The organism is Vibrio sp. St2, from assembly GCF_947311885.1.
In the GTDB taxonomy this organism is placed as follows: domain Bacteria; phylum Pseudomonadota; class Gammaproteobacteria; order Enterobacterales; family Vibrionaceae; genus Vibrio; species Vibrio coralliilyticus.
In genome coordinates this window covers 1-115,343 of the sequence record NZ_CAMZNA010000003.1, presented here as the reverse complement: position 1 = coordinate 115,343, position 115,343 = coordinate 1, and the positions used below count along the sequence as shown (strand labels likewise).

At 45.4% G+C, this 115,343-nt stretch carries 94 protein-coding genes (1 of these 94 running past the window's edge); 36 read left to right on the top strand and 58 right to left on the bottom strand.

All coding sequences use genetic code 11. From position 1 onward, the window contains the following. From dgcA to QMA41_RS12220, 5 genes are all read left to right on the top strand, one after another. Positions 1-825, top strand: partial view of an N-acetyl-D-Glu racemase DgcA gene (dgcA, locus tag QMA41_RS12240; RefSeq protein WP_281629796.1) — the 3' portion only. Its footprint begins 156 nt before the window's first position; the window shows 825 of its 981 coding nt (coding positions 157-981); its start codon lies off the left edge, out of view; it ends in the stop codon at positions 823-825. 345 nt (positions 826-1,170) lie between these two features. Continuing rightward, positions 1,171-1,479: a helix-turn-helix transcriptional regulator gene (locus QMA41_RS12235; RefSeq protein WP_019276654.1), complete on the top strand. Its 309-nt coding sequence runs from the start codon at positions 1,171-1,173 to the stop codon at positions 1,477-1,479. A gap of 34 nt (positions 1,480-1,513) precedes the next feature. Then, entirely contained in the window at positions 1,514-2,242 is a 729-nt protein-coding gene (locus QMA41_RS12230) for a GGDEF domain-containing protein (RefSeq protein ID WP_006960499.1), read from the top strand. A 119-nt stretch (positions 2,243-2,361) separates the two neighbouring features. Further along, positions 2,362-3,531 (top strand): substrate-binding protein, encoded by a 1,170-nt coding sequence (locus QMA41_RS12225; RefSeq protein WP_021458079.1) that lies wholly within the window; start codon positions 2,362-2,364, stop codon positions 3,529-3,531. Further along, positions 3,524-5,335 carry a GGDEF domain-containing protein gene (locus QMA41_RS12220; RefSeq protein ID WP_281629795.1) on the top strand — a complete coding sequence of 604 codons (1,812 nt, stop codon included), beginning with the start codon at positions 3,524-3,526 and terminating at the stop codon, positions 5,333-5,335. The genes QMA41_RS12225 and QMA41_RS12220 overlap by 8 nt, the downstream gene beginning before the upstream one ends. 42 nt (positions 5,336-5,377) lie before the next feature. Here QMA41_RS12220 and QMA41_RS12215 read toward each other — a convergent pair whose 3' ends face one another. From QMA41_RS12215 to QMA41_RS12155, 13 genes are all read right to left on the bottom strand, one after another. Next, positions 5,378-5,569 carry a hypothetical protein gene (locus QMA41_RS12215; protein WP_006960494.1) on the bottom strand — a complete coding sequence of 64 codons (192 nt, stop codon included), beginning with the start codon at positions 5,567-5,569 and terminating at the stop codon, positions 5,378-5,380. Between the two features lie 206 nt (positions 5,570-5,775). Next, entirely contained in the window at positions 5,776-7,215 is a 1,440-nt protein-coding gene (locus tag QMA41_RS12210; RefSeq protein WP_281629794.1) for an ATP-binding protein, read from the bottom strand. A 1-nt stretch (position 7,216) separates the two neighbouring features. Continuing rightward, positions 7,217-7,873 (bottom strand): response regulator transcription factor, encoded by a 657-nt coding sequence (locus QMA41_RS12205; RefSeq protein ID WP_006960491.1) that lies wholly within the window; start codon positions 7,871-7,873, stop codon positions 7,217-7,219. Positions 7,874-8,196: 323 nt separating this feature from the next. Further along, positions 8,197-8,958 (bottom strand): 4'-phosphopantetheinyl transferase superfamily protein, encoded by a 762-nt coding sequence (locus QMA41_RS12200; protein ID WP_281629793.1) that lies wholly within the window; start codon positions 8,956-8,958, stop codon positions 8,197-8,199. 2 nt (positions 8,959-8,960) lie between these two features. Continuing rightward, positions 8,961-9,965 (bottom strand): HlyD family secretion protein, encoded by a 1,005-nt coding sequence (locus QMA41_RS12195; protein WP_038158403.1) that lies wholly within the window; start codon positions 9,963-9,965, stop codon positions 8,961-8,963. Between the two features lie 34 nt (positions 9,966-9,999). Continuing rightward, on the bottom strand, positions 10,000-11,016 hold the full coding sequence (locus QMA41_RS12190; protein WP_038158405.1) for an NADP-dependent oxidoreductase: 1,017 nt from the start codon (positions 11,014-11,016) through the stop codon (positions 10,000-10,002). Positions 11,017-11,085: 69 nt separating this feature from the next. Continuing rightward, positions 11,086-11,703 (bottom strand): hypothetical protein, encoded by a 618-nt coding sequence (locus QMA41_RS12185; RefSeq protein WP_281629792.1) that lies wholly within the window; start codon positions 11,701-11,703, stop codon positions 11,086-11,088. Then, entirely contained in the window at positions 11,696-13,288 is a 1,593-nt protein-coding gene (locus QMA41_RS12180; protein WP_281629791.1) for an MDR family MFS transporter, read from the bottom strand. The genes QMA41_RS12185 and QMA41_RS12180 overlap by 8 nt, the downstream gene beginning before the upstream one ends. Next, positions 13,285-17,370, bottom strand: coding sequence for an amino acid adenylation domain-containing protein (locus QMA41_RS12175; protein ID WP_281629790.1), 4,086 nt, complete (start codon positions 17,368-17,370; stop codon positions 13,285-13,287). The genes QMA41_RS12180 and QMA41_RS12175 overlap by 4 nt, the downstream gene beginning before the upstream one ends. A gap of 91 nt (positions 17,371-17,461) precedes the next feature. After that, positions 17,462-22,990 carry a type I polyketide synthase gene (locus QMA41_RS12170; protein WP_281629789.1) on the bottom strand — a complete coding sequence of 1,843 codons (5,529 nt, stop codon included), beginning with the start codon at positions 22,988-22,990 and terminating at the stop codon, positions 17,462-17,464. A gap of 139 nt (positions 22,991-23,129) precedes the next feature. Beyond that, complete coding sequence (locus tag QMA41_RS12165; RefSeq protein ID WP_019276642.1) at positions 23,130-23,405, bottom strand: acyl carrier protein; 276 nt, start codon at positions 23,403-23,405, stop codon at positions 23,130-23,132. A gap of 18 nt (positions 23,406-23,423) precedes the next feature. After that, complete coding sequence (locus tag QMA41_RS12160) at positions 23,424-24,911, bottom strand: amino acid adenylation domain-containing protein (RefSeq protein ID WP_281629788.1); 1,488 nt, start codon at positions 24,909-24,911, stop codon at positions 23,424-23,426. Between the two features lie 67 nt (positions 24,912-24,978). Continuing rightward, positions 24,979-28,029 (bottom strand): non-ribosomal peptide synthetase, encoded by a 3,051-nt coding sequence (locus tag QMA41_RS12155; RefSeq protein WP_281629787.1) that lies wholly within the window; start codon positions 28,027-28,029, stop codon positions 24,979-24,981. Between the two features lie 463 nt (positions 28,030-28,492). Here QMA41_RS12155 and QMA41_RS12150 point away from each other — a divergent pair, with 463 nt between their 5' ends. The 10 genes from QMA41_RS12150 to QMA41_RS12105 all read left to right on the top strand — a co-directional run bounded on the left by QMA41_RS12150 (position 28,493) and on the right by QMA41_RS12105 (position 42,673). Beyond that, positions 28,493-29,506, top strand: coding sequence for a methyltransferase (locus QMA41_RS12150; RefSeq protein WP_281629786.1), 1,014 nt, complete (start codon positions 28,493-28,495; stop codon positions 29,504-29,506). 209 nt (positions 29,507-29,715) lie between these two features. Continuing rightward, positions 29,716-31,020: an MATE family efflux transporter gene (locus QMA41_RS12145; protein ID WP_281629785.1), complete on the top strand. Its 1,305-nt coding sequence runs from the start codon at positions 29,716-29,718 to the stop codon at positions 31,018-31,020. Between the two features lie 169 nt (positions 31,021-31,189). Further along, positions 31,190-31,951 (top strand): ATP-binding cassette domain-containing protein, encoded by a 762-nt coding sequence (locus tag QMA41_RS12140; RefSeq protein WP_281629784.1) that lies wholly within the window; start codon positions 31,190-31,192, stop codon positions 31,949-31,951. A 20-nt stretch (positions 31,952-31,971) separates the two neighbouring features. Then, entirely contained in the window at positions 31,972-32,820 is an 849-nt protein-coding gene (locus tag QMA41_RS12135; protein ID WP_281629783.1) for a dipeptide/oligopeptide/nickel ABC transporter ATP-binding protein, read from the top strand. Then, on the top strand, positions 32,810-34,324 hold the full coding sequence (locus QMA41_RS12130; protein ID WP_281629782.1) for an ABC transporter substrate-binding protein: 1,515 nt from the start codon (positions 32,810-32,812) through the stop codon (positions 34,322-34,324). The genes QMA41_RS12135 and QMA41_RS12130 overlap by 11 nt, the downstream gene beginning before the upstream one ends. A gap of 46 nt (positions 34,325-34,370) precedes the next feature. Beyond that, on the top strand, positions 34,371-36,080 hold the full coding sequence (locus QMA41_RS12125; protein WP_281629781.1) for an ABC transporter permease subunit: 1,710 nt from the start codon (positions 34,371-34,373) through the stop codon (positions 36,078-36,080). 345 nt (positions 36,081-36,425) lie between these two features. Then, on the top strand, positions 36,426-38,216 hold the full coding sequence (locus tag QMA41_RS12120; protein ID WP_281629780.1) for a M28 family metallopeptidase: 1,791 nt from the start codon (positions 36,426-36,428) through the stop codon (positions 38,214-38,216). 171 nt (positions 38,217-38,387) lie between these two features. Next, positions 38,388-40,181 carry an alpha-amylase family glycosyl hydrolase gene (locus tag QMA41_RS12115; protein ID WP_281629779.1) on the top strand — a complete coding sequence of 598 codons (1,794 nt, stop codon included), beginning with the start codon at positions 38,388-38,390 and terminating at the stop codon, positions 40,179-40,181. Beyond that, positions 40,178-42,025 (top strand): maltodextrin glucosidase, encoded by a 1,848-nt coding sequence (gene malZ, locus QMA41_RS12110; RefSeq protein ID WP_281629778.1) that lies wholly within the window; start codon positions 40,178-40,180, stop codon positions 42,023-42,025. The genes QMA41_RS12115 and malZ overlap by 4 nt, the downstream gene beginning before the upstream one ends. Positions 42,026-42,223: 198 nt before the next feature. After that, complete coding sequence (locus QMA41_RS12105; protein WP_095666033.1) at positions 42,224-42,673, top strand: hypothetical protein; 450 nt, start codon at positions 42,224-42,226, stop codon at positions 42,671-42,673. Here the strand turns inward: QMA41_RS12105 and QMA41_RS12100 are convergent. Beyond that, positions 42,670-43,284, bottom strand: coding sequence for a DsbA family protein (locus QMA41_RS12100; RefSeq protein WP_021457517.1), 615 nt, complete (start codon positions 43,282-43,284; stop codon positions 42,670-42,672). The genes QMA41_RS12105 and QMA41_RS12100 overlap by 4 nt on opposite strands. 170 nt (positions 43,285-43,454) lie before the next feature. On the opposite strand from QMA41_RS12100, the gene QMA41_RS12095 reads away from it, so the two are divergent. After that, positions 43,455-43,637, top strand: coding sequence for a hypothetical protein (locus QMA41_RS12095; RefSeq protein ID WP_019274709.1), 183 nt, complete (start codon positions 43,455-43,457; stop codon positions 43,635-43,637). A 50-nt stretch (positions 43,638-43,687) separates the two neighbouring features. On the opposite strand, the gene QMA41_RS12090 is transcribed toward QMA41_RS12095, so the two are convergent. The 9 genes from QMA41_RS12090 to QMA41_RS12050 all read right to left on the bottom strand — a co-directional run bounded on the left by QMA41_RS12090 (position 43,688) and on the right by QMA41_RS12050 (position 51,336). After that, positions 43,688-44,314, bottom strand: a complete 627-nt coding sequence (locus QMA41_RS12090; protein WP_006960471.1) for a LysE family translocator — start codon at positions 44,312-44,314, stop codon at positions 43,688-43,690. An 81-nt stretch (positions 44,315-44,395) separates the two neighbouring features. After that, complete coding sequence (locus QMA41_RS12085) at positions 44,396-44,905, bottom strand: DUF6653 family protein (protein WP_281629777.1); 510 nt, start codon at positions 44,903-44,905, stop codon at positions 44,396-44,398. Between the two features lie 16 nt (positions 44,906-44,921). After that, a complete protein-coding gene (locus QMA41_RS12080; protein ID WP_281629776.1) occupies positions 44,922-45,707 on the bottom strand; it encodes a LytTR family DNA-binding domain-containing protein in 786 nt (261 codons plus the stop codon). Further along, positions 45,697-46,755 carry a histidine kinase gene (locus QMA41_RS12075; RefSeq protein ID WP_281629775.1) on the bottom strand — a complete coding sequence of 353 codons (1,059 nt, stop codon included), beginning with the start codon at positions 46,753-46,755 and terminating at the stop codon, positions 45,697-45,699. Before QMA41_RS12075 ends, QMA41_RS12080 begins: the two co-directional genes overlap by 11 nt. Then, positions 46,755-47,987: a hypothetical protein gene (locus tag QMA41_RS12070; RefSeq protein WP_281629956.1), complete on the bottom strand. Its 1,233-nt coding sequence runs from the start codon at positions 47,985-47,987 to the stop codon at positions 46,755-46,757. Before QMA41_RS12070 ends, QMA41_RS12075 begins: the two co-directional genes overlap by 1 nt. A 34-nt stretch (positions 47,988-48,021) precedes the next feature. Further along, positions 48,022-48,771, bottom strand: coding sequence for an outer membrane lipoprotein-sorting protein (locus tag QMA41_RS12065; RefSeq protein WP_281629774.1), 750 nt, complete (start codon positions 48,769-48,771; stop codon positions 48,022-48,024). Beyond that, entirely contained in the window at positions 48,764-50,023 is a 1,260-nt protein-coding gene (locus QMA41_RS12060; RefSeq protein ID WP_281629773.1) for an FtsX-like permease family protein, read from the bottom strand. The genes QMA41_RS12065 and QMA41_RS12060 overlap by 8 nt, the downstream gene beginning before the upstream one ends. Then, the gene (locus QMA41_RS12055; RefSeq protein WP_281629772.1) at positions 50,011-50,694 is read right to left on the bottom strand and encodes an ABC transporter ATP-binding protein; all 684 of its coding nucleotides are present in this window, start codon (positions 50,692-50,694) and stop codon (positions 50,011-50,013) included. The genes QMA41_RS12060 and QMA41_RS12055 overlap by 13 nt, the downstream gene beginning before the upstream one ends. A 9-nt stretch (positions 50,695-50,703) precedes the next feature. Next, positions 50,704-51,336 carry a hypothetical protein gene (locus tag QMA41_RS12050; RefSeq protein WP_281629771.1) on the bottom strand — a complete coding sequence of 211 codons (633 nt, stop codon included), beginning with the start codon at positions 51,334-51,336 and terminating at the stop codon, positions 50,704-50,706. 231 nt (positions 51,337-51,567) lie between these two features. Between QMA41_RS12050 and QMA41_RS12045 the strand changes: the two genes are divergently transcribed. After that, positions 51,568-51,816, top strand: coding sequence for a hypothetical protein (locus tag QMA41_RS12045; protein WP_029236006.1), 249 nt, complete (start codon positions 51,568-51,570; stop codon positions 51,814-51,816). A 47-nt stretch (positions 51,817-51,863) separates the two neighbouring features. Here QMA41_RS12045 and QMA41_RS12040 read toward each other — a convergent pair whose 3' ends face one another. The 5 genes from QMA41_RS12040 to QMA41_RS12020 form a co-directional block, all read right to left on the bottom strand. After that, positions 51,864-53,294, bottom strand: coding sequence for an NAD-dependent succinate-semialdehyde dehydrogenase (locus QMA41_RS12040; protein WP_281629770.1), 1,431 nt, complete (start codon positions 53,292-53,294; stop codon positions 51,864-51,866). A 624-nt stretch (positions 53,295-53,918) separates the two neighbouring features. Continuing rightward, positions 53,919-54,314 (bottom strand): hypothetical protein, encoded by a 396-nt coding sequence (locus QMA41_RS12035; protein ID WP_281629769.1) that lies wholly within the window; start codon positions 54,312-54,314, stop codon positions 53,919-53,921. Positions 54,315-54,878: 564 nt separating this feature from the next. Continuing rightward, entirely contained in the window at positions 54,879-55,121 is a 243-nt protein-coding gene (locus QMA41_RS12030; RefSeq protein WP_043010711.1) for a hypothetical protein, read from the bottom strand. A 27-nt stretch (positions 55,122-55,148) separates the two neighbouring features. Continuing rightward, complete coding sequence (locus QMA41_RS12025; protein ID WP_006960456.1) at positions 55,149-55,364, bottom strand: DUF3820 family protein; 216 nt, start codon at positions 55,362-55,364, stop codon at positions 55,149-55,151. 85 nt (positions 55,365-55,449) lie between these two features. After that, a complete protein-coding gene (locus QMA41_RS12020) occupies positions 55,450-55,803 on the bottom strand; it encodes a helix-turn-helix transcriptional regulator (protein ID WP_006960455.1) in 354 nt (117 codons plus the stop codon). 421 nt (positions 55,804-56,224) lie between these two features. Here QMA41_RS12020 and QMA41_RS12015 point away from each other — a divergent pair, with 421 nt between their 5' ends. Further along, positions 56,225-56,740: a cytochrome b/b6 domain-containing protein gene (locus QMA41_RS12015; RefSeq protein ID WP_281629768.1), complete on the top strand. Its 516-nt coding sequence runs from the start codon at positions 56,225-56,227 to the stop codon at positions 56,738-56,740. A 41-nt stretch (positions 56,741-56,781) separates the two neighbouring features. Here the strand turns inward: QMA41_RS12015 and QMA41_RS12010 are convergent, their stop codons facing one another. Together QMA41_RS12010 and QMA41_RS12005 are read right to left on the bottom strand one after the other, a co-directional pair. Next, positions 56,782-57,948: a D-alanyl-D-alanine carboxypeptidase family protein gene (locus QMA41_RS12010; protein WP_281629767.1), complete on the bottom strand. Its 1,167-nt coding sequence runs from the start codon at positions 57,946-57,948 to the stop codon at positions 56,782-56,784. Between the two features lie 212 nt (positions 57,949-58,160). Next, the gene (locus tag QMA41_RS12005; RefSeq protein WP_006960453.1) at positions 58,161-58,523 is read right to left on the bottom strand and encodes a hypothetical protein; all 363 of its coding nucleotides are present in this window, start codon (positions 58,521-58,523) and stop codon (positions 58,161-58,163) included. Positions 58,524-58,993: 470 nt separating this feature from the next. On the opposite strand from QMA41_RS12005, the gene QMA41_RS12000 reads away from it, so the two are divergent. Then, positions 58,994-60,157, top strand: coding sequence for a threonine/serine exporter family protein (locus QMA41_RS12000; protein ID WP_021457195.1), 1,164 nt, complete (start codon positions 58,994-58,996; stop codon positions 60,155-60,157). A gap of 47 nt (positions 60,158-60,204) precedes the next feature. Here QMA41_RS12000 and QMA41_RS11995 read toward each other — a convergent pair whose 3' ends face one another. Further along, positions 60,205-60,417: a ribosome alternative rescue factor ArfA gene (locus QMA41_RS11995; RefSeq protein ID WP_021457194.1), complete on the bottom strand. Its 213-nt coding sequence runs from the start codon at positions 60,415-60,417 to the stop codon at positions 60,205-60,207. Between the two features lie 379 nt (positions 60,418-60,796). On the opposite strand from QMA41_RS11995, the gene QMA41_RS11990 reads away from it, so the two are divergent. The 3 genes from QMA41_RS11990 to QMA41_RS11980 all read left to right on the top strand — a co-directional run bounded on the left by QMA41_RS11990 (position 60,797) and on the right by QMA41_RS11980 (position 62,149). Beyond that, a complete protein-coding gene (locus QMA41_RS11990) occupies positions 60,797-61,006 on the top strand; it encodes a cold-shock protein (protein ID WP_006960450.1) in 210 nt (69 codons plus the stop codon). A gap of 74 nt (positions 61,007-61,080) precedes the next feature. Further along, positions 61,081-61,620 carry a YaeQ family protein gene (locus QMA41_RS11985; protein WP_038158456.1) on the top strand — a complete coding sequence of 180 codons (540 nt, stop codon included), beginning with the start codon at positions 61,081-61,083 and terminating at the stop codon, positions 61,618-61,620. Continuing rightward, positions 61,613-62,149: a hypothetical protein gene (locus QMA41_RS11980; RefSeq protein WP_281629766.1), complete on the top strand. Its 537-nt coding sequence runs from the start codon at positions 61,613-61,615 to the stop codon at positions 62,147-62,149. Before QMA41_RS11985 ends, QMA41_RS11980 begins: the two co-directional genes overlap by 8 nt. A gap of 38 nt (positions 62,150-62,187) precedes the next feature. On the opposite strand, the gene hmpA is transcribed toward QMA41_RS11980, so the two are convergent. Further along, positions 62,188-63,360, bottom strand: coding sequence for an NO-inducible flavohemoprotein (gene hmpA, locus QMA41_RS11975; protein ID WP_281629765.1), 1,173 nt, complete (start codon positions 63,358-63,360; stop codon positions 62,188-62,190). Between the two features lie 244 nt (positions 63,361-63,604). Here hmpA and norR point away from each other — a divergent pair, with 244 nt between their 5' ends. The 9 genes from norR (at position 63,605) to QMA41_RS11930 (ending at position 73,152) form a co-directional block, all read left to right on the top strand. Further along, the gene (norR, locus tag QMA41_RS11970) at positions 63,605-65,194 is read left to right on the top strand and encodes a nitric oxide reductase transcriptional regulator NorR (RefSeq protein ID WP_006960446.1); all 1,590 of its coding nucleotides are present in this window, start codon (positions 63,605-63,607) and stop codon (positions 65,192-65,194) included. Positions 65,195-65,299: 105 nt separating this feature from the next. Beyond that, positions 65,300-65,659 (top strand): glutathione S-transferase N-terminal domain-containing protein, encoded by a 360-nt coding sequence (locus tag QMA41_RS11965; RefSeq protein ID WP_006960445.1) that lies wholly within the window; start codon positions 65,300-65,302, stop codon positions 65,657-65,659. A 21-nt stretch (positions 65,660-65,680) separates the two neighbouring features. After that, the gene (locus QMA41_RS11960; RefSeq protein ID WP_038158462.1) at positions 65,681-66,313 is read left to right on the top strand and encodes an HAD family hydrolase; all 633 of its coding nucleotides are present in this window, start codon (positions 65,681-65,683) and stop codon (positions 66,311-66,313) included. 81 nt (positions 66,314-66,394) lie between these two features. Further along, positions 66,395-67,015, top strand: a complete 621-nt coding sequence (locus tag QMA41_RS11955) for an NAD(P)H-dependent oxidoreductase (protein WP_019275992.1) — start codon at positions 66,395-66,397, stop codon at positions 67,013-67,015. Next, positions 67,012-68,931: a monovalent cation:proton antiporter-2 (CPA2) family protein gene (locus QMA41_RS11950; protein WP_281629764.1), complete on the top strand. Its 1,920-nt coding sequence runs from the start codon at positions 67,012-67,014 to the stop codon at positions 68,929-68,931. Before QMA41_RS11955 ends, QMA41_RS11950 begins: the two co-directional genes overlap by 4 nt. 52 nt (positions 68,932-68,983) lie before the next feature. Further along, positions 68,984-70,318 carry an MATE family efflux transporter gene (locus QMA41_RS11945; RefSeq protein ID WP_281629763.1) on the top strand — a complete coding sequence of 445 codons (1,335 nt, stop codon included), beginning with the start codon at positions 68,984-68,986 and terminating at the stop codon, positions 70,316-70,318. 199 nt (positions 70,319-70,517) lie between these two features. Beyond that, a complete protein-coding gene (locus QMA41_RS11940) occupies positions 70,518-71,441 on the top strand; it encodes a DMT family transporter (RefSeq protein WP_281629762.1) in 924 nt (307 codons plus the stop codon). Positions 71,442-71,585: 144 nt separating this feature from the next. Then, positions 71,586-72,476, top strand: a complete 891-nt coding sequence (locus QMA41_RS11935) for a DMT family transporter (protein WP_029236124.1) — start codon at positions 71,586-71,588, stop codon at positions 72,474-72,476. A 52-nt stretch (positions 72,477-72,528) separates the two neighbouring features. Next, positions 72,529-73,152: a glutaredoxin gene (locus tag QMA41_RS11930; protein WP_006960438.1), complete on the top strand. Its 624-nt coding sequence runs from the start codon at positions 72,529-72,531 to the stop codon at positions 73,150-73,152. A 51-nt stretch (positions 73,153-73,203) separates the two neighbouring features. Here QMA41_RS11930 and QMA41_RS11925 read toward each other — a convergent pair whose 3' ends face one another. Together QMA41_RS11925 and QMA41_RS11920 are read right to left on the bottom strand one after the other, a co-directional pair. Continuing rightward, complete coding sequence (locus tag QMA41_RS11925; protein WP_165579764.1) at positions 73,204-73,557, bottom strand: hypothetical protein; 354 nt, start codon at positions 73,555-73,557, stop codon at positions 73,204-73,206. Between the two features lie 63 nt (positions 73,558-73,620). Beyond that, positions 73,621-74,799 (bottom strand): multidrug effflux MFS transporter, encoded by a 1,179-nt coding sequence (locus tag QMA41_RS11920; protein WP_281629761.1) that lies wholly within the window; start codon positions 74,797-74,799, stop codon positions 73,621-73,623. A gap of 113 nt (positions 74,800-74,912) precedes the next feature. On the opposite strand from QMA41_RS11920, the gene QMA41_RS11915 reads away from it, so the two are divergent. Together QMA41_RS11915 and QMA41_RS11910 are read left to right on the top strand one after the other, a co-directional pair. Next, a complete protein-coding gene (locus tag QMA41_RS11915) occupies positions 74,913-75,806 on the top strand; it encodes a LysR family transcriptional regulator (protein WP_021457182.1) in 894 nt (297 codons plus the stop codon). A 111-nt stretch (positions 75,807-75,917) separates the two neighbouring features. Continuing rightward, positions 75,918-77,777, top strand: a complete 1,860-nt coding sequence (locus QMA41_RS11910) for a GGDEF domain-containing phosphodiesterase (RefSeq protein ID WP_065742168.1) — start codon at positions 75,918-75,920, stop codon at positions 77,775-77,777. 34 nt (positions 77,778-77,811) lie between these two features. Here the strand turns inward: QMA41_RS11910 and QMA41_RS11905 are convergent, their stop codons facing one another. Both QMA41_RS11905 and QMA41_RS11900 read right to left on the bottom strand, forming a co-directional pair. Further along, positions 77,812-78,300, bottom strand: coding sequence for a hypothetical protein (locus tag QMA41_RS11905; protein WP_019275999.1), 489 nt, complete (start codon positions 78,298-78,300; stop codon positions 77,812-77,814). A 30-nt stretch (positions 78,301-78,330) separates the two neighbouring features. Then, positions 78,331-78,843: a nicotinate-nicotinamide nucleotide adenylyltransferase gene (locus QMA41_RS11900; RefSeq protein ID WP_065742169.1), complete on the bottom strand. Its 513-nt coding sequence runs from the start codon at positions 78,841-78,843 to the stop codon at positions 78,331-78,333. Positions 78,844-78,953: 110 nt separating this feature from the next. On the opposite strand from QMA41_RS11900, the gene nadE reads away from it, so the two are divergent. Further along, a complete protein-coding gene (gene nadE / locus QMA41_RS11895) occupies positions 78,954-79,781 on the top strand; it encodes an ammonia-dependent NAD(+) synthetase (protein ID WP_038158475.1) in 828 nt (275 codons plus the stop codon). A 51-nt stretch (positions 79,782-79,832) separates the two neighbouring features. Here nadE and QMA41_RS11890 read toward each other — a convergent pair whose 3' ends face one another. The 4 genes from QMA41_RS11890 to QMA41_RS11875 all read right to left on the bottom strand — a co-directional run bounded on the left by QMA41_RS11890 (position 79,833) and on the right by QMA41_RS11875 (position 85,860). Then, complete coding sequence (locus QMA41_RS11890) at positions 79,833-80,501, bottom strand: LuxR C-terminal-related transcriptional regulator (protein ID WP_031342955.1); 669 nt, start codon at positions 80,499-80,501, stop codon at positions 79,833-79,835. Positions 80,502-80,678: 177 nt separating this feature from the next. After that, positions 80,679-81,668 carry a trypsin-like serine protease gene (locus tag QMA41_RS11885; protein ID WP_019276003.1) on the bottom strand — a complete coding sequence of 330 codons (990 nt, stop codon included), beginning with the start codon at positions 81,666-81,668 and terminating at the stop codon, positions 80,679-80,681. Between the two features lie 67 nt (positions 81,669-81,735). Next, positions 81,736-82,773: a serine protease gene (locus QMA41_RS11880; protein ID WP_045985674.1), complete on the bottom strand. Its 1,038-nt coding sequence runs from the start codon at positions 82,771-82,773 to the stop codon at positions 81,736-81,738. 237 nt (positions 82,774-83,010) lie between these two features. After that, complete coding sequence (locus tag QMA41_RS11875) at positions 83,011-85,860, bottom strand: beta-prism lectin domain-containing protein (RefSeq protein ID WP_281629760.1); 2,850 nt, start codon at positions 85,858-85,860, stop codon at positions 83,011-83,013. Positions 85,861-86,129: 269 nt separating this feature from the next. Here QMA41_RS11875 and QMA41_RS11870 point away from each other — a divergent pair, with 269 nt between their 5' ends. After that, on the top strand, positions 86,130-87,344 hold the full coding sequence (locus QMA41_RS11870; RefSeq protein WP_281629759.1) for a glycosyl hydrolase family 28-related protein: 1,215 nt from the start codon (positions 86,130-86,132) through the stop codon (positions 87,342-87,344). Between the two features lie 212 nt (positions 87,345-87,556). On the opposite strand, the gene QMA41_RS11865 is transcribed toward QMA41_RS11870, so the two are convergent. The 17 genes from QMA41_RS11865 to QMA41_RS11785 form a co-directional block, all read right to left on the bottom strand. After that, on the bottom strand, positions 87,557-87,949 hold the full coding sequence (locus QMA41_RS11865; RefSeq protein WP_281629758.1) for a hypothetical protein: 393 nt from the start codon (positions 87,947-87,949) through the stop codon (positions 87,557-87,559). 83 nt (positions 87,950-88,032) lie between these two features. Beyond that, positions 88,033-88,539, bottom strand: a complete 507-nt coding sequence (locus QMA41_RS11860) for a winged helix-turn-helix domain-containing protein (protein WP_281629757.1) — start codon at positions 88,537-88,539, stop codon at positions 88,033-88,035. A gap of 193 nt (positions 88,540-88,732) precedes the next feature. Continuing rightward, on the bottom strand, positions 88,733-90,253 hold the full coding sequence (locus tag QMA41_RS11855) for a hypothetical protein (protein ID WP_281629756.1): 1,521 nt from the start codon (positions 90,251-90,253) through the stop codon (positions 88,733-88,735). A gap of 73 nt (positions 90,254-90,326) precedes the next feature. Further along, positions 90,327-90,581 (bottom strand): hypothetical protein, encoded by a 255-nt coding sequence (locus QMA41_RS11850; protein WP_281629755.1) that lies wholly within the window; start codon positions 90,579-90,581, stop codon positions 90,327-90,329. Between the two features lie 10 nt (positions 90,582-90,591). Next, on the bottom strand, positions 90,592-90,966 hold the full coding sequence (locus QMA41_RS11845) for a hypothetical protein (protein WP_281629754.1): 375 nt from the start codon (positions 90,964-90,966) through the stop codon (positions 90,592-90,594). Positions 90,967-91,875: 909 nt separating this feature from the next. Then, the gene (locus QMA41_RS11840) at positions 91,876-92,694 is read right to left on the bottom strand and encodes an RbmA protein (protein ID WP_281629753.1); all 819 of its coding nucleotides are present in this window, start codon (positions 92,692-92,694) and stop codon (positions 91,876-91,878) included. A 196-nt stretch (positions 92,695-92,890) separates the two neighbouring features. Continuing rightward, complete coding sequence (locus QMA41_RS11835; RefSeq protein WP_021457167.1) at positions 92,891-93,622, bottom strand: WecB/TagA/CpsF family glycosyltransferase; 732 nt, start codon at positions 93,620-93,622, stop codon at positions 92,891-92,893. Continuing rightward, on the bottom strand, positions 93,619-94,785 hold the full coding sequence (locus QMA41_RS11830) for an aspartate-semialdehyde dehydrogenase (protein ID WP_281629752.1): 1,167 nt from the start codon (positions 94,783-94,785) through the stop codon (positions 93,619-93,621). Before QMA41_RS11830 ends, QMA41_RS11835 begins: the two co-directional genes overlap by 4 nt. Beyond that, positions 94,782-95,891, bottom strand: coding sequence for a glycosyltransferase family 4 protein (locus tag QMA41_RS11825; protein ID WP_281629751.1), 1,110 nt, complete (start codon positions 95,889-95,891; stop codon positions 94,782-94,784). Before QMA41_RS11825 ends, QMA41_RS11830 begins: the two co-directional genes overlap by 4 nt. After that, positions 95,867-97,195 (bottom strand): phenylacetate--CoA ligase family protein, encoded by a 1,329-nt coding sequence (locus tag QMA41_RS11820; RefSeq protein WP_038158489.1) that lies wholly within the window; start codon positions 97,193-97,195, stop codon positions 95,867-95,869. The genes QMA41_RS11825 and QMA41_RS11820 overlap by 25 nt, the downstream gene beginning before the upstream one ends. An 11-nt stretch (positions 97,196-97,206) precedes the next feature. Beyond that, positions 97,207-97,707, bottom strand: a complete 501-nt coding sequence (locus tag QMA41_RS11815) for a DapH/DapD/GlmU-related protein (protein ID WP_006960413.1) — start codon at positions 97,705-97,707, stop codon at positions 97,207-97,209. Continuing rightward, positions 97,700-98,944 (bottom strand): VpsF family polysaccharide biosynthesis protein, encoded by a 1,245-nt coding sequence (locus QMA41_RS11810; protein ID WP_281629750.1) that lies wholly within the window; start codon positions 98,942-98,944, stop codon positions 97,700-97,702. Before QMA41_RS11810 ends, QMA41_RS11815 begins: the two co-directional genes overlap by 8 nt. Further along, positions 98,934-100,364, bottom strand: a complete 1,431-nt coding sequence (locus QMA41_RS11805) for an oligosaccharide flippase family protein (RefSeq protein ID WP_281629749.1) — start codon at positions 100,362-100,364, stop codon at positions 98,934-98,936. The genes QMA41_RS11810 and QMA41_RS11805 overlap by 11 nt, the downstream gene beginning before the upstream one ends. After that, positions 100,361-101,494, bottom strand: coding sequence for a VpsD family glycosyltransferase (locus tag QMA41_RS11800; RefSeq protein ID WP_281629748.1), 1,134 nt, complete (start codon positions 101,492-101,494; stop codon positions 100,361-100,363). Before QMA41_RS11800 ends, QMA41_RS11805 begins: the two co-directional genes overlap by 4 nt. Before the next feature lie 65 nt (positions 101,495-101,559). Further along, entirely contained in the window at positions 101,560-102,801 is a 1,242-nt protein-coding gene (vpsB, locus tag QMA41_RS11795) for a UDP-N-acetyl-D-mannosamine dehydrogenase VpsB (protein WP_281629747.1), read from the bottom strand. A gap of 17 nt (positions 102,802-102,818) precedes the next feature. Next, complete coding sequence (wecB, locus tag QMA41_RS11790; protein WP_281629746.1) at positions 102,819-103,937, bottom strand: UDP-N-acetylglucosamine 2-epimerase (non-hydrolyzing); 1,119 nt, start codon at positions 103,935-103,937, stop codon at positions 102,819-102,821. A 209-nt stretch (positions 103,938-104,146) separates the two neighbouring features. Continuing rightward, a complete protein-coding gene (locus QMA41_RS11785; protein WP_021458205.1) occupies positions 104,147-104,611 on the bottom strand; it encodes a low molecular weight protein-tyrosine-phosphatase in 465 nt (154 codons plus the stop codon). A gap of 418 nt (positions 104,612-105,029) precedes the next feature. On the opposite strand from QMA41_RS11785, the gene QMA41_RS11780 reads away from it, so the two are divergent. Further along, positions 105,030-106,358 carry an anaerobic C4-dicarboxylate transporter gene (locus QMA41_RS11780; protein ID WP_043010746.1) on the top strand — a complete coding sequence of 443 codons (1,329 nt, stop codon included), beginning with the start codon at positions 105,030-105,032 and terminating at the stop codon, positions 106,356-106,358. A 69-nt stretch (positions 106,359-106,427) separates the two neighbouring features. On the opposite strand, the gene QMA41_RS11775 is transcribed toward QMA41_RS11780, so the two are convergent. Further along, positions 106,428-115,280 (bottom strand): cadherin-like domain-containing protein, encoded by an 8,853-nt coding sequence (locus tag QMA41_RS11775; RefSeq protein WP_281629745.1) that lies wholly within the window; start codon positions 115,278-115,280, stop codon positions 106,428-106,430. Positions 115,281-115,343: the final 63 nt, after the last annotated feature.

Below are 115,343 nucleotides of genomic sequence, written 5' to 3'. Positions count from 1 at the left end.
AGCGTTGAATCAGTATTGACGCAAATTCATCAAATTATTCCTACGTTGAAAACGCTTTCCGCTGCTGAAGCAAAAGTCGCGCTGCAGAAAATGCCGGCTGGAGCCGCAAGAAACGCGCTCGACTGTGCATTATGGGATTTGATTGCAAAGACGGACGGATTACACTTTCCATCTCCCTACTTTGATATCCGCTCACAAATCGAGACAGCGATGACGGTCTCGATCGATATACCAGAAAAAATGGCGCAACAAGCCAGTGATTATATCGAGCAGGGCGCCACTCTGCTCAAGGTCAAACTGGACGACAAAGACATTGTACCGCGAGTCACTGCCGTTAGACGTGCAGCGCCAGAATGCAAAATTATCCTTGATGCCAACGAAGCCTGGCAGAATGAAGATCTCGGCGAGCTATTTTCAGCATTAGAAAAGCTTAATATCACTATGATCGAGCAACCCGTTCCCAAAGGTCAAGATGGTTTATTAAAGGAGATCTCACATCCGATTCCTATATGTGCTGATGAGAGTTGCCATGTGCGTAGCGACCTCTCCCGCTTAGAGGGATGTTACGAGATGATCAATATTAAGCTCGATAAATCGGGCGGCCTAACAGAAGCACTGGCGTTGGAACAAGAAGCCAGAGCGAAAGGGTTTTCTATTATGGTGGGCTGTATGCTCGGTACCTCGTTAGCAATGAAGGCTGCTTTACCTATCGCAACCCGAGCAGAGATTGTTGACTTGGACGGGCCAGTGCTACTTGGCACGGATATCCCAGATGGCTTAATTTATCAATCTGGAACTTTAGATTTAAACAATCATCAAAAATAATATATTCCTTCCAATTTTATAACCCCGAATTAAATATGAACTGTTTATTCGGGGGCTTCTGTTTACTTATTGATCAAAATAGTTCCTATTAACTAGATCAAACTAGTAATAAAGTGCTAGAAAAAATAATCACAAATATATCGATAATAGCCCCTCACTTAAATCGCATCGTGAATTAACAAAATATTGTTCTAAAGTTCATAAAACAGCTGTCGATAACAGTGAAAAAGTCATTGCTTATTTAATAGATATACCCAAAAACTTAGAATCTAAAAATTCCTTAGTAATATATCTAATACTATAAGGTTAAAATGACTCTGCTTTGATAGTGGAGGTACTCACTGCATGACCAGCCCATTACCTAGAAGGCTAAGAGACATAAGAAAGAAAAGAGGTATCACTCAGGAAGAGCTGGGGCAAAAACTAGGGATGGAGTCAGGAAGCGCAAGCGCTAGAATTAGTCAGTACGAAACTGGTAAACATGCTCCTGATTACACGACCGTAAAACGCATATCTGCGGCGCTAGAGATAACCGTCGCTTACTTCTACTGTGATGACGATACGTTAGCAAATATCATAATAGAAGCCTCCAGCCACAGTGAAACAACAAAGCTTGATATTCTAAAAATACTTGAAGGAATTCAAAAACAATAAGTTAGCATCTTTGCTGTTTTGGATAGACACGACAATGATTTCTGAACTCGACCTCGCCATACAACTGACAAAAATAATAATTCTTCTCTATATATCCTATCTTTTATTGCGCCATCAGGTGAGCAATAAAATACTGTATGGATGTTTATTAGCAATGATTTCGATGATCATTGAGCTATTCATCAACTATTGTCAGTTGTCATGGCCTGCTATTAGTTCTGATCATAAAGATGAAGTTTTGTTAATTTCGTCGACAACGCTGCTAATTGCTCATATTTTGATGCTATCTGGCGTATCTTCGTTATATTTTAAACTCAAAGAAGAATCAGAAAAAGATCATCTTACCCAACTTAATAATCGAAAATTCATGCGCAAGATCCCAGAAAAGGATTACGACGTCATCTATCTGGATATTGATAACTTTAAATCTATCAACGATACGCTTGGCCATGATTACGGTGATGCTTTACTCGTATTATTTGCTCGATATTTGTCTCATTGCATTCTCAAGAATGAATATTTGGTTCGATATGGTGGAGATGAATTTATTGCTTATGTCCAACCCGGGCGTAGCGGTGACTTCATTGAACGGTTGCTAGGATACGTGGCAAACTCTGAAATTGAGTTTAGCTATGGTATATCGGGTAGTGCTAAAGGCGAGTTATTTTCAGCAATTACCCGTGCCGATAAAAACATGTATCTGATGAAGAGGCGAAGATCAACATCTAGAGGCCGTAAACCCGCCCAGGTTAACGAGACCTGAGCCGACTTTACTATGGCGTGACTTAATCTGCATCACAAGCAAGCCCCCAATGCGCTTTACTAAATGCGCTTTTTAAACTTTTATTAATAGAATGTGAGAATGGATTCTCAAGGTAGCTTATGGTGGCATCGGTTGGACGTATCGTGAAATATGTATTCGCGGCATCAGTTTTGCTGCTCACGACCAGTTGCCTTCCGCAGCAGCCCAATATCAAACTCGGTGTTGTCCTACCTTTGACAGGGACCTTTGCTATATATGGTCAGCAAGCACTGAAAGGCGCCCAGCTTGCCGTCGACCAGATCAATGCAAATGGTGGGGTTCTTGACAGACAACTTGAACTCATTATCCGTGATAACCAGACTGATCCGGCAAAAACCGTAAAATACAGCCGTGAATTAGTACAGCAAAGCCAAGTATTTGCTCTGTTTGGCCCTGTTAGTAGTGCGGCTCGTTATGCCATGGCGGAAGTCGCGGAAACATTTCAAACCCCTTTGTTTTACGGTATCGATTATGAAGGCCAACATTTTAATCGCTACCTGTTTTGCTACAGCGCAATTCCAGAGCATTACATTGAACCTATCGTTCCTTACCTGATCGACAACGTGGGGAAAGATTTTTATATCTTCGGCTATGACTATATCTGGCCACACCGGATGGCTGAAAGTATTGTAAACTCCGTCAATGAACACCAAGGTAGCGTCGTTGATATAGAGTTTACCCCATTTGGTGTAAAAGACTTCACTTCTGTATTCGAGCGCATTAAAACCTCTGGCGCTGAAACACTAATGCTCATTTTACCCGGTGTTGATGGCTTTACTTTTTTATCCCAGTTGAAGTCGTTTAACTTTGGCCGACCTCTTCAAATCGTAGCTTTTGCCGCCGATGAAACCTATTTGTCCAATCTTGGTGATGACGCTTTAGAAGGCGTACTCACTGCTCTTCACTTTTTTAGTCAGAACGATGCACCTGTATTACAGGAATTCGTCAACGATTATAAAAACTATCACGGCTCTGAGTCGGTGGTGACCTATTCGAGTAAGGCTCATTACGATCTGATTTACTTGCTCAAAGCAGCGATAGAAAAAGCAGGTTCGGTTGATAAAGAAGTTGTCATCAACCAACTCCCTGGGCTAACTCTATATGAAAGAGAGTTGGCGATTAAACTCAGAGATGACCATCACTTTGAATTGCCCATGTACTTGGGCCAATTTACCAGAGGTAAGCTAAACGTTATCGAACAGTTAGGGATCATCAAACCAGAGGATCAAAGACCAGTAGGAAATGAATAAGCTTAGCGTAAAGATTTTTATCATACTTCTACCCTTAGCAGTGTCATTGCTGATCTTCAGCTACGCCTATTACAAAGCTCGAGAAAAGCTCACCATCGACCACATTTTCCAGTCTATTCAACTTTCTTCGTCTCTAGGCGCTAATGAAATTAGTCACTATGTAGAAGGGCGATTTACCGAATTTGATCGCCTTAGTAGTGAGATAACAACCTGCAAAAAAGGAGAGAGCTCATTATCTATCTCTTCTGCAGACGCCTTGAGTTTCACCAGTGGTTTCTCCGCGCTCGCGATTTCGGACTTATCCGGACAGGTCACTGCATTTAGTTTGTCTTCGAATAAGAGTAATCGGTACGTACTTCGTAAAAATATTAAGGGCCTTATTCTTCTGCCTGAACACGTTCTTGCCCTACTGCACACTTCATACCAAGAGTGGCAAACCACTTATCCCGAGAACCTACGGTTAGAACAAGAAACCCTCCGTCAGTTACTCGAACTTAACCAGCGTGGCGAGGTGAACTCTCAAGCGAGTAGAGATTTGAGTAACTTACTGGTCAAGATTCGTGAAGGGAGACGACTCCCTCGCCAAGTCATCAGCCTTGCCAACGCAGAAACTATTTCAAAGCTCGGCCTGATATTCGACACCGAAACTTATCTATATTCGCGACCTCTTATTGGATGCGATAAGCAAATCGTCGGCTTCTACACGGCCGTATTAGATCGCACCATTGTTGAAGACCATCTTTACCAGATAAAAAACACCTTGATTCAGAGTAACCTCCAACACGTAGATGTTTTAATGGTACGAAACCAAGGTCTTCGCTCACTGTCTGCCGCTAATCATTTATCGCTGCATGAACTCTCAAGAGCAGGCCTTAATAAGACCAATAAGCCACAGATGAGAGACGATCTAAACGGGATGCTGATCAATCAACCTATAGAGTTGAATATTCAAAATCATCTTATCTCTGTGGACAACACCCACCCATCCATTCCCGATAATCAAAAAGGCATAAACTTGGTGGTGTATGTATCAATGGAGGAACTCAAGTCGAGCAACTTACTACTAATGCGCGAGGTGTTCCTCTATCTATGTATTGCTCTGTTCTTATTTGCATCTTTGACTCTTTATCTTTCCCACTACATCGCCTCACCGATCGTCGATCTGCGTCGACGAATCTCAGTGCTCTCAAAAACAGGCCGAGCTAAAACTGACTTCTCTGTCAGAGATGATGAAATAGGCCAGCTCTTTAGTGCCTTTTCTGACATGGCTTACAGTATCAAGACTAAAGAATCTCAACTGGTCAAGCTGGTGCGCGAAGACCCATTAACAGGCATTCTCAACCGTCGAGCATTAGTTAATCATGCCGAGGACATTCGACGACTCAACGCCAGTTCATGCATATGTATGATGGACCTAGATCACTTCAAACAGATTAACGATAACTACGGCCATGCGATTGGTGACTCGGTGCTGAAAACCTTTTGTACTCTTGTTACGAGTGAGATTCGTGATACCGATATCTTTGGTCGACTGGGTGGCGAAGAGTTTGCGTTAATCTTGCCGGAAACTCAGCTGGAAGATGCCGCTAGTTTAGCGGAGAGAATTCGTAGCCGAGTAGAACTTCAACTGGTCGCCAGTTTGAGATCGGTCGTCTGCTCCAAAGTAACTGTCAGCATCGGTGTGGTGGAATGGTTGGATGATGACTTTGCCAAAGCACTATCTAGTGCAGATAAACACCTGTATCTGGCGAAAGAAAGTGGGCGTAATCAGATTAAAGTACAGGAATCAAAAAGCCCGCGATAGTGCGGGCTGATGTTGAATAACTTTTTCTACTGACTCAAATCTTCATTCGAGCGACATTCCTACCTGACCAATTCGAGTTTTGAACTCTTCAATACTGTCAGCCTGATAGGTGGGTGAGCCGTTAAAATATCTTGGTTTTTCAGGCAGCATGGCATTTTTCAACGCGTTTTCCTGATCAATGTCATCGTGGTAGACAGTAACGCGATGTGGAATGTCCTGTTTAAATGTCGCCATTTTCTCTTCTCCTCTTCATCTTACGTATACACGACTCTAAGCGTAGAAAAGGATCTCAGACTGTCAAAGCGCCCCATTAAGCATGGGTTGCAGATTAGCAGAGCGTTAAGCTAGACACTTCCTTGTTTGCGCCTCTTTTTGCCTAAAACAAATCATTTAACAGGAATTCTGTTTTTGTGAGCTTACATCCACATCCTAATTTGAAGCTAAATTAAACGGAACTTTGGCAAGGTGATGGTGAACGCCAAACCCGGCTCTTGAGATCTCACATCAATTTTTCCCTGATGAAGAGCAATAACACGCTCAACTATCGCCATCCCTAAACCTGCTCCTTGAGCTTTGTTTTGAGTTTCTTTACCACGGAAAAAGCGCTCAAAGATCCGGTCAATATCAATTTGACTCATTCCTCGACCGCTATCGGCAATCACGATCTGTACATGTTCTTCATGCTCAGTCACTTCAGCCCAAATTCGAGTTCCCTCTCCAGAGTAGCGAATAGCATTATCCATCAGATTTCGAAACAGACAGTTAAGGAAAATCTCATTGCCTTGAATCGCATAGGTTTCCTCATCGGCTTCTAATGTGATTTTTTGCTGTTGCTTCAATGCAAGAGGCACCAGCTCGGCAATCACATTGCGTAGTATCTGAGCGACATCGACGGTTTGGCTTAAATCCACAACCAGTCCACTCTCGACTTTTGCCAATGTCAGCAGCTGCTCAATAGTCCGCTCTGAGCGCGTGATGCTCTTTTCAATCTGTTTGAGGTCATGGTCTTTTTCCTCAGCATTCTGCGTTTCAAGAGCATTCTGCGCATTAAGCTTGATGACGGCCAGAGGTGTGCGCAGTTCATGGGCAGCATCTTGGTTAAATCGTTTTTCTCTTTGCCAAGCGGCATCGACTTGATCAAACAGGTAGTTTAAACGTTTTACTAAGCTATCCAGCTCCGTTGGGACATCAGTAATATTAAGTGGTGAGAGGTTATCAATCGACTTCTCCGACACTTCCTTTTCCAGACGGCTTATTGGTGCAAACAAATGATAGGTAAACAGCACCAATAGCAGGCATAGGAATGGTGTTGCCACCAGCATGGGGACAATAGCTGGGATCGCAATTTTGTTTTCGACTTCGCTGCGCAGGTGCTTGTCTTCACCCAGCCAGAGCCACATTGGCTCACCCGTTTTCGGTTGCGTTAATAGCATGGTTACGCCACGCCACATGTTGGATTGCTGCTGATCATGAATGTCGTTCAGGCCAGGATGACGCATCATCTTTAAGTCAACAGGTGGCGCATTCGGAGAGCTTGCCAATACAGCGCCCTTTGAATCGAGCAATAAGTAGGCAAAATTATCTTCAAGCAGCTTGGCTCGTGACCATTTTTCTAGGTTGTCTTTGGGAGACGTTTTACTGGTGATGTTAGCGAAAACGGTTTCTGGGTCTGAGTTTCGGTCTTCGCCAATCACAGAGGGGTCGGTCAATAACAACACCTTCAAGAAACTCTCACTGAGATCCTGAAGCCGTGCATCATCAACGTCCGTAATAGCTTGACGAGTATCAAGATAGACCCAGATGGTAGACGCAGTAATAACCGCGAGACAAAGTAGCACGCTCGCCAATGCGACACGACGTTTAACAGAATTCAGTCTCATACTAGTGTTGGATGATGTATCCGACTCCTCGAATGTTTTCTATGGTACCTTTCGGCATCTTTTTGCGCAGATTATGGATGTGTACTTCAATCGAATTAAGTCCGGCACTTTCATCCCAACCGTGCATGTTTTGCAATATCTGAGTTTTGCTTAGCACCCTACCAGCATTCGTCACCAGATAGAGGAGAATTTTAAATTCATTCGGAGTCAGATTAATGCACTCACCGGCAACCGCGACTTTATGTGAGTTGACCGACACAGAGACATCTCCCACCACGATGGTGTCATCTGCCATACCCGCCGATCGGCGAATCAACGCACCCATACGCGCCAGCAGCTCTTCCAGTTGGAACGGCTTAACCAGATAATCATCTGCGCCATGATTGAGCCCATAAACACGGTCATTGAGTTCATCTCGAGCGCTGAGAATCAAAACGGGCGTCTTGTCTCCTTTGCTCCTGAGCTCTTTGAGTACTTTCAAACCACTAATACCTGGTAATGAAATATCAAGAATGACCAGCAGGAAACTGTCAGTTTGCAGTGCATGAAGGGCACTTTCACCCGATGTTACCCAGTCTGCGGTATAGTGATGTCTGGCAAGGGAAGCGGTAATCGCATTGCCAAGCATAGGGTCATCTTCAACTAATAATACGCGCATGTTATCTATCTCTGTTCTGTATCGTGACCCATTCAGCAGTGATAAAAGGAAGGTCACAAGCGATGGTTTTATTTACTGAGTCTCACTGCTTTCAATCCATCTGTGTCGGCCTTTTGAGCTTTGGAGAGCGCAGAAGCCAAACATAGAATTCGTTCAAATTAGCAAGCCAGACTTAAAAAACATTTAATAAACTGCAAAACATTTCAATTTTTGGCCTTACCAGTGCTAGCTTGGCATTCGAAAGGCTCCGATTATATTAATCTTGTTGAACATGCTAAGTACATCAGTTTATGCATATAGTTCCATTTCACCGCAGAGACCGACTATTGAGAGAGAAAAGTAATGACGTAGTTTGACTGCAAGGAGTAATGACACTCCACCTCTCGAAAACCCGTCTTAGCCACCAGCGAAGGCGATAAGTCCAGCCATATGCGCTGTTTGTATGGGTCAACGCATTTAACCTGAGCACATTCAAAGCCGAAATACTCACCAATGTAGGGATAAAGCGCTTTAAACAGACTCTCTTTGGCGGAGAAGATGATTGTGGTGATGATATCGTTACTAAATGGCAGTGACGCCAGACGCTGCCACTCCCATACAGAACAAACGGAGCTGGATATCTCACGCACCACTTTGGTCGCTAGCACTTTCTCAATATCCATTCCAATGTAGCGCCTGATGTTCTGAATAGCAGGAAGCACTGCACATGCAGCGATATCATCGCAATGGGTAATGGTACCTAAAATTCCGTCTGGCCATGTTGGACAGCGATTTGCCCCGACCCCGATCTGGACTCCGCTGGCAACCAATCCACCGCAAGCAGATATCGCCTGTCTGGCCGCATAACGACCCGCCAGAAACTCAGCTCGTCTTGAGCTTACCGCGCGGCCAAGTCCATCAGGACATCGAATCCTGAACTGCTTGAATAAGGCATCGTGATAAAGGCTTTGGTTAAACTGGCACACAAAGACACTCGCGCCACTGATGAGAAACCTTTGCTCCTTGTTGATAAACCGACCGCTTGTTTGTTCAGATAAATCACGCGCTCCCATTATGACGTCAATGTCAGGAAATAATGTCGCCATAATTACTGCCTCGTATCCACAGTAACAACCGCAGATAACCCATTGTCGACCTGAACCGAATCATTGAACACAATCTTAACCGGTACACGTTGCACCACTTTAGTAAAGTTGCCCGTCGCGTTATCTGGTGGTAGCAAAGCAAAGGTGGCGCCTGTAGCTGGCGATACGCTGTCGATTCGTGCCGAGAAGGTTTTCCCTGGATAGGCATCAATGGTGACATCAACAGACTGCCCTTTGTGCATGCGAGACTTTTGCGTTTCTTTAAAGTTCGCCAGAATCCACGGTGTACGATCAGACACTATGCTCACCACAGATTGCCCCGGTTGCACCATCATACCGACTTGCAGGTTACGATTGCTGATCACGCCATCTATTGGCGCCACAATTCGGGTGTATCCCAATTCAAGCTTCGCCTGTGACAAACTGGCTGTGGCTTGCTTGACCATAGCGTCAGCCTGCTCTATTTCACTTTCCAGTACCGATAGCTTGTCTTGCTGGGTTTTCAGGCTGGCCTTAGCCTCAAGATACGCCGCTTCATCAACTTTATAGGCAGAGGCGCCATTGTCACGTTCACCTTTGGACACATAGTTTTGTTTCTCTAAAGCCTGCAAGCGCTTGTATTGCTGAAGTGAGTATTGATATTTGGCCTTCGCCGACGTCACTTTGCTCTGGTACTCTTCGATAGCACTTTTCTGCATCTTGTACGCCGCGTCCGCGTTCGACTGTTCCGCCTGACTTTGCGCCAAGGTCGCTTCAGCGAGCTGCTCTTTAATCACGAATTCGCGGTCATCCAACTGCGCCAGTAAATCGCCTTTTTTGACCTTCTGATTGTCCTTAATATTAATTTTTACCACTTCCGCATTGATGCGCGAACTGACGTTAGTAATGTCCGTTTGAACGTAAGCATTGTCGGTGGTCTGGAAAAAGCGCCCGTAGTAATACCAATAGGCACCGCCAGCCAGGACTAACAACATCAGTGGAATCAAAATCTTTATTATTTTTTTCATAGCACGACCAACCAATCAAAAAAGGCGAACAGTATTAAACTCGAACCAGTTGTTTACCGAAGTGCTTCCCTTCCAATAGATCGACAAAGGCCTGCGGTGCGTTTTCCAATCCTTCGGTCACCGTTTCACGAAATTTGAGCTGACCACTTTCCGCTGCGGCGGTCAGCCAACTGATAGAGCTGGCATAATCATTGACCCACTCGGTCACCAGAAAGAATCGATTTTCCGGTGCACTAGGCAATGAGGAGTAGAAACGGGATAACGTCGAGGCATCCACATCTTTACCCTTGTTGTATAATGCTGCGCTACCACAGATTGGCACTCTGGCGCCTTCGTTTAAATGACGTGCAACCAAGGAAGAAATACGTCCTCCGACATTTTCAAAATAGATGTCCACGCCGTTCGGACAGGCGGCTTCAATCTCCTCACCCAAATTGTCAGACTTGTAATTGACGCAGGTATCGAAACCCAGTTCATCGACCACATAACGACATTTTTCCTCACTGCCCGCGATACCGACCACTCGGCACCCCGCCATTTTGCCAAGTTGACCGGCAACCGACCCCACAGCACCTGAAGCGGCTGACACCACCATGGTTTCACCCGCTTTAGGTTTGGCAATTTTGTTCAATCCAAAGTACGCCGCTCGACCCGGAGTTCCCGCCACACTGAGAAAGATCGTTGGCGATAGTTCCGTATCTGGCAATCGATAAGTCATGAAATCCGCATCGTTACCGACACAATATTTTTGCCAACCTGAAAAAGTGAACACCCTATCGCCGACCTGATATTTAGGGCTGTTACTTTCGACAACCTTGCCAATGGTTTCTCCCTGAATCACCTCACCCAGTTTGATCGGCTCGACATACGCAGTGTTTTCATTGAGGCGCGGTCGCGTATATGGGTCCATCGAAAGCCAAGTGTTTTCAATTAAAAACTCACCCGGCTTTAACTCGCCAATTGGCTGGTTGGCGATACGAAAATTGCCCGTTGTCGCGGCACCTTGGGGGTGGTTATCAAGCACAATTGATGGGTTAACTAGTTGATTCATAAAGCACCTCATTGAGTTTATAGTGTTGTAATTCGATACCAAGTCACTTGACGCCAAGTAGCTGGGGATTTATGCGCTTGCCTCCGAGGACCAACGAAAGCCGGGCCAGTAAAAACTGAAAGCAATCATCGCCAGCGTCAGTGGCCAGGCGCCAAAGAAAACGAAGTAGTCAGCGTAATCCGGCATATCACGGGAGAACTTAATCACGAGTAGCGCTTTCACTGCGTAAGCGAGAATCCAAACCAGAGAAATCTCCTGCCATACTTGGGCGTATTTTGGCGAGCCATAGACAGGCAACTGCATCAAACGAGGGAGCGCATTTTCCGCCTGAGTACGAACCACTGGGCGGCCAATCATGGAGTAGAAGCCGAACACGACGATGACAGACAGTGATCCGCCTACCGAAAGAAAGACACTTTCTTGGTCAATTCCAAACAGGGTGTAACCATGCAGGTAAAGGTAATGAATGGTGCCCGAAACCAAAATCAAAGCGATAATGGACAGAGAACCACTTCGTTTGCTGAACAACTCCAGCAATGCGGAGTAACACGCGGTGACAATCAACGCCGCTCCTGCTCCTACTCCCCAGAATGTCAGGTTGTAAATCAGAATGGGCACTATGATGGTCATTCTTGCTTCTGAAGACAGCAGATAGCTCCAGACACTCATTGATGTTTTATCACTCATGCTGTTTCCTCTTTTTCAGTTGAAGCTGGAAATCACGGTTTGAACACAACACCATGATGGCGGTGGCGAGCATCATGATCCCCATGATCATAAACAGGTCGTTAAAGGCCATGATTTGTGATTGAATTGCCATCCTTTCGCCAAGAATGCTCACCGCAGTTTGTTGAACATTGGTGCTATCAGACGGCAATCCCTGATTGACCAGCAGATTCTTTACCTCACCCAGATAGTGATAAAATTGCTGGCTACCTGTCAGTAAGGTGGATTTGATGGAGTCGAGATGGAAATCGATCCGAGTAGTGAAATAGGTCGACAGTACCGCGGTACCCATTGAGCCACCCAGACTGCGAAATACGTTGATTAGCACTGCCGATGAGGCGGCATCCTCCGCTTTAATGTTCTGGGTCGCCAGCATGGAGAGTGGCACCATGATAAACGGCTGTCCTAACGCACGAACCAACATCGAGGCGATCATCTGCGGTCCGGCAAAGTCAGCATTCATGTGGCAATCCATAAAGGCACTGATGGCCAAACCAACGAAACCGATGAAAATAAGATACTTGGGGTTATAGCGACGAATGAGAAATGGGATCATCGGCAAAATCACCAACTGCGGCAGCCCCATCCAGATAACAACATGACCAATTTCTGTCGCGTTGTAATCATGAATCATCGTCAGATAATACGGCACTAGAAACAGCGTGCCGTAGATAGCTGAGCCCAACATGGCAAAGATGAGCAAAGCATAGGAGTACTGATATTCCTTAAACAGGCGAATGTTAATCAGCGGGTTGCGATGTACGATCTGGTCATAAACAAAAATCACAAAGCTGATGGCAGAGAGCACCGCCAGTACGCAAATCATGCGCGAGTCGAACCAATTTTCATCGCCGCCTTTTTCCAGAATGACTTCCAGCGTACCGAGAAACATCATCACCGACACAACGCCAACAAAGTCGCCCTGACGAATGATTTGCCAGTTAATAATGGGATGCTTCATTGAACGTTGAATCAGTGCCCATGCCACGACTGACGGCAAAACATTGACGTAAAAGATCGCTTGCCATGAAAAGTGTTCAGTGAGCCAACCGCCGATCGCCGGACCTATCGCTGGAGCGAAAGTGGCAATAATACTGAATAACGACATCCCCATTGGGCGCTTTTCTAGCGGCAGGATTTCAATGATCAAACGGAAAGACAGCGGGATCAATGCGCCACCACAAAAGCCCTGCAAAGCGCGGAAGACAATCATCGAATCCAGATTCCACGCCATCGAACAAAGCAAGGACGAGCCGAGAAAACCGCCGATACACCATAAAGCGTAACGGCCCGTTCCCAGCGCTTTTGATAGCCAGCCACAAAGTGGGATCGCAACAATCTCAGCCGTAAAGTACGACGTCATCAGCCAAGAGGCGTCATCCAGGGACGCAGACAGCGCCCCCTGAATGACTTTCATCGAGGAGTTAGTGATCTGGATGTCCAGAATTGCCATAAAGCCACCGATGAGGCCACCAATGATGGCCCACCACTCCTTCCTTGAAACGACGACTTCGCTTTCCGGTTTTGAAAGTGCGATCGTACTCAAAGCAGCCCCTCCTGTAGACGACTCGCCAAGTCACCAATGTGAGGCGCGTTCATCATGGAGATGTGATCTCCCTTGGCAGGCAATACGGTCAGCGGCTGCTCGCTGTATGCCTGCCAACCCAACCCAGATTCTTTCAATCGCGTACGGCCAGCTAAGATCTCTTCTGCTTCCGCCACGACAACAGGACCAGAATATCGCTGTCCCTGATATTCATCTGTCGCATTCATGTGAGCCTGAAGAATGGCGAGAAAATGCTGGAAGTCCTCAGCGCTGATATTATCCGGCACCAAATTCGCTTTACGAAAACCGGTCAGGAATACCTGTGTTCTTTCCGCTTGTGGCATCTTCGCCAGTTGTGGGCCCGAGGTATCAAAAGACGTTCCGGTAAACAGCTCTACCTTGTGAGCAAAGTAAGCAAGACGCTCATGCTCAGCCATAGTGGCACTGTTATCGACATTCACTTGAGGAGCTGGTTGGTCAAAAACCAAAACCTTCGGCTGATTTCCAGTCAAGGCCTGAACCTGACACGCCATCTCAAAAGCGATGGTTCCTCCCAGTGACCAACCACCGATGATCAAATCAGAACGTTCTGTCAGTTCGCCGAGCTGCTTCACGTAGTGCTCAGCTAACGTCGACACTTGGCGGTTGTACTCAGCTAACCCCTGAAAATCAGCCACCTGAACACCGTAGACCGGATACTCTTTGCTCAGCCCCTTCACTAACTCGTCGTAACAAAGCACATTGCCACCGGCAGGGTGAATCAGAAGTACGGTCGGCTTCTGCTGTGGGTTACCTTGATTGAGCATCACAATCGAAGAACCGTATTCAGCGTTATCGGATACCTGTTCAATCAGTTTGCCAAGTCGAGCAACACTGCTGTTCTCCAGTATCTGGCCGAGGGTCAATGTAGTAGAGAACGCTTTATTCACTTCAATCAACAGCTTCAATGCACTGATGGAATTTCCCCCAAGATTGAAAAACTCGTCATCAATACCGACCTGTTGAGTGTTCAAGGCTTGCTGAAACAGCGTCAGCAAACGAGCTTGCGTTTGATTGTTCGGAAGGGCAGAAGCCGATGTCTGTGCATTCCGTTTAGCCGCAGGTAACGCCTGATAATTGATTTTTCCGCTTGCGGTGATTGGCATAACGTCGAGCCACATCCACACTTCTGGCTGCATGTAAGCGGGTAATAGCTGTCTCAGTTCCGCCTTAATCCCTTCCTGATCGCCAGTTTCACCAGCAACGACATAAGCGACCAAACGGCTAGAGTCCGCGGTTTGCTGCTGAACAACCGCCGCACGTTCAACATTAGCAATCTGGCCTAAAGCCTGCTCAATCTCGGCCAACTCAACTCGATAGCCACGTACTTTGACCTGACGATCCAAGCGACCAAGATATTCAAGGTTGCCATCGGCTAACAGGCGGCCTTTGTCACCAGTACGGTACAAACGCTCACCCGGTAAATACGGGTGGGGAACAAAGTGACGCTGCGTTTGCTCATCGAGGCCAAGGTATCCAGAGGCGAGCTGTGCTCCTCCAATACAAATTTCACCAGGTACGCCCGCAGGAAGCAGTTGTTGATGAGCATCGAGAACCAATACATGACTCCCATCGAGGGCCTGACCAATAGGCGCAACCTGATAACCCAAATCCGCGATGTTGTCGGGAATCGTCAATGTCGTCACGCCCACCGTGCACTCGGTTGGCCCATAGTGATTGACTATCTGGCTGCTTGGTTTGAGCGCTTTGACTTTCTCAATCAGAGAAACGGGTAAACGCTCACCACCAAGCACCAATGTGCGCTCCGGAAGCAGATACTGCGCGTTCGGGGTATTCAACAACGCAGACAAATGTGTCGGCGTGATTTTCATGCAATCAAGAGGCTTATCTTTAAGATAATTGGCAAGTTGTTCAGGGCTTTCCAGCAGGCCATTGGTCACTATCTCCAGTTCGCCTTGCCCGACCAACGCAGGGAATAACATGGTATGAGCCAGATCCGTGGAGAAAGACGACATTAAGCCATAGCGCGCTCTGTGAGTTTGTTTAAGTACCGGAGCAATCGCTCGGCAATAATGGCTAAGTTGGGAATGGTGAACACACACTCCTTTTGGTGCCCCTGTACTGCCAGAGGTATAAATGATGTACGCTGGTCCATCGCCAAAATCATCTGGCGGATTAGTGCGTGTTGGTGAAGTGTTACTCGTATCTGTGTTCAGAATGTCGACCCAATTTAGTGAAGATTGTGTAGCCAGTGCTTTTAAAGCAATGGGTACTTCACCTACGAGTAAAACACGCTTAACTTTAGCATCGTTTAAGATGAAGCCGATTTTAGATTCCGGCAGATTGATGTCGATAGGAAGGTAGCAACCACCCGCTTTCAGAATAGCTAATATCGCCACCACACTATGCTCACTTTTTTCCATCAGTATTGCGACAGGCTCACCGTGACTCATACCTTGCGAGGCCAGTTGTGCTGCCAGCTGATTGGCGCGCTCATTAAGAGCGGCGTAGCTCAGTGTACGGCCTTCACAGCGCACTGCCACGTCTTCAGGGCAAGCTAGCGCCTGTTGCTCAAATTGCTGATGAACCGGCAACGCTTGACTTGCTTCTGTCGGTAAACACGTCTTCAGCAGAGACTGACGTTCATCTTCTGTCACCAATGACAAGGCTTGAATCGACTGCTGTGGGTGCTCAACCAATGCGGTCAATATGGTATGTAAATCGCGCAGCATTCGCTGCACGGTGGCGCGTTCAAACAATGCTGTACTGTAGTTGAATGTGCACAACAAACCGTCGCCGTCTTCCTCAATCCATAAGTTAAGATCCAACTTAGACACACCGTAATCGACTTTGAGTGGCGAATAGCTAAACAAGGTATTGGTTCGCGAATGCGGATAAACCTGATAAGTCAGCACCGCCTGATAAAGCGGGTTAACACGTGCATCTCGCGAATAGTCGACAACATCCAGAATCCGATTAAACGGCACGTTCTGATAGGCAATTGTCTCTTCGCTCTCAGTTTTCGCTGCTTCTATCACAGCCGAAAGAGTCAAGTCATCATTGAGATTAAAGCGCAGTGGTAGCGTGTTCATGAACAGCCCCATCATTTCCTGCGTCTGGGCGTCACTGCGATTGGCAAAAGGCACACCAATCACAATGTCGTTCTGATTACTGTACTTATGCAAAAGTAACTGGTAGGCCGCCAGCATCAGGTGAAAGGTAGTTGCCCCCTGTTTTGCTGCGCAAGACTGAAGCCGATGACAAAAGTCCGCATCAAGTGGATGGCTGACATAACTTCCCTCAAAATTGAGCGTATCCGGACGAGGGTGGTCGGTTGCCAGTTCCAGCACACCTTGAACGCCACTGAGCTTATCTCGCCAGTAGTTGAGACCCTGTTCGTACTCGCCTTCTTCAAGCCAGCGGCTTTCCTTTAAGGCGTAATCGGTAAATTGCGCTGCATGATCTACCGCCTGGCCAAAATAGGTGCTCATGAATTCTTTGAAGCACAAGCTGACAGTCCAACCATCTGAAACAATATGATGGAAGGTCAGCATGATGATGTATTCACCCTGCTGAGTTTTTGCCATTCGCCAGCGAAACAGTGGTCCGTTCGTCAGGTCAAAATTCTTTCTGCCTTCTTCACGAGCGACTCGCATGACCCACTGATTTTTGTCCGCTTCTGGCATGGCGGTAATGTCATCAAAACCAAAATCAAAACTGGGCTGGTTGTCGATGCACTGGCAAGGCTCGCCATCAACCACTCGGATCGTGGTGCGGAATATGTCGTGATTATTGACCATTTTCGTCAGAGCGCGTTCGACTCTGTCTGGCTCAAACTCGTGATCAATATGACAGGTGATCGCCAATGGGTTGTTATAGGCTTTATTGTCTTCGAGGAACTGATCCAGTGTCCAAATGCTCTTTTGCGCATTGGTGAGAGGGAATATTTTGCGTTTTGGTTCCGTTGTTGACGTACGGCTCTCTTCCATGAGCTGCGCTTTTTTCTGTTTTTTCTCTCTGGCGAGCCTTTTCAGCTCTTCGAGTCCCTTAGAGTTCAAAATCTGATTCGTTTTCGTTGTCATAGCCGTGCCCTTTTACCATTTGGAAGATTTGGCTGCCGTGCGGCAGCCTGAAGGTGATGAACTTCCCGGGCTAATGCCCGGGAAATGGGCGCTATTCGCTCTGAAGAACAGATTCAAACGCTTCGATGATCAGGCCGGACAGCCCTCTTACGGTTTGATCCTGATAGAAGAGATCCACTCGAATATCGACTTCAAACTTGGCTGACACTTTTGACACAATTTGCACCGCCAACAGCGAGTTACCGCCAAGCTCGACGAAATTGTCATCAACACCAATACCTGAAATGCCTAGAATCGACTGCCAGACTGCAATGATCTCTTTTTCGATATCGTTTTCAGGTGCCACATACTCAACAGAGAGTTCTGGACGGGCGTGCCCTTGGCTCACTTCCGCTTCCAGCTCTGCCAGCTGTTCATCTTCCTGTTCAGGAATCGCTTCGTAGATAAGCTGACCCAGATCACTGGTCACCACGACCAGTTGCTCAAACTCTAGGTGTGCAAGCTGTCGTTTCAGTGCATCCAGCCCTTCGTAGAACAGAATGTCCTTGTCGGAGACATCGACGGTAACCTGAGCTACAGCAGACGCTGGCGCAGAAGCAGCAACCTGATTCTCGGCTTTCATACGTACTAGCGTGTAGTTCTCCAAAACCATCAACGGCTTGCTATCAGCGGATAGGAAGACCACATCCAAGATGATGGTGCTGTCTTCCGCCTGATACGGCTGTTTGAGCTTGATGTGCGCGTAGCAATCTCCGTCAAGCGGTGCCAGATAGCTGATCTTGCCGTAGCTGATTGGCAGGTAGTTGTCTGTCGTGATCAGGTTGATACAGCGAATGGATACCGAATCAATCAGTGCTGGGTGATACGGATACTGCTCAAAATCACTCTGGAACTGAGCATCGAGATCTTTATGAATCAGCCACTCATCCTCACCTTGCCATGCACACTTAGGACCGTTCCAACGCTCACTGAGCGACAGGAAGGTTTCACCCGTTACGGCATTGACGTAATCTTTGCCGGTTAAGTCATCAGGCAGTTTGTTAATGCAGCGAGACTGAATCGCTTCAAGTGAATCTACAGCGGCAAGGCTCTCTTCACTCTCGACACCACGGCCAAGGTTGCCCAGCGCATGTTCGTCCCACTCGATGTCACGGACGCCGCGGCTACGAAGGCTAAAGCTGTAGCCCGCGCCTTCACTGCGTACATACAGGCGCATTTCACGCGGCCATGCGTTGTGGTAAATCGCCGGTTTGGTCAACAGCAAGTTCTTAACCTGAAGCACTTCCTGAGGCTTGAAGTGATTCGTCAGGGTATGCAGCATCGACAGTATTGTGGTACCAACCAAGGTCGGTTGATTCGACAAGCTATGCTCGTTGAGTACCCAGTCGTTTCGCACATCCAGATTGACTCGATATTCTTCTTCCATACCTTTACGGCCGAGCAGCGTAAGCAACCCTGTTTGTTCTAGAGGCGCTTGGTTGGCTTTGTTTTTCTCATCCAACTCACGAGCCCACTGAACCGCCATGCCGACATCACCCCATTTGCCCCAGTTGATTGCAATGGTGCGACCGTTTCGATTCTGATTACGGTAGCTGGCAAACACATCCATAAAGGCATTACCGGAACAGTAATCAATTCGAGCTTCATCACCGACAATCGAGCTGATGGAAGAGAACAGCACCATGAAATCAGGCTGGCTGTCTCTGGTCAGGTCATCGAGAATCAGGCTGCCGAGGATTTTCGGCTCCAGAACACTGGCACAATCTTCATCTGACTTGAGCGGAATGATGCCGCCCCCCGCAATACCAGCCGTGTGGAAAATGCCATCAAAGCGATCATAACGTTCAAACACTTCCGACATCGCCACATAATCACAGACGTCCACATTGACTAAATCAATGGTGTTACCTTGCTCCTCAAGACGCAGGATGCCCGCCAATTTTTCACTCATTGGGTCATCGACTGGGTGATTCTGAATCCAGTCATTCCATTGCTCGCGTTCAGGCAGACGACTGCGATAGGTCAGAACAAGCGTCGCATTGCTCATTTCCGATATGTGACCGGCCACCAGCATGCCAAGGCCGCCCAATCCACCAGTAATCAGATAAACGCCATCATCTTTGAATTGCGCCGGTAAGCCTGGTTCTTGCTGTTTTAAGTTAACCGCCTGATAGTCTTCCTCCCAGCGGCAACCACCTCGATACGCCACCAGTTGGCCGTCAGTGTTAATACTGCTCTCCGCAATCAGACAACGTGCCGCTTGATCTGCTGTCCAGTGGCCGGATTCATTCGCCAAGTCTGAAGGCCAGTCGATATCGACTAAATGACACTGAACATCTGGGTACTCGTGGTAGAACACACGCGCAGGCCCGACTAACAGTGCTTTCTCAGGTGCATAAACTCGCTCCCCAGAGACACTGAAGATATTATTGGTCACCAACAACAGGTGAAGATTATCCAGCAAGTTTTCATTCACCAACGCCTGTTGCAGGTACAACGGGCTGTAGAAAGAATCCAACTGGTGTTCACGGCACAGTTCAAGGTCGACATCACCTTGCTCAGGAGAGAGGTTCCACAGATCAACAATACGAACCGGATTCATCTCTTGAGCTTTGATTGCCTTAAGCACTCGGATGTAGTCTTCACGAGAGGTAGGGTCAATGACAAAGCTCTTCGCGCTGTCGCTGGTGACGACATTATCCTGATAGCAAACGCCTTTGAACACAGTCACCACTTGCTGGCCTGATGCCAGAAGCTGAGCATGCAGCTGATCAGCCACACCATATTCGTCAGCTAAAACCACCCAACAATCATTTTCAGCTTGAGTTTGTTTGCTCGGCATGAAGTCAGCAGGAATGGTTCGCTTCCACGCCGGCATATAGAACCAGTCACCAACATCGGTTTTCTTGCGTTTCAAACCGGCTTCCGCACTGCTGCTTGATAGGCTTTCAGCATTACCTGTTTTCAGGTCAGGCAGTTTGAATTCATTTCGCTCGAACGGGTAGCCCGGCAGAGGCAGGCGACGTCGGCGCTCATCACCATAGTAAGATGGCCAGTCAATCTCGACGCCATGCGCCCATAAAGCACCAAGCATTGAGATGAAATACTCACCGGAAATCTCGACTTCTTTTGCCGTAGGCAAAGAGGAGAAGATATCGGCATTCGAACCATCTTCTTCACGGAAGTGTTGCTTCGCCGCAGACTCCAGAGAACGGCCCGGCCCCACTTCTAGCGCCACAAAACCATCCTGATGATCGGCCATCAAGGTTTTGAATGCATGCGAGAACAGCACAGGGTTTCTGACGTGGCGCACCCAGTAGTCGCTATCTTGTGCTAACTCATCGCTGATCCATTCACCATTTACCGAAGAGACGAACGGAATCTGCGGCGCATTCAGCTCAATACCATCGATCACGTCTCTGAACGCTGGCAACATAGGATCCATCATGCTTGAGTGGAAGCCGTGTGATGTATCTAAGTGCTTGCAGAAGATACCTTCTTCTTCCAGCTCATATTGGAACGCTTTTATCGCTTCTAGCTCGCCCGCCACTACACAGAGTTCTGGGTAATTGACCGCCGCGATATCCAGTTCACTGTTTGATAAGCGCTCTGTGAGCTCAGCTTCTTCCATCAGAACCGCTAGCATTGCGCCCGCTGGCAGAGCCTGAACCAGCTTGCCACGAATCGCGACAGCTTTTAGCGCATCTTCCAACGAGAACACGCCTGACAAGCACGCTGCCACGTACTCACCGACACTGTGACCAATCATCACATCGGGCTGAATACCCCATGACATCCAAAGCTGAGCAAGACTGTACTCAACTACGAACAACGCAGGCTGTGTGAATTGAGTTTCGTTAATACGAGCCGCGGTTTGCTCATCTTGCGGGAAGATAATCTCACGCAGATCCTGTTCAAGTATTGGCATCAGATACTCGCAGCACTGATCCATCGCCTGCTTAAACACCGGATACGTCTGGTAAAGATCGCGAGACATGTTCGGATATTGGTTGCCCTGCCCCGGGAACATAAACACCATTGGTCGCTTTGATTTGCTTCCAGACACAATCTGAGAAGGCTTAGCCAGCGCTTCAATGATGGCCTGACGATCATTGCCAACCACCGAGGTGGAAAATTCGAACTGTTTGCGACCTACCTGCATGGTGTACGCCACGTCCGCAACATCTGCATCTGGGTTATCTGTCAGGTAACTCGCCAGACGCTGTTTCATCTCATTTAGTGCGTTGCGACTGCGGGCTGAGAACGGGATCATGAGTGGCGAGTTATGCGCATCACCCGGTTGAGTCTCTGGCGCCGTTTCGAGAATCACACAAGCATTGGTACCTCCGACACCAAAGGAGTTGACCAACGCATTGTTTGGCTTGTCCTGCTGTTTAAACGCTGTCAGTTCGGTGTTCATCACGAACGGGCTAGTTTCAAACTCAATGTTTGGATTCGGCTCAGCATAATGCAGCGAAGCTGGAAGCTGTCCGGATTCCAATGCCATTGAGGCTTTAATCAGACTGGCAACGCCCGAGGCAGCATCGGTGTGGCCGATGTTAGTTTTGACTGAACCTAAACGACAGAACTGCTCTTTATCCGTGAAGTGGCGGAAGGTTTGCGACAAAGACGAAAATTCAATCGGGTCGCCCAACGCTGTCGCCGTACCATGCGCTTCAACAAAGCGGATGTTTTCTACATCAATATCGGCGTTGGAAATCGCCTGCTTCGCGACTTCAACCTGCCCTTCGATACCCGGCGCTGTGAATCCCGCTTTGAGGCTGCCATCATTGTTGATTGCCCCGCCTTTGATCACTGCGTAGATGTGGTCGCCATCTTTGACTGCATCCTTAACACGCTTAAGCAGCACAGCACCAACACCGCGGCTAAACACCGTGCCATTGGCACGAGAATCAAACGCGTAACAGCGTCCATCCGCCGACTCCATACCACCTTGCATGTATTTGTAGCCGCGGCGCTCCGGTGTATCGATAGACACACCACCAGCAACTACGAGGTCACTTTCACGGCTTAACAGGCTGTTAATCCCCATCACCACGGCCACCATTGCGGTTGAACAGGCCGTCTGCACATTCACGCTTGGCCCTTTTAAATCCAGCTTGTAGGAGACTCGCGTTGTGACATAGTCTTTATCGTTATTGGTCACAACAGACGCGCCGCTGGCAAACTGACTGACACCCGGATGGGAATGGACTTTGTTCAAATGCCACGCTGTGCCTGTACCGCCAAAAACACCCACTTTGCCCGGATAACTCGAAGGCACGTACCCCGCATCTTCAAAAGCATGCCAACTGCTTTCCAGAAACGCACGGTGTTGAGGATCCATGATTTCCGCGTCACGAGGAGTAATATCAAAGAAGTGCGCATCGAAATGTTGCGCGTTGCCGAGAATACCTCGGCGAGGAATGTAATTGGGTGAGGCAATCAATTCTTCATCGACACCCGACTCGCGAAGCTCTTGTTCGCTAAATGTTGTGATGGTTTCCAGCCCTTCAGCGAGGTTCTTCCAGAACGTCGTGATGTCTTCTGCACCAGGGAATCGGCCTGACATGCCAATAATAGCTATATCTTTATCGCGCAGTGTTGCTTGGTCTTTCATATGCTACCTCACGGGTTGTATGTCGTATTTATTTGTACTTATTTCGGGAAAAACGGCCCCTCTCCTTTGAAAAGAAAGGAGTGTTTCAATCAGCGAATAAAATGAATTTATCTTCTAGGTAAAACTATTTAGCGAAGTTTTAATTCGATTTTTCTAATAACACCTGAGGGTATTTTTTAGAGATATTCTTACTTAGCGAATCCACTGTAGGACATTGAAATAGCTCGATAATATTAATCGGAATTCCAAGCTGTCTTTTTATTTCCCTGTGTACTTTACTCATTAATAATGAGTTGCCTCCTGCATCAAAGAAGTTCTCATCTCGGGCAATTTTTTTAACGTCTAAAACCGATTGCCAGATTGAGAGAACACGGTTTTCAATTTCAGGTGTCATATTGGGTTTGTTATTCGACATAGTGCTAGAACCTTCTAATTAGTGAGCGTTTAAAGCTGACTTGCTAACTTTCCCATTAGGGAGCGTGGGTAAGCTATCAACGGAGTAATATCGGGAGGGTTGCATGTAATAAGGCAATACTTTTGCCAATTGTTCTTTGATCACTTGCACATCAACATTGGACTGCTGAGAGGGTACATAAAAGGCGGTCAGATAAGACGCCTTACCGTCATCGCTGCTATCGACAATCACTGCAGCGTGAGAAATGCTGGGCATCGCTTGTAGCTGAGCTTCAATTTCGGCCAGCTCAATTCGGTGACCGCGCAGTTTGATTTGTGAATCGGTTCGGCCATGGAACAGTAACGCACCGTCTTCTCTGGTACTCACCAAATCGCCTGTGCGATACATTTTTTCTCCACTCTGGGGATGATCTACAAAGCGCTCTTGAGTAAGGTCGGCACGTTTTAGGTAACCTTTCGCCAGAATATCTCCAGCTAAATACAATTCACCGCACTGCCCTTGCTTTACTGGCAGCAGCGCTTCATCAAGGACAAGCACTTCTGCGTGTGGAATTGGACGGCCAATCGGTACGACTTTTTCTACGCACTGTGGCTGACAGTACCAGTGACAGGCAAAAATGGTGGCCTCTGTCGGCCCGTAGAGGTTGTGGATATGACCCGGGTACTGTGCCGACAGGTCATCCACCAAGCGTTGCGGCAGCGCTTCTCCACCAGAGAAGATATGCTCTAGCGAGGTACATTGTTTCAGTACATCCGCATCGACAATGATACGTAGTGCAGTTGGCACAAACTGGGCGACAGTGACCTGATGCTGCTCAACGAAGTCAGCCAACAGCATGGGGTCATACTTAGCGTCTTCAGCAATCAGTGCGCAGCTTGCTCCAGTCATCAGAGGCCAGAACATTTCCCAGACTGAAATATCAAAGCTGAATGTGGTCTGATTCAATACCCGACTGTTTGTCGTCAGTTGAAAGGCATCTTGCATCCAGTTGAGGTAATTCACCACCGTATGATGCGCGATCATCACGCCCTTAGGCTTACCGGTTGAGCCCGAAGTGTACATGATGTAACACAAGCTCTGTTCGTCTACCTGCGGTAAGTCTGGGGTTGTCGCACTGGAAAAATCTATGCTATTCACATCCAACGTTGGAAGATCATTGCTAAGCCAATCCATGCTATTCAAATTGTCAGTGATCACCAGTTTGGCTTCCGAGTGCTCTGCCATATAAGCGAGGCGATCGCTTGGGTAATAGGGATCAAGCGGTAAGTAACAAGCCCCTAATTTCAATATTCCCAATATGGTCGCAACAAGGTTATTGCAGCGATTCATGTAGATGCCGACAACATCGCCTGATGTAATGCCAGAGCGGATTAATAACTGAGCAATATTATTGGCGCGCAGTTCCAGTTGGCGGTATGTGATGTTTTCGCTGTCACTTCGCAGGGCGATATTATCCGGTGTTTTGGCGCACTGATGAGCAAACTGACGGTGGATCAATTTTGACATTGTATTCATCTCCCCATATTTAATCGTTATTCATCTCCGGCTCCCTGCGAGCCGGAGACACTCCGCATTACAGAGATAATGTGTCTGAAATCAGAGCCAAGTATTGTTCTGCCAGCAAGGTGATCTGCTGTTTGGTAAACGCCGTACTTTCATAATCGAAATTGAGGGTCAACTGCTCGCCGTCATCGACAGTTAGAGTCAAATCGCATCGAGCGGATTGCTCAGCGATGTGTTGAACTTTCATGCGGCAGCCTTGCACCTCTGTAGCTTCCGGCATCGCAGACAAATAATTAAACGTGACAGGGAAACGCAGTTTCTCGAGCCAGCCTTTACTTCGCATTTCATCAGCAAGCTCTAGGTAGGACACGGACTGATTTTCTATCAACGAGTAGATCGCTTTGCTGCTGGCTTCAATCAAGCCCACAACGCTATCCACCTGATCAACCTGTTCGTGGTAGGTGACCATGTTGACGAAACAGCCGAGCTGACCATCGTGCTGACAAAGAGCTCGATTGGAGACAGGCAAGCCAATCGTTATGTTGTGATAACGAGTTTCGTGGTTTAACACGAGATTAAACAGCGTGAGTAACACGACATAAGCCGTTGTATTGTGTGCGTGGGCAAAGTCATTTATCGCTTGGCTGAAAGGCTGGGAAAGTTCCACAGCGTAGCCTTGTGGTGACGGGTAATCCGCTTTTGGGTACAACGAACTATCCGCACCTTTCGTCAGATAGCGATTCAATGCCGACAACCAAAATTGCTTCTGGCTCTCTTCATCCACCATCGCACCGCGATGCTGTTTCAAACTCAAGTGGTGTTGGTGATGCTGTGCAAAACCATAATCTCCTGCCATATAAGCGCGATAAGCCTGAACAAATTGCTCAAAAAATATGCCAATGGAATCATGGTCAAAAACAGCGTGGTGAACACGTACAACGACCACATGTTCATCATCATTTTTGCTCAATAACGCAAGGCGAATCGGCGGCTCTCTGTCAATGTCGATGTCCGGCATGTCTGCCATATCCAGCAAATCACAATGCGACATTTCACTGAGTTTGCCCGACACATGCTCAACCTTGCGGTGCGGAATCTCTACTTTACCTGCACCATAGCCACCTTCTTTAGCGGTAAAGTTATCGAGATCGAATTGAGTAGTCAGGATTGGGTTGCTGGCCAACACCCGATTGAGGCACCATTCCACGCTCTCCGAACTTGCTTTTCCTTCAAGGTAAATACAAAACGCAGGCTGGTAGGCTTTCGGGGTAGCGCTGGTTTGTTCTAACGTCAGGAAGTATGCCTGTTGCGATGTGAGCGGTTCGAATTGCGATTCTTGATTCTTCTCATTTGGAGTGGATGTCGCGTCATCCAAGTCATCCGCTAGGTAATAAGGTACGACCGCAGCCAATTTACGCGGCGTCGCATTGCTGAAAAAGAGCTTGAAATCTATCTCGCTGTAGAGGCGGCGTCGAATCAGGGTTCTGGCACGCATCGCCTGCAAGGAATTCCCGCCTAAGTCAAAGAAGTCATCATCAACCCCTAGGCCACTAAAACCGAGCACTTCTTGCCAGATGTCCACAAGGTCCCGTTCAAGGTCGTTAGCGGGTACGTTGCAATCATAATTCAGTTCTGGCCTTACTGGCGCTGGCTCGGGCAGACGAGCACTATCGAGTTTTCCATTCGGTAGTTTTGGAAAGCTTTCAAGGTAAACAAATTGAGCGGGCATCATCGCGCTCGGGCAGCGCTCGCTAAGGAAAGCACGTAGATCCCACGCACTTGGCTTTTTGTCCGTCAGCAAGTAAGCCACCAGCGCACCATTGACCATTTTCACCGCAGCGTCGGCTACTTCATTATGCTGACGAAGATTGGCTTCTATTTCGCCCAGCTCAACTCGCACTCCATGAATTTTCACCTGACGATCTTTGCGACCCAGGCACACCATGTCTCCGTTTGCGTTGAACTGACCCAAATCTCCGGTGCGATGCGCGCTATGGCCGCGATGAGAGAAGAAACGCTCTGCGCTCAATTCAGGTCGATGACTGTATCCGCGAGCCACGCCCTGGCCGCATATACAGATTTCACCCACACTGCCGTCTGTCACTAATGCGCCCTTTTCATCGAGTAGAAACAACTCACTTCCTGCCAACGCTTTGCCTATAGTCACGGGCTGGTCTGGCTCTAACTCAGTAAACGCACAGTTTGCAACGGTTTCAGTCGGGCCATATAGGTTAAACAAACGCACATTCTCGATGCTGTCGAACGTACGTTGCTTAATGTCTTCACCGATAGGTTCTCCGGATAGAAAAACGGTTTCAGGCAGAGACAGCGCGCTATCGAAAGAACAGCGGTAATTGAGTAATTCATTCCATATTGTAGGGACACAGTAGATCGCCGTGTTGGTTCGGTTCTGGTACCAATCAAAAAGTCGTTGCGGGTTATTCAAAGTACCTTCGGGAAGAATATGAAGGGTGTCACCACGTAGCAAAGGAGCAAACAATTGAGTCACCGCAGCCGCAAAGCTTAGAGAGGAGGTGAGCGGAAGAGTTGCCTGAGTTTCAGGCCATAAATCGTGATTAAACCAATCGAGATAATATGCCATGCTACCATGTTCAACTTCTACCCCTTTTGGCACACCCGTCGAGCCTGATGTGTAAAGGGTATAAGCCAAATCAGAATGGCTTACCTTCGGCAATGATTGGCAGTGTAGAGTGCCAGCTAGATCAAGCGCTGCAACATTCAGCTTCTCTGTATCGCACTCAGCCATGCTCGGTTTCTTGCTCAGTAGCTCATCGGTAATGATGAGGAATGCACCGGAATCATCCAAAATTTGCTGAATGCGTTTTGTCGGCTGGAACGAAGAGAGAGGCACATAACTGAACCCAGCTTTCATTACCCCCAGTATCACCACAGGCAACACCAGGCTAGGTTCAAGGTAAACCGCCACTTTGCCTTTATCACCATCAGGATATTGATTAACTAAGTAGCTCGCTAATTGGTTTGATTGCAGCTCAAGCTCAGAATAGGTCAGCGACATGTCTTTGTAGATAACCGCTATTGCCTCAGGGGAAATCGACGATTGCATTGAAATAGTTTCAAATACAGGATTGTTATTTTTCACAATATTTACCTCGCTGGTTAAGGTATTCCTGAAGTCAAGCGAGAATATTTTCTTGCTGACCGGTTTCTACAAATAAAAGTTAGACATGAAAACTTAGGATTTAATTAAGGAAACAAATTGGTTTTAAGCATCAAAGTTTCGAAGGCAGAGAGAGGGAGAAAATAAAAACCAAATAACAACCACTTATGGAGATAAAACTTACTTTAAATTCAATATTATCAATTATAAACTGACTTTAAATTGACTATAAACAGACATAAAAAACACTTTAGAATTAAATTTATTCTCTTTTTATAAATGAAGAAATAACTCAAATATAATCATCAGGTAATAATGATAAAACCTTCATTAGTAACCTACACCGCCAATAATATTCTGTACTCATTCAATCTTAATTAAATATTAAGTTTTCAAAGCTAGCTTGCTAAATACGCAATAAATAACGGTTTAATGAGGTAGTTTTATGAGTAATGTAGAGTCCACTAAAAAGATATCTGAAATCATGATGCTGCCTCTGGCAGCCAAAGCACTCAATGTGGCCGCAGAACTGGGGCTTGCCGACTTATTAAAAGAGGGCTCGCTCGACATCGACGCACTTGCTTTAGCTTGTAATGCGGATAAGACTGTCCTGCTAAATACGCTTAAGGTCGTCGAGCTGTTTGGTTTTTTTGATGTTGAAGATGATCGAATGATCAGCAATAACACGCATTCCATGCTGCTTCTTTCCGACCACCCCCAATCTATGCGACATTTCTGCCGACTGTTCGGCGAAGAATATTATCGCGGCTATGAGGGACTACTCCATACCTGTAAAACTGGAGACTCCGGATTCAAACACATCTATGACCAGACGCTTTACCAGTATTTAGAATCCACACCTTCTCGTTCCCCCGTGTATGATCTCGCTATGCGTGACTTTTCAAGACCAGTGGGCTCAGAGCTCGCCAGAGTTTTTCCAGATATGTTCAGTTTTGCGGGTAGCTTGATGGACATTGGTGGCGGAAGCGGCGTAATTACCGCAGAGTTACTCAATCGCTACGAACATTTGTCTGGGTGTATCTTTGACCGAGAAGAAGTGTGCGAGCAAAGTTGGCAGTACTTGCCCAGCGACATTCACGACAGAGTTGAGGTCTGCTGCGGCGATTTCTTCGATTCTATCCCCTCCGGCTACGATATTTATCTGCTGAAAAACGTCCTGCACAACTGGAATACACAGTCTTGTAAAGACATACTCGACACGGTTGCTCGATCGCTAGAAGACAATCGCCTGCTGGTGATTGAACCTCTCGTTGAAGACGGTGAGCGCTCTCCACGACTGCTGTTCAACGCCCTCTTCCAATCGGTTATCTGTGAAGACGGCACCCATCAACGCAGCTTAAGCGATATGGAAAAGCTACTCGCCAAATCAAATCTACGCGTCGCCCGTAGTGCAAAACTCGCCACGGGACACACTGTGATGGAAGTGATGAAAGGCTAACCAAAAGTTACGCACTAAAACTAAAGATTCACAAACCAAATTATCAACAAGTAAAGGCTAAGCATTTAATATGCTTAGCCTTGTTATATTTTTGGGTTTTGTTATTTACTGTAATGATAATCAATACAATCTTTGACTCTCATCCTGATCTTGGACATCATCTCCCTCCTCCACCCTGACACTGTTCATATAAAACTCGGCAGAATAAGATGGCTCTGACCCACAAAGACTACTTTAAAATTGCATTTCCTTTCATCGTTTCTACTGTAACTCAGCCTTTGTTGGGGGCGGTGGACACTGCCGTGATTGGTAGGCTCGGTGTCGCTGAGATGATTGGTGGTGTAGCGGTCGGTACGGTCATCATGAACACCTTGTATTGGCTATTTGGCTTTTTCCGAGTCAGTACCACAGGGCAAAGTGCGATTGCGTTAGGTAAAAACAGTCCAGAAGAGCAAGCGAGCAGCTTATTTCGTCCTTTCGTACTTTCGCTCAGCCTTGGCTTGATTTTTATTGCATTGCAGTCCGTGATTTGGATGGGCGCAAAACTGATTATCTCCCCTGATGCAGTCGTGGCAGAAAACACTAAGATTTACTTCGATATCATGATCTTTGGTGCGCCATTTGTACTGCTGAATTACACCGTTATTGGTTGGTTAATGGGGCAGGCGAAAGCCAAAGAAACCTTGTTCACGCAAGTGTTTGGCAACGTGCTGAACATAGTGCTGGATGTCGTATTTGTGTTGTACTTCGACATGGGAATTGCTGGTGTTGCGTTGGCGACACTTATCGCGCAAATCTCGACGTTTGTTATTGGTGCGGTGCTGGTGTTGAGAACCTGTCGTTTTTCGTTGTTTGATTACATTCAGACCGCAAAAATGACGCGTAAAGATCTCAAGGTCATTGCGTCTTCCAATATGGATCTGCTGCTTCGTACTTTGTGTCTACTGGTGTTCTTCAACATGATGGCGCGTGTAGGCTCTCAGCTTGGTTCTGATGTGCTCGCAGTGAACGCAATCTTGATGCAAGTGACCTTCATCGTCAGCTACATGTTTGATGGTGTGGCGAATGCGTCGAGCGTCTTTGCAGGTAAAACGGTTGGGCAGAAGAATCCGAGATTGCTTGATAACGTGATTAAGCTAAACACGCAATGGACCGCAGCGTTCGTCGTTGTCTTGACCTTGCTGTTGGTGCTGTTCAAACACCAAGTGGTGACGTTGTTTACCACTTTGCCAAACCTTGTTGAGCTGTATCTCGACATGAGCCCTTGGTTATTGGTGTTCCCATTGGTTGCGGGTTTTGGTCTTACGTTTTACGGCATCTTTACCGGCACAGGGACCACGCGACCAGTGCGTAACTCTACCTTCCTAACCATGATAGTGTTCTTAGTGACCCAATTTATTGCGGTGCAATACTGGGGCAATCACGGTTTGTGGCTGGCATTTACTGTGTTCTACGTTGGACGCTTTGTTTTCTTGTACCCAAGCATCATTCAGGTGAAGAAAAAATGTCTTTAGTCATATTAAATGGACGTCATTTCATATCATTGTGAATCATACCAATCGCGATAGTTCGCATTGATGATGTGAGGGAAAAATAAGCTGAAATAACTACTCCAGACGGTTTTATTGCACAAAATCACGTGATAGCATTGTTATGTTATAATGTTACATTTATTTTGATGTCGTGATTTCTCAACCAATACTCTCCGTTAATAATTTCAGCCTTGCAGACTCAGAACACACACTCTTCAAAGACATTTCTTTTGAGCTGTCCCAAGGTGAAGTTCTTGCCATTATGGGACCTTCTGGCATTGGTAAATCCATGTTGTCGAAAGCCGTCGCAGGTTTTTTGCCGTCTGATATTTGGGTAGACGGAAGTATCCAGCTCAACAGCAGTGAAGTCGCAAAAACTAGCATGTTGCAACGCAGTCATTCGCAACGTCCAGCGGTCATTTTCCAAGATGCACTTAAAGCGCTGAATCCATTGGCCTCTGTCGAACAACAACTGTGTTTGGCGTTAACGGGCAACAAAACACGCTTGTCTTCAGCAAACCGAGACACGGTGACGACCTTGTTGTCTCAACTCGGATTTGCGGATCCAAAAGCAGCATTAGCGCAGCATCCAAGCCAGTTATCTGGTGGTCAGCGCCAGCGTATTTGTATTGCGATTGCGTTGCTTGGTAGTGCCAACTTGATCATCGCTGATGAGCCCACCAGTGCGCTCGACCCAATCACTGAAGCGGAGATCCTTGAGTTGATCCGCAGTAGTGTTCAACAACGCAACATCAGTGGTTTGTTGATCACGCACGATCTATCTGCGGCTTTGGCGTGTGACAAAGTCTTGGTGATTGCGGACAACACCATGGTGGCTTATGGCGCACCATGGCAAGCCATTCAGCAAAGTTCGCATCCTTTCTGCCAACAACTTGCGCAACTGCTGCCTTAACCTCATCTCTGGAGCCTATTTTGACTAAGCATAACTTGAGCGGGCACACGCAGCCTAAATCGGCGGAAGTTCGCTTTGAGCAAGTCAGTGTTCACTATTACTCCAAACCAAGTTGGTTAGGGGGCAAACCGTTTAAAGCGCTCGAACAATTGGATCTCGCTATCGACACACAGAACATTGCGATTGTTGGTCCTTCTGGTGCGGGTAAATCGACCTTGATTGAGCTTCTTTTTGGTCTTCGTAAACCCACATCTGGTGAAGTGTATGTCTGTGGCTATCCGCTATCGCGTATGTCGGCTAATCAGCGCCAAGAGCTGTGTCAGCACATTCAATTGATTCCGCAAGAGCCGCAATCGAGCTTGAATCCGTATTACAGTGTTCGCCAGATCTTACTGGAGCCGCTAAGCAATATTGGTGTAACGCAAGGGCTCAATGAGAAGGTCGAAAAGGTATTGGCGGATGTCGGTTTGGAACTCACTTTGCTGGATCGTAACCCACAGCAATTATCAGTTGGGCAAGCCCAACGAGTGGCTATCGCCAGAGCTTTGATTGTTGAGCCTTGTGTGTTGGTTGCCGATGAGCCAACCAGCAGCCTAGATCCCGTCAGTCGTAAACAGATTCTCGACCTGTTGGCAGGTATTCAAAAGAGTCGTCAAATGCGCCTGATTTTGGTGACACATGACCTCGATGCTGCACAAACCCTATGCGATGAAATCCTAGTGTTAGACAAAGGGCGCGTTGTCGAGCACGGCACAGCACATAACGTGACAAATAACCCATCACACTTGATCACGAGAGCCTTGATGAGCGCTCAACACAAAAGTAATGAATTCACAAAAACCATTGGAGAGGTTTCTTATGCACCTTAGTACTCCCAAGTTAGCTTTGTCGCTGGCTTTAAGCGCACTGCTGACGGGTTGTTTTGACTCTGGCGAAAGCAAGCCAGAAGCGGAAAAAGCAGCTGCACCGCAAGCAACGGAAATTCGCGTTGCCATGATGCAACCACCACGCACAGGTTTGTCGCCACTTTCAGATGACGCGTTCAAACTGTCACGTTGGAGCACAGCAGAAACGTTGGTGAACCTAAACGATCAGTCGGTAGCAGAGCCTATGCTGGCAACAGAATGGGAACAAGTTGACCCGATGACGTGGCAATTTACGGTACGTAAGGGCGTGAAATTCCACGATGGTTCTGACCTTGATGCCAACGCGGTTGTGAACTCTCTACAAAAAGCATTAGATGCCGCACCTAAGCCACGCATTTTGGATGGTATCGAATGGCAAGTTCGCGCATTGGACGACTTCACTGTTGAAATCAAAACGACCTTTAACGATCCATTGTTGCCAAGCCGTCTATCTAGCCCACAGTTAGCGATCCTTTCTGGTGTTGCATACCAAGAAAACGGTCGTGTTGTACCAATCAATGCGGGTACAGGTCCATTCGCTCTAACAGAAATCAACGGGACAACCAGCGCTAAATTGAAGCGTTTTGACGGTTACTGGGGTGAAAAAGCAAAAGTAGACAGTATCTTTGCTGAATACGTACCAAACGGTTTTGCGCGTGCTGCAGCACTGCGTACCGGTGAGGCGGATGTAGTTGAAGCCGTTCCTGTATCGCAAATCGCGATGATGGAATCTTCACGGCTGCACGAAGTTGCAATGCCGCGTACCAACACGCTTTACCTGAACAACAAATCGGATGTATTTAGCCAGTTTGGTTTACGTAAAGCAGCGGCTCAAGCGGTTAACCGTGAGCAAATCATCAAAACGGTTTACGAGAACCACGCCGATTCAGCGAAAGATCTTTTAGGTCCTGCACTGGCATGGGCGGGGCCAATTCGTGATGCGAATCCTCGTATGGAAACCATGGAAATGCGCCACGCGAATGGTGAGAAGATCACCATCGGTACGTTTACCGACCGTGCTGAGTTGCCAGAAGTGGCGGTGCTACTAAAGCAACAACTTGAAGCGGCTGGCTTTGTAGTTGAGCTAGACGTTCGTGAATACGCACAAATCGAAAACGATGCACTAGCAGGTAAGTTTGATGCCTTCTTGTTGTCACGTGCAACTGTGCTGGATTCTGGTGACCCAGTGGCGTACATGCAAAGTGACTTTAGCTGTAAAGGTTCTTACAACCTAGGACAGTTCTGCTCTGAAGAAGTGGACGCAGCATTGAAACACGCTGATCGTCAGCCTTTGGGTGAGAAGCGCCAGCAAGCGATCATCGAAGCAGAAAGTAAAATCCTTGAGCAATACGCTGTGATTCCACTGCTGCACGAGCGAGTAATCCAAGGTGAGAGTGACCGCGTGAAGAATGCGCAACGTGACCCACGTGAGCGTCGCCTGATCGACCAGTTTACACAGGTGAACTAACTCGATGTCGTCTGTTGCCAACATGCGCTCTTGTTTGAGCACTTGTATGCCTGAATGGTTTACGCGTTTTTTGTCGCGCTTCCTGTCACTCGGGGTAGTGGTTGTGCTGGTGGGTTTGATGCCGGATATTGCAGGTATCGACCCAAGCCAATCAATCCTCCGTGCTCGTGCGGGTGCTCAACAGTTGCTGACGGCAGAAGCTCTGCAAGCCATTCGAGAAGATCTTCAACTTGACCGCAGCGCTGCTGAGCGACTGTGGGATTGGTTGACGCTTGCCATGCAAGGTGACTTAGGTGTCTCTTGGGTGAGTGGCGCATCCGTGATGGAGAGCGTTCAACAAACCGCAAAAACGTCGCTACTACTGATGCTTACAGCGTTAGGTATGGCATTTGTAATGTGCATGGCGAGCGTGCTTTACACTGTGCGTCGTTGGCAACAGAATCATTTAGACAAACATCATGACACGCTCAGTTCGGTGTTGGTTTCATTGCCTGAGTACGTGATTGCTTCATTGCTGATCATGGTGTTTTCCATTTGGTTGGGCTGGTTCCCGCCTTATGGTTGGCAAGGCGTGCAAAACCTCTGGCTACCAAGTTTGGCAATGGCATTGCCTGCTGCTGGCTTGTTCGGTCGCTTGCTCAATGACAGCCTCAAGCGTGTATTAGATGAACCTTGGGTGATCACTTGGCTATCGGCGAACGTCAGTCAGTTTCAAATCTTACGCTTTGCCTTGTGGCGTGCCGTTAGTAACTTGATTCCTCAAATCGCAATGACGGTGATTGGTTTGACCGGCGGCGCGGTTGCTGTGGAACAGGTGTTCTCCATTCCGGGTATCGGACGACTAATTTTAGGCGCGGCGAAGTCACAAGATCTGCCGATGTTGCAAGGAGGCTTGTTGGTGTTGCTGGTGTTCTCGATGCTGATCAGCAGTGCGAGCATCTTATTGCAACGCTGGTTACTCGGGCACAGTGTCACAAGTGGCAAGTTGATCAGCAGTCACAGTACGTTCCGTTTTACCCAAAGCACCACCAAACGTATCGTCAGTGCGACAATCTTTGCCTTGCTGATTGGTTGTGCGGGGTGGGCGTTAATGCGCGATCCTTACACAATCCAATTTACCCGCCTTGAATCGCCAAGCTTAGCAGCACCGTTTGGTGCCGATGCGGTCGGGCGAGATCTGCTTGCTCGTGTTGGCGGCGGTATGATGTCGACAATCAAAATGGGCATCATCGCGACGTTCCTAAGTTTGGTGATTGGTTTACTGCTTGGCTTCGTGACTCGTTATAGCCAAGGCTTAATTGAGATCACCAAAGGTGTGCCATACATTGTGGCGGGTCTGCTGATTGCTGGCCTAACGGGGATGAACCCAAACAGTGCCTTGATTGCGATTGTTATGGTGTCGTGGGCACCATTAGCGGCGCACTGCGCGAGCTTGTTGATGGAAGCCAAAGCGCAACCTTATACGCATCTTGCGCCCATTTGGGGAACCAGTCAGTGGCGAGTACTACGTTACTACTTGTTGCCTTATGTGCTGCCGCCATTGATTCGTCATGCGTTTCTGCGTTTGCCGTACATTACGCTCAGCCTAACTTCTCTGAGTTTTATCGGACTTGGCGTTAAACCGCCAGAACCTGAGTGGGGCTTATTGATTGCAGAGAATCTGCCTTACATAGAGCGCTCGCCATTGGGTGTCTTGCTGCCAATCTCAGGTTTAGTTTTGATGGCAATAGCAATCAATCTATTGTTCGATGATTAGGAATGAGTCGCTTCTAATCATCGATTCCTCAATCTCCCACCACCTATCAATTACACAACTATGCAGCTAACAGTAAAAATTAATATGAATTTAACTGCATATCATGTTGCCATGTATCACAGTTTACCAGATAACAAACTTATCAATTAAAAGACCATAAAAATCTCATAACTAATTGAAAATGTTGATTTTGAGATCTAGAACATTAGCTCTACCTATGAATTACATCTTTCTCATTTGTATTATTTGATATGCATTCATTTTTATAAAATATGTTAATTTTAACATTTTTATAACTTAATCTTTTGTGAAGAATTGAATGGATTGTTCAAAAAGGAGTCACACATGCAAGTAAGCATAACAACAAAAAAATCCATTCTCGCGACTGTTATCAGTACCACCATGCTATCAGGGTGTTTCTGGGACGATCCACGTGAGGTGGCAAAATACGTCAGTGAAAACATCGATAGAGATGAAGTTGTCAGCCACCTAGTAACGCTAGAAGGTTTGGCTTCTGCCACTACAGATGGCAATTCCATTACTCGTGCAGCCGGCACCAAGGGTTACGCCAACTCGGTTGAGTTCATTGTCGAAACAATGAAAGAACATGGTTACATCGTTACTACACAAGAGTTTGACTTCCGCGCTTGGGAAGAGTTAGTTGGCACGAAAGCTAACGTCGATGGCAAAGATCTTCTCAGCGTACGCGAAGCCGATGAAGGTGTTGAAGCAGACTTCGCCGTCATGTCTTACTCAGGTAACTCCAATGGCCAGGTCAGTGGCGAGCTCGCGTTCGTTACACCAGACTTCCGCTTTGATGCACCCGATTACGACAGCACTGATGGCTGTGAAGCATCTGACTTCACAGGCAAAGACGTAGCAGGCAAGATTGCCGTTATCCAGCGTGGTGGCTGTGCATTTGACGCAAAAGTTGTTAACGCAGAAAACGCAGGAGCGAAAGCGGTTATCGTCTTCAACCAAGGCAACGATGAAGGCAGAAAATCTGTCGTTAACGGCACGCTAGGAAGTGATACGAAAGCGACCATTGCCGCTTTAGGAGCGCGCTTCGATCTTGGTCAAGAGTGGTACAACAAAGCACAATCTGAAACGGTATTGGCAAATCTTACGGTCAATGTGAAAGATGAAGACGTCGTAACGCAAAACATTCTTGCAGAAACCCCTCGCGGTAACGACGATCAAGTCGTCATGCTTGGTGCTCACCTCGACTCTGTTCCAGAAGGTCCAGGTATCAACGATAACGGCACAGGTACAGCTGGCCTACTTGAATACGCCGTGACCCTATCTGAGCTTGAAGTACCAGTGAAGAATAAAGTGCGCTTCGCATGGTGGGCGGCTGAAGAAGCAGGTCTAGTGGGTTCTGAGTACTACACCAATGACTTGTTCCAACCAATTTACAATGACGCACAGGCTCAGATTCTTGAAGAACTAGGTTTGAAAGATCCAAGTGAGCTAACGCCAGATCAGGTAGAACTGGTTGAAGCTCGTTACACTGAGCTCAATAAAGTGAAGCTGTACCTGAACTTCGACATGATTGGTTCACCTAACTACATCTATGGTGTAATGGACGGTGACTTGTCTGATACTAAAGACAGCCCAGATAATGCTTACACTGGCGATTTCAAACCGCCATACGGCACATCTGACATCGAGTCTATCTTCCAAGAGTTCTTTACTGATAAACAAGAAGCAACCATTCCTCAAGCTCTATCGAAACGTTCTGACTACGCAGGTTTCGCTGACTGGGGTGTTGCATTTGGTGGCCTGTTCACTGGTGCAGAGAAAGTGAAAACAGCTGAAGAAGTTGAGAAATTCGGCGGTGACATCGATGTGTCTTACGATAAGTGTTACCACCAGGCGTGTGATGACGTGAATAACGTTAACCAGAACGCGCTTTACACCAATACTCAGTCACTTGCTTACGTAACAACTTACTACGCAATGAGCAAACAGTTGTTCCCAGAGCAGCCAGCAGAACCTGAAGTGAAAGTACAGCGTGCCTTCTCTACTGCTGAAGCGCCAAAAGAGAAACTACGCATTGGCGAAAGACTCAAAGCGGCAGATAGCGTCTCTGACCACGATCACTTCCACGGTGACTTTGATCAAGACCTGAAATAATCACCTTTCGTAATACAAACGCCGTGCCTCGCACGGCGTTTTTCGTTCTATCTCACGTTTTCATCACTGAGCGTCTTTCTACGCCCCACACTCTCGCCAAAAGGAGGAGTCAAACCCCATCAATTTCCACTAGCCTTAAATCAACCTCAATAAGAATGGTTAGATTGTTGAATGAAGAAGTACAATATTTATCAGGTCTTTACCCGTCTGTTTGGCAACACGAATACCATCAATCAGCCATGGGGCAACATAGATACCAATGGGGTTGGCAAGTTCAGTCACTTTACTGAAAAGGCTTTAAATGAAATTCGTGATTTGGGCATCACACACATCTGGTTTACTGGCGTACCACATCATGCTCTGGTCAATGATTACACGCATGTAGGAATCGACAATGATCACCCTTCGGTTGTCAAAGGCCGTGCAGGCTCTCCTTACGCGGTAAAGGATTACTACTCGGTCAACCCAGATCTAGCTGATGACCCCAGTCGACGAAACCAGGAATTCGACGATTTAATCAGTCGCACCCACAATGCTGGCCTCAAAGTGATCATCGACATCGTACCTAATCATGTGGCTCGGGTTTATAAAGGGTTAAACAACCCTTCAGGTGTGGAAGATTTTGGAGCTCACGATGACACCAATGTCGGTTATCACAAAGACAACAACTTCTACTATATTCCAGATGCTCCTTTTGAACTGCCAAGCGAATTATCGACTGAAAAGATCCTTGGAGGAGACGTGCATCCACACTTGGAGACGCCCTATCAGGAGTTTCCGGCGAAATGGACAGGCAATGGCTCAAGGAAAGCTCAGCCGTCTATTGATGATTGGTACGAGACAGTAAAAGTCAATTATGGTGTTCGCCCTGACGGCAGCAAAGACTTTCCTATCTTGTCAGAAGAATACCGCTTTAAGCCTCATTCGGAGCACCATCAATTCTGGCAGGATAAATCCGTTCCGGATTCGTGGAAAAAGTTTCGGGATATCGCACTTTACTGGCTTGAACAAGGCGTCGATGGCTTTCGCTACGATATGGCCGAAATGGTACCTGTCGAGTTCTGGAGCTATCTCAATTCTTCGATAAAAATGGCTAATCAAGATGCTTTTCTAATGGCTGAGGTCTATCAGCCGGATCTTTATCGCGACTATATCCAGCTCGGAAAAATGGATTATCTCTACGACAAGGTTGATCTCTATGACCAGTTGAAATCAATTATACAAGGTCACGGTTCTACGCGAGAGATTGGCCGCATTGAGTATCAGCTACGCGATATTGAGCACCATATGCTGCACTTCCTCGACAACCATGATGAACAGAGACTTGCCTCGCCCGAATTTGCGGGATGTGCTCAAAAAGGCAAACCCGCCATGTTGGTGTCTACTTGCCTATCAAGCTCTCCTAGCATGATCTATTTCGGTCAAGAAGTCGGTGAGCCTGGGGCGGAGTTCGGTGGATTTGGTACTCCTAGCCGCACGTCAATATTCGACTATGTGGGCGTACCTCACCATCAGCGTTGGATGAACCATGGCGCTTTTGACGGAGGCCAACTGAGTGAGGATGAAGAAGCGCTGAAAGCCTTCTACCAAAAGCTGCTTAACCTAACGTTAAAAAGCCCTGCCCTATTGGGAGACTACCACGACCTTTACGCTGCGAACTTTGACAATTTCGGCGAAATGCAAGATCAGTTGTTCGCTTTCGCCAGATCCAGTAAAGAACAAAAACTGATTGTTGTTGCCAATTTCAGCGCGCAACAAGGTAAACAAGTCGAACTGATTCTCCCTTACTCGCTCATTTCTGACTGGCAGCTGCTTCCCGGACAATATCGTTGGATAGATAGGATGAGCAACTCTGAGTACACCCTGAATGTGACTCAAACATCAGCTTCCATTTCTATGCTGCTTTCCCCACTGGCAAGCCTGTTCCTTGAGCTTGTCGCCCCTGATTCGGAACAAAAGTTATGACACATCCATTTATCTTTCATGGCCAAAGTAAAGACTGGTTTCGTGTTACCAATGACACGCTAACCCTCAAGCTTGCAATAGAAAAAGGCACTGAGTTGAACAAAGTCTTGGTCCGTCACGAACCTGACAATGAAGAATATCTGGTAGAAATGCAGCCCGATGGTGAAACACATCATCTTACCTTCTGGGCCGCATCAATCACTGCCAACTCAGATCAAGACCTCACTCGCTACGCGTTTAAGATTCTCATGCCCCAGCGTCAGCTTTGGCTAGATGCAAAAGGCCTCCATACACGTATGCCGCCAAGAGAGACCCACTTTAAGTTCAACTCTAAGCATCAGCCTCCGGCTTGGGTCAACAAGCAGGTGTTCTATCAGATATTTCCCGACCGATTCTGTAATGGAAACTCTGAGATCAGTGTTAAGACTGGCGAATACAAGGTTTCAGGAGGAACAAGAAACGTCGTTGCCAAACAATGGGGTGAGCCTGTTGATGTCAGTAACGGCAATGCTGGCTGCGAGTTCTATGGCGGTGATTTACACGGCGTTGAACAAAAGCTGGACTACCTTGAAACACTTGGCATCACTGCTTTGTATCTTAATCCCATTTTTACCGCTCCGAGCAACCACAAGTACGATACCAGCGACTATTTGACTGTCGACCCACACCTTGGGAGCAACCAACATTTCACCGAGCTCTGCCAACAAATCCATCAGCGCGATATGAAAATCATGTTGGATGCGGTTTTTAATCACACCTCAACAGAGCACCCATGGTTCAATCTGCAAGGTTTGCATTCCGAAGTGGGTGCCTATCAAGGAACTCACTCTGAATATCGCGATTACTACCTTTTTGAAGGAGAAAGTCAGCTCTATGAGGGGTGGAAAGGTATTAAGTCACTGCCTGTCCTCAATTTTGAAAACAGCCGCGTAAGAAATTACATTTACCTCGGTGACGATGCCGTCATCAAACACTGGCTAAAACCGCCCTATTCTATTGATGGTTGGCGGTTCGACGTAATCCATATGCTCGGTGAAGGACAAGGTGCTAAGAATAACCAGCACTATGTCAAAGCGTTTCGCCAAGCGGCTAAATCCGTCAATCCTGATTGCTATGTTCTAGGTGAACACTTCTTTGAAGCCACTCAGTGGCTACAAGGCGATCAGGAAGACGGTGCGATGAACTACTATGGTTTCGCTCACCCACTGCGTGCCCTGCTTGCCAATCTCGACATTGCCTTTGATCCAATATCAATATCTGTACCTGAGTTTCTCAATTGGTTGTCCGAAGCCAGAGCAAAAGTTCCTTGGTTGAATCAACTTAGCCAGTTAAATCAATTAGACAGCCACGATACTGCACGATTTATGGAGTTGGTTAAACACGATCCTAGGCTGTTCAGGCTGGCTGCAACTTTGTTGTTTAGCTACGTTGGCACACCTTGTCTCTATTACGGTACAGAACTAGGCATGGAGGGAAGCCATGATCCAGACAATCGCCGATGTATGCCTTGGGAAGAAGTAGTCCACAACACCTATTTACCTTTTATCAAGCAACTGATTGAGATCCGTAAAACTCAACCTGCTCTACAAGAAGGTGATTTTGTGCTGCTTTACCAAGATGACACAAGCTTTGCCTATGCTCGTCAACTCGCTGGACAATGTGTGATCGCGGCTTTCAATTTGGGGAATAATGTAAAGTCGCTCACTCTGCCTGTCTGGAAACTGAATATCACCAATCCAGCTTTCTTCAATGCCATGACAAAGCAAAAGGTGGCAACCAGTAACAACGACGTCTCGATTCAGCTTGAGCCCGTCTCTTCAATTCTTATCGAAAGCGAACGCTAATACACGTCTTATAGAACTCGATTGCCCAGATATCTCTGGGCAATGCTATTTCGTTTCAAATTTAATCTTTTTAATAATCAATCTATTACCTTTCACATTTGCTGTTTTTAATTTAAATTGCAAAAACAATAGTTGCAATGGCAACTATTGTTTTGTAAATTTAAATCATCCCATACAGATAAAGCAAAGGTAATTAAGATGAAAAACTGGACTCGAACAATACATAAAGCAGCCGCCTTAAGTGGCTTTATGATGATTCTAAGCTTCTTTACTAGCACGCTTTATGTGGAACTGTTTGGCAGTTTTGCTCAGATCGCAAGCGTTAAGACATACATCTTCTACGCAATATGGTTTTTGATTCCAACCATGGCGTTGGCGGGTATTACAGGGGCGAAAATGGCACCGAAGGTCACAAGAGGGCCGATTGCAGAAAAGAAAAAACGCATGCCCTTAATTGCGTTAAATGGTTTGCTGGTTCTGACGCCGGCAGCCATCTACCTTCACTATCTCGCAGACGCAGGGCAGTTTAACAGTACGTTTTACATCGTTCAGATTATTGAACTGATTGCAGGCTTCACCAACTTGATACTAATGAGCATGAGTATCCGAGACGTTATGAAGCTGAAAAAGCCCGCGCAATTAGCCTAAGCCATTAAACGATGAATCTGCTCAATGGTATCTTGGGCAGATTCATAATCAACGGGCAGCTCGACCACACCATTGGCCGTCTCTACAAACAAAGATGGGAAACTATTCCCACCGATAGAGCGAGCGAAACCGAGCTCCTCCATAAGTTGTTGGTTTAGAGCTTCAGACTGAAAATCTTGCAAGAACTGCGCTTCATCAAGACCAATCTCCCCTGCTATCGCAATCAAAACTTCACTGTCACTCGGGTTTCGTGCTTGAAGGTAATAAGCGTGCTGAATGGCGCGTAGCATCTCTTTCTCCGCTCCCTGCTTACGTGCCGCTAACACTGCTCGACAAGAAGGATAAGTTGAGCGCTTAGGGGTGTTTTTTGTCCAGAAGTCATAGTTGAACTCAGTGCCCAGATAGTTTTCGATCTTTTTCCAATATGAGGCAATTTGTTCACGCATGGCGATGGGCATGGGCTCCATAGAGTCTGGCGCCAATCCACCAACCACATACTGCACTGTCACCTCATCAGCTAACGCACTCTGTATTTTTTCCCAAGTGGGTTTGTAACCCCAACACCAAGAACACATAGGGTCGTAAACGTAGTAGAGTTTGGCTGCTTGCATGAGTTCATCCTTATACTGAGTAGCGAATCAGGGTCTACATCACCAATTCAGCTATTTCCTTTAGCCCCATAGAGGTAATTGTTACCTCTACTTGATCGAGATCATTTTAACAAAGTGATTACATCATTTATGTTGACATAATGTTACGGAGATTAACAAGAGGGATGCCCATGGAACTGAAAAAAGACCCAAGATGTTACACTGACGTTTGTGTAGGTGGTAAATGGTTTCACCATGATCACTGTACCAGTAAAGCGTATATGCTCAAGGGCGGCGCGGATGTAAGTGTAGAATTTAGCAAAATACCTGAAACAGAAGACGAACTTATTGAACTGTTGATTCAGAGTGTTTAAGCAGCAAGTGCTTAGCAACCCCCATTGCTAAGCGCTTGTTTTTTATCTGTCTATTTGTTGATTGCGAGGTAAGTACCAGCAGCAATCATCACGCCACCAGCCCCTTGATTCAGCTTGCGTTGAGCGCTTGGAGTTTTCAACACTTTAACCAGTCGCCCTGCACCAATCGCTATCATCATTAACCCTGTCATCAGAGCAACAATGCTTAATACCGCGGCCAGTGCAATATCCTGACTATTAAGAACGGTTAAGTCCATAAACGTTGGCAGGAATGAAATATAGAATAGGATCACTTTAGGGTTTGAAGCTGAGATCAGAAAGCCCTGTACAAATCCGGCGATATGAGACGGAGCTTTTGGTGTTTGATCTTGTTGAATCGCTTCACTGGCCTGAGGCAGTGCTTTGATCATCTTATAACCGAGATAGATGAGGTAAGCCGCACCGACGTAACGAATCACCACAAACAGCGTTGCCCAGTTTTCAGCTATTGCGGCCAAACCCAAGCAAGCTAAAAGGAGATAGATAACATCGCTGGCAACCATTCCAGCAGACAGAGAAATACAGTGTTTTGCACCTGAAACCATCGCACGAGCAACAATGGCAAATACGCCCGGCCCAGGTGTGATGCTAAAGATCAACATCGCGATAAAAAAGGTAATCGCACTTTCAACGGTCATGGCTGTGCCTCATACATAGTGGGTTACTGAAAAGTAACATTATTGTATGAAAATACAATCGCCTTGCAGCATTCAAAGCCATTATAATTTCAGCCAGCTAGCGTACTCAGGATCCGTATCTTTCAGATCCATGTAGAGCCATACCATGCGATCGACAAACCAAGCCTTGAACGCCATTACCCAGACATTCCCCAATACGACGATACCAACATCCAACGTATACAAGCCGTATATCAAAATAGGCACGCCAAACGCAGAAAGCGTACTCAGCAGATTACACATCCTCAGATGGTGCCCCGGTATCTTTACTTTTGAGCGTTGCAAATAAATCCGCTCTCCGAAGGTTCCGATAGACGCCCAACTGTTGGTGGTTTTTGGCGCTTGGAAAACGCGAGGGTTGAGCCAGACCCAAGCAATAGAGATAACAATCGGGAGTGTCGACCAAACGCCGATCCATTCTTTTGACCAAATCGATAATGAGAGCAGCGGCAATATTGTAAATCGAGAATAAACGCTGAGCGGACTCGCATGTCGCTGCCACGCCTCTTCATCCATTCCCATCATTTTCTCAGTCCACTTAAAGATATCCACTTTTGATCTCCTTCCATTACCACATACTGGTAAATTTGCTTTGCATCGCTCTGCTGATGGGAATGCTGTCGTCACCAATTACCGCAATCATTTTACCGGTAAAATCCTTCTTCACTTTGTCTATCATCGAGACATTAACCACACTGGATCGGTGTACTTGCCAAAACAACTCCGGATCCAGCTGAGCCAGCAGTTCCTTAAGTGACGTTCGCAGCACATACTCGACTTTGCTGCCCTGCTCTCGCTTGTATAGAGAGACGTATTTGTCTTCCGCTTTGAAGTAAAGCACCTCAGACAAAGCAATGAGATGGATCTCTTCTCCTTTGCTTGCTCGAATCCAACTTAAGTATTTCGGCTGAGCGGGCGCGTGGAGCTGCTGAATCTGATTCAACAAAGTACCAAGCTCTGACGCGGGTTCTGTGCTGCTGAGCCGCGCTTTCAGTTTTTCAACGCATTGGATAAGACGAGCATCAGAGACAGGTTTAAGCAGATAATCCACCGCATTAGTTTCAAAGGCCTGAACAGCGTATTCGTCATACGCTGTCACAAACACAATATGAGGTTGGCAATCACGCTTAGAGAGCTTCTTCGCCAGTGACATACCATCCAGCCCAGGCATTTTTATATCCAGAAATACCACTTGAGGCTGATGTTGCTCGATCATTTCAAGGGCTTGCTCACCATTCACAGCCTGCCCGACAATATCGAGTTCAGGCCAATACTCAGCAAGCGCCTGATTAAGATGACGACGCAGCAACGGCTCATCGTCTGCAATGACGGCGGTAAGAAGATCAGTTTGCATCCATGTTTTCCTCAAGTTTCTCCAATGAGCGACGTTGTACAGACAACTGAGCAATCACACCACCCGATGCATTCTCTTTCAGGTTCAATGACGCATGTTGACCAAACAAGGTGGTGAGCCGATGACGAATATTGTCCAGCCCAATACCTTGCCCAGCATGACTAAGCGTATCGCTAAAACCAATCCCATTGTCGATAACAGAAATAGTCACACTATCCTGATTTTCAGCAACCTCTACTGTTATTTTTCCACCGACAGAGCTGGGTTCAATGCCATGCTGTACCGCGTTCTCTACTAGCGGTTGAACCAACAGAGGCGGTATATTGAGGTCACCCAAACAATGATCAGAGATTTCATAATTCAAGCGCTCTCCGAGCCGTATTTTTTGAATGGCAAGGTAAGCATCCACCAGCTCCAATTCACCTCTTAAGGTTGTATTGTACTGACGACTGCGTTGTAACGTCCCGCGTAATAGCTCGGTCAGTTTCTCCAGCATCCGCTTGGCACTTGCCGCGTCGCTATCTATCAATACGCTAATGTTAGCCAGTGTATTAAACAAGAAATGGGGTTCAATCTGGCTTTGCAACTGCTTCAGTTGGCTTAAAAGCAGTGCTTTCTCCTGCTCTGTTTGAATCCGGCGAGCCCGTTCCAGCTCCTTTTGAGTCTGCAGCTTTTGCTCATGCGTATAGAAATACAGAAAACAAGCCGCTGAGAAAATAAACCCAAGAATGATGACCGGCTTCATCTGGCTGAAATCGGCAAACTTGTCGTATCTGCTTAACCAGTAGTAGGCGTTGGCTGTACCAAATACCATTGAACAGCCGATCGATAGCATGCTCAGTTGGCGCCGTGTCCATCGCTCACTCGACCACTGCAATAAATGAGAACTCAATACTGCACTATATCCGTAGCCGAAACTGATAAGAATATGCTCCCAAAACGGGCTTGGCCAGATAGCATGTGTGGCGAATGCGATGATGAGGCAAAAGACTGAGGTGAACACCAAACTCTTCAATACGTCTGTTAAACGAGTAGTAAAGTCAGTCATCAAAATTTCCCTTTTAGATTTATAAAAATCATACGCTTATCTGATAGATTTGCATATACGGAGTCATGGCTTCCCGTCATAAAACGGGCTGCAAGTTCAACGTCGACCGAAGTCTGCCCCGAGTCATAAGCACTGTAATTAATCCACTGTGTTGCAATGACACCGCCGTCTTGTGGCGATAATAAGAGATCAAAAGTAGGCTCTACATTCTCCAGCCATAAGGCATTTTTACGCCATTGCCACTGACTCCAGCTAGTGGGATTCAAACTCCAATGAAACATGACGTTATGCTGCACCAGATTGATATGGTTGAGCCCCTGAGCGTACGAATGTGACAGACCAGCGGTGTTGGCGCTTTCTGATAAAGCTGTCGCTCTTTCGAGCCCCTGCCGCCAATCTTCTTTGCTCCACGCTCGATTGTCATACCAATATTCAACAATGATTTGATTGCCGGCTTGGCTAGCCCAATTAAGCCCAACCAAACCTTGAAAGCCACTACTTTTATTAGCAAGAGTTACGGGTGAGTAGAGCCCTTGCTGCTCAAACCCTAGATAGTCTCTCTGGTACACAAAAGAAGCGTGGTATGCCCATGACGCATCAAAAACAGACACCATGGAGCCGCCAATTAAGCCTTGTCTTACATCGTCATAGTAAGCAATGCCCTGCCATTCCGTCTCATCTGTCAGCCAGTAGCGACGTAGACCAATGCCCTGTTGCTCAGTTCTTTGTTCGAGCTCGCTAGACTCTTGCTTTGTCCAGCTGGAATCGCTGTAAAGCAAACTCCACTCTCCCGAAAGATCAAAGTATGACGCCATTGCGACACCTGCCCCCTCCTCTACCTGAATTCCCACTGGGTTACGCCGATAAGGTTTGAACAAGTCTAAGGGGCGATATCCATACCCTACTCCCCAGTCGAGGCGGATTTTACCCAGCGTCATATCAAGCGGTAGTACGCCTGTCTCCCAGACGCCTTGCCAAAAAAGCTCCTGAACAATCAACTCATTATCAGCTGAGTCGGATGAGTTGCTCGACAATAGTTGACTACTTTGCACCGCAAACAAGCCACTCCAGCTTTGCCACTCGGCTTGCACACGAAGCAACGCGTCTAGCTGCTCAGTGTTCGGCGCCGTATGCGGTTCAAACCAGACGGAGTCTCTGTGCTGACTCTGGCTAACACTGACCGTCCAGTCCCAATTGAAACTTGGCTGAGCAAGACCGCTGCCTGAAACCATTGCCGCCAACGCGAAAATCAAACGGTAAAACACGTTACAGCTCCGACAGTGCGTTACGCGTCAAAAATGCCGGAATATAGTATTTATCTTCAAGTTGATGAGCCGTCACTTGCTGATATTCAATCACCGTTTTCTTCGCTGGCTGAATCTTGTCAATCAAGGTCATGCTCACGACTCTCGACTGGCCATCGCGCTCACCCTGTTCAAACAATGCCTGCTTAGCCAGCTTGCCAGATTTTAAGTACAAATCGGCTTTGATCGGGAAATCGCTCTCCGATTCCAACCATAGTTCGATGCGATCGTAACTCGCCCCTTGGGTTATAGACTGCAAAGAAAGCTGGTTTGCCAGCACTGCCCTCTCATTGATGGTCAAGGTTTCCTGAGCCGTCAGCGTCGCTCGGTAATCCTGACTCCAAGTGAGAGTAGAAACATCGCCAACGGAGGCTTCACCGAGTAATTTTTGCATCGGTGTTATACGGATCGGACGACGACTTTTAGGCATCACTAGCCAATAGTTGTCTCCCAACATCAGCATCTTTTGCCCCGCTTCAACCGGTGACTTAAACACAACCAAAGACTCGCGTTCGGGGCGCGTATAAACATTGTATTGGCGTGTTTTATCCAGCTCTCCGTTTTTATACAAGGTAACGAGAGACACCACTTTGGCGGACGCTGTATCAAGGCGGTAGGCATCTGCATTTTTGACCATGGTGGCCGTGTCATTAGCAAACGCGCCAATACTCAACAGACTCAATCCGATGACGACAGAAAGTGATTTAAACATAGGTCAATGCCTCCGTTATCGGCTTATTGACACCCTTTCGGGCGGAAAGAAACGCAGCGAAAATACAAATCACCATGACACCCAATGCGCTGTAACTCAGTAGTTCAGGTGAAAAATAGATATTCAGTGGATAACCGTCGGTTCGACCCGGTGGTGGTGGCATTTTCACATCCACCACCATCAGGACAATACTGGTGAAGGCAGTCAAAAGCCCACCTAAGAGTGTGCCGATACCAGCTAACAGTGCTGCTTCGCGAACAAAGCCCGCCACGATTTCCGCAGGATATGTGCCTAACGCAGACAAGGTTCCAATTTCACGCGTTCTTTCCGTCACCGACATCGTCATGGTGTTAAACAGGGCAACGAACACCACCAGCGACATCACCGCCCCCATAATGCCGAAGATTCGATCGTATAAATCTTTCACTTTGGTGTAGAAAAAGGCTCTTTGCTGCCACGGCGTGACTTCCAGTGCTTGGCTATGTAGCAAAGAAGCGAGTTGTTCTTCCACCCAACTCTGAAGCTTCAACGTGTTTTGTGTTTCGTAGAGGAAGACCGACAAAGTACTCACTTTGTCACTCACCAATAGTTCCTGTACCGATTCAATATGCAGGTATAGCTGGCGCTTATCTAAGTCCGGTACACCCGTTGAATAGATACCATGAACTTTAAAATCGAGCGCATTCAGCGCGCCGTCGCTCGTCGTTGCAAGCACGGTGATCCAGTCACCAATTGATACGTTGAGATTACTTGCCAAATCGACGCCAAGCATCACCTCAGGCTCCGAGGGTTGATATCGCGAAGAGCGAATATCAGACAAGGTTTTACCCTGACGCACGTCGAGAAACGGCCCCTTCATATCGAACTCACGCTCATTCACACCAGTACCGACAAAAATGGTCGATTTATTGCCATTTGAGACCAGCCCTGTGAACTCAATCCTAGGCTGAATGCCTCGTATATCCGGATTCGATATCAGTTGCTTGTAGACCACGGCGCTATCTTCCAGACCATTCGCCAATGGCATGTCTTCATCTTTCTCGAAAAATCTGGGAATGCTGATCGTCAGATGCCCCGTATCCCGCGCTGTTGATTCTTGGAGTGATTCATAGGTGTAAAGCCCAAACCCACCCGCTGACGTTAAAGCAAAAACGGCAATCGTGATGATAAGAGCAGACAACACACTGCGACGACGATTTCGCAGCAAGTTCAGATACGCTATGCGCACTGATTGAGGAACTAACTGGCCCATTTCATCACCTCCTCGCTTATTCTGCCATCCACCAACGAGAGTGTGCGGTCACACTGATTCGCCATTCGCTGATCATGTGTAGCCACAATGAAGGTCGTTCCCAACTCATGACCAAGGGTTTTCATCAGTTCAATTACCCGCTGCGCGGTATGGCTATCCAGACTGGCGGTTGGCTCATCGGCAATAACAAGTTTGGGTTGATGCACCAGCGACCGTGCAATGGCGACGCGCTGTTGTTGACCACCCGAGAGATGATCAGGCCGATGGTGAGCAAACTCTTCCAGCCCCACTTTGCCAAGCATTTCCATGGCGAGCCGTTGCTGCTGTTTGGCAGAGTATCCGTTCAACATTAGCGGGTACGCCACGTTTTCCCATGCACTCATTACGGGAACCAAGTTAAAGCGCTGGAATACAAAGCCCATGCTGGTCCGCCTCAATTGCGCCGATTGTTGTGGCTCTTTCGGGTATAACGAACCATCGAACGTAACCTGACCTTCATACTCACTGTCAAGCAAGCCCAGAATATTCAGTAGCGTGCTTTTGCCAGAGCCTGATGGGCCACAAAGAGCGACCATTTCACCATTACTGATTTCGCCAGTGACGTTGCTGAGAGCCTCCACTCGCTGCTGACCGAGTTGGTACTGCTTGGCTAGATTTTGAAACTGCAACATGCTCTCTCCTTAGGCGTTATTGGCCATCGCTATCGCTTGTAACGTCATCGGATGTTGGGCATTGAGCGTTGACATTTCCTGTGCCCATTTTTTTGCCTGTAAGCTGTCTTCTACGCGAATGGCGGCCTGAATGGCGTAGATGTAAACCCAGGCAATCGCATCAAAGGACTGAGACCTAAAAGCCTGCTCAGAGAGAAGCCCCGAATACAGCTCATAACCACGTTCGAAATGATTAAACATATCGGGCAATGATGTATAAGTCGTCGCCGCAACGGCTCTTGCTAATAGTGACTCTGGTAGCCCCTGACGAATCTCTTGCAGTGGAACAGGCGTTGTATCATCCGATAGCATATCCAACCCTTTGGCAATCGTACCGAGCCCTTGCTCGACGTATTTCATCTTGTTCCAAGGAAGAAAAGCATCGCGTCCCATCAAGGTTTGTGTGCTACCGAGATAGACCAATGTCAGAGCATCACCGCCTTGTCTTTCGATCTGACCTTGCAGCTGCTCATAGACGGATTCAACCTGATCTTCATCGCCTTGAGCGGCTTGATTGTATTGCTCTATTAACTTGTCGCTTGGCGCTGCGACCGCTTGAGCGCTAACCAGTAAACACAGACTTAATTGATGCGTCAGTTTCATTTTGTCGTTCCTTCTTCTTAGCTGATGTTCAAAGGTTAATCAGCGATGAGCAAGGCTGCTTGGGTATGCGACGAACGGTGGTTGGAAGACGTGAATGGTAAAAATAGAGCGTGAATGGTGAGATTTTGTTCAGCCTCTGCGGCTTATCTGGAAATCAACGGCTATGATCGTTAAAGTAGCGCCATGATTAGTTATCGCATTGAAATTCAATGTGACGAGAGAGAAGAAATTATGTTTAGCGATGATCGCGTCATTGATAACCTGGAAGAGCTTGAAGCTTTTCTCCTCGCTGTAGAAAGCGGCAGTTTTGGTTTGGAAGGCGTTGCGGGTATCGCACTTGCGACAAACAATGCTGATGGTCGCCACTTTGTGGCAGTACTGGATGATAATCACCAACTGCTGCTAGCTCGCTGGGTAACCGACGAAATCTTCAAAACAGGTCAGGATTTAGTCCGTAACGGACCGAAGAGAAGCCATTAAAATAGCCCGCAATTGCGGGCTATTTTAATTCAGATGCTTAGGCACAGTTAGCTCAGGCCACCAAAGCAAAGATATTTCACATCCATATACTCATCAATACCTTGCTTGGCTCCTTCGCGGCCAATGCCGGATTGTTTAACGCCACCAAAAGGCGCGACTTCTGATGAGATAATCCCATCATTAATCCCAACCATTCCGTATTCAAGCGCTTCAGCCACCTTCCAGATACGACGAATGTTATCACTGTAGAAATAAGCGGCCAGACCATAGATGGTGTCATTGGCCATCTCAATCAACTCTTCGTCGCTCTCGAACGCCAAGACTGGTGCCACAGGGCCAAAAATCTCTTTGGAGACAATATCCATTTCTTGAGTCACGTTCTTTAGGATAACCGGAGCAATAAACTGTCCAGCTTGAGGCACTATAGGTGAAACAGGCTGCGCCCCTTGCTCAATCGCCCCATCAATCAAACGCTCAATACCCTCTTTGGCAGCCTGGCTAATGACAGGCCCAATATTGACGCCTTCTTCCAAGCCGTTCCCAAGTTTGAGCTGTTTTACCGCTTCATCAAATTTAGCCACAAATTCATCGTATACATTGCGATGAACGTAGAAGCGATTGGCACACACGCACGTCTGGCCTGCATTACGGAATTTAGAAGCCACAGCACCAGCAACAGCAGCGTCTATATCTGCATCATCAAATACGATAAACGGGGCGTTACCACCCAACTCCATTGAAGTGCGTTTAATATCGTGGGCACTCTGCTGCATCAAGAGGCTACCGACGCGAGTTGAACCAGTAAAAGACAGTTTGCGAATCAATGGATGAGAGGTAAACAGCGCTCCAACTTCTGGTGCACTCTCCCCTACAACCACTTGCAAAACATCGCGAGGAATACCCGCCTGATAGGCAAGCTCAACTACCGCAAACGCAGACAGAGGCGTCAGTTCAGCGGGTTTCACCACAAAGCTACAACCTGCTGCAAGTGCGGGAGCGGCTTTGCGAGTAATCATCGCTATCGGAAAATTCCACGGCGTAATAGCACTCGCGACACCAACAGGCTGCTTAATAGTCACCATACGCTTGTCCGGCGTTGGCGCTGGAATGGTCTCACCATAAGTGCGTTTTGATTCTTCAGCAAACCACTCAACAAAGCTCGCACCATAGAGCACTTCACCTTTCGCTTCCGCTAGTGGCTTGCCTTGCTCTAGAGTCATCAAACGGCTGAGGTCATCTTGGTTTTCAACCAGTAATCGAAACCAACCTTGGAGGATGACAGCTCGCTGCTTGCCTGTCAGCTTGGCCCACTCTTTCTGAGCATTATGAGCCCGAACAATTCCCTGTTCGATTTCCTCCTGAGTGGAAACCGGTGCATAACCCAGCAGCTCTTGTGTCGCGGGGTTATGCACCGCGACACTTCTGTCCTGATCCGACACCATGAAAGACACTAAACTCTGATTACCTATTTGCTGCATTGTGATTACCTTGTTCTTCGCCTATTGAGAGTTGGGCTGTGCATACTGGTGATTTTCTGACGATGAAATACTGCTCACACGAGGAAATAAAGCCCACGGTTTGTGTGCCTCTAGAATTACATACGTTTGAGGGGTTTAACAACACTATCTAGACCTTCAATGTTCAAAGCTAAACATAGTTGAAGTCGCCAGCCCTGCTCACCGATTAGTGAGCTTTTGTTATCAAACCAAAAGCAAACCGCTTTGTTTGGGGCTTTTGTTGCTGTGACTCAGGATTGGACATTTATCAGTTTTGGAAAATAGAACATTAGCAAGTCGTGAATAACTAAAAGTATGGCAAAGTTGTTGTGAAGTGCTAGTGCGATGAGTAACATCGCACCAGGAAAAAGGTTGGACTATTTGGGAGTGCACTGAGTGACGTTGTGGTTTTTCCCTCTATCTAAGCTTTTGTCATTACGAACAACTCTTTTCTTGGAGTCATCTTTCAAGTAGGTCGTTGAGCGTATAATACGTTCAACCATTTCAAAGAAACTCATTAGGAAAAAGTTAAAAACTAAAGTAAGGGAATCACCTAACATCTTTGTGCAAGTTTGAGAGAAAACTGCTCCCCTTTGCCTCTATTTCTTACTGTTTTTTCAAAGTTGATTCGAAATGGTCATATGTAAATTCCGCGTACCATTTCAAATTAGAAGTGTCCATCCACCATGTGAGGCTGTCATCATAGTAGTAGGATTTAATGACTGCGTTTTTATTGTAGGGGACCCAAATGCCGCAATCATTTCCATGCATAAATCCGATCATTTTTCTCTGATTTTCTATACCGATGCAGGAATTTGCACTTCGATAAAAAATACCTTGAGAATTTTGCCCTTCTGTAACATATACACCGGCGGAGACACCCTCAACCCAAGATGTTGGAAGTAAGTCTTTAATAACTATAAGTTCTTGAGACCTAATTCTTGTTAGGTCTCTCTCAAGCACTAAATACTTATCTTGATTAACCGAGTCAGGCTCTTGCATGTTCACACAGCCGACTAAGCTAAAAGGTAAGAAGATTAGGGATAATTTTGTTTTCATCATTAGAATATTAAGGTATCAAAATAGCAGTGTAGTGTAGTTTATATTCAGACTAAAAACAGTAACCACTCAACAAATATTCCAAATTGAATAAACAGTCAATAAAGTGGAATTTACTCATACCACTACCGAGAAAAAAGCCAATTAAACAAGCCTTTAGCTCTCATCAAACACTTCTAGCAAGGTTTTTTGACTCTTTAGACAAATCACTATGCTTCTATAGCGACCTGTAAGTTTGTAACGCTTCTGAGGCGATTTACAGGGCAAAAGTCCGCTCATTCATTTGAGCCAAGAACAGCACAATAACACCCATTTTTTGCGCTTTATGAATTTTGGATGTCAGATTAGTTATATTTGGTCAAAAGTCACCCAATCACGAACGTAGCCTTTTTGGCGAAACCAATAATGGGGCAAAAAAGAGTCAGCCTAACGGTCTGACTCTTTTGAATGGAAACAGGATTTATCTTTGGAGAGATTAAGGGTACTGCGGTAGGTTACATTCGCTGATTACTTGGGCTGATGACCACTCTTCTTCGCAAACTTTTGCATCGCCTCGGCAAAGGTTGTTGTTTTACCTTTGGCTTGCACCTGTACTACTTTGTAGCCCATCTTTTCTAACGCTTGGCGCTCTGCCAAAACGGCCTTGTCATTTTGCTGGCTGCCTTCGGCAGGCTGATGAATGTAACATCCTTCAAGTTGGCCGTCTTCGACCAGTTGGTGGTGTCTCAATGCTTCGATATCAAAATTCATAGTCAGTCTTTTATTTAAGTTCTAGGGTTACATTCGCTTTAAAGGCTTAACGACGCTATCTAATCCTTCGATTTTTAGCGCAAGGCATAGCTTGAGGAGGTCGCCAAGCTCCCCATTAGGAAAGCCCTTCTTATCAAACCACAGTAGGTATTCTTCGGGGAGATCGATCAAAACGCGTCCAGCATATTTGCCAAACGGCATCTGGACGCGTGCTAACTTAATAAGATTTTCTTTTTCCAGCATGATTTTACTATTCAGGATGAACTCTATGCCTAGAGTACCACTGAAATTTAATGCCAGACAGAGGCGGCGCTACCGTAGACTCACATTACGCTTGATTTACAGTGTGAGCGTACTCGACCACGATTTGATTGCCTTCGATGTAAGCGTTCTGGATTTCCCCGTCGACACTCATACGGCTTTGAAGATAAACCACCTTAGGGCCCATATCATTAGCTTGTTTAAGTGAAGGAAAGACCAGCTTCGCATCGAGATGAAGTAATCGGCAAAAATGGCTAATGAACGACATCGTCAAAGGCTCTTCTCCGCGTAAGAGTTGCGAAAAGCTTAACTGACTGATCCCTAACTTTTTCGCAAACTCCATTTGCGTGAGACGCATTTTAGACTTTTGAGACATCCACGTATTGTATAACGCCTCTCTATCCTTCTCAGTAAATTCCATGGGTGAATCCTTGTATCGCTTAGTGCGATGGATTCTGCTCCTTTTCATTCACAGAGATGTCAGCAATGAGTTAACGTTAGTTAAGAGTTTGGTTTGCTCGCTAACGGCAGTCTCTAATGCGGTGCAATGATGACGCACAAACCCATTTACTATATGTAACAGTTTGACGGCTCATATCTTCCAAATAAATACTTATTAATAAATCAAACAATAGTTTTATAAACTCACTTACAACCGTTATTTTTATTCGGGATATCCTTTCCAAAAACAGGGATAAATGATGAATATAACTCTCCTTCCGCTAGATTCTCACTTAATTAGCAAAATAAAATAACAGCAGAATCATCTAATAACTTTTATTAAGCACTTATTATGTTGGCTTGATTCTGTCTAGTGTGAATATGAAAGGGAAGGTATGAACATGAGCGGAGTAAGTTATGACAGAGTCACCAAAACGTTTCATTGGTTTATGGCAGTCATCATTGTGTACACAACAATGGCAGGATATGGGATGCACCTTACAACCCAGGATTCTCCTATGTTTCACTTCTTGTCGACATTAAACATGTCTCTTGCCACAGTTGCTGCTCCCGTGTTTTTGGCACGTTGGGTGTGGAAGTATTTTAGGCCAAGCCTAGAGGTTGACGACAACATTGCTCATTGGCAAAAGAGTATTGCTAAACTCATTCATTCGCTGATGTATTTCATGATGTCTTGGGTATTTATTTCTGGTTTTTTGATGCTGGAAAACTCGTATCATTTTTTCTGGATGGTGGAAATTAGCAATCTAATTCAAGAAGTAGAAATAAGTTCGTTTTTCTTTCAAGTTCACCGTTTATCTTGCCTGATGCTTGCTTCACTGGTGATGCTTCATATTCTCGCAGTGGCTCACCATCATCTTATTAGGAAACACAATGTCCTTAAATTGATGCTTTAGAGTACAGACAAAAGCGGATGCACAAGGCATCCGCTTATCTGTTAGAACCAGCTAGAAATCAGACGTTTGAACCAATCGATCAGCTGTTTGAAAAGACTGCCTTCATCGATATCAGTCTGAGCGATTAGATCTGCCGTCGCGACTTCATCACCTTCCACGCTGTATATGATGGTGCCGACTTTTTCCCCCTCAGTGATAGGAGCCACCAATTCGTGGTCAAATTCGACTTCAGCCGTCAGTTTGGCCGCATTACCTTTTGGCAGTGTCATATAGATATCTTCATTGACACCCACACTTAACTGATCCTGCTCACCCATCCAGACTTTCGCTTCGGTCACAGTGTCGCCAGCTTTGGTAGGTGACACCGTTTCGAAGAATCGGAAACCATAGCTAAGTAATTGCTTACTTTCAGATTCTCGACTCTTAGTGCTGCTTGCGCCCATCACCACGGCGATCAAACGCATGTCCCCACTGGTTGCGGATGTGGTCAAGCTGTACCCTGCACCGCTGGTGTAACCTGTCTTCATACCATCAACGTTCATGCTGCGATCTCGTAGCAAACCATTTCTGTTGTACTGAGTAATGCCGTTGTAGGTATAAGACGTCTCGCTATAGAGAGGATAGATATCAGGCAAATCACGAATTATGGCTTGGCCCAGTTTCGCAATATCCATAGGGGTTGAATAAAGACCATTGCTATCCAAACCGTGCGGATTGGTATAGGCGGTGTTTTCTAGGCCAAGCTTTTCAGCCCAGGAGTTCATTAAGTTAACAAAGGCCCCTTCGCTGCCAGCAACGTATTCTGCAATCGCGACACTCGCATCGTTACCTGATTGCACGATAAGACCACGATAAAGATCCATCAGAGGTACCGTAGTGCCTACTTCGATAAACATCTTTGACGAATCAGGGAAGTTCTTTGCCCAAGCGTTTTTGCTGATCACAACCTGATCATCCAAAGTAATGTTGCCCGCTTTAACTTCCTGTCCTGCCACATAAGCCGTCATCAGTTTGGTTAAACTGGCCGGATTAAGCTTGGTGTTCGCATTCTTTTCTACCAACACTTGCCCAGTGTTGTAGTCAATCAAAACATAGCCTTTCGCCCCTAATGTCGGAGGCTCAGGGATAATAGTAGGTGCCGCAATGGCATTGAATGTCGCAGCGATAGAGGAGAAAAGTGCTGCTTTTAGGAGAAACGTTTTTTTCATGGGACGTTACCAACTCTAGTCACAATCGGAGTTTTTATGATTAGTTCGAGTATAAACAAACAACAATGATATTTATTCGCTTTGTAATCAATCGTTACGCTTATTGGAAAGTTTTATTAAATAATGAGAGTTCGACTCCATATATGGGTAGATTAGTACAAAAAAGCCAGTGTTCATAACACTGGCTTTATCAATCTCGATTCTCTGAGCTACTATGCTTGAGCTTCCTGAACCTTCTTCGGTTTTGGCGTAATGCTGTCTCGGTAGCTAAACCACAAGTAAGTCACTACTAAAGAGAAGAATAGGTATGACAGTGCGAATACTAATGGAGAAGTAATCAGCTCTTCCGACATACTCCAACTCACTCCTATCACGGTGATAGTCAGCTTAGATAGCATGCCACAAATCAGAAGCAACAAAGCTAGCTGAGGAAAACGAGTCGTTCGGAATGCAAACCAGTAACAGCTGCCAACGGCCAATGCAGAAATCGAAAGACCTAACATGAAAGAATGAAGGTGTTCAGCGGATAGCACACCTGCTGAGATTGACGCCATTATTATCAGAAATAGTTTCATCATTGCCTCGCTTTTTAAACTTGGAAAAAGCTTCCTTTCATTTTTGCAAACTCATTTTGCACATATTTTCGCCATTTCCCTCCGAAATTCAACCCCTAAATTGGTACATTTTTTGTCCGTCAAATACCCCTGCAACATATGTAAAATAATGGTTAACAAAACAATAGGTAAGGTTCCTTACAACTCAAGCTCAAAACCCAATAAACCCGCCAAAATCGAAATATACAGTTACATTTAAGTAACAACATTTACATCTATAATCGTTGGCAATTTTGTGATCTGATGCATTTTAAACCAGACATTTCGAGCCCAAATACGTTGTTACAATCTAAGTTTTCACTTTTCAGCATCCCTATCATTGGGAATATCAAAAAGAGTGTGACTCTAGCCACTGTTCAGTAGATTTGCGCTCGAATAGAACATATGGCTTTGTTACCTTTGCGCGCATTCGATATTTCGTACTACATACCATGCCTTCAGAGTACAGAATCAAAAAGATCGTTGAGATCGGTGACACCTTGCATCGTAGTGGCTGCGCGCCCTACAAATTAGAAAAATACACTCAATTTTATGCTCGAAAACATGGCGTCGATGTCATGATTCAAGCGACTCCAACAACCGTTAACTATCAGTTTCCTGACGACAACAATGCCGTGGTTATGAAGCGCCATCAGCCCGCTTCGATTAACCTCAGCTTACTGGCGAACACCATTATTCGAATTAACCAACCCAGTAAGGAGCCCGTTCCAGAGCCTGTAGGCTACCCTAAATGGGTCACGGCACTTGCGAATATGGGCATTCCACCCGCGTACCTTATGCTGGTTGGTAGTACGCTAGAGGCTGTCTATATTTCGATCTTTCTTGGTTTTCTCGCATGGGGCGCTCAGCAAATCTGTAAAGCGAGGCGCTCCATCGCCGTAGAGTTTGTCGCTGCACTGGTCACCGGCATTCTGGTTGCCTTTTTCGCAAGTACCAGCGCCGATCTCCCTGTCTGGGCGCTGTGTATCGCCGCTATCGTCTTATTTGTTCCCGGTTTATCGATAGCTAACTCGCTCGAATGTCTGGCGTTTAACGATTTGGTTTCAGGGACCAGCCTACTGGGTCAAAGCTTTCTCACCCTGATTAAGCTGTTTGTAGGAATTATGATGGGTTTGAACATCGGAGAAGCAATCTGGGGGCAGCCGGATATCACTTCTTACGTCAATCAGATACCCACTTGGCTCCACATATCAGGGCTGTTTCTAATATCCGTATCTCTTGGTGTGATATTCAATGCTAGACCTAAAGATATTTTGCTCGGTTTGCCAGTTGCGGTACTTGGCATGTGGGGACCGTTTTACCTAGGTTTCGAAAGTGGTTGGGTTGTAGGTACTTGGATTACTACCGTATTGATCACGCTCTACGGCACTTGGGTGGCGAAGAAGATGGATCTCACTGGATCTATCTACATCGTCCAGGGCATCATCATCTTGGTACCAGGTAGCCGAGTTTTGGTCAGTGCTGGGCAATCTGTATTTGAACAGTCTATCTTGCCCATTCCAAGTATTGGTCTCTCAGCACTGTTTATGTTCTCAGCGATTGTTGCTGGTCAGGTTACGGCTTATTCCATTTACTCACCGCGAATCGAGCGATAGTCGCACTCAACAGATAAAAGAAAAGAGCCCTATTCGAAAGTTGCTGTTTAAGCGGCTTTTGAATAGGGCTCTTTGCCCTTATGTTTTAGCTTACGAGAAAAGCTCCCTTTACCCTTTTTCGACTTCTCTACCCGCGTTTTAAACAGTTGGCTGGTAACGATGGCTTTTAACGCATTGTCTTGTATTTCACCTCTTCCAACTTCCAAATTAGCTTGAAGGGAAGCGGCGTCCTTAAGTTTTTTTCTGGCACTCTTGCCCATAATTTTGTCCTGCTTTGATTTTACAAACGACTAGTACTTGGTGATAAATCACTCATCAAACCCATATTTGACAGAATAAATCACCATACAAACGAATGTTACACTATCTATAGCCCAATCAGTAATATTTCCGAAACTCTACCTAGCGCAAATTTCGAATGAAAAGAGCATGGTAACGAAAAAGTATCATATGAATTTTATTGACTTAGTGCCACTTAGCTTTAGACTAGACGGCAGCTAGAAAACGGTTCTTGTTTTTATTCCGCCGTTTCGTTGGATTTCTTGTATTTCTTCCGTAACGTCGTGCGCAATAGCAATCTCCTTTTCCACGCTATCGTTGCCGTCATGGCTTTTACAAGATTTATCAAGGATATACATTATGTCTAACACTGTTACTGGTACAGTTAAATGGTTCAACGAAACTAAAGGTTTCGGTTTCATCCAACAAGAAAACGGCCCTGACGTTTTCGCTCACTTCTCTGCAATCACTGGCGACGGTTTCCGTACTCTAGTTGAAGGTCAAAAAGTTGAGTTCACTGTATCTCAAGGTCAAAAAGGCCCACAAGCTGAAAACATCAAACTAGTTTAATTTTCAACTAGCTAGATAAAGTTTTACAATAGCCAGCTTCAAGCTGGCTATTTTTTTATGTGTAGTAAACGACTATGGCACTCAAACCCACTATCTATAAGTTTCGAATTTCGCTCTCGGACACAAACCGTGACGTCTACGATTCTCCGCAACTGACTATCGCGCAGCACCCATCAGAAACCATTCCGCGGATGATGGCGCGTATTCTGGCTTACTGTATTCAATATCAACCGGAACTTACATTCACTAAAGGCCTATCTTCGATTGAAGAACCGGACCTCTGGATCAAAGCACTTGATGATACGATCCTACACTGGATTGAAATTGGTGAACCTTCCCTTGATCGCATTAAGAAAGCCACTCGCTTAGCAAAGAGAGTCGACATCTTCACCTTTACCAGCAAATCTGACGTCTGGTGGGCGCAAACCAAAAACAAATCTCACCAATATGACGCTAATATTTACCGACTCAGTGCAGAAGGTATTGATGCTTTGTCCGAAGTAGTTGAACGCGGAATGGATCTGTCCATCATGATTACTGGCAGCAGCTTGTTCATTGACTGTGACAAAGGCTCATTTGAAGTTCAGATCGAGACTCTACAATCTAATGACTGATCTGGAACAGGCATTCATAGCTATTAGCGCAGAGTCGCTGGACGTCGTAAAGGAGCATCCCAAACTGTGGCAGCAGTTTTTGCAGCAACAATCAGCCTTATTTGACAAAGTAAAACAGAATAAACCCAATAGCACCGATGAATCCCATTTACTCGGCATCATGACGAAAGCGCATATTGAGTGCCTGTCTCGTGTTGAAACCAACCGAGAAGCGGTTCAAGCCATGTGGAAAGCATTACACGATAACCTTGGTGAGCAAAATGCCAAGCGATTCGAGTATCAAGATTATCAAATGCTAACTCTGGTAACACATGTCTGGCTCTATATTCAGGGTTATCTGAAAATGGATTTCAGCCTGGCTAATGACCACGCTGAAACAACCGCTAATCTACGAAACGACCTTTCTGGTCTAGATGTAAATGCCATCCGGACACAGTATCTCGCGAGCTACTACTTGGGAAGCGACAATTCCCCAGTAACGCAACGAAGCAACCCTATTTGGAGTTGGTTCAAACGCACCTTCGGTTGATTAAAAAGGGCTTCCCAATGGGAAGCCCTTTATCAATCTTAAAGATAGGTATGAGGTCCAAACACTTCGTAGTGAATTCGATCTCTTGTCACACCCAATCCTTCTAACTGCTTAACCACCGCTTCCATAAACGCGACCGGCCCACAAAGATAAAAGTCAGCACTGCTTAACGGTAACTCGCGTTCCACTAAAGACAGGTTCATCTGTCCTTCGAAATGAGCCTGATCGTTTAAGTACCATGTAAACTGCTGCCAACCGCGCTGTGAAATCAGCTGTTCTGTTTCACTCTTGAAGGTATGTTGATCAGCGCTATTACAAGCGTAAAGGTACGAGACGTCTTTTTTATCAGCCGCAGCCAATGTTTGCAGCATCGACTGGATTGGCGTCGCGCCAACGCCGGCAGAAATCAGAACCACTGGCGCGTCTTTTTCTTGATAGTAGAAATCACCTGCCGGTGCATATAAATGAACTGTATCGCCTTCATTTACTTCGTCATGCATGAAATTAGATACCAACCCATTGTGTTCCCCAACTTCACGTTTAACAGAAATTCGGTAGTTTTTGCCATTAGGTTTCTGAGACAGAGAGTACTGACGAATTTCATTGTGCTCGCCTGCAGACGGCTTAACTTCAACACCAACGTACTGGCCTGGGTTGTAGTCCAGCACCTCACCACCATCCTGTGGCTCAAGAACGAAACTGGTGACGTATTCTGATTCAGGTTGCTTCTGTTTAACCACAAACTGACGTGCGTTTTCCCAGCCACCAATGGCTTGCTTACGCTGAAGATACAGCTCGCCTTCACGATCAATAAACACTTTTGCCAAGAACAGATATGCCGCTGTCCATGCCTCTTCCACTTCTTTGGTAAATGCCTCTGACGCCAATTCACGTAACGTTTCAATTAGGTGATGACCAACAATCTGGTAGTGTTCAGCTTGAATGTTAAAGCTGGTGTGTTTATGAGCAATACGCTCAACCGCTGATGTCAGTGCTTCAAGGTTTTCAATATTCTTGGCGTAAGCCGCTACCGCTTCAAATAGAGCAACACTTTGACGGCCCGTTTTCTGGTGCGTCATATTGAAGATATCTTTAAGCTCTGGGTTGTGCGAAAACATTCGTTGATAAAAATGCTGTGTTAAAGCCGGGCCGGCACTTTCGAGCAAAGGAATAGTACTTTTTACGACTTCGATATGTTGGTTGTTGAGCATCTTTATTTTCTCCTCATATGGGTATTATCTTTTTCCCTTCTAAGAGCACGATTGATGCCAAGTTTAAACATCTCCTAATTACTTGGATTATAGAGCATTATTCACTATCAAAAAGTCATAATGACCCAGTTGAAATATGTCGAAATGACTCTAAAATATAATAATCACACGTTAGCACTGGTTACTTTTAGCTCACATCGTTCTGTGAGGAGTAACCTACTATCATTTGGAGCCCTAACGCACCATGCAAGATATCTCTGTTTCGACTTTAATCGATATGACCATCGGCCTAGCAACAGGCCACAATGAGCACGATCGTTTCAACAAGCTACTTGATGCTATTCGCAAAGCCATTCAATGTGACAGTGTGGCGCTGCTTTCTTTGCAAGGAGATACCTTAGTCCCCTTAGCGATTCAGGGCTTAACGCGTGATACGCTGGGTCGTCGCTTTAAGGTCGATGAACATCCTCGCTTTGACGCAATCTGTGCCTCAAAAGCCGCTGTGCGTTTCGACGCAGACTGCGAACTGCCCGATCCGTTCGATAACTTACTGCTTGATTACGATGGTGATTTGCCAATGCATGCTTGTATGGGCCTTCCCCTGCTCTATGCTGACAAGCTGCTTGGAATTCTGACTCTGGACAGCCTAACACCTAATGTCTTTGACCAAATCCCTACTCGCAGTTTAGACGCTCTATCAGCGATTGTGGCATCAACACTCAAAGTTGCGATGACCGTTAGCCAGTTGGAGCAACAAGCCAAGCAGACTCAACAACGTTTCGAAGAGCTCAATGAGGATGCATGGGAGCGTGAAGGGGGCGAGATCATCGGTGCCAGCGAAAAAATGACGACGCTGAAATCCGATATCGATGTCGTGGCGCCATCCAACTTCAATATTCTGATCAATGGCGAAACTGGTGTAGGTAAAGAGCTTGTCGCTCGAAGCCTTCATCACCTATCCAATCGCCGTAAGCAGCCTCTTGTATATGTCAACTGCGCAGCCATTCCTGAAAACTTGGTAGAAAGTGAACTATTTGGTCACGTTAAAGGGGCGTTTACGGGAGCTGATAAGTCACGGCTCGGTAAATTTGCATTAGCAGACGGCGGCACCCTATTTCTTGATGAAATTGGTGAACTGCCTCTGACAGCACAAAGTAAAATTCTTCGTGCATTGCAAAACAACGAGATTCAACCCGTTGGTCAAGATAAAGTGGAGACAATTGATGTTCGCGTTTTGGCCGCGACCAATCGTGATTTGAAAGAAGAAGTCAGCGAAGGTCGTTTTCGCTCAGATCTTTATCATCGCCTTAGCGTATATCCGATCAGCGTCCCACCACTTCGTCAACGCGAAGGTGATATTGTTCTTCTCGCGGGTTACTTCCTCGAACAAGCGCGACGTAAGCTTGGTATCGTCCAAATCAAGCTGGGCAAAGAGGCTCAACTCCTCTTATCGCGTTATAACTGGCCGGGCAATGTTCGTGAGTTAGAACATGTGATTAACCGAGCGGCGCTGAAAGCAAGAGCAAGAGGCAACAATGGCAAACTGATCACAGTCTCCATTGATGACATCGGTGAGCTCCATTCTCTGCCTGTTGAAGAGTCGCCAAGCAGCGTCGTTGCAACTAAACATACGGAATCCATCGATTGGACAAAAGGACTTCGTGAGTCAACGGAAGAGTACCAGCGACACATCATCACACTCGCCTTGACCGATGCCGACTTTAACTGGGCAAAGGCAGCAAGACAGCTTAAAACTGACCGAGCGAATCTGACACGGTTAGCAAAACGATTAGGTATCACAGTTACGAAGCAGCATAAGATAAGTACTAATTGACGAACAACTTGGTTACAATGCAAACACTAGTTAGTCACGATATAAAAAGTGGGTGAGACAACCCACGCTAAAGTCACCCTATTTGTTGTATTGTAAAGGAATGTTATGAAGTTTATCCGTTGGTTTTTAGGCCGCGTAATTCTATTGCTTAACTTTGTCTTTTCACCAAAAGGCGTAAAACGCTCGGCAGAGAGTCAGCAAGCCGTCAATGACAAAGCCCAGTCTATGGCTCTGTACCAGTTCGAAGCTTGCCCATTTTGCGTAAAAGTTCGTCGTGCTATGAAGCGCCAATCAGTCAATATTGAGCTGCGCGATGCCAAAACAAATCAGGCACACCGTTCTGAACTCGAAGCTGGCGGTGGCAAAATCAAAGTGCCATGCCTAAGAATCGAGAAAGAAGGCAAGGTCGAGTGGATGTATGAATCCTCTGATATTGTTGCTTATTTAGAGCAGGAATTTGCCTAAAACTAACTAAAGGAAAATGCCATGAATGTAGTGACTCTGGAGATCAGCAAAATCAAAGCCATTGTCTTTGATTTAGATAACACCTTAGTCACCTCAAACTTGGACTTTCATTGGTTAAGAACACAAGTCGGCTGTCCAAAAGAAGTCGACTTGCTCACCTTCATTGACGAATTGGATTGCTCTCAATCAGCTATTCGGGCAAAACAGTTGGTACTGCAACATGAATTGGATGATGCCGATCACTCCTCTCCGATGCCCGGCTGTCACGACTTGCTTGACTTCATCACACATCATAACCTTCACACCGCTATTATTACTCGCAACTGCCAACAAGCCTCACAACGAAAAATCGAGCATAACCAACTCAATATTTCGCGTGTAATCAGTCGTGAACATTTCCCGCCTAAACCAGCACCAGATGCGCTTCTTGCACTCGCAAAAGAATGGCAATTGGGTCCGCAACAAATTCTCTACGTAGGTGACTATGTCTATGACCTACAGGCAGCAAGCAACGCGTGTATGCCGTCTTGTCTCGTGACTCATGGTAAACCAAGTACATTTACTCAACACGCCTCATTGACTGTAAATCATCTCAGCGACCTATTGGACTTGTTCTCAACTTTTTATCAACAAAAAACTGAAACTATTTCATGACTTACCAAAAAGTAACCAATGGTTAAAAGTTGATCCGTGTGCAACAATAAAGTTCTAAACCTAAGATCTGCGAACTGGATAATGTCAAAGAATAAAGTTTTAGTGCTCTATGCCCACCCCTCTCAGCGACGCTCCGAAGTTAACCAACCACTGTTTAAAGCCTGTCAGGCGGTCGAAGGTGTCACTGCGGTTGATCTGTATTACGAATACCCGACCTACAACATCAACATTGATCGAGAGCAGCAACGCTTACTCGACCACGATGTAATCGTATTTCAGTTCCCACTTTACTGGTATTCAACACCTTCAATTTTAAAAGAGTGGCAAGACTTGGTATTGGAGTATGGCTTTGCGTATGGCCACGATGGCACTGCATTACACGGTAAAAAGTTTCTTTGTGCTCTCACTGCGGGTGGTCAAGAAGAAGCGTACCAAACAGAAGGATACAACCACTTCACCATACGTGAATTACTCCAACCTCTTGAACAAATGGCGACGCTGACAGGTATGGAATACCTTGCTCCGTTTGCTCTGTTTGGTGCTCGTACCGCGAAAGAAGATGGTCGTATCAAAACACATGTTGAGGCTTGGCAAGCACTGTTATCGGCATTGGTTGAAGATAGAGTCGATTACGACAAAGCTTCAAAAGTTGAAAAGCTCTGCCACTGTTTGGATGAAATCATTGTAGGAGGTTTACAATGACCGGTTATTTCCTACAGGCATTTATCTATCTTGTTGCCGCTGTCATCGCTGTTCCCATTGCAAAGCGACTTGGACTCGGCTCGGTTCTCGGTTATTTAATTGCAGGCGTCGTCATTGGGCCAATCATTGGCCTAGTTGGAGAAGAAACAACGACCATTCAGCATTTTGCTGAATTTGGTGTTGTCATGATGCTGTTTTTGGTCGGCCTTGAGTTAGAGCCAAAGATGCTCTGGTCAATGAGAAATCGCTTGCTTGGCTTAGGAGGATTACAAGTCGGTGGGACAACAGCGGTCATCATGGGGGTCGCTTTACTGTTTGACCAACCATGGACCATTGCCCTCGCTATTGGTTTGATCTTCGCACTTTCTTCAACAGCGATTGTATTACAGACCTTTAATGAAAAGGGACTAAACAAAACAGAGGGGGGACAAAATGCCTTCTCGGTATTGCTGTTCCAAGACATCGCCGTCATTCCTATGCTGGCGTTTATTCCACTATTGGCACTCCCCGAGTTGGTGGAACAGGCTCAGGCGGCAGTCAGCAGTGCAGCCGATCACCATGATGAGCTCAGTTTAGTCGCAGGTCTACCAGGTTGGGCGTATGCCTTGGTGATTATCGGCTCTGTTATTGGCCTAGTCGTTGGAGGACATTATTTAAGTCGTCCACTGTTTCGTTTCGTAGCCAGTTCAGGGCTTCGTGAAATTTTCACTGCTACGGCGTTAATGTTAGTCGTCGGTATCGCGGCACTGATGAGCTTGGTTGGTTTGTCTCCTGCACTCGGGACTTTCCTTGCAGGCGTTGTTCTGGCAAACAGTGAATTTCGCCACGAGCTTGAGTCCAACATCGATCCGTTTAAGGGCTTATTGCTTGGCCTGTTCTTCATCACCGTTGGGGCTGGCATCAATTTTGGTATCCTGTTCGACGACTTTGCACTTATCATCGGATTAACACTGGGCGTAATGTTGCTCAAAGCGAGCATTCTTTACGTGTTAGCGCTGATATTCCGTATTAAAAACAGCAATAAGTGGCTGTTTACACTCAGCTTAGCCCAAGCGGGCGAATTCGGTTTCGTCTTGCTCAGTTTTACGGTGCAGAATCATGTCATTCCACAAGATATAGCTCAAACTCTGTCACTGGTGGTTGCCCTGTCGATGTTCCTGACTCCGGGCTTGTTTATCCTATTTGATAAAGTCATCTTGCCAAGATTTGAACTTGAGTCGAATGACCGTGAGGCCGATCAAATCGAAGAAAAAGGCACTGTCATCATTGCAGGTATCGGCCGCTTTGGACAGATAGTCAACCGCCTATTGGTGGCTAACGGGGTCAAAACCGTTGTGCTTGATCATCAGGCTGCTCAGGTTGATGTCGTGCGACGTATCGACACCAAAGCTTACTTTGGTGATGCGACTCGGCCTGACCTACTTCACACGGCAGGCATTGAAGAAGCCTCTATGCTGGTGATAGCCATTGATAACCCTGAAACCAGCGTCGAGCTGACCAAATACGTCAAACACACGTATCCAAAGGTCAAAGTGTTGGTCCGTGCCTTCGACCGTGGTCATGGCTATCTACTACGTCAGGCAGGCGCTGACATTATCGAGTCAGAAACTTACCATTCTGCGCTTGAACTTGGGGCACAGGCCTTGAAATCTCTTGGATACCACCCATTTCATGTAGAGCAACAACGAACTGCGTATCGTCGAATTGAGGACAAGAAATCCGACATGCTTTATCAGGCTTGGGAAGATGACTCTGAAGGCGAACGATTTGATAACAACTACCGAAAACTCTTTATGCACCTCGAAGAGCAAATAAAACTGGCGATGAATACCGATCGCTCAGACAAACATGAGGGTGGTGAGCGAGGCTGGACACCGCCACCCAAAGGTTATGCTGAAGAGTTCAAGGAAGAATAAGTTGAGACCGGGGCACTGCCTCGGTTTTTCTTTTACAGAATGATTGAATGATATGACTGCTACAAACATTGAAAACTCCCCATCACTGGGTCAACAGCTGTTCAAAATGACATGGCCAATGCTATTTGGTGTCCTGTCTTTGATGAGCTTTCAGTTGGTCGACAGTGCTTTCATAGGCCAGCTTGGCGTACTGCCGCTTGCAGCACAAGGTTTTACCTTGCCTATTCAGATGATCATCATCGGCATTCAAGTCGGATTAGGTATCGCAACAACCGCCGTAATCGCCAAGGCTATTGGGGCTAACAACACACGCTTTGCCCACCAGCTTGGCGGGTTAGTGATTGCCATAGGGACAATTGGTGTTGCGGTTATCTCTGTGTTTATTTACCTCATTCGAGTCCCGATCCTGCAGTTACTCAGTGCACCCGAAACTCTCTTTCCTGTAATTGACAGCTACTGGATTTACTGGCTGGTCAGTGCTTGGACAGGAGCTCTACTCTACTTCTTGTACAGTGTTTGCCGAGCCAATGGTAATACTATGCTGCCAGGCACAATGATGATGGTCACCAGTGTACTTAACCTGCTCCTAGATCCAATTTTCATTTTTACTCTCGATCTCGGGCTAAACGGCGCTGCCATCGCAACCATTATCGCCTTTGGTATCGGTATCCTAATCGTTGCGCCTAAAGTCACACGCAAACATTGGATGAGCTTTGACTGGCATGACCTCAACATCACTCAAAGTGTTAAGTCGATTGGTAATATCATGGGACCAGCGATGATCAGCCAGTTGCTACCACCTTTGTCTTCGATGTTAGCAACCAAGTTACTTGCAGGATTTGGTACTGCTGCAGTCGCCGCTTGGGCATTGGGATCAAGATTCGAGTTTTTTGCTATCGTCTCTGTGCTTGCTCTTACGATGTCTATGCCACCAATGGTTGGTCGATTATTAGGGGCAAAGAATATCACTGATATACGTCGACTGGTGGTCATTGCCAGCCAGTTTGTGATTGGATTTCAACTACTGATTGCCGCCTTTACATGGCTGTCCGCAGATTGGCTAGCTTCATTGATGACCAGCGAATCTCAAGTCACTGAGATTTTAATCTGGCATTTATTGATTGTCCCTGTCAGCCTCGGACCACTAGGCATCTGCATGCTAATGGTATCCATTGCCAATGCATTAGGTAAATCCTACACAGCCTTAACCATTTCAGCGTTGCGTTTATTTGCGTTCTTTTTGCCTTGCCTTTGGCTAGGTGCACATCTTGGCGGAATAGAGGGGCTATTTTGGGGCTCTATGGTTGGTAACCTATTAGCTGGTATCTGTGCATGGCTAATGTATCAAAAAGCATTGAGGCAGATTGAAGCCAATCTTGAGCGATAAAACTGATTGCCTTTCCTAACTATGCTGGTTAATCTGGTTTTTCATCACTAAGGAATATCTCTGATGCAAATTTCGTTTATTTACCTTTGGCTCCTTCTCATTGCCTGTAGCCGGTAGGTAAACCTGTGCCTGGCTACGAGAACACGTAGCCAGCCTAATTCTTCTCGTAGCCCAACTCTCAATAAAGGATACGAGATTAATGACCGAAAACACCCAGACAATTCGACCTCCTGCTTTTCGCGCCACTCAAGTTGGCCTGTTGCTGGCTCTAGCGGGTTGTCTGCTCTTCTCCATCAAACCTGTACTGATCAAGATCGCCTACCAATACGGTGGTGACGCAACTTCTATCATGGCACTGCGTGCATTCAGCTCTCTGCCGCTTTATCTGGCCATGTTGGTGTATTTGTGTCGTACACCAGACAATCGTACCAAGGCCAAGCAACATGGTCTTAAAGCCGTGGCTATCGGTATCATGGGCTACTACATCGCCAGCTATCTGGATATCGCCTCATTGGAGTTCATCTCTGCTCAATTAGAGCGACTACTGATTTTCTTGTTCCCCACTTTTGTCGTGCTCATTAGTTGGGCTCTGTATCGGCAGGTCCCAAGCCGTCGGGTCATTGTGACCACATTGCTTGGCTATATTGGTATCTCTTTGATCTTTGTCCATGACTTTAACACCCTTGGCAGCTCTGTTTTATTCGGCAGCGGTCTCGCCATCATGTCGGCCTTAGTATTCGCTTTTTATCTTGTGTGGAGTAAGCCGCTCATCTCAAGAATGGGTAGCTCTCTGTTCACGAGCATTGGCATGGGCAGTGCCGGAGTCGCAATCGTCATTCACCTGCTATTAAGTCAGGCAGAAATCTACAGTTGGAGCTCAGAGCTAATTACCATCGGCGTTACATTAGGTATTTTTTGTACGGTTGTTCCTTCCTATTTGATTGCGGCCGCGATGGCGCGCTTAACACCGACTCAATTGAGCCTAACCAGTAATATTGGCCCTGCGATCACTGCGATATCTGCAGTACTCGTATTAGGGGAAGCATTTACTGTTTGGCATGCCATGGGAATGACTTTGGTCGTATTTTCGGTTTACCTACTCAATAAACCCAAAACCGACTAGTCCGTCGTAGCTAGTGATACGACACCGCATAATAAAACAGGCTGTTTCTTCAGTTTTTTTGATGAAGTACAACAAGATAGATAGATGACGTACTACAAAGAACATCGTATGATTCAGCCTACTACATTCCTTAACACAACAATTATGGCTTCAAGACCCCACCACCCTATTCAGGGCGCGAGCTGGATGCTCACGGCTGGTTTAGCCTTTGCTTTGGTTAACAGCCTCGCTCAGGTCGCTAGTATTAATTTCGGCTTGTCTTCCACTACTGTCGCATTGATCCAATATGCGATTGCGTTGGTTGTCATTCTTCCCTACTTAAAAACATTGGGTATCAGACACTCTCTGCGTACTGAACATCTCGGAATGCACATTTTCCGGGTTTTTCTATCGGTTATCGGTATTCAATTGTGGCTCTGGGCGCTCGCTTACCCGGTACCAATTTGGCAGGGGATCGCACTGCTGATGACCTCACCACTCTTTGCAACGGTAGGCTCAGGGCTAATTCTTAAAGAGAACGTAGGTATAGCACGTTGGGGAGCAACGCTATCCGGTTTCATTGGGGCAATGATCATCCTTGAACCTTGGGCTGATGGCTTTAACTGGGCCGCATTACTCCCAGTGGGCGCTGCATTTTTCTGGGCTTGCTATTCACTTATGGTCAAAAAGCTATCCTCCGATGACTCCCCATCGACGATGGTGGTCTACCTATTGATCCTCATCACGCCATTTAATATCTTGCTAGCAATTCCAGATTGGCAGACACCAACTGGCGGTACGATCTGGCTGGTGCTATTCGCCGCTGGAGCACTGACAGCTTTGGCACAGTGGGCTATTGTAAAAGCGTATTCAGTCGCCGATGCTTCGTTTGTTCAGCCATTTGACCACGCGAAATTACCATTAAATGTACTGGCAGGTTGGATTGTATTTAGTTGGGTACCACCAGGCAGACTGTGGCTAGGGGCTGCGATCATCATTGCATCTGTCGCTTTTATTACTCAATGGGAATCAAAAAAATCCCGCAAATTGAAATAAATATCAGCGCGCGCCGTTCTATTAGTTAAAGGCATTTAAGGGAGAGAGCTCTATGACAGATCCAATCAAAGTAACACTATATCGCTGGGCCGGCAGTTGGGGGCCGTTCAGTGTAAAAATTCCATGTGGCGAATGCACCCTGACCAAAGACATTCTCAAAGATACATTTGAGAACGAATTGGTCGATGTTCCCGTTGAATTGGAAGTGAAAGATTGGCTCTCTCATTGGTGGGAACCGTTGAAGGTTGGAGCCTGGCATGCTCCTATTCTTATGGTCGAAGGCAAGGTGGTCAGCCAAGGTGAAGCCTTGAATCGCGGTGTGTTGGTACAGTCTATTATTCAAGAGTGGACTAAACGCGATACGTTGAAAGGAAACATTGTCTACGGAAAAGCGACCTGCCCTTACTGCGTGAAAGCCAAGAAATTACTTGATGACGCTGGGATTGATTACCAGTATCACGACGTCGTTAAAGACAGCGCGGCTCTGTATCGCATGATCCCAGAAGTGAAAGCAATTATCGGTGAAAAAACACCGGTAACCGTTCCTCAGATCTGGCTTGATGGTCATTACATCGGCGGCGCCGACAATCTGCAAGCTTGGCTGGCAGAAAAAGGCTTAAGTAATGTGCCCGATAACGTGGTAACCATGGACAACAACCAAAGCTCCGTTGGTTAAAAATAAAGCCCCAAAAATGGGGCTTTATTTTTATAGAAAACGTAAACTCGACTATTTAGCGCGTTTTGGTTGTTGGTACGTTTTACCTGCGGCCTGATAGGTATCTTTGCGCTTCACATCAAACATTACTTCAAAGAACCAAGCTACAAATCGAATCACGTCATCGCCTTCGTTCATCACATGCTCAACGTATTCTTGCTCTTCACCTTGATCGTTTTCTTGCATCGTCACATGGTAAATGCGTTGTTCACCGTCAACTTCTGCCAAAGCAAACTGACCTGTTAGAGACTGCGCCGCCTCAGCAACTTCTTCATTTTCATGTTGTTTCAACACTTCAAGTGCTTGCGGTAAGTTCTCTTTTGCACAAAGCGCAGTGACTAACTCTTCGAATTGTTTGTGTTCCATCGTCGACCTCTCAGATCGTCAGTTCAATCATTGAGGCGCATTGTAGCAGGGGTTTTACTCCTTTCAAGCAAACTCTTGGCGTGTCACTGGCCGAACCCGACTCGAGTAAAGCACCATTGTCATTAAGCTTGCAGATATCAAATAAAACGCACCTAATGCCATTTGGCTTTGTACCCAATTCTCCACTAAATAACCTCCAAACACACCTGCAAGACACATCTGGATTGATCCTGTTAGAGCAGATACAGAACCAGCCTGCCGTTTATGTGGCGCAAGCAACATGCTAATTGAGAGAGGGAAAGACAACCCCTGCGCAATCGTCATCCATGTAAAGGCCCAGACAATATTGAACAGCGTCAACCCAGTCACCGCTAACCAAGCTCCAGCAGCCATCATGATGAAGATAGCGAGAGCCATGAGTTGTTGTGTACTCAAATAGCGATTAAGGACATTCAATGCCAGTGTACCAATCAGTAGCCCTGCGGACGGTATCACCATGACTGAGCCATATTCGGCAGCCGTTAAACCCAATTCATGCTGTAACATGAAAGGCATTACAGACAAGGAAACCATACAAGCAAGGTAAGTAATCCAGTTGTAGCTCGCGCTACTCAATACTTGTCTGTTGGTGATCAATTCTCCATAGTTTTTGACCACTTGACCTACCTTGAATGATGTCCGACCGTAGTTCATGGTCTCAGGTAAGATGAAGTAACCCAGTGTAAAAATTGCGGCTAGGTAGACCAGAACAAAAATAAACACAGCTTCCCAACCCAGATAAAATGCCACCCAGCCACCGAAGACAGGCGCAATCACAGGCATGATCGAAGCCGTGACAGAAACGTAAGATAAAGCTTTGGTCAACTCTGCACCGTCATAGCAGTCACGAAGCACACTTCTACCTAATACAGACGCGCTGCCCGCTCCGAGGCCCTGTAGAAGACGCCCCAACACCAAAATCCACAAGTTATGAGAAAACAGCAAACAAATCACGGTTCCGATCAGGTATATCCCTTGCCCAAGTAGAAACACCGGACGACGTCCGATAGCATCCGATAATGGGCCGTAAAACAACTGCGAAGCACCAAATCCAACTAAAAACAGCGTCACAAGAAGTTGGACATCAGCTTGGTTAACCTGAAGCGTTTCACTGATCATCGGTAATGATGGCAGATAGATACTCACACCTACCTGACCCGTCGCAATTATCATCATCGCCAGCAGAATCGGCGTTTTTTTCATAGCGTCACCTCGTTTATTCTTTATGCAATAAAGTTTAAATTTGACGCTAACGAATGATAATATCCTCAATTGGAAACTAATTAGTTCCCAAAAAGAATTAATGGGAGGAAATCATGGACTGGATACAAAGTGTTCAAAGCTACATTCGTGTGGTAGACGAAGGCAGCTTCAACGGTGCAGCGAGAAAAATGAATACCACCAGCTCAGCGATCAGCAAGCGTGTCCATTGGCTGGAAGAAAGGATTGGGGTTCAACTTCTCAAGCGCACTACCCGAACCGTGACTCAAACCGAAGCTGGCGCGCTGTTCTATGAGCGAGCTAAGGTCCAACTTGATGGCTGGCAATCCATTGTCGATGAAACTCGTTCAGTAAACCAGACACCAGCGGGACTTTTAAAAATTGGTGCCACCATTGCAGTCGGATCCAAATTTCTAGTTCAATATCTCGATGATTTTCTACAAATGTATCCAGACATTCGCATCCAATTGATCACTACTACCCCTGGCCAACTGCCTGAACTTAGCCTTGATCTGTTTATCAGCCGTGAGATAGAACAGCTTAATTCACTCAGTTTTAAAGCCTCAGCACTGTTCGAGCACAAAGCGGGCTTCTACGCTTCGCCTGAATATTTGGATAAATACGGTGAACCACAATCGGTTGATGAGTTGACTGAACACAACACGCTAATATGGGGAGAACGGCCACATCGTGAAATAACACTGACGAATGGAAAGAAGATCATTTTGTCAGGAAATCTTGCAACTACTAACCCCGAAGCGCTTTTTTACGCCGCTAAAAATGCCATGGGGATTTTAATTTCCAACGATGTGATGATAAAAGATGAACTAAAAGCTGGCACCTTAAAACGTATCCTACCCCGAATAACTGCTGATGAAGCAACAGTTTACGCGTATTATCCTAAGCTGGACTATCAACATACTAGGACAAAACTGTTTCTCGACTACCTTAAAGAGCGTTTAGCTAAAGAACAAATGGAAGAGCATTAAGCCAAGAAATATCTCCTTCCAATTTGAATTGTTATGAGATCTGTACCATATTTTGATTGAACCAATACCAACAAATAAGTGATTTAAATCACGATAAGGTAGGGTACTCAAATGGCTAGGTTACATGAACAAACTACGTCTATTAGCTTAGATGTGGTTAATCAAACTCTTCAATTAGACGGTGCGCAGCTACTCGATCAGGTCACTTTAGTGCTCCATCAGCATTTTGAGTCTTTTTGCACCTGCGTGATAGAGATTGATAAGTTCAACTCCAATGCTCATATGTTATCTCATGCTAGCGATAGCGCTTTAAAAAAACCATTCTCCTATGCCCTGAGAGGAACTCCCAGCGCACACGTTAGCAAGTCAGATCTTGACTTTGTACTTTACCCCAAAGGTGTAGCAAAAGACTTCCCTGAAGATATCTACATTCGAGAGAATAATATTGAGGCTTACCTTGGTATTCCGCTGAGAACTCGTTCTGGAGATGTGCTTGGCATTTTGCTATCAGCCTTTAGAACCCCAATTGATCAAAGTGAAGAGTTGATTTACTACCACACTCTATTCGCTAATGTCGTAGTGCATAGCTTGAGAGCTAAGTGGCTCTCGGCACGATCAGAGAGTCTCGTCAATCAACTTAGCTATGAAGTATCGCACGACAATCTCACAGGCTTGCTCAATCGAAGCTTTTTATCCGACAAGCTCGAAAGGTTGTCGGAAACCAGTGGAGACTCATTCACTCTAGCCTATGTCGATATTGACAGCTTTAAGTCCATCAATGACTTGTACGGCAACTATATCGGTGACCAAGTTATTAAGTTTGTTGCCAAGGCGATTGAAACCTCGATTCAGGACAGACAGTTAGCCTTTAGAATTGCGGGGGACGAATTTGCCTTTATTACGTACAATAGAGACCCGCTCGAAGTGTGCCGCTTAATATTGCACAAGTTAGAGTCCGGTTATAAAGACCCTGCACACAATATCAAAGTCAATGTCAGCATAGGCATTGCGAGAAAATCAGATAATCGACTCACTGCCGATCAGCTCATCCTCAACGCCAGCTTAGCTCTGAAAGATTGCAAGCAATCAAGAAACTCTCAAGTGCAATGTTATGACACCCACCTCAGCGCGCAATACTATCGACGTACTATGGTCATTGACGCACTGCGCAACGAGCTCTCACCATCAAACCTTAATCCCAGCGAAATCTATGTGCTAGCGCAACCTATAGTGCGTCGAAACCAAGAACACTGGGATTACTTTGAAATCCTCGCTAGGTGGGAAAGCAGCGCACTTGGAATGATTTCCCCATTGGAATTCATAGAAGCAGCTGAGCAGTCAGGTTTGATTGTGGAGTTGGGAGAACGTATTGTCGATCTCGCTTGTCAGGCAAAGCAGGAACTTGAGCAAGGCCTTGGTTACAAGGTCAAACTTGGAATCAACTGCTCAGCGCATGAACTCAATGATACTAATCGTTACTTAAAGCACCTCACATCGACCATCCACCGTTATGGCTTCAAACCTAATGAGTTTACGATTGAACTAACCGAAACCGTCTTACTGTCTCAGACCAATGAAATTCGATTTATTCTGGACCAGTTACGGCTATTAGGCTTTACCGTTGCACTGGATGACTTTGGTACCGGATACTCAAGCCTTAACTACATTCACAGTTACCCCATTGATTGTATTAAGATTGACGCAACTTTCATTCGCAACATGCTGTGTAACGAAACATCGGAACGCGTAGTCTGGCTGATTATTCAGCTTGCTAAACAGCTCAAAGTGGATTTAGTGGCTGAAGGAGTGGAGAGCCAAGAAGCGTTAGAGAAATTGCATGAGATGGATTGTTATCAGATTCAGGGCTACTTCTACTCGCGCCCAGAGAAACCTAAAACGATTATTGATATACAGGCTTCACACACCGTTCAGGATGAACCACCAACCGTCGTGAACATGTTCAAATCTTAAAGATGGACGCTCGCTGCGTCCATTTCACTTTTCATTAGAAAGGTAACTCAAGCTGCATGATGACATCGCGCTCGTAGTCATCGTGCCAGCGATAATCTAATCGGAGTCGAGGCTCTCCCGGCTTCTTATCACCGAAGCCTAGACTGAGTTGAAGGCCATGACTCATGATCCAATTTTCTGTATCAGAGACATTAATCTGATCTTCCAACTCAGACGGTACCCAAACGCCAATGCCAATATAATTAGAGGCTAAACTTTGACTCAGTATAGGGCTAGTCTCCGTTTGCAGAACCCAATCAGACCAATAAGAAGAATAATCTGGAGATTGTTCCTCTGATACCCAATCATCGAACGCATCCAGTTTGTCAGCGGTGTATTGAATACCATCAAGTAAGGAAAAACACACACCTTGTGAGGAATGAAATAAAACCGAATCAGACTGATAGCCAGAGCTATATAGCTCACATGCACCAATAGTTGAAGAAGCCAGACTTGCTAGCAATATCAATGCATGAGTTTTCATTCACACCCCAAATAATTAGTACAGCATTCGTTAATAATACCCTTTTTCGACCAACATTTGGCAAACTTTAGGCGTAGTAAGTGAATTAATGTCTTTTTTATCACTTATTGCCTTTCTTATGTCCGTACTACGTACCTTCACGGTCTCAGGGCATGCCATCACTGACCAGCGATTAAGTATTTCATCCGCTTTATAAAATTTAGCAAAATTAAAAAGATTATCAGGGCCAATTACGAAAGTTATTTCATATTCTGGATATTGACGCTGCAATTCACTTAAAACCGCAAATGTCGTTACGCTATGGTTTGGCTGATAAAGCGTTTCTTCAACAGTACTCCGCACGACATTGCTCGACTGCAAGTCTTCAATAAATGCATCCACCAGTTCACAACGTGCTTGATAATCAAGCATCTCTTTACCCCAAGCATGAGAAATACTAGGAAGTAGCAGTACCCTATCGAAATGCATAAGCGATTCAATAACGCTCTTATGTCCAAGGCTCGGCGGGTTAAATGCACTGCCAAATACTGCGATTTTGTTCATTTTCTTTCCTGATGATTGTGAAATCACTGTTCACAGTTTTCTAATCTGTTCATTTAGGTATGATATTACCATTATTTTCTATAAATCATTGCTTGCAGGAAGGAAACATAATGGAACAGCTAATTCGCGACGAGATGCGCGTATTGCCATCAATCGACCCTCAGTTTGAGATATCACGTCGTGTCGAATTTATTAAGCGCAAGTTGCAGGAAGCACGATGCAAAGCGTTAGTACTAGGTATCAGTGGAGGCGTCGACTCAACAACCTGTGGCCGTCTAGCACAGCTTGCCGTCAATGAGCTGAATGAAGAAACCGATGGCGGATACCAGTTTATCGCAGTTCGTCTACCTTATGGTGAACAAAAAGATGAAGATGAAGCCCAGATAGCGTTGCAGTTCATTCAGCCAACTCACTCTGTGTCCGTCAATATTAAAGCTGGAGTTGATGGCCTGCACGCCGCCTCCCACGAAGCACTCGCTCATACTGAACTTTTGCCTCAACAGGCATCTAAGATCGATTTCGTCAAAGGCAATGTAAAAGCACGTGCTCGCATGGTCGCTCAATATGAAATTGCCGGTTATGTTGGTGGATTAGTACTTGGGACAGATCACTCAGCGGAAAACATCACAGGTTTCTATACCAAATTCGGTGATGGCGCATGTGACCTTGCCCCGTTATTTGGTTTGAGCAAGCGTCAGGTACGTGAAGTTGCAGCAACACTAGGTGCACCAGAGCTTCTTGTAAAGAAAACACCTACCGCTGACCTTGAAGAATTGACTCCACAAAAGGCCGATGAAGATGCTCTCAATCTCACTTATGATCAGATTGATGACTTCTTAGAAGGTAAGCCAGTATCACAGGAAGCGTCAGACAGGTTGGTCGCAATCTACAAAGCCACACAGCATAAACGTCAACCAATTCCGACCATATACGACTAATAAAAAACGGGAGCAATCAGCTCCCGTTTTTAATGGCTACCGTAAACGCTTCTACACTCTTTCTTCTAGCGCAATGTTGTTGTTTGCCCACAGTAAGGCCTGCAAACGGTTCTTGGCATTTATCTTCTTAAAAATATTGTGCAGATGTGTCTTAACCGTATTTTCGCTAACAAAAAGTTCATCTGCAATCTGAAGATTGGATGCACCATGGCCCAGTAAGCGCATGATCTCTTTTTCACGTTTAGTCAGATTAGCGTATGCCTGTGATGTGGTGACGCTGTTAGCACAGCGGAAGTGTTCAATATAGTCTTGCGCAACTTTCCTTGATAACCACATCTCATCTTGCATGATCTTTTCCATGCCTTTAAGCAATAACGAGATGTCATCATCGACATAAAACACACCGACCAAGTTACGCCATTTAAAAAGTTGAGTGGATGGGACATCCTTCGGGCAATTAATGACTATCTCTTTAGAATTCTTGTAACTTTTCGATCGAACTTGATTATAGAAATCGAACTTTTCATCATCCAAATAATGGTAGTCGAACAGAATATAGTCGCCGAGAACGGAAGTCTCACCTTCGCACGCTTCAAGTTCTTCAACCGGAACAATTGACACGTTTAACTGAATGCCCTGCTCCAAAGAGTCTTTAAACAATCTAGACTGCATGCTTACATCTGAAAGAAGTGTTATCTCGTGGGTACATTTATTTGCCATCTGCGAACTCTCCGGCTCAACTTATTATGTAATTTAAAACTATCGTTTAGTTAAAATTAGTCAACATAGCAAATCATTGTTCGCTGGCTAAATACACCATTAAGAAGATATCTTTCAATTATTTACGCGCAATTCTCACTTTTGAGAACGATTTTATTTAGCTAACATCAGGCTAAATCAGTGAGCTGAGGTCAGTTTTCTTCGACAGTATATTACAATCATCATCAATAAAGCGGCATAGTGCAGCGAGCCCCCACTGCTGCCACCCGAAGTCGCTGCGACAGAGCTGCCATTCACATTACTATTCAACACCCTATTCCCGTTAACGGTTGTAACATAGTACTTTGGTGTGACTTGCCCATTAATGACGTTGTTGATCCAACCAATGTAGTCATAGACATCGGTAAACACAGAAGTGACATTCAGGGATGGGTCTCCACAAGTGCTGGGACCAAAGCTAGTAATACCTATTTGTATGTATTGAACACCGTTGAACCAATAGACTGGCCCTCCTGAGTCACCATTACACGTGGAGTTTTGATAACTGCCAATTTGAGGCCCGCCAAAACAGATTTGTTTATCGGTTACTTTACTGTACTGCGTTTGACAGCTAGCAAGCGATATATAGTCTAGCGACGTTTCCAAAAGCTGGGTTCCATTTCCTCCCCCTTCTATCAGACCATGTCCAATCGCTTTGTAGTCTGCTGAGCTGGGAAAGTTGTTATTGAGAGTGGTATTTAGAAGAGAGGTGTAATCAGATACGGACAGTGGAGATTCAAGTTTTATAATCGCAATATCATTGGGCCACAGCTCAGAGCCTGAATCAATGTAGTCATCCGGATAATAAAACTCTTCTGCTTTTGCTTGTTGAGTAGATAAAAAATTCGTTTCATCTTCTAACTGGGGGACGACAACCGTATATAACATGGTACTTTCATTACCATAAATACAGTGAGCCGCGGTCAACGCGTATTGGCTGTTAATCATAGTCGCGCCGCAATAACTCGAGGTACTGTAAGTATTTCCGTTGCGGTAAAAAAGGCTGGCAAAAGATGGGTAATTGACGATATTCGCGTTGCTGCCGTTCACGATATAAGGCGATACGTCGACCGCCAGCAATCGGGAGCTAACCAGTATCAGGCTAAGGAACCAAATTGGATTTTTCATTTTCCCGTCTCCCTTTCGCGTCCTTCAATATTAAGTTTAGCTTACGAAAGGGCAAACGGTTTAGATTCTAACTTGTTAATTTCCTTCTAAATAGGACACCGCTTATCAATAGAAAAGACAGGTAGCCAAGTGAACCGCCGCCTCCACCATTTGAAGAATTGGCGCTTTCATCAGTAGTTACAGTAGATGAACTAGTAGAGTTTAGGTATGCAGTTCTGTCTGAATCTGTAATGGTCTTCTTCGGTGTTTCAGATCCATTTAGCACCGAAGTAATCCAAGCTTCATGCCCCAAAACTTCGGTAAAAACAGAGTTTGGAACAATTGAAGGATTACCACACCCGCTAACATGGCCAAAGCTTGTAATCCCTACCTGTTTATAACTTCCGCCTGTATACCAATAAAGCGGACCGCCAGAATCTCCGTTACAAACACCATTATCTAAACCGTTACTACCTGGAGTTGGCCACCCCATACATAGATTTCCACTAGTATCTTGACTATATGTGGCATCACACACTGAGTTATCTACATATTGCAACTGCGCATACAATAGATTGTCATCGTTATCAGACCCGGTTTGAGTATCACCATGTCCTACAGCATGAAAGGTCTGAGATACATCTCGATACGTTGAATCGTCGCCTGAACTTGGACGAATGGCATAGTCTGCTGTACTTGAAGTTTGCATCGGACTCGCAAGCTTCAAAATCGCAATATCGTCGGTTAAAGTCGAATCGTTGTAGGTACTTTTATAGTAAATCTCATTTACCATCACACGTTCAACAACGCTGTACGGAAAGTCAGATTCATTCTGGAGTTTAGGCACAGCAGAGGTAAACAGCTGTGTTTCTTCATTGTCATAAATACAATGCGCAGCAGTTAAAACATACTGATCATTTAGTAACGTCCCACCACAGTAACTTCCGACATAATACTTGTTGTCATAATCAATACGATCTTTAAATAAGCTTATTATCGAGGGGTATGTAGTTACACTAGCGTAACTACCGTTGACGATATAAGGCGAAATTTCCGTGCTGTGAGCTTCTAGCGAATAACCGCTAAATAGCATAGCAAAAGGCAAAAGTATGGATAGCTTTCTCATACAAAATTTCCATGCGAATTATTATCATTAATATCAGGTCTGATAGTACATATCAGAAATTACTTACGTCTAGAGATTTCATGCGTTCGGGCTATCTTTTGACCCAAAGTGTTAACTTGGTTAAGACTCATATCTACTATAGAAACTGATGTGTCGAGCTACTTTCGACAAAATGAGGATAAAAAAATGCCAGTCAGAAAACCTGACTGGCATTTTATGCATTAGCTTAAGTGGCAATTAGTTCAGTTCGAACTGAATCGCGTCGACTAACCAACCCGCAGTCCAAGCATTGATTGCTTTGATCTGCTTACCTTGAGGGATATCGAAAGTTTCGACTTTGATTGGCGAAGCGTAGCCTTTAGATCCCAACATGACTGAAGAACCATTCTTGAACTTAAACTTCAACGCAACAATATGGTTACCACCCCAGTAGTAGTGGCCCGAGCTGACTTCGATGCTCTCTACTTGGCTCAAATCAACAGGGCTACGTAGCGCGCCTCCGTTACCGCCAATTAGCGCATTAAGCTCTGTACCTACTGCATCAATCGCTAAGCCAGAACGTACGTAAAGCAAGTTGCTCGCGGTCACTTCCGCTTTTTGTACATCACCATTCGGGTAGCCAAAGATAGGAGAAAACTCCGTTTTACCTGCGCGTAGCGTGCTCGAGCGGTAAGTGTTGTGACTTAGCCAGCTTGGCTGATACGTTTCAGGAATTTGTCCAGCCTGAGTAACATTCGTTAGGTTAAACGAGTGCTGGTTCCAGATACGTGTTGCGTTTGTCCATGGTTTGTCGGCCTGAGCAGACTGATACACATATACGCCCTTGTTGATGCTGTACTTACTGTCGTAGTTGTTTGCGACCACGATCATTTCAGCATTATTATCACCCTCTAGATCAACAACGATTGGGTATTCCCACAAAGTTCCAGTTGAGTTATCGATAACAGCTAACTCTTTCCCAGTCTGACCGTCAAGGATTCGTACTTTGAAATGATCCTGTACAAGCACTTCGTCGATACCATCAGCATCAAAGTCGTACGCAGAAACACCAATCTTACCGCTACCAATATCGTCGTTTTCAACAGACCAAACTAACTCGCCTTTAGCATTGTACATATCAACGGCTTTATAACCTGCGTAAACAATACCGATGCTGTCTGTGCCTGCTGTCGTTGCCGTTTCAAACTGTACGCCTTCAACCAGCCAACCTTGTGACCAAACGTTAACGCCCGTAACGCTCTCACCTTCAGGAAGAACAAAGCGCTTGGTTTGCAGATGGTAGCCATAGTTTTTAGATCCCACCATGACTGATGAACCATTCTTCAGAGAGAACTCCATTGCCAGGAGATGGCGACCACCCCAGAAGTACTTGCCGTATGTGACGTCAATTGCCGTAACATTTGAAAGATCGATAGGATCACGAAGTGCTCCGCCATTACCACCAATCGTGTTATGGGCATCCGTACCAATCGCATCGATTGCAGCACCAGAACGGACATAGAGCAGGTTGTCATTACCGACTTGTGCCGACTCCACATTGCCTTTCTCGTAACCAAAAACTTCCGATTGCTGAGTCACTGACTCACTGTACGCAGCTAGGAAACTTGAAACAGCTTGAACGCCGCCACCTGGGTTGTTCTCGTTAGTAATTTCCCATTTAGTTGAACCATCATGCTCCAACACTGCAAGTGAGCTGTTCTGTGCCGACGAGTAACTTGCCGGAACAGAGACGACCAACTCAGGGTTCTTATCTGAATCTAGGTTGACCAATGAAGAGAACCATACTTTATCAGCTGCGCTGTACTGCCAATCAATAGCTCCAGAGCTTTGGAATAAAGTACCATCAGCAAACACTTCCTGACGGTTGTCACCGTCAAAGTCACCACTGATTGATGCTGGAGACCAAGTATGGCTAAACACTAGCTGACCAGATTGATAATCGTAGACGCCATCCGCAGACAGAATTTCAATATCACCATCGCCATCCAAGTCTGCTAATGCGATGTCACCGACTGTTCTCCAGCCAGACTCAATAGTCGCAATCTGCTTCTTCACATTACCGTGATTATCTAGCACCTTGATGAAGTCACTGCCTGTACTGGTCGTGACAATTTCCACCACACCGTCATGATCAAGATCGGCAACAGCAGGGCTGTAGCGAGCATCTGCAATAACACCGCCGTTGTCGTAGCTCCATAGCTCGGAACCATCCACACCACTTAGTGCTCGAACAAGACCACCGCTTGAATAATTGCGGCCTTCAAACGTTACAACAATCACATCTGCGACGTCTTGGTTATCGATTCGACCATCACCGTTGTCGTCATTAAGCTGAGCGGTAACTGGCGTTACCATTACCTGATCAGACTCAGGTTTAAAGCTGCTACCCTGCCAAGACCATTTCAGCTCAGTCTCGATTTTCTTATCTGGCTCAGTGTAAGCCAAAACTCGCATAGAGCGTGGGTTTGAGAAATCAAGGATTTCACCGTTGTACGCTTTAACTGACTCTAGCTGAGCATTAGACTTGTAACCACCAAATACCGCTAGGCGATTGTAAGATAGGTTGTCCCAATCACTTAGCATCACCCCAAGCCCCTCTGGAGCACGGACTTCAACTTCATGACCTTTAATGTACTCAGGTAACGAGTAACCTGAACGTTGTCCTTCTTTTAGACAGTAACGTTCATCATTCTCTAGGCTGACAATACATGCTTCTGGGTATTGCTCCGACGCCAATACACGCATCGAACGAGGCTTAGAAAAGTCTAAGTAACGACCGTTATACGCTTTCACATTTTTAAGTTGTTCGTTTGACGTATAAGAGTCAAAAACGGCTAGTCTGTTGTATGACAAGTTATCCCAGTCACTCAACATAACAGAAACACCACTCGGAGCGAGAACATCGACCGGGTGCGCGTAGATCCAATTTGGAAGTGAATAACCTGAGCGCTCTCCCGCTTTAAGGCAATACTTCTCCCCTGACTGCTGACTGATAATACATCCCATAGGTTCGGATGCATGGGCAGGCAAGCTGATGTTGGCTAATGCAAGTGAGCCAAATACCACTGCTAATAATTTACGTTCCATTAAGAACACCCTTTGCTGATTTGTTGCCAAATTAATGTATTGCTCAAGACTGGCGTAATTCTTCTGTTACGTTGCTTAATCCAGAAATAAGCGGTTAGGATTGATTCGCGCAAATTATCTGTATGGAATTTGGTCTGTTCAACAATTAGGCGAGAATATCACGCCTCAATAATGAGACATCTTAGAAACGAGACATTTAAATTGGGATACCGCTTCATTTAACAGACAAAAGATAAAAACTTTTATCTCAATATCCAGCGGCGTATAGAATGGCAGCCATAATTCGAGAAAACGTACCGATGCCCAAGCTAGGTCAGTTTATTATGAAAATACCGTTGTTCGTCATTATCGCTCTTTTTGCTCTGCCCACGTTATCTCAGGACAAGGTGTACCGACTGGATCAGTTTGGTGCCATTGGTAACGATTCCCAAGACGATAGCCAAGCCATTCAAACCGCCCTCTCTTCTCTAAACCCTGGGGACATTCTCGTCATCCCTGAAGGCACATATGATGTGTGTCAAACGCTGTACTTAACCAACACCAAGCAAATCTCCCTAATTGGTAGCCAAGGAGCGGTATTGCGTAAGTGCGCTGATTTTATTGGTGAATACCTACTTTATATAAAAGAAACTCAGAACATATTCATAAGTGGTCTTCACTTTATCGGTCTAAATAATGGTGACATCAAACAGGTTTGGGGCGAGCAAGGCGTTTATCTCGCCAGTACGTCTGGCTCCCATCTATCGAACAATACGTTTGAGAATTTTGGTGACGCGGCATTAAGAGTCACAACCGGACCGAATCAAGGGGAGTCTCTTTCGCAAGATGCGACATTGTTCGCCAACACATTTCGCAACTGCAGCCAAGTCACCACCACGCAGGCGACTCAGGGCTCTAGTGCACCCGGCACACAAAACATCGCTTTCGAATACAATCTATTTCAGGGGTGTACTCTAAAGCTTTCAAGCCGACACCAAGTTCAGGGTGCTCTTGTTCTTCACAATACTTTCAAAGATATTAGTAGCGCGGCATTAGAAGTCAGCTATTACACGGATGTCTCGGTGAAAGACAATAAATTCGACAATATCACCGGTTACGTCATGAATGTGTACCCCAATACACGTGCTGAACAGCCAGTACACTGGGGTAATATTGAGTTTCATAATAACGATGTATCCGATAGTACCATGGGGATCAGGCTACAAAGTTTTTCCGCGAACGAGTCACCGACAAAGTCAGTGGAAAATATTTCCGTCTCACATAATCGTTTCTCCAACATTACCTGTGAAGGAACAAATGAGCAGAAATATAAAAAGATCATTCGAACTTATAGTCAGAAAAGTGGCTACTCATTTGAAAACGTAAATATTGTTGGTAACGAGTACGACGGGGAGTCAGGATGCGATTTTCTTTCTATTGATACGTCATCCGAAAAAATAAAAATAGAAGAAAATACCAAAACGCTAAAGGTCGATGGAAATTAGCTCTCTAACGTTTTGATACTTCACGTGACAAGTGGAAGCGTACTTTAACCAAATCATTTTTCGTGAGTTTAAGGTACCTAGCATAGACATACGTGAATATAAGCATGCATACACGTTCTGTTTAGTGGGCTACCTCATCGTAAGCTAAATGTAATTGGAGAATTACAGCCCGAAGAGAAATCCGGGGTGCTGATAAGTACGTAACACCGTCGTTATGCCTCTTCTCCCCTGAGATAAATAGCTTTATTTGTGCAGGCGTCACCTTTACATATAAGGTCAGCATTAAGGTGCTTCCTCACTATGGGTGAGTAAAACTTTAAAACTCTTCCATCATCACTAAACATGATAGGAATGATATTATCGATCCGATAGCGATCTCTAAACCAATCTTGACCAAAAAAACCTTGGCCTAATACTGACTTAGATTGAGTAGTAATTAATATTGCTTTATCTGGAAAAAATCTAAAAATCCTGCCATTCATCATGGTAATATTTTCAATATATCCATAATCATTTTTTCTTTTGTAAATTGTATTGAAAACTCCATTACTTACATAAATTTCAATGATATAACTGCGTTGTCCACGCTTACGTTCATACACCATATGATCATTATAAGTAATACTATAGAGTAGAGGCCAGCAGACTAGGATTACCAAAATACAGGCCATAGTCAGTCTAACTATTGTCATAATAAACCGATCTTATAATAAGCATAGATAACTAGAATAATTGCCAAAAAAATTATGACTTCTGGAATGAATCGAAATCTTGACACTATTGGCTTTCTTTCATGATTGCATGGATGACTCACCTCCAAAAAATCCTCGCAAATAGGCGAAGATTCTTCAAAAGAAATCAGACGTTCATGGAAAATCTTATCGCTTACCTCATTCAGAGTAGCGGGCCTATCCAATACATACCCTTGATGGCGGATTGACTTAATTTCCAGATCCATATCCAATTCTTCTTTGAGCACTTTTCTAAGTTTATGAATCGTTACTTTAATAGAAGACTCCGTTACTACACGTTCAGACCATGCTTTCTCAATTAATACATTCTTATTAATTGGGTGTGGGTAGCCATCACATAGTTGTTTTAACACCAAATAATCACTATCAGCTAACCTCGTGAAACTACGCAGCTCTTCATATGCTAAAGCCCTAGATGAGGTATAGTATTTAAGGTAAATCATTATCAACACTCATTAATAACACAGTTAAAATATAATATTTATATATAACTGTTAAGCTACAAATATTATGAAGGTCAGTTTTTTAACAGTTAAGTAGGATTATTAATCAATTACTCCCCTTCTCATATTTGAGAGTGAGCATTTATCAAGCAATTATAATAAATCAATATAATTACTATGAATTATATAAACCCTAATATTCAACATCATAAAATTCTATACTACCTGGTTTATTCCAGTTCAACATGCATTCTGTAATTCTCTTTGGAGAATATACATTATCTGATTCATCAAGAGGATCATAATAGGCAATTCTCTTGCAATAAAAGTGCTTGATACGTAAGTTGAGCGTAGAGTAATAATTAATTTTATCCTTATTATGATCAATAATATCGGATATTGATATCACTTTTATTTTAGGGTCACTAAGACTAATACCAATAGCCCAATACAGGCCAAAACCTTGAATATCAAAAGAATTACTGAAGAGAATATTTGCTTTAGAGCTCGAAATTAGATTTTCTTTGAAGTAACGATAAACATCTCCATTATCACAGATAATAATTGTATTCTCATCGAGGCATTTATAAACTGGCCACGCTAAGTGTCCTCCACAATTTTTTATATCACCTATACCAAAAATGTTTTTTATTAGCAGATTAGATTCTTTATTCCTCTTCATTTTCTTCATTTTTGTATTGGATACTAGTAAGTTAGTAAGGCGGTTTATTGTTTCGGACAAATCGAAGATTATGTTATTACTTATACATCGTTCAAGGCAGCTGCGTTCGTTTGTAATGCTGAATACTGTTACATTGGGTGAAAGTACGTTGTCATTTATCTCAAATCCCGTATGGCATCCAATCAAAATAATTAAGTCCGCTTTATACAATGCTTTGTTAGCAGTGAAGCTTCCGTGCTCGCCTCCTACTCTTCCCAGAAAATAGTCACTGTGCTCCGAACCCAAAAGGCTAAAGCCCTGAAAGGTTGACACTACTGCAATCGGCGCCACATGTAGTAAGTGCGATAGCGCTTGTCGACACTTTGTTACTGACGCACCGACGCCCGTTACAATAATTGAATACCTTGCGACCGTGAGGTGATGGTATAGATTGGCTATTTGGGAATCTATGTCCTTTTGATTGTCTTCATTCGCAGGTAACTTGGCCACTAGATATTCTTGTTGACCAGTTCGCTCAGGCCTTAGTGACAGCCTAATAAATGATACTCCTCCAGATCCAGACTGACATGATTGAAACATCTTCGGAAATCGCGATTTAAATAAACCAAACTCAAAGACTAGGCAGTAAGAGGTAAGCTTATCACCAAGCTCGACTAAGTTATCAATTCTTTCTGATTCCCCTGAAATTTCGCCTTGTTCCCAAAGAAGTACAAATACGCTATCTGATTCTGATTGGCAGAACATACATTGCTCAATCGATGATAAAATCGATGAGTCGTTCCTAAGAAGCACAGTACCTGGGCCTCGCCCAATTCTGCTGTATCCCGCAGCCATAGTGATTGCATCAGATGCATCTTTACATATCACAGTTTTAATATTCATTACTTCAAGAACATAAACAAGTGTTGAAATATCTTTGTCATGTTCACATACCGGCTCAAAAAACACACACTCCACACCGCTCTGAGCAAAGCAGTTAGCAACTTCATAAGAAAGAAATACAGTATTTTTTACAGGTTCTATTGTTGTCATTATTATCAAATGGACTTATTGAGTATCAAACGTTCAACTCTAAATTCAATGGTTAGTTCAGATAACGAATTTATTACAAACTTAGGTAAATACGATCTAGAGACAATTTTATTGTTCGTCCAGACTCAAGTGAAATGACCACACTGCTTGGAATATCAATACTTCCAAGCGCCGTGTATTTACTATCTTTATGAATATATAGTTCAACAACTCGGTTAATTCCCTCTTCTCCACTAAAATAGAGATTCTGTTCAGGCAGGGGATAAAAATACCCTATATGTTTTATAAATGAGTATATCAGCTCAACATCATTTTTATCCAAAATCATACTTCACCTATTATACGATTGTGCTTATTACGTAAATTTCGCCATTAAAGCGTTTCACTAATGTAGTGTAGTCAATTACTTCCAGAGCTTTCTCAACGTGACCAGGTAGAATTTCATTGTACTTTTCTATATTTTCATTGAGCAAAACACCATGGATATGTGTAGATGGTATAGCGCTTCCTTCTGTGCTTTCTTCGTAAAAAACTTTATTAAGTTTATTGTTAATCAAGGACAGTCTAGAGTCTGTTTTATCTGATACTAAACCCACCACGCATAATCTAGAGTGCACATTTTCATCAAAAATAAATTCTCTTCTCGGATCATGTTTATTTCCATACAAATTGTTTGACAATTTTTTATTATAAAGTTCTTTATAGGTATTCATCTCTACTTCTGCAATACCCACAAATATAAACGGCAACCTTATGTGGCTGTATAGTTTCCTAATCAGATTGGACAAATAATCACTATCAATTTAGTCATACTTAAATTCCGCATGTCGACCCAGTTCATAGGGCACCAAATACTGCTCGGATTGCAAACTCACATCGTTCAGCTCCAACTTACTAATATGCGATATTCTTTTATTAGTGATTCCAGGAAGATAACAGTATCCATTCAAAAATATAGATTCATCTTTGATTAAATGATTTGAAGGCGCAGAAACACGAATGCCAAACTTATATAGAGATGAGTGGTAGTAGTTGTCATCGTTTTTACATCTACCTCTTTCACGGTCTTTTAATGAAAGGTGTCGGTCAATGACTAACCTGTCTTTAATTGGATATAGTCGAACAAAGTTTTCATCGACTTCAAGTTCTTTTGCAGTTTGTATCATAGAGCCTATAACTATTCGTTATTCTGATTTTAGCACTAGAAGTTGGCTTAGGTTATACGCACTCTGGCTTAAGTCGTAATTTCCTTATTGAATATTCGTAAATCAACATCCCCCTTCTAGCTAACAGCAACTCTATAGATACATTTTTTAAGAACAAGCAACATTAGGTTAATAACCATTAAGGACAACAAATAAATATAAAAAAATATCGGGTGTATAAGGTGAAGCTAAAAATAACAGTAAGCTATTGATTAAAAGAGATTTAATGGGAGAGTAAATAACCATGATAAAATAGATGTTATCATCGAAATCATGTATCTTTTACTCAAATTCAAAGAGAAGGAGATATAACGTAAGGAAGTACTTAAACTAATGTAGGTATTTAGAAGGGATGGATGAAGAAAGTAGCAGGAAGATACCTGCTACAGAATATGAAATGATGGACATACGAAAGATTTAGTCAGTAACGGCACGTTCACCTTTATAAACTTTAATGGCGCCTTCAACACGTTTGCCACTATCTACATCATATAGTTGCGGTACGATAGTATATTCGCCATCCGGGTAGCTAGCGTCCAGAGTGAAGCCACGAATAATACTAAGTTCCTCCAGAGCTGGTACCGATTTAAGTACACGAGCGTGAACAGGAATTGCCAAGCCGTCTGGACCAACAGCAGTTACCCAGAACTCAATGTTGGCAGATTGATCTCTGGTATTATGAGCTTGCAGGTCGAGAATCAGATAACCACCTTCACTAGGGAAAATCGTGTCGTTAACAGCAAATGCTTCTAGTATCAGGCCATCGATAGCCGCTGGCTGTTCAATACTTACGCCCTTAGCAAACGTCTCTGATTTAGAGAAAGTTTTACCCGTTTCAACGTTAACACCTTCGACAGCTACCTGATATAAACCATCATCCATATACTCGCGTACCCAAATACCACGTTCGATATGTAGTGCAGACCCTTCTTCAATATTTTCACTGTCAAATTCAGAACTATTAATACCAACAACTGACTTAGCAGGAAATACAATACCTTTAGGGCCTTTTACAGATACCCAATATTTAAGACTGGCATCTCCATCACCAATATTTGTTAAATCAATGCTTGCAGACAAATACCCACCTTCTGTCGGTACCTGATTTTTAGAAAGTTGAATTTGTGCATCAAGAAGAAATTCTTCGTTCGCAATTTGATTCTCAACAGCAAATACAGACAAAGAAGTGCTCAGCGCTATACTACCCGAAAGTAGAGCGATAATTAGTTTTTTCATTTTCACACCAAAATGTTAATAAATAGATTTGATTAGTACGGCAGAACAAAGCGTAACAACTGAGTGTTTTGCATTCAAACAAAAAACCAATAACACCTTGTGTATTAATTAAACTTATTAATCAAAGAAAATGTTTTCAGTTGTTACATTGCTTTAGTGACAAAAGTCACATTAAGGATTATATAGACAGGATTGATTATTTGCCAAGTCGTTCTTTCAGTAATAAAAGAGCAAACTTTGAGTTAGTCACCAAATAGCGCTTCCACATTCTTCTTGGTTCCTGAATAACTCGATATAACCACTCTAATCCTGCATTTTGCATCCAAACCGGAGCGCGGTTAACCTTACCCGCAACCACATCAAATGTACCGCCTACCCCCATAACAAAGTCCACGCCCAACTCATCCCGCCATTTATTAATGAAGTTTTCTTTTTTTGGCGATGTAATAGCTACAAATAGTAATTTTGCGCCTGACTCCTTGATTTTGTTTACTAAAGCTTCTTCATCATCCCAAAAATAGCCATGGTGATATCCAGCTATATTGAGATTGGGGTGATTGGCTTTCATGACTCGCGCCGTTTTCTCTACAACTTCTTGTTTTGCTCCTAGGAAAAATACAGGAAACGCCTCAGCCTCAGCCATTGCATTGAGGTGATGAAACAAATCGACACCCGCGACTCGCTCAGGGATCTGATGACCAACAAACCTTGCCCCCCACACGACACCCATACCATCAATATTGATGATGTCACATTCAGTCACAGATTTTGCTAGCTCGTGATCCTTTTTCATGTTTACCAGTTTGGCAACATTCACAACCACGTGTTGAGTAAACTCTCCGGATTCAATACGATCTTTTATTGATTCTACGGTTTGAGCCATGGTCATTGTGTCCATTGGGCTTCCCAAGAATGTCACTCGACTCATGACTTTTCTCCTTTCTGATTCTTTAAATAAATACTCATGGACAGGTACATCCAAGCTTGAGTCCAACGCACATAGTTAATCGCGTTAGTTGTGCGTGCGGTCTTTTGATAAACGAATTGCTTTTTATCTGAAAGATAAAGCTCTTTGACAGACCAATTGAGTACTTTGCCTGCCATGTCTAAATCGTCTTGCTCTCCACCGACCTTAATTAAGGTGATCACAGCTTGGGCTACTGAATGCGGATCAAGAGGGTAGCGGTTATTGTTGTAGTACTTCGCCGTACCATCTTCTTCAAAAAGATGCGCTTTGTAGTAAACCAACCCATGATCAATCGACTCGTCAAACTCGTCGGTTTGCAGCGAATGTTTGAGTTCGTATAACGCTTCAAGGTTATAACCTGTATGAAAACCATCAATGAACTGGTGGTGGCTGCGTGCACCATATACCCAACTGCCATCAGGTGACTGCTCATTGATACTTTGCCAAGCCACAGTTCTAGCAAGTTCTTGATATTTCCCGTTGTCTGTCTCAGAACCAACAAATCCAACCCAGGCAGCGGCCCATAAACTTGCGTTATGGACGAATGCTTTTTCCCCTGGGATATAAGCAAAAAATTGTCGTTGCTGATCTTCTGTGTATAAATGCTCAACAATAAACTCTGCACTGGAACATGCTGCATCAACATAGCGTTGGTTGTTGGTCAGCTTTCCAAGGTCGAACAAAGCTCTGCTTACGTAGATGGTTGATATGACGTTGGGTTTACCCTTGGGTACAAAAAATGCCCGGGCTTTCCAATCAAAATGATATCCCCAGCAAGAAGCCCCCCAAGTTTTCGAGCAGCACTGATGCTCCAACAACCAGTCTGCCAATTTCTGGGCTTCTTCAAGTAAGTGAGTTTCATAAGTGGTCTGGTATTGCTCTAACATCCCTGAAATAAACAAAGCAACGCCTTTGGGATTGCGCTTCTTTGGTACCCCAAGAAGGTGACGCATATTAATATTCGAGCGTTTGAAAATCTGAATCCATGCGAGGCCGAATAGCGAATTACGCAAACGCGGGAAAACATCGAAAAGGCGAGCATTTAGTCCATCAAACGGATCAAAACCGGCAAAATCGTTGTGAGTGGCATCGTCTAAAAGTGAGCGACGAATATCAGTAATCATGCGCGACTCCTTTGGAGAAGCACGGCATCATAAATACGTTGCACTTGAGGAATAATAGCTTGCACAGAAAAGTGTTCATCAAATTTTTGTTTTGCGTTTTGGGTATAGTTTTGATTCATATCTTGATTAATCAATAGTTCAATAAGCGCATCAGCCAAGGCCTCTGAGTCCCCAGCTTCTACGAGAGTGCCCTCCTTGCCATGAGATATCGCATCAGGAATACCACCAGCGTAGGTGGACACCACGGCAATACCAGCCGACATCGCTTCCAATACCCCCATTGGAAACCCTTCGTTATAGCTAGGTAGGCAATAGATTTGAGTCTGTCTCAGTACGTCGAGCTTGCGTTGACCAGAAACCCAACCCAAAAACTCCACATGGGATTCAAGCCCTAAATCCCTTGCCATCGCACGGTACTTTTCAACGTCACCATCACCTCCGATCATAAGCTTAGCGTCAGGGCAGTGTCGTTTGACTCTAACCATGGCCTTGAGCAGGTCATGAACGCCCTTACGCTCACCCACTCTTCCAAGAAAGCTAATGGTTGAAGAAGATGTAGACGATGCTTCAAGCTCAAGTGATGGCACAGCGTTATAGATCAACTGGAAGTGCTCTGAGCGATGAAAAGTCGCTCTTGCCCAATCGATCCACTGAGAGGAGAGCACAATAACCACATCCGACATTTCGAATGTGTCACGAATGTGCTTCTTTCTATTCTCATCACACTCGTTCGCATAGAAATCGCGAAACTCAGCGCCATGCAAATGCAATATCACGTTGCCACCCAGTGCTTTAATCAACCTCACAAGCACTGATTTCCGCAAATAGCTTCCTCTTGAGGCAACATGAATATGTGCTAACCCGACACGATAAAACGCAAAGTAGAACAAGACCTTAACTAACGCGCTGATATAAAGCAGTAATGCTCCAACGCGCCCAAGTCGATTGTTGGTAGAGTGAGTTGCAATCAGCCTTACCGCATTGTCAGCAAGGAACCCGGACTGTTGGTAAACGCCCAATACAGTTGCAATTCCGCCCTGCCCTTTGATATCAGTTGCAATGGTCAGATTGATGGTCTTTTTCAAAATGTGCTCTCCACGCTGCATACGGCCTGACGCACCTTGCCATTTTTCGTTCTGGGTAATGCATCTACTCTGTGAACATCGACTGTAATGCTTTGTCCTACACGCTCGTTAGTGTTGGCGATGAGTTGCTGTTCCTGCTGCTTCGTAAACTTGGCTTCGTCAACGACAACTAATACTTTGATTGATTCTGCTTTTTCTTGAACAAACTGGCAGCTTATTAAGCCTTCTATACCTTTTGGTATGTGGTTAAGAATATGGATTTTCTGACCATCTTCACCGAGCAGAAAATCACCAACGCGTCCTTCGATTTTCTCAATAACAGGGTATGTTCTTCCACATGGGCAACGTTGTTCATTTGCCAAAACAACGTGATCCCCAGTGCGGTAGCGTACGAGGGGATAAAGTGCATTATTGTAGTTCGTGCCAACAATCTCGTGCTTGCCATCACCACTATCTAGAAATTCAACATGCGAGTAATCAGAAATAAGGTGATAATTGCCATGTTCACAACTACCAATCGCTGCGACACGCTCAAACAGCCCATACCAATCAAACACCTTGCACTGAAAACGTTTCTCAATTACTTCTCGATCTTCTTGTGAGAGAGATTCTGAGGAGGTCACGATCGATTTCAATTTGCCTCGGTAATACAAGTCCTTGCTTTCTAGGAACTTGGCTAGCGTAGCGATTGAGGATGGATACGCTTGAATAATATCGACACCGTAGTCTTCCATTGCTGTCAGATAACCCGGAATCGCATCCGCTGTCAGATGAAACGACGACATTAGAATCATGTTTTCAAAAACTGAATAGCGCCAATAAGGGCCAACTTTCTGAGATAGTGGCACGACTACATCACCGCGAATCCACGCTCGCTTGTCGCCTTTTTGGTAGCCAGCCCACTCTAAATGACGAGAGACAAACGCCTGCTCCCTAAGCACCGAATTGAGGTCTTGTGGGATCGATAGAGGCGTACCTGTTGTGCCACTAGTACTGCCCTTCACTGTCACTTTAGGGTTGAGCTGTGTGTTGAGAAAAGCGTCCGGTGAGGCTTTGACATCTTGTTTGTCAATAAACGCAAACTGGTCTAGCTGTTGATGTGTTCCGTAAGCAGCAGTGCTTTTTGCGCGTAACAATGCCGCTTCAAGTTGCGAATCACAAAAGATCTTGAGTGCATCATGAGAGTATTCGTTTTCTCTAAGCTGACTCTTCAAACCTGCGACACGTTTTTCACTACGAATGGCTGCACGCACTAAGTCTCGTAAAGACACCATTACGTTCTGAATAAATATTGGCGATTTCTTATATATCGACGAGGTGTACACGTTACTATCCCCTAACCACGGAGGTCCTGAAGGAATGGGGCTGTCCCTTCAACGTCAGAACGATTGTCATGGATGTCATAATCGTTGTCTTTTACCCATCCAATAATTTTGGCTGGAATCCCACCAACAATGGCACCTTCTGGGACGCTTTTTGTCACCACACTGTTTGCGCCGATGATCGCGTTGTCACCAACTACGATCGGCCCAACCAACACTGCTCCTGGGCCGATAAACACACGGTCACCTACATTAGGGACTTCTTTAAACGGCCCTTTGCCCACCGTTTTACAACCAATACCAATACTGCACTGCTCACCAATTACCGTTTTGTCATGCAGCGATACGCCGATACCTTTAACGACGAAAAAACTCCCTTTTCCGATATGACATTTAACGGGCACTCGGCAGTTATAGAACATAAAAATAAACAGCTGGAATAGCTTTGGAATCAGCGGGATTTTCTTCAGATAAAACCAGCGAGCAATTCGATAGATGGCAATAGCATTAGGCATGTGAGTAACCCGAATTTAATTGAGAATTTTGAGGAGCTGACAACTTTTCTCTCAATGACTTGCTTAAGTACAAACAGGTGAAAAGCAATAGCAAGGTCGGTGTTTTCGTCGTCAGCGAGTTGTTAGTGATGCTGATTACAGCAAAAGAGAAAACGCTCATTCTTTCAATAAGGTTTCCTGTCATCGCAAAATAAGTAAGTGGTACATAAACCACTAAGAACAAGGGAATAGTTCCTACGAGTCCAAAGGTGAATATCCAGCCAATGAGATAGTTTTCGATTACATTGATGCCAATATAAAGCTCAATGGATTCCATCAAACGATGGGTTGCACCCAGCAACCATTCACGAAGGCTAAGTTGATCAATGAGGTAAAACACGTTTAATCGTGCTGACGCACTGCCATCAATATAGAGTTTTGATGCAATTCGTTCCGTAATTCCAGACTCAACCAGCAGGTACGCGCCAGCCCAGAAAGCGAAATATCCAACCAGCATGAATAATGCGATTTTTTGTTTATTGTCAGGGATGCCCTGCGTGATGGCTTTCCACAGCATGGGAGCAAAAGACACGGATACCGCACAAATAAAGATGGCTAACGCAGCTCTACCACCAAACGCGAATAACGCTAACGCAACGATCAACATATACACAAAACTTGGTAGCTTGGTTTTGTTGGCGATGAGTAGCGCAATGCTGACCGTGATCAACGCATTGTTAAGAGGGTGAGTAAGAAATGCCGTTGAGCGAAAGAATGAAAACTCCTGGAACTCAACCTTGACCAGACGAAAATGGAGCATGTATTCCATCACAGCCACAAGCGAGTTAAGTAATATTAGATAGGCAATCAGTTTGAGCAGAAACGATTTTTGATTATCACTAAGGTAAGCCAGTAACGGCACGATCAAAACTGGTGCTAAAAACGTATTGACCAAATAGGCCATCCCTGAAGAACCATGAATGGCAAAACCATATAGGATCACGAAAACATTACATGCCAAAGCAATCAGCCAAAAACGGTAATAGCTGCCTAACCGTTGAGAAATTCCTTTCACCCCATCAAACAGAAAAACCAACCCAAACCCCATCAAAACCAGATAAGAGTACAAATGGATCTTAAACAGCGGTGAGCCCCCTTGAGATACGTACGGCACACCAAGATCTTCTAACATGTAACCGCCAAGAAGAATCGCTGATGTAATAGCGACAAAAGGCAATAAATAGATCTTAGACAGCACCTTGTCTACTCCTTAGCTTGAGTAGAGATGAGCGAACCTCAAAGCTGTTCAACAGCAAATGCGCTAAGCCATAAACGACTAAAGCAATACTAATCGAGACAATTAGAGCCAAGACATCGTTAATTTGCCCAAGGAATGGCTGGACAACAAGAATCGCTAACGCCATCACACCTGATGCGGTAACTGTTTTTAGCGCAGATTGAGGAGCCGGGTATCGATATCCAGCCTTCCAACCAACAAAGGCGGTTAGCAACAGGCCAACAAACATGGCCAATAGAATGCCGATTGCTGCTCCCTGCGCGCCAAGTTGAGGAATAAGAGCAAAAGCTGCCAGCACTTGAACGAATAAAACAGTCGCCATAATCAAAGGCACGTACTTGGTTTGTAGGGTGAACTGCAAACCATGATCAAAGAAATGCGCACGTAAGTTAAACAGTAAAGCGGCAGCGGCTACCAAGTAAAACGTTGTTAGGTCGATATCTGCGTAGGCGTCACCAAGGAAAATACCCACTAGTGCCGGAGCTAGCAAACACAGACCAGTAGTCGCGGGCAAGCTGAGTGCAAACAGTAATCCGCTATACATCTTGTGCTTTGCAATTAGGCGTGTTCTGTCTTCGGTAAGCTTGGTGAGTTCTGGATAAAGCGGTAGAGCAATAGCCATAAAAACCAACGCCATAATGCCGAACAATAGATTCGCAATCGCAGCATACTGCCCTGCTTGTTCAAGCCCAGTGAGATTGGCAATAAAAAGACGATCACTTCTCGCTGCCAGTATGCCCAGCAGGCCAGACAACATAAGCGGTGCGCCGTAGGAGAACAGCTCTTTTTTAAGCGCAGTTTCAGGCGTCACTTTTCGATGCCACGCTCCAGCACCAACACACATCGCAGCTCCTATCGAATAGCTCACGACTAAAGACAGCAACGCCATTTCTAAAGCGGGAAAAAATGATAGGAATAACACGGTTGTGAGTATCGACATGACTGCTTGAGTCATTACAGACCGGCGGTAGTGGCCGGACTTTTGGTTCACACGCGCATACTCAATCGAAAACAGATAAAGAGCTTTAGCGACAAAAAAGGCGTAAACCGCAAAAAAAACGCTCCATTCAAACTCAGTCAATAACGCGACCAAAATAACAATGACAAAGAAAGAGAAGAGAATATTACCAATCAACCAACGAACAACTGTCGCGCTGATCTGCTTCTGCCGATCCCGTTCCGCACTCGGATAGAAGCGAATAAGGCAATTGTTGATCCACTGAATTAATACTGAACGTGACGCTTCAACAATCACCATCAAGACAGCGAGAAAGCCGTACTCTTGCGGCAAAAGAAAGCGAGTCTGTACTGCTATAAGTGCAAATAGGCTTAGAGCAGAAAAGATCTGAACAGGAGCATAAGTGAGCAGCTTTTTGATCACAACAACTCTCCGTAGAGCTTTTGATATTCATCGACCACCGCACGTGATGAAAACTTCGCTTTCAAAGATTCAGTATCCACCACAGGTAGATTGCGCAAAAACTGCAAAACGTTTTCAGTTTCCTTGTCAGAGCCATCGGCCAATGTGTATTGCACACCAACAGCACGGAAGTAGGTTTCTTCTTCCTGCAAGATACCCACTTTGGTCGCTATCACAGGCAGACCTGAGGCAAGCTTTTCTAATGGTGCAAGACCAAATGTTTCCTCTCGCGAAAGAAATACTCCAACATCAGAGTCTGCATAAACCTGCTTAATCTGTTCAACATTCATCGGGCCAAGCCAAGCCATTTTTTCCGAGACACCTAACTCTTCTGCCAGCATGTTAAGCTCTCTGGCATAATTCTCATCGACAGGGCCAATGATCTTTAGCTCAACATTGATAGTATTTGATATCTGAGCTACCAGCCTGATGATCTGATCAACTTGCTTATTAGGAGAAATCAATGAGCAGGTCACTAAGCGCAACGAATCAGAAACAGAACGCGTATTCTGTTTAAAGAAAGCATCGTTGATTGGGTTTCTCACTTTGTGTGCCTTTCCACGCATTGAAGTTGACAGTGGCTCGTACAAAGCTTCACCGACGTAAGTCAATCTATTGGCAGAACGTAAACTGAAAGCAGGCAGTAAAGTTTCAAAAATTAAGTTATTGAGCCAACTGCGACTTTTTCGACCTACCTTTCCTAGTGAGTGCAGTGTAATTACTGAACTAGCTTTACGATTTGGCAGTAGTGGAAGACTCGGTAGATGGCTATGAATCACATCCGGTTGAAAGCGACAAGCAAGCTCACTTAGCTTAACGTTCTGAAAAACAAACCCTGGTACAGGTAGTCCAAATACTTTCCCTTTCTTGGGTATGAAAGTGATATGAGTTCGCTCATTGAGTTGAATTCTTTTGTTTAACTCTTGTTGCGACGAACCCACTTTGATCGCCAGAATTTCATACTCAAAACCTTTAGGCGCGCTGAGCTCAAGTGACTGAACTATTTGCTGGCAGACGGAGTCAACGCCACCGGCGTTATCACTTCCCCATTTAAGGGTACTCAATGGCATCACTAGTAGGACTTTTTTCATCATCGAACCTTTAGCGAGAAGGCTCAGAGAGTGAATGACTGAGCCACTTCACTCTCTGATTCATATCACGCCAGAACACCTCTTGTATCAATGACCACTTTCTTACTGAAAGCGAGTTTGTCTGCGGCTTTAAACTGCTTATGATCGACAAGGACCACAACCACATTCGCTACTTCAAGAGCACGCTCCAGATCCATAAATTCAACTCCCGCTTTAACGAGGTTTTCCGGCAGCGAAGAAATGTTAGGCTCGACAGCAATCACCTGCCCAACATTTTCATTGGCAAGCTGAGTGGTAATGTCCAGCGCAGGGCTCTCACGCAGGTCATCAATGTCGGCTTTAAACGCCAAGCCTAAACACGCGATCACTGGCTTTTTAAATTCATCCGCGGCTTGTTTAACCTGATCAATCACCCAAAGAGGCTTGCCATCGTTAACTTCACGAGCCATTGCAATCACTTTTGCTTCATCTGGGCAGCTGTTGACGATGAACCATGGGTCAACAGCGATACAGTGTCCACCGACACCAGGTCCTGGATTAAGAATATTTACGCGTGGATGGCGATTAGAAAGCTTGATCAATTCCCAAACATTGATCTTCAACTTTTCACAAATAAGGGACAGTTCATTGGCGAAAGCAATGTTCACATCACGGAATGAGTTTTCAGTCAGTTTAGCCATTTCCGCCGTACGAGAATTCGTAAGAATACATTCTCCGCGCACAAAGGTTTGGTATAGTTCAACTGCACGCTTGTTACAGGCATCGCTCATGCCGCCAATCACGCGATCGTTGCTAACCAATTCCTGTAGAACATAACCCGGTAATACGCGCTCAGGGCAATGTGCAACTTTAATATCAGCAGCATCTCCGCTTTGCTGTGGGAACGTCAGCTCAGGGCGAGCTTCTGCTAACCAGCCAGCCATTTTCTCAGTAGCACCCACTGGTGACGTACTTTCCAAAACCACTAAGTTGCCTTTTTCAAGCACTGGTGCAATTGCCTTTGCGGCACTCTCTATGTAACTCAAATCAGGCTCGTGGTTGTCACCTTTAAATGGTGTTGGAACCGCAACCATAAACGCATCGGCTGCTTCAGGAACGGTTGTTGCCTTTAGTTTACCTGTCATTACAGCACTGCGAACAACGATATCCAAATCCGGCTCAACGATATGAATCTCACCTTGATTGATGGTGTCCACCGCATGCTGATTGACATCAATACCAATAACTTCAATTCCGCGTGAAGCAATAACCGCAGCTGTTGGTAAGCCGATATAGCCTAAGCCTACAACTGAAACCTTGTTAAACATTGTGTGTTCCTTAATCTTTAAAGCGCTAAAATATCTGCAATTCTTTGACAAGCCTGCCCATCACCATACGGGTTGTGGGCCTGACTCATGGATTCATAGGCTGTTTGATCAGTCAAAAGCTGAGTGAGCTCGCGACAAATCAAATCGCTGTCCGTACCTACCAGTTTGACCGTTCCCGCTTCCACAGCTTCAGGTCTTTCAGTGGTATCTCGCATAACCAAAACGGGTTTACCGAGAGATGGAGCCTCTTCCTGTATACCGCCAGAGTCCGTCAATATGATGTGAGCCTTATTCATCAGATAAACAAATGGCAGATACTGTTGAGGCTCCACTAAATGGATGTTTGGAATGTTTTTGAGTAAGCGATTGACTGGTTCTTGTACGTTCGGGTTTAGATGAACCGGATACAAGATCTGGCAATCTGGATGACGCAATGCCGTATCAGACAGCGCCTGACAGATACGCTCAAAGCCGCCACCAAAGCTCTCTCTTCTATGACCAGTCACCAGAATCAGTTTCTTGTCGGATTCAAGCATTGGGAACACGCTGTCTAGTGTCGCTCTAAGATCTGAATCGTTTTCAACCTTGTCGCGGATCATGAACAGCGCATCGATAACCGTATTACCCGTCACATGAACATCCGTGGCAGGCACGTTTTCATCAACCAGATTCTGTAAAGAGGTTTTTGTGGGCGCGAAATGGAATTTCGTTAGGCAACCTGTAAGTTTTCGGTTCCCTTCTTCAGGCCATGGAGAGTAGATGTTTCCAGTTCGAAGACCAGCTTCAACATGGCCAACCTGAATTTGCTGGTAATACGAGGCGAGCGTCGCGCCCAGAGTTGTTGCCGTGTCACCGTGAACCAAAACAACATCAGGTTTAAATTCGCTAAGAACCTTTTCCATCCCCGTTAAAATCTTGGTTGTCACCGTTGTCAGTGTTTGACCCGGTTCCATAATATCGAGGTCATAGTCCGGTTCGACGTGGAAAAGCTCTAATACCTGATGCAGCATTTCTCTGTGCTGCCCAGTTACACATACTTTGGTTTCAAATCGAGAATCACTTTTCATTTGATGAACCAAAGGCGCCATTTTTATTGCTTCTGGTCGCGTACCAAACGTAATCAAAACCTTTTTCACAACACTTGTTCCCTGAATTAAGCCAAGAGTCATTTATCGCTATCGATAAAAATTCAAATAATACTTACCCAACCGAACCTGAGCCCGGCAAGACAATAGGAAAATAAATACAAAAATAAAAAAGAGTCTTATATATAAGAAAGACTCAATATCAATTAATAAACAGTTCTTCTGATGTGTCTCATTTTTAATAACTGGAAAAATTAAATTTATGCCGCTATTGACGTAATATAATTGAGTACACCGTCACTTCCCTGTTCAATCAGCTCAAAGGCCTTCTGGTGACGAACTTGACTCCCTTTATATGGGTCGGGGATTTCTTTTTCATCAACATCGGAATACGAAAGAAACAACGCAAGTTTGTTTCTGTACTCCCTAGGGCAGAGGTCATATAACGCAGCCAAGTTTGCCTTATCTGCTGCTAACACCATGTCATAGTTAGAAAAATCATTTTTCGTCACTTGTGTTGCAGTCAAACCATTCAGGTCATAACCGTGCTGGCTCGCTAATGATTGAACCTGTCTGTCTGGCGAGTTGCCAACCTGATCTCGAATAGTGCCAGCACTGGCAATATTGAGTACTAAGCCACGCTGCTGTGCTTTTGTTTTCAGAACAACTTCAGCAAGTGGTGATCGGCATATATTACCCATACAAACAATAAGGATCGAAGGCATACTTTCCATAGCGACTAACCAAATTTTATATATATTTTTCCAAACTATAAATCGGCTATAGGTTATCTTATTGATGTAATCTAAGTTGTCTCAATTTTGAGTATATAAAATAATTGCTAAACAATATTTGAGTTATTATTCCAATTATAATCCGCCACACTTGTATGCAAATACATTCTTCTACTAAGAAGAACGACTTTCCAAAAGCACATTACAACTTAGCCGCTACTTATCTATAGCGTTCCAATTGTGTGAAATTATTGTTAACCGTCAGTAAGTTGCATTGATATCCCTGTGAGCAACGTCTTAGAAAGCACTTTCCATTTTTGCTCATCTGTATTGTGTGACCATCAGCGAAGAAATTATCCGTCAGCTTCTGACAATGTCATTATCCACAATAATTTTAAGGAATTACTCTATGTTGTATTTTGAGTTTCTCTTCCTGCTGTTAATGCTCTATATCGGTTCACGCTATGGTGGTATCGGTTTAGGTGTCGTATCAGGAATTGGGTTGGTGATCGAGGTCTTCATCTTTAAGATGCCACCAACATCGCCACCTGTGACGGTCATGTTGATCATCCTTGCGGTGGTAACCTGTGCCTCTATCTTGGAAGCTGCTGGTGGCCTGAAGTATATGCTGCAAGTGGCAGAGAGACTTCTGCGCAAAAATCCCAAACGCGTGACACTCATCGCTCCTTTCGTCACTTACTCAATGACTTTTCTCTTAGGTACTGGTCATGCTGTCTATTCGATCATGCCTATCATTGGGGATGTGGCGTTGAAAAATGGTATTCGTCCTGAGCGACCCATGGCTGCTTCTTCAGTGGCTTCTCAGATAGCGATTACCGCGTCACCTATATCGGCGGCTGTGGTCTACTACCTCGCTCAGCTTGCTGACATTCAGCATGACATCACTTTGCTATCCATCCTGATGGTGACAGTTCCTGCAACGCTGTTTGGTACTCTGCTGATGTCTCTCTATAGCCTGAAGCGAGGAAAAGAGCTGAACGATGACCCAGAATATCAAGCGAGACTCCAAGATCCCGAATGGCGCAAGCGTATCGAGAGCACAACAGCTACTTCTCTCGATGAAGTGCTACCTGCATCGGCTCGCAACGCAGTGCTAATCTTCCTTGCATCTATCGTAACCATTGTCATTATTGCGATGGTGCCGGAAATACGCACCGTTGTTGAGGGCGATAAGCCAATAAAAATGTCCGTCATTATCCAGATGATGATGCTGTGTTTTGGTGGTGTAATCTTGTTGGCAACCAAAACCGACCCCCGCGATGTCCCCAACGGCGTGGTTTTTAAGTCTGGTATGGTCGCAGCTATTGCCATCTTTGGTATTGCATGGATGTCCGACACATACTTTAAATATGCCATGCCTCAATTCCGTTCGGGTATCGTCGAAATGGTGACCAGCTACCCTTGGACATTCGCTCTGGCGCTGTTCATCGTCTCTGTTGTGGTCAACTCTCAAGCAGCGACTGCTCGTATGATGCTCCCTGTCGGTCTAGGGCTCGGCTTAGATCCTGCCCTATTGATTGGTTTGATGCCTGCCGTTTACGGCTATTTCTTCATCCCGAATTACCCTTCAGATATCGCCACGGTAAACTTTGATACTTCCGGCACAACTAAAATCGGTAAGTGGTATTTCAACCACTCATTTATGTCTGTCGGCTTGATAGGTGTGATTGGGGCATGTTGCCTAGGGTACGTGCTAGGCCAGGTTGTTATCGGTTAAAAGCATGAGATAAAACAAAGCGCCCTCAACCTAGCCTGAACGAGGTTGAGGGCGCTTTTCTATCCAGAATTACTGATCGTGGACGATAATGTGCTGATCAAGCAAAGTCGATATAATTTGCGACGAATCCATGCTGTTGAAGTCAATTTGTTGACCTAAATCCTCCACCAGAATAGTTTGCTCTCCATTTCCATTGCCATCAGGGTGCACTTTAAGTTCAATATCATCTCCATCAACTAACTTTGCATCCAAATGGGACAGTAAAGTATCCATATCCACATTAGCTTGCTTCAGTTCAGGTAACACTTCACGCAGGTCAATCTGATCTCCTTCAGCAATACTGAAATCGGTAATAGTGTCCGTCGCACCATCATCAATTTCATGCCAAATAAAGGTATCTTCACCAGTTCCACCTGTCAGAATGTCTGAACCTAAACCACCATCAAGAATATCGTCACCAGCACCGCCTAGTAAGGTGTCGTCGCCAGCACCACCAATAAGCGTATCATTGCCAGCTCCTCCTTCGATTCGGTCGTCACCGGAACCCGCCTGCAACTCTATACCTTCGTCACTTCCCAATAGCTGGTTATCTTGGCTAGAGGAAGAAACATCAATATCGGAGATATCATTGGTCACGTTAAGGTTGATATCAATAGGTGCTGATTCAGCCGTAGAGCTATCCGTTTCAGTCGACACCGCTGTCAATTGAATGGTATGTGCCCCTTCCTGTGCACCGACGATAGAGACGCTATCAATATCATCTGCAGGCACAACAACTTTACCGTCCACTGGAACCAGTGTTCCTGACGATGTTTCCACCGTTGATCCAGCAGGAAGTCCCGACAACTCCAGAGATAGAGCTTCATGGACATCCGTGAGTGCCGCAACGATCCCCAGTAGAGCGATACCATTATTGCTTGCTGTAAGGCTGGCATTAATGTTCTTCACATAATTGTTATCTGGCGCAATCGATAGAGTTGGCGCGTTGGCAACAGGCGTAATCGTGATCGGTTTTTGCGTTGTTTCCGACATCACCATGCCTGAAGGGTTGCCTGAATCCGTTGCAGTAATGGTGAGCATCACGCTGTCAGATGGGGCGTGCGTCGCATCAAAGGTTACACCTGTGCCGGCAGATGGAGAATCCAGCAGGGCATTCAGTTCACCAATAGTGCCCGTCAATGTAATTGAACTGCCTGACGACGGAGTCGCTGTGATAGAAGAGCCCGCAGGTATGGTTACATTCAGCTGTCCAAAATCGACACTGAGCGTGACAGTCATAGCATCATTAGCAAATGCATCGACATAGTCAGCATCGCTGACGGAGATTCCACCGATCAACTGGCCCGAAGATTCATTGATGATGGTCGTAATGTCGTCCACATCAATCTCAGGCTTATCATTTACCCCTATCACAGACAATGAAACCGTACCTGTATCTTGAAGGAAGTCATTGACCCCGTTCGTTGCACCATTGTCCTCAATGGTATAGCTGATGGACACATCACCATTAAAGTCATCTGCTGCCGTAAACGTCCAAGAAACACCGTCTGGGTTAAGAGTCAGCGTACCTTGCTCTGCGGGGACAGAGATTGACTTAACCACCAAATCATCACCATCAATGTCATTGCTGGCGGCAATCAACTGCGCGGCGGTGATCTGAATACTGCCTTCTTCAAGAATATCCCCTAGGTCAAGATCACCCGCTTGAGGCTCGTCATTCACTTCAGAGACATGAATAACGAATGACGTTTCGTTGGTGTTTGAGGTATCTGGGTTTGCAGCATCCACCGAACCCACGTTGCCTTGATCGTCGATGTGGGCCGTCACTTTAACGCCATCAGTGTCGATCAAATCATTGCTGTTTTCATCCGGCTTGAATGTAACAAGGTCTTGAGCAAGAGCCGTATTGACGTCAGCGACTTTACCCGTAATTGTCACAGTCTGGCCTGATGCATCCACCGAGACGGTGAGCCCATTGTTAGCTGCTATCGTGGTGTTTTGGAATAGCTCGCCGCTATCTACATTTAAAGTCAACGTGTATTCAGCATCGGGATCATCAAGGCTAGAATCCACATCGGACACCGTGAAGCCTTTAATCGCCACGACAGTATCTTCTGCGGTCTGAATATCAGCGATATTGTTGAACTCTGGGCGGTCATTCACCGCTTCAACATCAACGGCGACATCAAAGACCTGATTCGTTGTCGGACCAAGATATTCATTGCCATCCGCATCTTTATCCACCGATTGGACGGTAATTTTCAGGCTATCTTCATTCCAAGTCCCTTTGTTGTGATCCCCGGAATTAAACACAATCTTGTCGACTTCCTGAGCATCGACACGCAGCTCCCATTTACCATTGCCTAAATTGGTCGCAGGTGTCACACCATCTGGGTAGTAAATCGTCGCACCGTCCGGTACTTGCTCAACAGTAATTAACAATGTTTCTGGCTGATCCTGAGCAGAGTCACCTGGTAACAGATCGGTTTTATCAACGATACTCGCGTTGATCGCAATGTCGATATTCTCACCTTCATTACCAGTCACACTGCTTGTTGGGTCAATGTCTACCACATCGCCAACAGGGGTAACATCAATGCTGAATTGCCCTTGATGTGCAGTCGGCGCTTGTAACAGCTGCTCTTGTGTAAACACAGTAATTCCAATATCGGCAGTGCCACTGAAATGCTCAGCTGGGCGAATCGAAATCGCTGACATATCGATTTCTGTTACGCTCGGATCAGTCAATTGAATGACCCATTCACCACCACCACTGTTCTTAACTACAAAGTCAGACGAAGTACTGCTAACCGTAAAGTCATCAGGCACACCCGTTAGTTTGGCTGAAAGGAATTGCTCTGAGCCATCCGTGTCATTCAATGCGATCGACAATCCAGAACCACCTGAAGTGAGCGAAATGTCGGTATCTTCATCACCAACCACAACGATATTGTCCGCTGCGGTTGGCATAGTGACAGTATCTAGGACCGGCGTGATATCAATGTCCACGTTCTGCGTGAAGGTGCGCTCACTACTCGTATTGGAAACTTGCGTCGTACCTGTGGTATCAAAAGTGGTTTGGTCGACCACCGTGCCTTTCACTGTAAAGGAGATTGAATTACCACTGCTATCCGTAGGATAGTTTTCTCTAGGTACAAAGTACAAGCCATCCAATGCCGCCTGAATAACCGCAGGATCGTTAGAATCAACGACAAACACACTGCTGTCTGGCTGAATCGGGTCGCCATTCACATCAGCGAAATAACCCAAGCTAGAATCAGGTAACGTGATTTCAACTCTCGTCAGTGTTTCTTGGCCTTGATGACTATCGTTGCGAACATCTGCCAAATCAATATCAAGATCTAACTTGATAAGATTATCTTCCAGTGCATTAGCGTCCAGCTGAGTACCCGTGCCTTTTTCAACTGAAGTCGCACTCAGGCTTATTTCAGGAGTGACATCGCTGTCGAGAGGCTGCCCCTGCTCGCCCGCTCCCGGCGCTATATCAACTACCGGTGTCACAGCGACAGGGATATTAAGCTCAACACGATTCTCATCACCTGATGCTTTATCCGTGGTGACAAAGGTAATAGGCAAGTTGAAGTCACCTGCATAATCTTCAGGCAGTTCTAGTTTTAGGCCATCAGGAATAGAAATACTGCCGTCAGGGTTGATGGTTGCCTCAAACAGATAAAGATTATTGGCGAAATCGTACTCAGCCCCGATGACCTTCAGACCACTTACTTCTGCCGGAATATCGTTCGGGTCAATCACAATGGTGAACTGGTCCGCGACATGATCCGCAGTGCTCACATTGCTACCATCGACACCAATTTGGACAACATTGCTTAGCTGACTACTAAGGTCAACGTAGTTGTCTTCGACTCCTGTGATAATGGCGTCTGGAGTTGTCACTTGCTCAATAACCGCAGCTTCGCTGTTTTGCTCAATAACATCAGTCGGGAAAGTAAGATCCACAGTGGTCGATTTCTGACTCACTGGGCCATTCTCGTTTTCATCACCTTTATCGTAAACCTGAGCGACAAACTCAACGGTCAAGGTACTGCTCGGTAACCCATTACTATCGGTGTAATTTAGGCCATCAGGGGCGACAATGCTGAAGTTTTCTTCGTCAGTGACTGTCCAAGAGCCATCACCATTATTCACAGCACCTGTGACGAACAGTTGATCCAAATCATCGCCTGAAATACCGACAAAACGAACCACCACTTCTTTGACTAGTTCATCCGAACTCGGATCAAGATCTTCAAAGACAATAATATTCGCATCACCATTTTGATCGTTGATAGTGAAGTCTATACGACCATCATCATCTGCATCGTCAATCGTGGTAACAACAGCATTATTAGATTTAACCTGAAGATCACCATCACTCTCAACAATTGGCCTAACCACAACGGTGAGTGAACCCGTCACTTCTTTAGGGGCAACACTGTCCCCATTATTATCGGCGTCATGCTCTTCGATGACCAATTTGCTCTGTAAGTTCATGTCAACGCTAGAGTCTTCTGGCGGCTTAACACGCACGACAGGTTGGCTGGAGTTTTCGTCCAACCCAGTGATCGTCAATGTATTGGTAACGTCATCATAAATCGCGGTGCCGCCTGTGTAGTTAGCCACTGGAACGCCATCGATCGTAATCTCAACATCTTCAGGGAAACCTGAAATAGCAATGGATGAGACGAACTCATAATCACGATCATTGGTATCTGGTGCTCTGTCAGGATTCTCTGCATTTTGCAGATTCCAAGGGACGACGATAAAGCTGTCTTCGTTACCTGTAGAAGTCCTACTGTAAGCGTCATCACTACCACCGGCATCAATAACAGGAACAACTTTAACCAGAATACTGCCGTCAACTTCTCTGATGTGGCCGTCATTCTCCGTAACGATAACTTTCGTCGTTATGTTAATGTCTTCCGTCGAATGTTTTGGCGGTTCAACCGTAATACCTGAACTGTATTGCTCTTGAGTAATATTGGCCTGATAAATAGGGCCATTAGCATCACTACCTACATATACCAAGTCAATTGCACCACCATTACTGTCGTACAATTGAACGCCATCAGGAATATCCGAGAGAAGTACCGTTATCGATTCAGAGTTATCATTGACACCATCTTTTTCTTCACCCGACAGGACGGCAAAACTCAGCTCAATACTGGAGTTTTCATTAATGACAACCTGCGCACCTGCATTGCCATTACCGTCTGTGTAGCTGTACCAAGTATCAAGCTCAGCACCAGTGTCAGGAACATCTGGTACATCGGGAATGTAAGGGATGTCAGCGACACCTTTCACCGACACATGAACGGTTTTACCTGCACCCATTTCGACCACATCAGTGACCTGAGAACCGTCGCCAAGCGTTGCGGTATCTTTCACCACACCTGTCGCCTCAAAGGTAAAGTTCTCGTTGGAATGCAGAGGTGGCTGAATCTCGACTTTGTCTAAGTCAGATTGTGCAATCTCATAGTAGCTACCACTAGCATCAGTAATCAGGGGTAGTGGATCACCTGAACCCACCCAACGCACTTCAAAACCAGTTAGCGGCTGACCATTTTCGTCAGTGAAATCAGATAAACGGACATACAGGACTTCAGAAGTATCTCCCGGAGTATCGATGTCAGCCGTTGAATTGAGCGTGATGACTTTGTCGAGTGTAAACGGTTCATGATCTGCGTCGGGATCGACTGTGTTCTGACTCGCTGCATTATCCTCAAAAATGGAAATACGATTGACCGAGAAACTACTCTCATCCGCTACTGGCGTGACATTGAATACCAGCTCTTGCACAACGGACTCGGCAGTTTCTTTGCCAGAAACAGCATTGGAGCTTTCTTCGGTCAATGCTTTTGCGTCAAACTTAATCGCTCCAGAGAAGTTATCCCTCGGATTTAGCTGAACACTGTTGATGTCATCAGAGCTGATCAGATAAACGCCTGGAGATGACTCTGCAATGACGTTTCCTGATGCATCCAGTAACTCAAACTCGCCTTGACCTTGAGTCACTTCAAGACGGTACGTAATCGTCTCTGGATTACTGGTATCTTGTGTCACCGCACTCAAGTTGAGCGTCTGATGAGCACCATCCTCTGTTAGCGTGTATTCGTAGGTGCTATTGGCATCATCCCAGGTGGCAATATCGGCGACACTTTCCACTTCAATTCTGAAGCTCGAATTCAGCTTATGATCCAACGTACCATCATTGTCAATTTCAAGCTGGTACTTGATCTGGATACCTGATTCATCGGTCGAGTAGTTTCTGTCCGGTACAAAATACAGGTTGGTGATCGTGGTGATTTGATCGCCATCGCCATTCACACTCGATGTCTGATCAATCAAAGAGCCATCAATGTAGATTTTGCCTCTGTTGTTTGGTTCAAGTTCGACGTATTGGCTGCCGTCAAAGTAGTAGAAGGTACCGTGGTGATCTCCCGCCTTGATCGTCATGCCACCGATAGATTCGTTGTTATCCGCATCATACAAATTCGCTTGAAGCAAAATCTGTGTTGGAGAGTCAAGACCAGTGATACCGCTCTGGTTATCCTGAACGTTAGCGGTATCAACGGTATTCGGATTATTTGGATCGTAGTCAATCGACGGATCACGACCAGATTCTTCGAAAGTCGTAACTTTGAGAGCGATTGCTGACGCTTTCCTATCGACGATGGTCAGATCCAATTGCGCCGTTGAGGTATCTTTATCTCCATCCGTCGCAGTCACATCAATACTAAAATCAAACGTATCACCATCATGTTCTAGGTTATCGTACGCTTTGAAACGGATGTCACCATTAGAGTTGACTCTCAACTCACCCAGTTCACGGATATCTCGTGTTCCGTTACCAGTATCATACTCTTCGTAAACTTTGATCGTTTGATTGCCAGACTGAATATCGACACTATCGACATAGGTACCATTTTCACCGCCAAATTTAATCACCGAAGTACCGTCTGTAGTCCCTTCAATCATCGTAATAGCAGCGTCATCAGCCCCTTTATCAGTGGAGGCTTCAAACATATTCACTCTCTTGAAACCACTACCTTCAACTCTAGAAATCGAGTGGTCAGTCAACAATGGGACATCATCGACGACGGTAATAGGTAGAGTAATCGCAGCGGACTCATCTCCATCAAAATCTGTCGCCTTGATTGTAAAGTCTATTTGGACACTGTTTTCACCCGCACCGTCTGCATGATCAAGAGGTTTAAGTAATTCAAATTGATAGCTGTTGTCTGATGTATCAAAAACAATTCTAAATACTGGCTCATGACCATTTTCAGTCATTGCTGTATAGGTGAACGTCGTGCCACTGGTTTGGACAGCAGCCCACTCAAGCGCTTCGCCGTCAGCAGACAAACCATCTAACGTATCATCTGCATTAGTTAACTCATATTCCACAACACTGTCAGCGCCTTCAGCAATGACGAAGTTACCATTAATCGTGGTGTCTTCTGAGCGATCCGAGCCGATACCCGCTAGGTCATCTTCGTCGACAGATGTTTCCCCTGTCGTCCCCGTTAGTACAGGTTGATCATCAATGACTTCAATTGGTAGGCGGACAGCAGGTGAGATGTCGTTGTCTTTATCGATCGCAACCACATCGAACGGAATGGTCAACGTATCGCTGTTTTGTGCATGGTCCAAAGCTTTCAATTGGGTGTAAGTGTAATCACCGTTGTCAGACAGCACTAAAGTGAAGATCACTTGACCGCCAGCCACACCTTGATAAGTGGTCGTGCCAGCAACGCCGTTCACCTCAGAAATCGTAACGGCTTGCCCATTAGACGTTAGACCATCTTGTGCATCAGCTATATTTACCAACTCATAGGCAACAACACCATCAGCCCCTTGTGAGGTGACAAAACTACCTGTCGCAACGGCGACTGCACCAGACGAATCAGAACCTGCTGCCGTGTCATCTTCATCAACGACAAACGTGCTTGATGGGTCAATAGAGCGAATTGTCGGGCTGTCATCGCCAATCGTAACAGGCAGGGTAATACGGTCGGTGTCACCATCGGTATCAGTCGCCACCACCGTGAAATCAAGGCGTTCACTGTCGCTGTTAGCGTCATGGTCAATCGGACCTTTCAGCTCAAAGGTGTAGCTGCCATCAGGACGTAAAGTCAGTACAAACACATCGCCATCAGTGCTTGAAGCCGTGTACGTCGCCACACCATCAGCATCGATGGACTCAGAGAGCGTCACCGCTTTGCCCTGAGAAGTCAGGCCATCAATCGGGTTAGTGGTCAGGTCAAGCTTGTAGCTCACGACCTTATCCGCCCCTTCAAGCGTGGTGAAGTCTCCATCTTTGCTCACGCGTGTCGCGTCTGGGCTGGTGCCACTGGCTAAGTCATTCTCATTGAGGATTAACGCCTCAGCCGATGCGATGTTCGGGCTATCATCGCCAATCGTAACAGGCAACGTAATACGGTCAGTGTCGCCATCGGTGTCGGTCGCCACCACTGTGAAATCAAGGCGTTCACTGTCGCTGTTAGCGTCATGGTCAATCGGACCTTTCAGCTCAAAGGTGTAGCTGCCATCAGGACGTAAAGTCAGTACAAACACATCGCCATCAGTGCTTGAAGCCGTGTACGTCGCCACACCATCAGCATCGATGGACTCAGAGAGCGTCACCGCTTTGCCCTGAGAAGTCAGGCCATCAATCGGGTTAGTGGTCAGGTCAAGCTTGTAGCTCACGACCTTATCCGCCCCTTCAAGCGTGGTAAAGTCTCCATCTTTGCTCACGCGTGTCGCGTCCGGGCTAGTGCCACTGGCTAAGTCATTCTCATTGAGGATTAACGCCTCAGCCGATGCGATGTTCGGGCTATCATCACCAATAGTCACAGGCAGGGTAATGCGGTCTGTGTCGCCATCGGTCTCAGTCGCCACCACCGTGAAATCAAGGCGTTCACTGTCGCTGTTAGCGTCATGGTCAATCGGACCTTTCAGCTCAAA

Coding starts and splice junctions, on each gene's coding strand:
- QMA41_RS11875 (WP_281629760.1), bottom strand. CDS start 85,860: ATGGAACGTAAATTATTAGCAGTGGTATTTGGCTCACTTGCATTAGCC.
- QMA41_RS11785 (WP_021458205.1), bottom strand. CDS start 104,611: ATGCCTTCGATCCTTATTGTTTGTATGGGTAATATATGCCGATCACCA.
- QMA41_RS11985 (WP_038158456.1), top strand. CDS start 61,081: ATGGCACTCAAACCCACTATCTATAAGTTTCGAATTTCGCTCTCGGAC.
- nadE (WP_038158475.1), top strand. CDS start 78,954: ATGGAACAGCTAATTCGCGACGAGATGCGCGTATTGCCATCAATCGAC.
- QMA41_RS11995 (WP_021457194.1), bottom strand. CDS start 60,417: ATGGGCAAGAGTGCCAGAAAAAAACTTAAGGACGCCGCTTCCCTTCAA.
- QMA41_RS12065 (WP_281629774.1), bottom strand. CDS start 48,771: ATGTTTAAATCACTTTCTGTCGTCATCGGATTGAGTCTGTTGAGTATT.
- QMA41_RS11905 (WP_019275999.1), bottom strand. CDS start 78,300: ATGAAAACTCATGCATTGATATTGCTAGCAAGTCTGGCTTCTTCAACT.
- QMA41_RS11865 (WP_281629758.1), bottom strand. CDS start 87,949: ATGGTGTATGAACGTAAGCGTGGACAACGCAGTTATATCATTGAAATT.
- QMA41_RS12215 (WP_006960494.1), bottom strand. CDS start 5,569: ATGGCGACATTTAAACAGGACATTCCACATCGCGTTACTGTCTACCAC.
- vpsB (WP_281629747.1), bottom strand. CDS start 102,801: ATGTTTAACAAGGTTTCAGTTGTAGGCTTAGGCTATATCGGCTTACCA.
- QMA41_RS11870 (WP_281629759.1), top strand. CDS start 86,130: ATGGCAGCCATAATTCGAGAAAACGTACCGATGCCCAAGCTAGGTCAG.
- QMA41_RS11800 (WP_281629748.1), bottom strand. CDS start 101,494: ATGAAAAAAGTCCTACTAGTGATGCCATTGAGTACCCTTAAATGGGGA.
- QMA41_RS11990 (WP_006960450.1), top strand. CDS start 60,797: ATGTCTAACACTGTTACTGGTACAGTTAAATGGTTCAACGAAACTAAA.
- QMA41_RS12005 (WP_006960453.1), bottom strand. CDS start 58,523: ATGAAACTATTTCTGATAATAATGGCGTCAATCTCAGCAGGTGTGCTA.
- QMA41_RS11945 (WP_281629763.1), top strand. CDS start 68,984: ATGACTGCTACAAACATTGAAAACTCCCCATCACTGGGTCAACAGCTG.
- QMA41_RS12120 (WP_281629780.1), top strand. CDS start 36,426: ATGCAAGTAAGCATAACAACAAAAAAATCCATTCTCGCGACTGTTATC.
- QMA41_RS12210 (WP_281629794.1), bottom strand. CDS start 7,215: ATGAGACTGAATTCTGTTAAACGTCGTGTCGCATTGGCGAGCGTGCTA.
- QMA41_RS12050 (WP_281629771.1), bottom strand. CDS start 51,336: ATGAAACTGACGCATCAATTAAGTCTGTGTTTACTGGTTAGCGCTCAA.
- QMA41_RS12000 (WP_021457195.1), top strand. CDS start 58,994: ATGCCTTCAGAGTACAGAATCAAAAAGATCGTTGAGATCGGTGACACC.
- QMA41_RS12090 (WP_006960471.1), bottom strand. CDS start 44,314: ATGACCGTTGAAAGTGCGATTACCTTTTTTATCGCGATGTTGATCTTT.
- norR (WP_006960446.1), top strand. CDS start 63,605: ATGCAAGATATCTCTGTTTCGACTTTAATCGATATGACCATCGGCCTA.
- QMA41_RS11920 (WP_281629761.1), bottom strand. CDS start 74,799: ATGAAAAAAACGCCGATTCTGCTGGCGATGATGATAATTGCGACGGGT.
- QMA41_RS12175 (WP_281629790.1), bottom strand. CDS start 17,370: ATGACAACGAAAACGAATCAGATTTTGAACTCTAAGGGACTCGAAGAG.
- QMA41_RS11890 (WP_031342955.1), bottom strand. CDS start 80,501: ATGGCAAATAAATGTACCCACGAGATAACACTTCTTTCAGATGTAAGC.
- QMA41_RS12230 (WP_006960499.1), top strand. CDS start 1,514: ATGATTTCTGAACTCGACCTCGCCATACAACTGACAAAAATAATAATT.
- QMA41_RS12200 (WP_281629793.1), bottom strand. CDS start 8,958: ATGGCGACATTATTTCCTGACATTGACGTCATAATGGGAGCGCGTGAT.
- QMA41_RS12225 (WP_021458079.1), top strand. CDS start 2,362: ATGGTGGCATCGGTTGGACGTATCGTGAAATATGTATTCGCGGCATCA.
- QMA41_RS11940 (WP_281629762.1), top strand. CDS start 70,518: ATGACCGAAAACACCCAGACAATTCGACCTCCTGCTTTTCGCGCCACT.
- QMA41_RS11855 (WP_281629756.1), bottom strand. CDS start 90,253: ATGACAACAATAGAACCTGTAAAAAATACTGTATTTCTTTCTTATGAA.
- QMA41_RS12030 (WP_043010711.1), bottom strand. CDS start 55,121: ATGAATTTTGATATCGAAGCATTGAGACACCACCAACTGGTCGAAGAC.
- QMA41_RS11885 (WP_019276003.1), bottom strand. CDS start 81,668: ATGAAAAATCCAATTTGGTTCCTTAGCCTGATACTGGTTAGCTCCCGA.
- QMA41_RS12160 (WP_281629788.1), bottom strand. CDS start 24,911: ATGTCAAAATTGATCCACCGTCAGTTTGCTCATCAGTGCGCCAAAACA.
- QMA41_RS11930 (WP_006960438.1), top strand. CDS start 72,529: ATGACAGATCCAATCAAAGTAACACTATATCGCTGGGCCGGCAGTTGG.
- QMA41_RS11950 (WP_281629764.1), top strand. CDS start 67,012: ATGACCGGTTATTTCCTACAGGCATTTATCTATCTTGTTGCCGCTGTC.
- QMA41_RS12080 (WP_281629776.1), bottom strand. CDS start 45,707: ATGCAAACTGATCTTCTTACCGCCGTCATTGCAGACGATGAGCCGTTG.
- QMA41_RS12075 (WP_281629775.1), bottom strand. CDS start 46,755: ATGACTGACTTTACTACTCGTTTAACAGACGTATTGAAGAGTTTGGTG.
- QMA41_RS11860 (WP_281629757.1), bottom strand. CDS start 88,539: ATGATTTACCTTAAATACTATACCTCATCTAGGGCTTTAGCATATGAA.
- QMA41_RS12220 (WP_281629795.1), top strand. CDS start 3,524: ATGAATAAGCTTAGCGTAAAGATTTTTATCATACTTCTACCCTTAGCA.
- QMA41_RS12095 (WP_019274709.1), top strand. CDS start 43,455: ATGGAACTGAAAAAAGACCCAAGATGTTACACTGACGTTTGTGTAGGT.
- QMA41_RS12170 (WP_281629789.1), bottom strand. CDS start 22,990: ATGAAAGACCAAGCAACACTGCGCGATAAAGATATAGCTATTATTGGC.
- QMA41_RS11840 (WP_281629753.1), bottom strand. CDS start 92,694: ATGAAAAAACTAATTATCGCTCTACTTTCGGGTAGTATAGCGCTGAGC.
- QMA41_RS11965 (WP_006960445.1), top strand. CDS start 65,300: ATGAAGTTTATCCGTTGGTTTTTAGGCCGCGTAATTCTATTGCTTAAC.
- QMA41_RS11915 (WP_021457182.1), top strand. CDS start 74,913: ATGGACTGGATACAAAGTGTTCAAAGCTACATTCGTGTGGTAGACGAA.
- QMA41_RS12185 (WP_281629792.1), bottom strand. CDS start 11,703: ATGAGTGATAAAACATCAATGAGTGTCTGGAGCTATCTGCTGTCTTCA.
- QMA41_RS12190 (WP_038158405.1), bottom strand. CDS start 11,016: ATGAATCAACTAGTTAACCCATCAATTGTGCTTGATAACCACCCCCAA.
- QMA41_RS12060 (WP_281629773.1), bottom strand. CDS start 50,023: ATGGGCCAGTTAGTTCCTCAATCAGTGCGCATAGCGTATCTGAACTTG.
- QMA41_RS11880 (WP_045985674.1), bottom strand. CDS start 82,773: ATGAGAAAGCTATCCATACTTTTGCCTTTTGCTATGCTATTTAGCGGT.
- QMA41_RS12015 (WP_281629768.1), top strand. CDS start 56,225: ATGAGCGGAGTAAGTTATGACAGAGTCACCAAAACGTTTCATTGGTTT.
- QMA41_RS11850 (WP_281629755.1), bottom strand. CDS start 90,581: ATGATTTTGGATAAAAATGATGTTGAGCTGATATACTCATTTATAAAA.
- QMA41_RS11835 (WP_021457167.1), bottom strand. CDS start 93,622: ATGAGTCGAGTGACATTCTTGGGAAGCCCAATGGACACAATGACCATG.
- malZ (WP_281629778.1), top strand. CDS start 40,178: ATGACACATCCATTTATCTTTCATGGCCAAAGTAAAGACTGGTTTCGT.
- QMA41_RS12070 (WP_281629956.1), bottom strand. CDS start 47,987: ATGGTTTCAGGCAGCGGTCTTGCTCAGCCAAGTTTCAATTGGGACTGG.
- QMA41_RS11900 (WP_065742169.1), bottom strand. CDS start 78,843: ATGAACAAAATCGCAGTATTTGGCAGTGCATTTAACCCGCCGAGCCTT.
- QMA41_RS11845 (WP_281629754.1), bottom strand. CDS start 90,966: ATGAATACCTATAAAGAACTTTATAATAAAAAATTGTCAAACAATTTG.
- QMA41_RS12020 (WP_006960455.1), bottom strand. CDS start 55,803: ATGGAATTTACTGAGAAGGATAGAGAGGCGTTATACAATACGTGGATG.
- QMA41_RS11830 (WP_281629752.1), bottom strand. CDS start 94,785: ATGATTACTGATATTCGTCGCTCACTTTTAGACGATGCCACTCACAAC.
- QMA41_RS11825 (WP_281629751.1), bottom strand. CDS start 95,891: ATGCAGCGTGGAGAGCACATTTTGAAAAAGACCATCAATCTGACCATT.
- QMA41_RS12115 (WP_281629779.1), top strand. CDS start 38,388: ATGAAGAAGTACAATATTTATCAGGTCTTTACCCGTCTGTTTGGCAAC.
- QMA41_RS11910 (WP_065742168.1), top strand. CDS start 75,918: ATGGCTAGGTTACATGAACAAACTACGTCTATTAGCTTAGATGTGGTT.
- QMA41_RS12100 (WP_021457517.1), bottom strand. CDS start 43,284: ATGCAAGCAGCCAAACTCTACTACGTTTACGACCCTATGTGTTCTTGG.
- QMA41_RS12040 (WP_281629770.1), bottom strand. CDS start 53,294: ATGCAGCAAATAGGTAATCAGAGTTTAGTGTCTTTCATGGTGTCGGAT.
- QMA41_RS11980 (WP_281629766.1), top strand. CDS start 61,613: ATGACTGATCTGGAACAGGCATTCATAGCTATTAGCGCAGAGTCGCTG.
- QMA41_RS11780 (WP_043010746.1), top strand. CDS start 105,030: ATGTTGTATTTTGAGTTTCTCTTCCTGCTGTTAATGCTCTATATCGGT.
- QMA41_RS11960 (WP_038158462.1), top strand. CDS start 65,681: ATGAATGTAGTGACTCTGGAGATCAGCAAAATCAAAGCCATTGTCTTT.
- QMA41_RS11925 (WP_165579764.1), bottom strand. CDS start 73,557: ATGGAACACAAACAATTCGAAGAGTTAGTCACTGCGCTTTGTGCAAAA.
- QMA41_RS11815 (WP_006960413.1), bottom strand. CDS start 97,707: ATGCCTAATGCTATTGCCATCTATCGAATTGCTCGCTGGTTTTATCTG.
- QMA41_RS12205 (WP_006960491.1), bottom strand. CDS start 7,873: ATGCGCGTATTATTAGTTGAAGATGACCCTATGCTTGGCAATGCGATT.
- QMA41_RS12125 (WP_281629781.1), top strand. CDS start 34,371: ATGCCTGAATGGTTTACGCGTTTTTTGTCGCGCTTCCTGTCACTCGGG.
- QMA41_RS12105 (WP_095666033.1), top strand. CDS start 42,224: ATGAAAAACTGGACTCGAACAATACATAAAGCAGCCGCCTTAAGTGGC.
- hmpA (WP_281629765.1), bottom strand. CDS start 63,360: ATGCTCAACAACCAACATATCGAAGTCGTAAAAAGTACTATTCCTTTG.
- QMA41_RS12145 (WP_281629785.1), top strand. CDS start 29,716: ATGGCTCTGACCCACAAAGACTACTTTAAAATTGCATTTCCTTTCATC.
- QMA41_RS12165 (WP_019276642.1), bottom strand. CDS start 23,405: ATGTCGAATAACAAACCCAATATGACACCTGAAATTGAAAACCGTGTT.
- QMA41_RS12055 (WP_281629772.1), bottom strand. CDS start 50,694: ATGTTGCAGTTTCAAAATCTAGCCAAGCAGTACCAACTCGGTCAGCAG.
- QMA41_RS12150 (WP_281629786.1), top strand. CDS start 28,493: ATGAGTAATGTAGAGTCCACTAAAAAGATATCTGAAATCATGATGCTG.
- QMA41_RS12010 (WP_281629767.1), bottom strand. CDS start 57,948: ATGAAAAAAACGTTTCTCCTAAAAGCAGCACTTTTCTCCTCTATCGCT.
- QMA41_RS12045 (WP_029236006.1), top strand. CDS start 51,568: ATGTTTAGCGATGATCGCGTCATTGATAACCTGGAAGAGCTTGAAGCT.
- QMA41_RS11935 (WP_029236124.1), top strand. CDS start 71,586: ATGGCTTCAAGACCCCACCACCCTATTCAGGGCGCGAGCTGGATGCTC.
- QMA41_RS12035 (WP_281629769.1), bottom strand. CDS start 54,314: ATGCAAGAGCCTGACTCGGTTAATCAAGATAAGTATTTAGTGCTTGAG.
- QMA41_RS12235 (WP_019276654.1), top strand. CDS start 1,171: ATGACCAGCCCATTACCTAGAAGGCTAAGAGACATAAGAAAGAAAAGA.
- QMA41_RS12130 (WP_281629782.1), top strand. CDS start 32,810: ATGCACCTTAGTACTCCCAAGTTAGCTTTGTCGCTGGCTTTAAGCGCA.
- QMA41_RS12195 (WP_038158403.1), bottom strand. CDS start 9,965: ATGAAAAAAATAATAAAGATTTTGATTCCACTGATGTTGTTAGTCCTG.
- QMA41_RS11955 (WP_019275992.1), top strand. CDS start 66,395: ATGTCAAAGAATAAAGTTTTAGTGCTCTATGCCCACCCCTCTCAGCGA.
- QMA41_RS12025 (WP_006960456.1), bottom strand. CDS start 55,364: ATGCTGGAAAAAGAAAATCTTATTAAGTTAGCACGCGTCCAGATGCCG.